Annotated in this window: 110 protein-coding genes, 1 tRNA gene, 1 other RNA gene, 1 pseudogene, 1 riboswitch and 2 other annotated features (2 of these 116 running past the window's edge); of the genes and pseudogenes, 36 read left to right on the top strand and 77 right to left on the bottom strand. The window is 35.8% G+C overall.

Features of this window, described 5'->3' with window-relative positions; all coding sequences use genetic code 11:
• From NSQ69_RS24925 to NSQ69_RS24935, 3 genes are all read left to right on the top strand, one after another.
• On the top strand, positions 1–545 hold the 3' portion of the coding sequence (locus tag NSQ69_RS24925) for a response regulator transcription factor (protein WP_000148832.1). The gene continues 121 nt to the left of window position 1, outside the view; only the last 545 of its 666 coding nucleotides appear in the window; its start codon lies beyond the left edge, outside the window; the stop codon is at positions 543–545.
• The gene (locus tag NSQ69_RS24930) at positions 523–1962 is read left to right on the top strand and encodes a sensor histidine kinase (protein WP_002129818.1); all 1440 of its coding nucleotides are present in this window, start codon (positions 523–525) and stop codon (positions 1960–1962) included. The genes NSQ69_RS24925 and NSQ69_RS24930 overlap by 23 nt, the downstream gene beginning before the upstream one ends.
• A gap of 138 nt (positions 1963–2100) precedes the next feature.
• Positions 2101–3003 (top strand): EamA family transporter, encoded by a 903-nt coding sequence (locus NSQ69_RS24935; RefSeq protein ID WP_002129819.1) that lies wholly within the window; start codon positions 2101–2103, stop codon positions 3001–3003.
• Positions 3004–3198: 195 nt separating this feature from the next.
• On the opposite strand, the gene metG is transcribed toward NSQ69_RS24935, so the two are convergent.
• Positions 3199–4833, bottom strand: a complete 1635-nt coding sequence (gene metG, locus NSQ69_RS24940) for a methionine--tRNA ligase (RefSeq protein WP_197235964.1) — start codon at positions 4831–4833, stop codon at positions 3199–3201.
• A 50-nt stretch (positions 4834–4883) separates the two neighbouring features.
• Positions 4884–5154, bottom strand: a binding site (T-box leader).
• A 113-nt stretch (positions 5155–5267) separates the two neighbouring features.
• Here metG and NSQ69_RS24945 point away from each other — a divergent pair.
• The 4 genes from NSQ69_RS24945 (at position 5268) to NSQ69_RS24960 (ending at position 10552) form a co-directional block, all read left to right on the top strand.
• Positions 5268–6086 (top strand): class I SAM-dependent methyltransferase, encoded by an 819-nt coding sequence (locus NSQ69_RS24945; RefSeq protein WP_078206615.1) that lies wholly within the window; start codon positions 5268–5270, stop codon positions 6084–6086.
• A gap of 413 nt (positions 6087–6499) precedes the next feature.
• The gene (locus NSQ69_RS24950) at positions 6500–8194 is read left to right on the top strand and encodes a methyl-accepting chemotaxis protein (protein WP_002129822.1); all 1695 of its coding nucleotides are present in this window, start codon (positions 6500–6502) and stop codon (positions 8192–8194) included.
• Positions 8195–8422: 228 nt separating this feature from the next.
• A complete protein-coding gene (locus NSQ69_RS24955) occupies positions 8423–10114 on the top strand; it encodes a methyl-accepting chemotaxis protein (protein WP_341099774.1) in 1692 nt (563 codons plus the stop codon).
• 120 nt (positions 10115–10234) lie between these two features.
• Entirely contained in the window at positions 10235–10552 is a 318-nt protein-coding gene (locus NSQ69_RS24960; protein ID WP_000082522.1) for a metal-sulfur cluster assembly factor, read from the top strand.
• 44 nt (positions 10553–10596) lie between these two features.
• Here NSQ69_RS24960 and NSQ69_RS24965 read toward each other — a convergent pair whose 3' ends face one another.
• The 7 genes from NSQ69_RS24965 to NSQ69_RS24995 all read right to left on the bottom strand — a co-directional run bounded on the left by NSQ69_RS24965 (position 10597) and on the right by NSQ69_RS24995 (position 16672).
• Positions 10597–12246, bottom strand: a complete 1650-nt coding sequence (locus tag NSQ69_RS24965) for a M4 family metallopeptidase (RefSeq protein WP_002129824.1) — start codon at positions 12244–12246, stop codon at positions 10597–10599.
• Positions 12247–12455: 209 nt separating this feature from the next.
• Positions 12456–13154, bottom strand: a complete 699-nt coding sequence (locus NSQ69_RS24970) for a pirin family protein (RefSeq protein ID WP_033730855.1) — start codon at positions 13152–13154, stop codon at positions 12456–12458.
• Between the two features lie 50 nt (positions 13155–13204).
• Entirely contained in the window at positions 13205–13615 is a 411-nt protein-coding gene (locus NSQ69_RS24975) for a MarR family winged helix-turn-helix transcriptional regulator (RefSeq protein ID WP_002129828.1), read from the bottom strand.
• Between the two features lie 113 nt (positions 13616–13728).
• Entirely contained in the window at positions 13729–14163 is a 435-nt protein-coding gene (locus NSQ69_RS24980) for a DUF3920 family protein (RefSeq protein WP_002129830.1), read from the bottom strand.
• Between the two features lie 136 nt (positions 14164–14299).
• Positions 14300–14893, bottom strand: coding sequence for a DedA family protein (locus NSQ69_RS24985; protein ID WP_000900199.1), 594 nt, complete (start codon positions 14891–14893; stop codon positions 14300–14302).
• 81 nt (positions 14894–14974) lie between these two features.
• Positions 14975–16174: a cation:proton antiporter gene (locus NSQ69_RS24990; RefSeq protein WP_002129832.1), complete on the bottom strand. Its 1200-nt coding sequence runs from the start codon at positions 16172–16174 to the stop codon at positions 14975–14977.
• Positions 16175–16672, bottom strand: coding sequence for a cation:proton antiporter regulatory subunit (locus NSQ69_RS24995; RefSeq protein WP_001026068.1), 498 nt, complete (start codon positions 16670–16672; stop codon positions 16175–16177).
• 409 nt (positions 16673–17081) lie between these two features.
• Between NSQ69_RS24995 and NSQ69_RS25000 the strand changes: the two genes are divergently transcribed.
• From NSQ69_RS25000 to NSQ69_RS25010, 3 genes are all read left to right on the top strand, one after another.
• Positions 17082–18515 carry an alanine/glycine:cation symporter family protein gene (locus NSQ69_RS25000; protein ID WP_002129834.1) on the top strand — a complete coding sequence of 478 codons (1434 nt, stop codon included), beginning with the start codon at positions 17082–17084 and terminating at the stop codon, positions 18513–18515.
• A 239-nt stretch (positions 18516–18754) separates the two neighbouring features.
• Entirely contained in the window at positions 18755–19195 is a 441-nt protein-coding gene (locus tag NSQ69_RS25005; protein ID WP_002015990.1) for a Dps family protein, read from the top strand.
• 781 nt (positions 19196–19976) lie between these two features.
• Positions 19977–20174: a hypothetical protein gene (locus tag NSQ69_RS25010; protein ID WP_000656312.1), complete on the top strand. Its 198-nt coding sequence runs from the start codon at positions 19977–19979 to the stop codon at positions 20172–20174.
• A gap of 105 nt (positions 20175–20279) precedes the next feature.
• Here the strand turns inward: NSQ69_RS25010 and NSQ69_RS25015 are convergent, their stop codons facing one another.
• Positions 20280–20783, bottom strand: coding sequence for a DinB family protein (locus NSQ69_RS25015; RefSeq protein ID WP_002131303.1), 504 nt, complete (start codon positions 20781–20783; stop codon positions 20280–20282).
• Positions 20784–21150: 367 nt separating this feature from the next.
• Positions 21151–21729, bottom strand: a complete 579-nt coding sequence (locus NSQ69_RS25020) for an LOG family protein (protein ID WP_033707925.1) — start codon at positions 21727–21729, stop codon at positions 21151–21153.
• 73 nt (positions 21730–21802) lie between these two features.
• Between NSQ69_RS25020 and NSQ69_RS25025 the strand changes: the two genes are divergently transcribed.
• The 3 genes from NSQ69_RS25025 (at position 21803) to NSQ69_RS25035 (ending at position 24007) form a co-directional block, all read left to right on the top strand.
• Positions 21803–22126: a MazG nucleotide pyrophosphohydrolase domain-containing protein gene (locus NSQ69_RS25025; protein WP_002089472.1), complete on the top strand. Its 324-nt coding sequence runs from the start codon at positions 21803–21805 to the stop codon at positions 22124–22126.
• A gap of 53 nt (positions 22127–22179) precedes the next feature.
• Positions 22180–22686, top strand: coding sequence for a ferritin (locus NSQ69_RS25030; protein ID WP_002015996.1), 507 nt, complete (start codon positions 22180–22182; stop codon positions 22684–22686).
• 148 nt (positions 22687–22834) lie between these two features.
• Complete coding sequence (locus tag NSQ69_RS25035; protein WP_078206612.1) at positions 22835–24007, top strand: DUF418 domain-containing protein; 1173 nt, start codon at positions 22835–22837, stop codon at positions 24005–24007.
• 54 nt (positions 24008–24061) lie between these two features.
• Here the strand turns inward: NSQ69_RS25035 and NSQ69_RS25040 are convergent, their stop codons facing one another.
• The 3 genes from NSQ69_RS25040 to NSQ69_RS25050 all read right to left on the bottom strand — a co-directional run bounded on the left by NSQ69_RS25040 (position 24062) and on the right by NSQ69_RS25050 (position 28644).
• Positions 24062–25243, bottom strand: coding sequence for a NupC/NupG family nucleoside CNT transporter (locus tag NSQ69_RS25040; protein ID WP_002129840.1), 1182 nt, complete (start codon positions 25241–25243; stop codon positions 24062–24064).
• 488 nt (positions 25244–25731) lie between these two features.
• Complete coding sequence (locus NSQ69_RS25045) at positions 25732–26913, bottom strand: NupC/NupG family nucleoside CNT transporter (RefSeq protein ID WP_341099775.1); 1182 nt, start codon at positions 26911–26913, stop codon at positions 25732–25734.
• A gap of 300 nt (positions 26914–27213) precedes the next feature.
• Positions 27214–28644, bottom strand: coding sequence for an alanine/glycine:cation symporter family protein (locus NSQ69_RS25050; RefSeq protein WP_002112761.1), 1431 nt, complete (start codon positions 28642–28644; stop codon positions 27214–27216).
• 301 nt (positions 28645–28945) lie between these two features.
• On the opposite strand from NSQ69_RS25050, the gene NSQ69_RS25055 reads away from it, so the two are divergent.
• Positions 28946–29584 (top strand): NAD(P)-dependent oxidoreductase, encoded by a 639-nt coding sequence (locus NSQ69_RS25055; protein WP_002139212.1) that lies wholly within the window; start codon positions 28946–28948, stop codon positions 29582–29584.
• A 44-nt stretch (positions 29585–29628) separates the two neighbouring features.
• On the opposite strand, the gene NSQ69_RS25060 is transcribed toward NSQ69_RS25055, so the two are convergent.
• The 4 genes from NSQ69_RS25060 to NSQ69_RS25075 form a co-directional block, all read right to left on the bottom strand.
• On the bottom strand, positions 29629–32805 hold the full coding sequence (locus tag NSQ69_RS25060; RefSeq protein ID WP_341099776.1) for a putative mucin/carbohydrate-binding domain-containing protein: 3177 nt from the start codon (positions 32803–32805) through the stop codon (positions 29629–29631).
• A 590-nt stretch (positions 32806–33395) separates the two neighbouring features.
• Positions 33396–34334, bottom strand: coding sequence for a thioester domain-containing protein (locus NSQ69_RS25065; protein ID WP_002129843.1), 939 nt, complete (start codon positions 34332–34334; stop codon positions 33396–33398).
• A 123-nt stretch (positions 34335–34457) separates the two neighbouring features.
• The gene (locus NSQ69_RS25070) at positions 34458–35297 is read right to left on the bottom strand and encodes an aldo/keto reductase (RefSeq protein ID WP_002068247.1); all 840 of its coding nucleotides are present in this window, start codon (positions 35295–35297) and stop codon (positions 34458–34460) included.
• A gap of 16 nt (positions 35298–35313) precedes the next feature.
• The gene (locus NSQ69_RS25075; RefSeq protein ID WP_341099891.1) at positions 35314–36477 is read right to left on the bottom strand and encodes an MFS transporter; all 1164 of its coding nucleotides are present in this window, start codon (positions 36475–36477) and stop codon (positions 35314–35316) included.
• 394 nt (positions 36478–36871) lie between these two features.
• Between NSQ69_RS25075 and NSQ69_RS25080 the strand changes: the two genes are divergently transcribed.
• The 3 genes from NSQ69_RS25080 (at position 36872) to NSQ69_RS25090 (ending at position 39313) form a co-directional block, all read left to right on the top strand.
• Complete coding sequence (locus NSQ69_RS25080) at positions 36872–37219, top strand: winged helix-turn-helix transcriptional regulator (protein ID WP_000760478.1); 348 nt, start codon at positions 36872–36874, stop codon at positions 37217–37219.
• A 430-nt stretch (positions 37220–37649) separates the two neighbouring features.
• Positions 37650–38090 carry a DUF1641 domain-containing protein gene (locus NSQ69_RS25085; protein WP_002016003.1) on the top strand — a complete coding sequence of 147 codons (441 nt, stop codon included), beginning with the start codon at positions 37650–37652 and terminating at the stop codon, positions 38088–38090.
• A gap of 44 nt (positions 38091–38134) precedes the next feature.
• Positions 38135–39313, top strand: coding sequence for an NAD(P)/FAD-dependent oxidoreductase (locus tag NSQ69_RS25090; RefSeq protein ID WP_002016002.1), 1179 nt, complete (start codon positions 38135–38137; stop codon positions 39311–39313).
• A gap of 264 nt (positions 39314–39577) precedes the next feature.
• Here NSQ69_RS25090 and tyrS read toward each other — a convergent pair whose 3' ends face one another.
• The 5 genes from tyrS to NSQ69_RS25115 form a co-directional block, all read right to left on the bottom strand.
• Positions 39578–40840 (bottom strand): tyrosine--tRNA ligase, encoded by a 1263-nt coding sequence (gene tyrS / locus NSQ69_RS25095; RefSeq protein WP_002129849.1) that lies wholly within the window; start codon positions 40838–40840, stop codon positions 39578–39580.
• 57 nt (positions 40841–40897) lie between these two features.
• Positions 40898–41114: a binding site (T-box leader), on the bottom strand.
• Between the two features lie 107 nt (positions 41115–41221).
• Positions 41222–42139 carry a UDP-N-acetylmuramate dehydrogenase gene (gene murB, locus NSQ69_RS25100; protein ID WP_061673699.1) on the bottom strand — a complete coding sequence of 306 codons (918 nt, stop codon included), beginning with the start codon at positions 42137–42139 and terminating at the stop codon, positions 41222–41224.
• A gap of 386 nt (positions 42140–42525) precedes the next feature.
• Positions 42526–42921, bottom strand: a complete 396-nt coding sequence (locus NSQ69_RS25105) for an SET domain-containing protein (RefSeq protein WP_000573650.1) — start codon at positions 42919–42921, stop codon at positions 42526–42528.
• A gap of 211 nt (positions 42922–43132) precedes the next feature.
• Complete coding sequence (locus tag NSQ69_RS25110) at positions 43133–44635, bottom strand: DUF4077 domain-containing protein (RefSeq protein ID WP_002143703.1); 1503 nt, start codon at positions 44633–44635, stop codon at positions 43133–43135.
• A gap of 34 nt (positions 44636–44669) precedes the next feature.
• Positions 44670–45728, bottom strand: a complete 1059-nt coding sequence (locus tag NSQ69_RS25115; RefSeq protein ID WP_002167413.1) for an endonuclease/exonuclease/phosphatase family protein — start codon at positions 45726–45728, stop codon at positions 44670–44672.
• A 220-nt stretch (positions 45729–45948) separates the two neighbouring features.
• Positions 45949–46008: riboswitch (Fluoride riboswitch) on the top strand.
• 54 nt (positions 46009–46062) lie between these two features.
• Between NSQ69_RS25115 and crcB (NSQ69_RS25120) the strand changes: the two genes are divergently transcribed.
• Positions 46063–46467 (top strand): fluoride efflux transporter CrcB, encoded by a 405-nt coding sequence (crcB, locus tag NSQ69_RS25120; RefSeq protein ID WP_002143706.1) that lies wholly within the window; start codon positions 46063–46065, stop codon positions 46465–46467.
• A complete protein-coding gene (crcB, locus tag NSQ69_RS25125) occupies positions 46464–46820 on the top strand; it encodes a fluoride efflux transporter CrcB (protein ID WP_002167412.1) in 357 nt (118 codons plus the stop codon). Before crcB (NSQ69_RS25120) ends, crcB (NSQ69_RS25125) begins: the two co-directional genes overlap by 4 nt.
• 195 nt (positions 46821–47015) lie before the next feature.
• Here the strand turns inward: crcB (NSQ69_RS25125) and NSQ69_RS25130 are convergent, their stop codons facing one another.
• The 4 genes from NSQ69_RS25130 to psiE form a co-directional block, all read right to left on the bottom strand.
• The gene (locus tag NSQ69_RS25130; protein WP_087946181.1) at positions 47016–47195 is read right to left on the bottom strand and encodes a DUF3947 family protein; all 180 of its coding nucleotides are present in this window, start codon (positions 47193–47195) and stop codon (positions 47016–47018) included.
• A gap of 257 nt (positions 47196–47452) precedes the next feature.
• Positions 47453–47662: a DUF3955 domain-containing protein gene (locus NSQ69_RS25135; protein WP_002129860.1), complete on the bottom strand. Its 210-nt coding sequence runs from the start codon at positions 47660–47662 to the stop codon at positions 47453–47455.
• 140 nt (positions 47663–47802) lie between these two features.
• On the bottom strand, positions 47803–48324 hold the full coding sequence (gene speG / locus NSQ69_RS25140) for a spermidine N1-acetyltransferase (RefSeq protein ID WP_002112781.1): 522 nt from the start codon (positions 48322–48324) through the stop codon (positions 47803–47805).
• A 137-nt stretch (positions 48325–48461) separates the two neighbouring features.
• Complete coding sequence (psiE, locus tag NSQ69_RS25145; RefSeq protein ID WP_002129862.1) at positions 48462–48866, bottom strand: phosphate-starvation-inducible protein PsiE; 405 nt, start codon at positions 48864–48866, stop codon at positions 48462–48464.
• A 116-nt stretch (positions 48867–48982) separates the two neighbouring features.
• Here psiE and NSQ69_RS25150 point away from each other — a divergent pair.
• The 3 genes and pseudogenes from NSQ69_RS25150 to NSQ69_RS25160 form a co-directional block, all read left to right on the top strand.
• Positions 48983–49169 (top strand): annotated as a pseudogene (locus tag NSQ69_RS25150) (nitroreductase family protein); the annotation flags it as partial.
• A gap of 134 nt (positions 49170–49303) precedes the next feature.
• On the top strand, positions 49304–49543 hold the full coding sequence (locus NSQ69_RS25155) for a DUF896 domain-containing protein (RefSeq protein WP_002129863.1): 240 nt from the start codon (positions 49304–49306) through the stop codon (positions 49541–49543).
• 282 nt (positions 49544–49825) lie between these two features.
• Positions 49826–50383, top strand: coding sequence for a cysteine hydrolase family protein (locus NSQ69_RS25160; RefSeq protein WP_033707919.1), 558 nt, complete (start codon positions 49826–49828; stop codon positions 50381–50383).
• Positions 50384–50423: 40 nt separating this feature from the next.
• On the opposite strand, the gene NSQ69_RS25165 is transcribed toward NSQ69_RS25160, so the two are convergent.
• The gene (locus tag NSQ69_RS25165) at positions 50424–50858 is read right to left on the bottom strand and encodes an Lrp/AsnC family transcriptional regulator (protein ID WP_002099310.1); all 435 of its coding nucleotides are present in this window, start codon (positions 50856–50858) and stop codon (positions 50424–50426) included.
• A 429-nt stretch (positions 50859–51287) separates the two neighbouring features.
• Between NSQ69_RS25165 and NSQ69_RS25170 the strand changes: the two genes are divergently transcribed.
• Positions 51288–52253 carry a DUF4822 domain-containing protein gene (locus NSQ69_RS25170; protein WP_050001471.1) on the top strand — a complete coding sequence of 322 codons (966 nt, stop codon included), beginning with the start codon at positions 51288–51290 and terminating at the stop codon, positions 52251–52253.
• Positions 52254–52522: 269 nt separating this feature from the next.
• Here the strand turns inward: NSQ69_RS25170 and NSQ69_RS25175 are convergent, their stop codons facing one another.
• The gene (locus NSQ69_RS25175) at positions 52523–52954 is read right to left on the bottom strand and encodes an Lrp/AsnC family transcriptional regulator (RefSeq protein WP_002016035.1); all 432 of its coding nucleotides are present in this window, start codon (positions 52952–52954) and stop codon (positions 52523–52525) included.
• A gap of 167 nt (positions 52955–53121) precedes the next feature.
• Here NSQ69_RS25175 and NSQ69_RS25180 point away from each other — a divergent pair, with 167 nt between their 5' ends.
• From NSQ69_RS25180 to NSQ69_RS25190, 3 genes are all read left to right on the top strand, one after another.
• The gene (locus NSQ69_RS25180; RefSeq protein ID WP_002129867.1) at positions 53122–53703 is read left to right on the top strand and encodes a beta-class carbonic anhydrase; all 582 of its coding nucleotides are present in this window, start codon (positions 53122–53124) and stop codon (positions 53701–53703) included.
• 31 nt (positions 53704–53734) lie between these two features.
• A complete protein-coding gene (gene cynS, locus NSQ69_RS25185) occupies positions 53735–54184 on the top strand; it encodes a cyanase (protein ID WP_001081567.1) in 450 nt (149 codons plus the stop codon).
• Between the two features lie 127 nt (positions 54185–54311).
• A complete protein-coding gene (locus NSQ69_RS25190) occupies positions 54312–55592 on the top strand; it encodes a purine/pyrimidine permease (RefSeq protein ID WP_078177986.1) in 1281 nt (426 codons plus the stop codon).
• Positions 55593–55643: 51 nt separating this feature from the next.
• On the opposite strand, the gene alo is transcribed toward NSQ69_RS25190, so the two are convergent.
• The 15 genes from alo to NSQ69_RS25265 all read right to left on the bottom strand — a co-directional run bounded on the left by alo (position 55644) and on the right by NSQ69_RS25265 (position 73147).
• Positions 55644–57182: an anthrolysin O/cereolysin O family cholesterol-dependent cytolysin Alo gene (gene alo / locus NSQ69_RS25195; RefSeq protein ID WP_002167407.1), complete on the bottom strand. Its 1539-nt coding sequence runs from the start codon at positions 57180–57182 to the stop codon at positions 55644–55646.
• A 568-nt stretch (positions 57183–57750) separates the two neighbouring features.
• Positions 57751–58503 carry an iron ABC transporter ATP-binding protein gene (locus tag NSQ69_RS25200; protein ID WP_002191135.1) on the bottom strand — a complete coding sequence of 251 codons (753 nt, stop codon included), beginning with the start codon at positions 58501–58503 and terminating at the stop codon, positions 57751–57753.
• Positions 58500–59564 carry an iron chelate uptake ABC transporter family permease subunit gene (locus tag NSQ69_RS25205; protein ID WP_002129871.1) on the bottom strand — a complete coding sequence of 355 codons (1065 nt, stop codon included), beginning with the start codon at positions 59562–59564 and terminating at the stop codon, positions 58500–58502. The genes NSQ69_RS25200 and NSQ69_RS25205 overlap by 4 nt, the downstream gene beginning before the upstream one ends.
• Positions 59561–60577, bottom strand: coding sequence for an ABC transporter permease (locus NSQ69_RS25210; protein WP_002129872.1), 1017 nt, complete (start codon positions 60575–60577; stop codon positions 59561–59563). Before NSQ69_RS25210 ends, NSQ69_RS25205 begins: the two co-directional genes overlap by 4 nt.
• A gap of 19 nt (positions 60578–60596) precedes the next feature.
• Positions 60597–61610, bottom strand: a complete 1014-nt coding sequence (locus tag NSQ69_RS25215) for a siderophore ABC transporter substrate-binding protein (RefSeq protein ID WP_002129874.1) — start codon at positions 61608–61610, stop codon at positions 60597–60599.
• A gap of 431 nt (positions 61611–62041) precedes the next feature.
• The gene (locus NSQ69_RS25220) at positions 62042–62719 is read right to left on the bottom strand and encodes a response regulator transcription factor (RefSeq protein ID WP_002034688.1); all 678 of its coding nucleotides are present in this window, start codon (positions 62717–62719) and stop codon (positions 62042–62044) included.
• A gap of 746 nt (positions 62720–63465) precedes the next feature.
• The gene (locus NSQ69_RS25225; RefSeq protein ID WP_088010265.1) at positions 63466–64296 is read right to left on the bottom strand and encodes an alpha/beta fold hydrolase; all 831 of its coding nucleotides are present in this window, start codon (positions 64294–64296) and stop codon (positions 63466–63468) included.
• Positions 64297–64502: 206 nt separating this feature from the next.
• On the bottom strand, positions 64503–65420 hold the full coding sequence (locus tag NSQ69_RS25230) for a TniQ family protein (RefSeq protein ID WP_341099778.1): 918 nt from the start codon (positions 65418–65420) through the stop codon (positions 64503–64505).
• On the bottom strand, positions 65413–65757 hold the full coding sequence (locus NSQ69_RS25235) for a hypothetical protein (protein ID WP_341099779.1): 345 nt from the start codon (positions 65755–65757) through the stop codon (positions 65413–65415). Before NSQ69_RS25235 ends, NSQ69_RS25230 begins: the two co-directional genes overlap by 8 nt.
• A 180-nt stretch (positions 65758–65937) precedes the next feature.
• Positions 65938–66540, bottom strand: a complete 603-nt coding sequence (locus NSQ69_RS25240; protein WP_341099780.1) for an AAA family ATPase — start codon at positions 66538–66540, stop codon at positions 65938–65940.
• 27 nt (positions 66541–66567) lie between these two features.
• Positions 66568–69225 (bottom strand): Mu transposase C-terminal domain-containing protein, encoded by a 2658-nt coding sequence (locus tag NSQ69_RS25245; RefSeq protein WP_341099781.1) that lies wholly within the window; start codon positions 69223–69225, stop codon positions 66568–66570.
• The gene (locus tag NSQ69_RS25250) at positions 69209–70474 is read right to left on the bottom strand and encodes a TniQ family protein (RefSeq protein WP_341099782.1); all 1266 of its coding nucleotides are present in this window, start codon (positions 70472–70474) and stop codon (positions 69209–69211) included. The genes NSQ69_RS25245 and NSQ69_RS25250 overlap by 17 nt, the downstream gene beginning before the upstream one ends.
• 234 nt (positions 70475–70708) lie before the next feature.
• Positions 70709–71332: a hypothetical protein gene (locus tag NSQ69_RS25255; protein WP_341099783.1), complete on the bottom strand. Its 624-nt coding sequence runs from the start codon at positions 71330–71332 to the stop codon at positions 70709–70711.
• Positions 71333–71337: 5 nt separating this feature from the next.
• The gene (locus tag NSQ69_RS25260) at positions 71338–71979 is read right to left on the bottom strand and encodes a hypothetical protein (protein ID WP_341099785.1); all 642 of its coding nucleotides are present in this window, start codon (positions 71977–71979) and stop codon (positions 71338–71340) included.
• Positions 71948–73147, bottom strand: coding sequence for a hypothetical protein (locus tag NSQ69_RS25265; protein ID WP_074790263.1), 1200 nt, complete (start codon positions 73145–73147; stop codon positions 71948–71950). Before NSQ69_RS25265 ends, NSQ69_RS25260 begins: the two co-directional genes overlap by 32 nt.
• A 677-nt stretch (positions 73148–73824) precedes the next feature.
• Here NSQ69_RS25265 and NSQ69_RS25270 point away from each other — a divergent pair.
• Complete coding sequence (locus NSQ69_RS25270; RefSeq protein ID WP_341099787.1) at positions 73825–74070, top strand: hypothetical protein; 246 nt, start codon at positions 73825–73827, stop codon at positions 74068–74070.
• A gap of 276 nt (positions 74071–74346) precedes the next feature.
• Here the strand turns inward: NSQ69_RS25270 and NSQ69_RS25275 are convergent, their stop codons facing one another.
• The 8 genes from NSQ69_RS25275 to NSQ69_RS25310 all read right to left on the bottom strand — a co-directional run bounded on the left by NSQ69_RS25275 (position 74347) and on the right by NSQ69_RS25310 (position 81932).
• Entirely contained in the window at positions 74347–75147 is an 801-nt protein-coding gene (locus tag NSQ69_RS25275; RefSeq protein WP_341099788.1) for a hypothetical protein, read from the bottom strand.
• A gap of 195 nt (positions 75148–75342) precedes the next feature.
• Positions 75343–75697, bottom strand: a transfer-messenger RNA (tmRNA) gene (gene ssrA / locus NSQ69_RS25280).
• Positions 75698–75822: 125 nt separating this feature from the next.
• Positions 75823–76290: an SsrA-binding protein gene (gene smpB / locus NSQ69_RS25285; RefSeq protein ID WP_002034685.1), complete on the bottom strand. Its 468-nt coding sequence runs from the start codon at positions 76288–76290 to the stop codon at positions 75823–75825.
• 702 nt (positions 76291–76992) lie between these two features.
• On the bottom strand, positions 76993–79413 hold the full coding sequence (gene rnr, locus NSQ69_RS25290; RefSeq protein WP_370458377.1) for a ribonuclease R: 2421 nt from the start codon (positions 79411–79413) through the stop codon (positions 76993–76995).
• Between the two features lie 222 nt (positions 79414–79635).
• Positions 79636–80376 carry an alpha/beta hydrolase gene (locus NSQ69_RS25295; RefSeq protein WP_341099789.1) on the bottom strand — a complete coding sequence of 247 codons (741 nt, stop codon included), beginning with the start codon at positions 80374–80376 and terminating at the stop codon, positions 79636–79638.
• 161 nt (positions 80377–80537) lie between these two features.
• Positions 80538–80771, bottom strand: coding sequence for a preprotein translocase subunit SecG (gene secG, locus NSQ69_RS25300; protein ID WP_002016062.1), 234 nt, complete (start codon positions 80769–80771; stop codon positions 80538–80540).
• A gap of 94 nt (positions 80772–80865) precedes the next feature.
• On the bottom strand, positions 80866–81558 hold the full coding sequence (locus NSQ69_RS25305; RefSeq protein ID WP_002129877.1) for an LrgB family protein: 693 nt from the start codon (positions 81556–81558) through the stop codon (positions 80866–80868).
• Entirely contained in the window at positions 81555–81932 is a 378-nt protein-coding gene (locus NSQ69_RS25310; RefSeq protein WP_002016064.1) for a CidA/LrgA family holin-like protein, read from the bottom strand. The genes NSQ69_RS25305 and NSQ69_RS25310 overlap by 4 nt, the downstream gene beginning before the upstream one ends.
• Before the next feature lie 286 nt (positions 81933–82218).
• Here NSQ69_RS25310 and NSQ69_RS25315 point away from each other — a divergent pair, with 286 nt between their 5' ends.
• Positions 82219–83169, top strand: coding sequence for a nucleoside hydrolase (locus NSQ69_RS25315; protein WP_341099791.1), 951 nt, complete (start codon positions 82219–82221; stop codon positions 83167–83169).
• A 50-nt stretch (positions 83170–83219) separates the two neighbouring features.
• Here the strand turns inward: NSQ69_RS25315 and eno are convergent, their stop codons facing one another.
• The 11 genes from eno to NSQ69_RS25370 form a co-directional block, all read right to left on the bottom strand.
• Complete coding sequence (gene eno / locus NSQ69_RS25320) at positions 83220–84515, bottom strand: phosphopyruvate hydratase (protein WP_002034740.1); 1296 nt, start codon at positions 84513–84515, stop codon at positions 83220–83222.
• Between the two features lie 30 nt (positions 84516–84545).
• Positions 84546–86075, bottom strand: coding sequence for a 2,3-bisphosphoglycerate-independent phosphoglycerate mutase (gene gpmI / locus NSQ69_RS25325; protein ID WP_341099793.1), 1530 nt, complete (start codon positions 86073–86075; stop codon positions 84546–84548).
• Positions 86072–86827: a triose-phosphate isomerase gene (gene tpiA / locus NSQ69_RS25330; RefSeq protein ID WP_002016069.1), complete on the bottom strand. Its 756-nt coding sequence runs from the start codon at positions 86825–86827 to the stop codon at positions 86072–86074. Before tpiA ends, gpmI begins: the two co-directional genes overlap by 4 nt.
• Positions 86828–86859: 32 nt before the next feature.
• Positions 86860–88044, bottom strand: a complete 1185-nt coding sequence (locus NSQ69_RS25335; protein WP_002016070.1) for a phosphoglycerate kinase — start codon at positions 88042–88044, stop codon at positions 86860–86862.
• 139 nt (positions 88045–88183) lie between these two features.
• Positions 88184–89188 (bottom strand): type I glyceraldehyde-3-phosphate dehydrogenase, encoded by a 1005-nt coding sequence (gene gap, locus NSQ69_RS25340; protein WP_002016071.1) that lies wholly within the window; start codon positions 89186–89188, stop codon positions 88184–88186.
• A gap of 26 nt (positions 89189–89214) precedes the next feature.
• Positions 89215–90243 carry a gapA transcriptional regulator CggR gene (gene cggR, locus NSQ69_RS25345; RefSeq protein ID WP_002089545.1) on the bottom strand — a complete coding sequence of 343 codons (1029 nt, stop codon included), beginning with the start codon at positions 90241–90243 and terminating at the stop codon, positions 89215–89217.
• A 135-nt stretch (positions 90244–90378) separates the two neighbouring features.
• On the bottom strand, positions 90379–90624 hold the full coding sequence (locus NSQ69_RS25350) for a glutaredoxin family protein (RefSeq protein WP_002089547.1): 246 nt from the start codon (positions 90622–90624) through the stop codon (positions 90379–90381).
• A 9-nt stretch (positions 90625–90633) separates the two neighbouring features.
• Positions 90634–91941: an RNA polymerase factor sigma-54 gene (gene rpoN, locus NSQ69_RS25355; RefSeq protein WP_002129881.1), complete on the bottom strand. Its 1308-nt coding sequence runs from the start codon at positions 91939–91941 to the stop codon at positions 90634–90636.
• 510 nt (positions 91942–92451) lie between these two features.
• Positions 92452–92718: a hypothetical protein gene (locus NSQ69_RS25360; protein WP_002143723.1), complete on the bottom strand. Its 267-nt coding sequence runs from the start codon at positions 92716–92718 to the stop codon at positions 92452–92454.
• 400 nt (positions 92719–93118) lie between these two features.
• Positions 93119–93194: transfer RNA gene (locus tag NSQ69_RS25365), tRNA-Arg, on the bottom strand.
• Between the two features lie 356 nt (positions 93195–93550).
• Positions 93551–93751 carry a hypothetical protein gene (locus NSQ69_RS25370; protein WP_002129884.1) on the bottom strand — a complete coding sequence of 67 codons (201 nt, stop codon included), beginning with the start codon at positions 93749–93751 and terminating at the stop codon, positions 93551–93553.
• 912 nt (positions 93752–94663) lie between these two features.
• Between NSQ69_RS25370 and NSQ69_RS25375 the strand changes: the two genes are divergently transcribed.
• The 8 genes from NSQ69_RS25375 to clpP all read left to right on the top strand — a co-directional run bounded on the left by NSQ69_RS25375 (position 94664) and on the right by clpP (position 99263).
• Positions 94664–94870 carry a DUF1657 domain-containing protein gene (locus NSQ69_RS25375; RefSeq protein WP_000216167.1) on the top strand — a complete coding sequence of 69 codons (207 nt, stop codon included), beginning with the start codon at positions 94664–94666 and terminating at the stop codon, positions 94868–94870.
• A gap of 107 nt (positions 94871–94977) precedes the next feature.
• Positions 94978–95466 carry a YhcN/YlaJ family sporulation lipoprotein gene (locus NSQ69_RS25380; protein ID WP_003192317.1) on the top strand — a complete coding sequence of 163 codons (489 nt, stop codon included), beginning with the start codon at positions 94978–94980 and terminating at the stop codon, positions 95464–95466.
• Between the two features lie 28 nt (positions 95467–95494).
• The gene (gene spoVAC, locus NSQ69_RS25385; RefSeq protein ID WP_002129887.1) at positions 95495–95971 is read left to right on the top strand and encodes a stage V sporulation protein AC; all 477 of its coding nucleotides are present in this window, start codon (positions 95495–95497) and stop codon (positions 95969–95971) included.
• Positions 95972–96988, top strand: coding sequence for a stage V sporulation protein AD (gene spoVAD, locus NSQ69_RS25390; protein ID WP_000938981.1), 1017 nt, complete (start codon positions 95972–95974; stop codon positions 96986–96988).
• A complete protein-coding gene (gene spoVAE / locus NSQ69_RS25395) occupies positions 96985–97335 on the top strand; it encodes a stage V sporulation protein AE (protein WP_000575919.1) in 351 nt (116 codons plus the stop codon). The genes spoVAD and spoVAE overlap by 4 nt, the downstream gene beginning before the upstream one ends.
• A 9-nt stretch (positions 97336–97344) precedes the next feature.
• Complete coding sequence (locus NSQ69_RS25400) at positions 97345–97551, top strand: DUF1657 domain-containing protein (protein ID WP_002034728.1); 207 nt, start codon at positions 97345–97347, stop codon at positions 97549–97551.
• Positions 97552–97571: 20 nt separating this feature from the next.
• Positions 97572–98441: a DUF421 domain-containing protein gene (locus NSQ69_RS25405; RefSeq protein WP_002016080.1), complete on the top strand. Its 870-nt coding sequence runs from the start codon at positions 97572–97574 to the stop codon at positions 98439–98441.
• 240 nt (positions 98442–98681) lie between these two features.
• Positions 98682–99263 carry an ATP-dependent Clp endopeptidase proteolytic subunit ClpP gene (clpP, locus tag NSQ69_RS25410; RefSeq protein ID WP_001049156.1) on the top strand — a complete coding sequence of 194 codons (582 nt, stop codon included), beginning with the start codon at positions 98682–98684 and terminating at the stop codon, positions 99261–99263.
• 251 nt (positions 99264–99514) lie between these two features.
• Here clpP and NSQ69_RS25415 read toward each other — a convergent pair whose 3' ends face one another.
• The 15 genes from NSQ69_RS25415 to uvrB all read right to left on the bottom strand — a co-directional run.
• A complete protein-coding gene (locus tag NSQ69_RS25415) occupies positions 99515–99763 on the bottom strand; it encodes an HPr family phosphocarrier protein (protein ID WP_002016081.1) in 249 nt (82 codons plus the stop codon).
• A 23-nt stretch (positions 99764–99786) separates the two neighbouring features.
• Positions 99787–100737 carry a DNA-binding protein WhiA gene (gene whiA, locus NSQ69_RS25420; RefSeq protein ID WP_002016082.1) on the bottom strand — a complete coding sequence of 317 codons (951 nt, stop codon included), beginning with the start codon at positions 100735–100737 and terminating at the stop codon, positions 99787–99789.
• A gap of 88 nt (positions 100738–100825) precedes the next feature.
• Positions 100826–101779: a gluconeogenesis factor YvcK family protein gene (locus tag NSQ69_RS25425; protein ID WP_002016083.1), complete on the bottom strand. Its 954-nt coding sequence runs from the start codon at positions 101777–101779 to the stop codon at positions 100826–100828.
• A 3-nt stretch (positions 101780–101782) separates the two neighbouring features.
• Positions 101783–102664: an RNase adapter RapZ gene (gene rapZ / locus NSQ69_RS25430; protein ID WP_002016084.1), complete on the bottom strand. Its 882-nt coding sequence runs from the start codon at positions 102662–102664 to the stop codon at positions 101783–101785.
• 20 nt (positions 102665–102684) lie between these two features.
• Positions 102685–103143 (bottom strand): NUDIX hydrolase, encoded by a 459-nt coding sequence (locus NSQ69_RS25435; protein ID WP_088044948.1) that lies wholly within the window; start codon positions 103141–103143, stop codon positions 102685–102687.
• Positions 103144–103358: 215 nt separating this feature from the next.
• Positions 103359–104165, bottom strand: a complete 807-nt coding sequence (locus tag NSQ69_RS25440) for a DUF368 domain-containing protein (protein ID WP_002016085.1) — start codon at positions 104163–104165, stop codon at positions 103359–103361.
• Between the two features lie 161 nt (positions 104166–104326).
• Positions 104327–105283, bottom strand: coding sequence for a thioredoxin-disulfide reductase (trxB, locus tag NSQ69_RS25445; RefSeq protein ID WP_002089563.1), 957 nt, complete (start codon positions 105281–105283; stop codon positions 104327–104329).
• Positions 105284–105367: 84 nt separating this feature from the next.
• Positions 105368–106879, bottom strand: a complete 1512-nt coding sequence (locus tag NSQ69_RS25450; RefSeq protein WP_002129890.1) for a tetratricopeptide repeat protein — start codon at positions 106877–106879, stop codon at positions 105368–105370.
• A gap of 145 nt (positions 106880–107024) precedes the next feature.
• Complete coding sequence (locus NSQ69_RS25455; protein WP_002129892.1) at positions 107025–107531, bottom strand: acyltransferase; 507 nt, start codon at positions 107529–107531, stop codon at positions 107025–107027.
• Positions 107532–107585: 54 nt separating this feature from the next.
• Positions 107586–108233 (bottom strand): pyrophosphatase PpaX, encoded by a 648-nt coding sequence (gene ppaX / locus NSQ69_RS25460; protein WP_002089567.1) that lies wholly within the window; start codon positions 108231–108233, stop codon positions 107586–107588.
• 66 nt (positions 108234–108299) lie between these two features.
• Positions 108300–109112 carry a prolipoprotein diacylglyceryl transferase gene (gene lgt, locus NSQ69_RS25465; protein WP_002034719.1) on the bottom strand — a complete coding sequence of 271 codons (813 nt, stop codon included), beginning with the start codon at positions 109110–109112 and terminating at the stop codon, positions 108300–108302.
• 24 nt (positions 109113–109136) lie between these two features.
• A complete protein-coding gene (hprK, locus tag NSQ69_RS25470) occupies positions 109137–110066 on the bottom strand; it encodes an HPr(Ser) kinase/phosphatase (protein WP_002016091.1) in 930 nt (309 codons plus the stop codon).
• A gap of 156 nt (positions 110067–110222) precedes the next feature.
• Entirely contained in the window at positions 110223–110603 is a 381-nt protein-coding gene (locus tag NSQ69_RS25475; RefSeq protein ID WP_002089574.1) for a phage holin family protein, read from the bottom strand.
• Between the two features lie 186 nt (positions 110604–110789).
• Complete coding sequence (gene uvrA, locus NSQ69_RS25480; RefSeq protein WP_002016096.1) at positions 110790–113660, bottom strand: excinuclease ABC subunit UvrA; 2871 nt, start codon at positions 113658–113660, stop codon at positions 110790–110792.
• Positions 113661–113665: 5 nt separating this feature from the next.
• Positions 113666–115343, bottom strand: the 3' portion of a protein-coding gene (gene uvrB / locus NSQ69_RS25485) for an excinuclease ABC subunit B (RefSeq protein WP_002016097.1). Its footprint extends 299 nt past the window's final position; only the last 1678 of its 1977 coding nucleotides appear in the window; its start codon lies beyond the right edge, outside the window — the gene reads right to left on this strand; it ends in the stop codon at positions 113666–113668.

The following is a 115343-nucleotide window of genomic DNA, read 5'->3' on the forward strand; positions in this document are numbered from 1 at the left end:
TCCAAAAAAATTCATACGATCTTGTCCTCCTCGATGTAATGTTACCAGATATAGATGGCTATAGTATTTGTAAAATTATGCGAGGACAATCTGATGTACCAATCATTATGTTAACAGGCTTACATAATGAAGAAAGTGAAATTAAAGGATTTGAGTTAGGTATTGATGACTATATTACAAAACCGTTCCATTACACCGTATTTATAAAACGTGTAGAAGCTGTATTAAGAAGGGCAGCAACAAAGGAAGCAGAAGCTGCAACTATACTACAATTCCATGAATTGATGTTAAATTCTACAGCATATGCCGCTTATGTTCATGGTAATCAAATTGAATTGACTACAAAAGAATTTGAAATTATATATACTTTACTGCAAAATCGGGGAAAAGTACTATCAAGAAGTGATTTGTTAAATAAGGTATGGGGCTATGAACATTATGGTGATGTGAGGGTTATAGATACACATATTAAAAACTTACGAAAAAAATTAGAAATTCCTTATATTAAAACGGTGAAAGGCATTGGCTACAAAATCGAATCTTAGCAAAGACAACATCACCAAAAATATATTCATCAAAACCTTATTATTTTGTATTCTATTATCACTTTGTCTTTATCAAATTATTTATTTTCTAGCCTCAAATTACGATAAAGATCGTTTGAAAGCTTCTGGAACGCAAACTGCGGAACAAGCGGAATCAGACAAACAAAACGACCAAAGTAAAACAAAGCAAAATAAAGCTGTGTCAGAGAGTAGCATCTCTAATTTTCAATCTTCTCAAATAGACATGAAAACACTCTCTACAGCCATCAATCATCTTTTGCAGCCTAGCCAAACTGCAAAAGCAAAAGAACATGCACAAAATATTCCGGGGAAAAGTAACACAACGTCTTCACTTACAGAAGCTGAAAAGCAAGTTACTAACAATGATGCCTTACATACACAAAATGCAGCAAGTAAAGCAAATGATACACATGATAATCCAAAGTTAACAGATGTGTTGCAGCAGTTAGCTCCACATATTGGGGCGACAATGCTTGCATTATCTCTGCTTGGATCTTTAATCTACGCAAAAATAATCGCCAAACCTTTCCGATATATGAGCGATGCTTTAAAAGATATTATGAATCTTGATTTCTCAGATAAAAAGCTACTTAACAAAAATATAGATCAAACAGATTTTAATTTGCAAGTAGCTGCCTCACAAGTACCTACTATTGTGAAAAATTTACATGAAAGCAATCAAGATTTAAGAAATGAACTCAAGAAGGAACAACAGTTAGAACAATCTCGTAAAGAATTTATGTCTATGATATCCCATGAATTAAAAACACCAATCGCAGCCGTTATGGGACAACTCGATGGCATGATTCACGGAATTGGCGCTTATAAAGATAGAGATAAATATTTAAAACGTTCATATGAGATGATGCAAGATATTAACATATTAACGGAAAAAGTGTCAGAATTATCCAAAATACAAAACCCTCAATTTAAACCAAATTTAAAAGTTATCTCATTAACTAATATTATTGAGGACGTTATAAAGAAAGTAGATTATTTTGTATCTGTAAAACAATTAAATGTTCAATCTAACATTAAACAAGATGTACAAATTTTAGCTGATCCTAAATTTATGCAAACTGCTATTTTTAACATTATTTCAAATGCAATTCATTATACAATTGACCATCAGCATGTATATATAAAACTTTATGAAAAGCCAAACGGTTACGCATTAGAAGTATTAAATACAGGTTCTCAAATTGATGAAGATAAACTTGCCCATTTATTTGAACCATTCTATCGCGCAAATCCTGACAAACATGGCTTAGTACAAGGTAGTGGTCTTGGGTTATATATTGTAAAACAAATATTAGATAAACATCAGTTTCCTTATGGAATACAAAACACACCTCAAGGTGTAAAATGCTCCATTGTATTCCCAAAAGCAATGTAAAACCTACTCTAATTTCATACCCCAAATTCATACTTCGTATGAATGGCGGAATTTTGTAGAGTATCTTACTCTGTTTCGTTCGCCCGTTATCCTTATTTGGATAGCGGGCGTTTTTTATTATTTAAAAGGAGGATTTTTATGGAGAAGTTTAAGTATTCGTTACTAGTTTTATTCGGCGCTTGTAGCTACGGCGTACTTTCAACTATTTTTAAACTCGGATTCATCGACGGATTTTCCGCACACCAACTACTAGGAGGGCAATATGTCTTCGGATGGATTGGACTACTTTTACTCGTTCTGTTCTTTTCACGTCATAAAGTATCAAAAAAACAATTCTTTTTGTTACTAACAGTCGGCACAACAATGAGTATGACAGGTATTTTCTATGCTATTTCCGTAGAAGAATTGCCAGCCTCTATCGCTGTCGTTTTACTCTTTCAGTTCACTTGGATTGGTGTAGTCATCGAAGCGATTGCCAACCGGACATTCCCAAGCCGTGAGAAAGTTATATCTATTATTATTTTATTTACTGGTACATTGTTTGCTGGTGGAGTATTTGAAGGTCTTGGACAAAACTTTTCTACGAAAGGTATTATTTTCGGACTATTAGCTGCCGTCTCTTTCTCATTCTATGTATTTGTAAGCGGGCGCGTTGCTACAGATGTTCCGCCTTATACGAAAAGCTTTCTTATGACAACGAGTGCTACTCTTATTGTATGCTTATTTTTCCCGCCTACCTTTTTAACGGACGGCGCTTTACAAGCAGGCCTATGGAAATATGCTTTCTTCCTTGGACTGTTCGGGGTTATTATACCTGTCATTTGTTTTTCAATTGGGGTACCAAAAGTCGGAACGGGACTTGGTACAATATTAGGTGCAGCTGAATTACCAACAGCAATTATCGCTTCTATTACACTTGTTCATGAAGTTGTATCGCCAATGCAGTGGATTGGTATTGTGGTTATATTACTCGGTATTTTTACACCACAACTACTTACTGCTAGGAAAGAAAAAAAACATAATCGTGTGCATAGTGCGTGACAACATCAACTTGTATATAAATGTGAATAAAGTTACGATATGTTAAACTTTATTACTACCTTCAAAATAACATATGATATTGCGGCTATTATTCTCGTAATCCTTGCTGTGCTTTTCTTTTTGAAAGATAAGAAAGAGGGTTATACAGCATAACAAAAGACCTTTCATTTATTTGAAAGGTCTTTTCCTTATATTTCACTTTACCGCTCCATATAACTTCTCTACCTCATGTTCAATTTGTTTTACATCGATTCGCTCAAATAATGGCTGCACATTATCAATTCGGTTTGGCAACGTATTTTGAGGTTCCCAATTTACTTTAACACTCGATAATGTATTTCTAACTCTTTCACTTGAAAACGGTAAAAATGGTTCAAGCAGTTGTGCAAAGTTTGCTATTAGGTAAACACAATTATAAATTGTTTCCTCACATGAAACTGGGTCGTCTTCTCTTTGTTTCCAAGGCTGCTTTTCATCAAAGTATTTATTTGCAAAGCGTACTGCATCAAATATTGTTTCTAGTGCCACCTTAAATTTAGTTTGTTCAATCGCCTCTCCTACACTTTTATATAATCCTTCTAATTTATCTTTCAGCTCTACATCAATACTTCCCTTCGGTACAGTACCACCATAATATTTTTCAATAAACTTTAATGTCCGGTTCACAAAGTTCCCGTATGCACCTAACAATTCACTATTATGACTGTAAATGAATTCACGCCATGAAAAATCAGTATCACGATTTTCTGGTGCGTTAACTGTTAAAAAGTAACGAATAGAATCTGGATTATAGCGTTCCAATATATCAGGTACCCATACTGCCCAGTTTTTACTTGTCGATAATTTTCTTTTTTCTACTGTTAAATACTCATTCGAAACGATATGACGCGGGATCGCTTCTTCTCCTATTCCAAGTAATACCGCTGGCCAAATGATTGAATGAAACGGAATATTATCCTTACCATGTACATAATACGTTTTCGCATCTCTATCCCAAAACTCTTGATCATCTTTCCCTGTTTCTTCAGCCCAATGTTTACTCGCCGAATAATATCCTGTCACTGCTTCAATCCATACGTAAATTTTCTTATCTTCATATCCTGCCACTGGAATTGGTACCCCAATTGGTAAATCACGTGACACTGCCCTATCTTGTAATCCTTCCTTTAAATATCTCTCTGTTAATTGAATTGCATTGTCGCGCCATGTTCCTTTCTGCTTTGCAATTTCTACGGCCTCTTTAATTTGCTGCTGAAATTTATGCAATGCAAAATAGAAATGCTCTGTTTCCTGTACTGATGGCGTACTACCACATAACTTACATTTCTTTTCTAACAAATCGAGTGGATCTAAAATAGCGGAACAAGCATCGCATTGATCGCCCCTTGCTGCTTCATGACAATGCGGACAAATACCTTCTACATATCGATCCGGTAAAAATTGCGTACACGTTTCGCAATAAGCTTGTTCAACTACTTTTTTATAAATATAACCTTCTTCTAATAGTCGCAAAAAGACTTTTTGAACAGTTTCATGATGATGCTCGCTATCTGTACGTGTATAGCAATCATAAGTAAAACCAAGGCTACGAAAACATCGCTCAAACTCTTCGTGATACTTATCAGCAATTTCTTTCACCGTCACACCGTCTTGCTTTGCTCTAATTGTAATCGGTGTTCCATTACAATCACTTCCTGAAACATACAACACATGCTCACCTTTTGCCCTGTAATAACGTGCTAAAATATCTCCTGGTAACAAACTAGCAATGTGTCCAAGGTGTAACGAACCATTTGCATACGGCCAAGCGCCTCCAATAAAAATACTCATCTTATATTCCTCCTTTAAAATATAAAAAGCCCCGCCCTTATCTTAAAAAAGATAAGGGCGGGGCTGTATAAACAGTCGCGGTACCACCTTATTTCGTCAGTCATTCGCATAACTAACCTTAACAAGTACGGAGCTATATGCTCTTATACTGTGGTTTTGATAACGAGTACCAACTCTCGTCGCCGCCTACTATTATCATTTGATAAGTTCAGGACGAAGCTCAAAGGCCATTGTTCAAATGAATATTCTTGCTTCTTCTCAGCTACCGAAGCTCTCTGGAAAGAATGGTTCCATTCTACTTTTCCTTTTCAACGCTTTTATGTATAAAACGTATTTTACGACTTGACAACAGAAAAATCAAACTTTTATTCAAAAAAACAGGAAATCCTACTCATTCACCGAATAACTATACGTTCACAAAAGGAGTGATAAAATTGAATCAAAAACAACTAAGTACTATTAATGAAAAAAGCTGGAACGCAGCTGCTTATGAAGCTTGGACAAATCGCCACGGGGCGCCAGAGGATTATGCGAAAAAGCTCATGGAAGATCCCGTGCGCGAGGTAAATCATTATTTACCTTACATACAATCTCCAAAAGGAAAGCGTATTATTAATTTACTCGGATCAAAAGGAAATAAAGCAGTTGCTCTTGCTCTTTTAGGAGCCGATGTAACAGTTGTAGACATTTCAGCAAGTAATGAAAAATACGCAACCGAACTAGCCGAAGCTGCTGGTGTCTCTATTCAATATATCATTTCCGATGTACTAGATTTAAATCTATCCCAATCATTTGATATCGTGTTACTGGAACTTGGCGTGCTCCATTACTTTTTAGACTTAAAGCCACTCTTTCATATAATCTCTCACTTACTAAAACAAGATGGGACCTTTATACTACGTGACTATCATCCCGTTTATACAAAATTATTAGGAGTAGATCATCCATCATTTCGAGCAAATGGAAATTATTTCGACGAGGAACTTATTGAAGATGACGTAGCTTATAGTACTCTCCTTACGGGATCACAGAAATACGCTTTACCGAGAACAAAAATTAGGCGCTGGACACTAGGAGAAATAATTACATCAATGGCAGAAACAAATTTCAAGGTTGAAAAATTGATTGAAGAACACGGGTCTCATCAAAGGTGGGTTTTCCCTTCTACTTCACCCGAAGGAATTGAAGAACGTATACCAGGTCTATACACATTAATTGCGACAACATGCAAAAAAGGATCCCTTCACGGATAGGATCCTTTTTTTGCATGCTTACGCATATAAGTTGAGGTTGGAGATTACCATAATTCTGTAGAATAGGACACAAGATATTTCAACATTCGTCTCTGACTTACGTCGTCAAAAAGGGGTATGACCAACATAACGAAGAGTAATGTTTAGTTGATAGTGATAATCGTTATCAACTAATTAGAAGTATACAGGATGTTATTTCAAATTACAATACCATTTCTGATTTTTATTTATGAATTTTTTGATATACAAATGTATACATTTTAAGAACATTTAATCACATTAATATGCCATATTCCATTATCTGCTATAATTTTCATTGAACAGATTAGTAACTTCTTAATTATGTTTTTATTAGTTTCGTTCTCAATATTTATAAATTACAATAAATAGTTTTTAAAAAGGTAGGGGTAACAATGAAATATGTTAGCATTCGAAAAAAACTACTGTTCACACTCTTAAGCATTTCTTCCTTATTTAGCATTGCTCTTATTGTTATTCTTTCATTCGCGATGAATCAAGCAAGTGAAATCGAAACATTAAAGAATGATGTATCGAAAAGAGCAACGATTTTAAAAGAACGTGGCGATTGGTTCCAAGCGCAAGTCGCTGGTTTACAAGAATATTTACTATCACATGACCAAAAAGGATTGGATAAATTCAACCGGGAAGGAAAAAAACTAGCTGATACTAGGGAGAAAGTAACAAGTGATAAAAAACTCCCAGAAGGAATGAAAGAGGCCATTTTAATGGGAGCAAAATGGCGCAGCGTCGTAGATAATGAAGTCCTCCCTCTTGCACGGGAAGGAAAATGGGATGAAGCATCCAAAATTGCTCTTGCTCAAACAGATTATGTAAATGATCTTTTAAGTCGTTTTACTAAATATGCAAATGAAGAAAATGACAAACGGGACGTATTAATTGCTGACGTAGAGTCTTCTTCATCCCTTATTCAATATATTATTTTCTTCTCACTCATTACATGTACATTAACGTCTATTCTATTGGCATGGTGGTTCTCTGGTAAACTCGTTAAACCGATTCGACAAATTGATGCGAAGTTAAAAGAATTAGCTTCTCAAGATGGCGATTTAACCGCTAGATTGCACGTAACGAGTAAAGATGAAATTGGTGATATCGCAAATTCCTTTAATCAAATGCTTGCTAACTTACAGCGTATAATAAAGCAAGTTCAACAAACATCAACAAGTGTAAAAGAAGCTTCTGAAAATGTGTTTATCGAAACAACTGCTTCTATGGAAAATACCGCAAAAACTAAAGAGACTATGAATGCTCTTGAGCACAATATTCGTTCACAAGTTTCTAGCATTGAAGAAAGTTCAACCGCAATGGATGATATGGCAACGAGTGTTCAGCGCATTGCACAAGCTGCCTCTTCTGCCGCTAGCCTAGCTGTTACAACTTCTGAAAAAGCAGATGATGGAAATAAAGTCATTGAAAAATCTATTACACAAATGCATACAATTAACGAAGCTGTTAACGCTACATCACAAGTGGTAGAGCGACTCATTACACATACGAATCATATTGATACTGCACTTCAATCTATTTCTAATATTGCCGAGCAGACGAATTTGCTCGCTTTAAATGCTTCTATTGAAGCGGCCCGTGCTGGTGAACACGGAAAAGGATTCGCTGTTGTTGCCGATGAAGTACGAAAACTTGCTGAACAATCTCAGCTAGCAGCAAATGACATTAACCATTTACTTCATCAAATTCAAGCGGACACAAAAATAGCAAATGACATGATGACACAAGGTCAGTCAGAAGCTTCTGAAGGAATTACAGTCATTCGTACCGCTGGATCTTCATTCTCAGAAATTGTTAATCACATTAACAATTTCTCTACACAAATACAAGAAATGTCTGCAACTGCTGAAGAAATGGCCGCAAGTTCTGAAGAAATGAATGCAGCTTTAAATAATATCGCTTCTATTTCAAATGAAGTTGCTGCCGAAACATCGAAAACAGCAACTTCAGCTGGTGACCAAGTAAACAAAATGAGTGTCGTTGCTAAAAAATCATCAGAAATGAAAACAATTGTGCAAGAACTTGAAGTGCTCGTTTCTCATTTCAAAACAAATAGTTAAAATGAAAATTTCATTTATACTTCTACGAACTCTAAATTGTTAGAAAGAGCGATTTAGAGTCTCTCTTTTTTCACGCTAAAATATCTCTTTCTATCTCCCATTCTGTCTGCTATAATTCCTAAAGGAAAGAAGAAAGCTTTATTCCAGATGGAGTAAAGCTTTCTTTCAATTTTTTACATTAATTAATTAATTCTAATACTAAGATTTTACAAGGAGGATTTTTATCATATGAATTTTATTAGCATTCGAAAAAAACTAATGTTCATGATGGGAATGATTTGCGCTTTATTCGGCATCGCCTTAGCTTTTATTTTATTCTTTACCATGGATCAGTCTCATAAAGCTGAAACATTACAAAAAGAAATTTCTCCTCTTGCAACAGAATTGAAAGAGCGCGGAGACGCTTATCAAGTACAACTTTCTGCTTTAAGAGGTTATTTACTACAACATGATCAAGTCGAATTAGACAAGTTTAATGAGATGAGTAAACGTCTTGAAGATACAAAAGGGCAACTTCTTTCTAACCCTAACACTTCTCAGTCCGTGAAAAGCACAATGGAATTAGGATCCACTTGGAGAAAGTTCATTGAAGAGAAAGTATTCACTCTTGCAAAAGAACAAAAATGGGAAGAAGCTTTACAAGTAGCTTCTACAGAGAATGGCACTGTTTATAAAGTAATCGGTGATTTCACAAATTACACTAATGAACAAGCTAAATTACGTGAACAATCTATTGAAAAAATCGATCAATCTTCACTACGAATTGAATATGTTGTCTTCTTATCACTTGTTATTTGTATTGTAACTGCAATTATTCTTGCATGGTGGTTCTCTGGTAAGCTTGTAAAACCAATTCAACAAATTGATACTAAACTAAAAGAATTAGCCTCTCAAGAAGGCGACTTAACAGCCCGTCTACAAGTAAATAGCAATGATGAAATCGGTGCTATTGCTACATCATTTAATAAAATGTTAGAAAACTTGCAGCATATCATTAATCGTGTTCAAAAAACATCTGTAGAAGTACAAACAGCTTCTGAAAATATGCTAGAAAAGACTAATACATCACGCGAGGCAACAATAAGAGTTCAAAGCTCGATGTCCAACTTAAATTCAAGTATTCAATCGCAAACTTCTAGTATGGAAGAAAGCTCGACTGCGATGGATGATATGGCAATAAGTGTTCAGCGTATCGCTGAATCTGCTTCATCTGTAGCCGAACTTGCTGTAGCTACATATGAACACGCTAACGACGGAAGTACTGTTATCCAAAAATCTGTTTCACAAATGACAATGATACATGAAGCTGTAAATGCTACATCAGAAGTAGTCGAACGTCTAATCACCCATACGAAATATATTGATACGGCTGTACAATCTATTTCTAATATCGCTGAGCAAACGAATCTACTTGCTTTAAATGCTTCTATTGAAGCGGCTCGTGCTGGTGAACAAGGAAAAGGATTTGCTGTCGTAGCTGATGAAGTTCGTAAACTTGCGGAACAATCAAAAACAGCGGCAAAAGATATTAACCAATTGCTTCATCAAATTCAAAATGATACGGAAACTGCTAGCTCTATGATGTCTCAAGGCCGCTCTGAAGCATTTGAAGGCATTACTGTCGTTCGTGAGGCTGGTACTTCTTTCACAACAATTGTTGAACAAGTAAATAAAGTATCAACTCAAATGCAAGACATATCAGCAACTGCTGAAGAAATGGCTGCAAGCGCTGAAGAAATGAACGCTTCACTTAATAACATCGCTTCTATTTCAAATGAAGTATCTAGTGAAACAGCCGCAACGGCACAATCTGCTGAACAGAAAGTCATCGTGATGAATGAAATGACTCTCACTGCAAAACAAATGAAACAAACAGTTGAAGAATTAGATCAGCTTGTATCTCATTTTAAAACTGAATAGCTTTTCAAAAAAATATTCCTCTCTCAGGGAGGAATATTTTTTTGAGCTCATTTCCTGCACTTATCCCGCATATCCGTTATAATGAGAACCGATATCATTAATATTTAGGGGGTGCTACACATGTCACAACAAGCATTTGAAGAAAAGTTATATGCAAACTTAGAAGCTGTTATTGACCCTGAGCTAGGTGTTGATATTATCAATCTCGGATTAGTTTATGACGTTACAGCGGATGAAAATAATAATGCTGTCATTACAATGACGATGACTTCTATCGGTTGTCCAATGGCTGGCCAAATCGTATCAGACGTTAAAAAAGTATTATCAACGAACGTACCTGAAGTAAATGAAATAGAAGTAAACGTTGTATGGAATCCGCCATGGACAAAAGAACGTATGTCGCGTATGGCGAAAATCGCATTAGGTATTCGTGACTAAATAAGGAAAAGACCTGACAATCCAGTCAGGTCTTTTTTCTCTTATTATTTTACTCCTACAGCGTCATAAGCTTTCGTTACAGCTTGTACCTCTTTAGAGTTTTTACCGAATAAATCTTCTGCTGATTGAAGTGCAGCTTGACGCATCATTTTGAAATCAGAGTTTGCAGTTAAATATTTTGTAAGAGCACGATAGTAAATTTTTTCTGTCGCTTCACGGCCCACTCCAGTTACTTTCACATTGTAATGCGTGCCGCCCTCAGACACTAAATACGCCGCCTTATTATTAATACTACTGTTAATATGAACGCCGCCATTATCAGCTGTTCCAGTATAACGTTTATTATAGTGATCTGGGTAACCTTCACCTGGTTTTAATGGGTTTGGAATAGATGCTGGATCCTTTAGAGAACGAAGTGCATCTCCAGGTTTACCAGGTGTATAAATATCAGCACCTAAATCCCAGCTCTTCTTCTCAACCATGACGCCCATAATATCAGATAACGATTCATTTAACGCTCCTGATTCATTTTTATATACAAGGTTTGCTGTATGTTCAGTTACAGCATGCGTTAATTCGTGGCCAATAACGTCTAGGCCAGCTGATAATGGAATAAATGTCTTACCATCTCCATCACCATACATCATTTGTACACCGTTCCACGCTGCGTTATTCCAAGATTCACCTACGTGAACAGCAGAAATAAGTTTTGCACCTTTATCATCGAAAGAGTTACGGTTAAATGTCTTTTTATAATAATCATATACTTTTCCTGCATTCACATGCGCATCAACTGCCGCTTTATCTTCGAAGAACTTAGATTTACTTCCAATTTCTTCTCCTGTATATCCAAGAATTTGTGAGAATAAATTAAACCAGTCTTCGTTCATATTCTCTGCATCAAATGTATGGACACCTTGTCCTCGTGTACCATCAAATAAGTTGAACGCTCCTGTTTTCGTATCTTGAGCAATTTCAAATGATTGTCTAGCACCTAATACTCCGTAACCAAATCCAGTAATGTTATCTACAGCATTATATTTCTCAATAACATTTCCATTTGTTGCATCAACAAAGTAATGCCAATATCCTGGAGCTGGTTTCGAAACCGACGCTTTTACAAGATATGCAAGATAGTATTGACCATCTTTTTCATACACATATAAATCTTTTTTCACACCATCATAATTCTTTACTTTACCAATTTCTTTCTCAATATTAGCTTTTGCAATCGTTTCTGCTTGTTCCGCACTAATACTTGCAGATGTAGGAATATTTTTATCATCTAAACTCGGAATAACTTGTCCGAAAAATGCTTTTACATTGTTCTCTTTATCAAGCGTAACTGTTTGATCTGAACCATACACAGGAATGTTATTATGCTTCTCAACTAACTTCACATGTGTTGTACCAGACTCAGCATCTTTTTCTTCACCAACGATATTGAAATGTTTGTCAATATTTCCTGCTAGTTTAAACATATCTTTTTTACTCTCTAAATATTGAAAGACCGTCTCTTTTTTATCTAGTCCTTCCGGCGCTTTCCATTCTTCACCTATGTAAGCTGGTGTTTTAAACTCTTGGTGATACTGGATTTTTTGCTCTTCTGCTTTCGTCGTAGTTGCTCCAAATGCCCCAAACCCACTTGCGATAACAGTTAATGCTAATGCTGATGAAATTACTTGCTTTTTCAATCTAACACTCCCCATTTCCCTAAAAGTTTTTAACACCTTTATAAATATTCTGAATAATCTCTCTAATACCTGCTCTCAAAAATTGAGAAAGTTTTTTCTGATAATTAAACTCACCAAAAAGAGGACATCGAAAAACGATGTCCTCTTTCCTATAACTTTTCATTCCGCTATTTATATGCTGGAAAGCCACCACTGATTAAAGCCTCACTTTATTGCATTTTCATTTCAATTGCTAAATAGTGAGACTTCTCTTTCGCTTGAATGCGAATATATTCTTCTACAGCCTCCGCTGCATCACGCATTACGAGTGTTTCACCGTTTACAACGCTGCTACCTTCAATTTGTACAATGTACAATTGACGTCCTTCTTTAACAGGGAAATGAATTTCTTTACCAGCTTCTAATGATAAAGAATATAAATTTGCATCTTGGTGAATATGAATTGGTGCATCTCCATCAGAAGGAGATACCATATGGAACCACTCATTTTCACGTTTACTCCAATCAAATTTAAACTCACCATAGTTTGGTTTATGACCGTCGCGGTCTGGTAAAATCCAAATTTGCAATAACCGTAATGTTTCACTTCCTAAGTTATGCTCACTGTGAAATACACCAGTACCTGCACTCATATATTGAACATGCCCACGCTCAATTGTCCCGCGGTTCCCCATACTATCTTCATGTGTTAATTCACCATCTATAACGTAAGAGATAATCTCCATATCACGGTGCGGATGCATATCAAAACCAGTTTGTGGCGCTATTAAATCATCATTCATAACACGTACTGCTCCAAAATTCATGTTGTTTGGATTATAATAATTTGCAAAGGAAAAATGAAAATGTGTATTTAACCAACCGTGATTTGCTCTTCCCATATTTTTATGATCAACTTTTCTAAACATATCCTTCACCTCATATTATCTCGAAATCGAGATATTTATTTTTAATTTTATCACTGCAACTTCTTCAGCAATTCTAATAATTGTTTTTGTTCTTCTCTATTTAACTTATCAAATTGCTCTGCTTGAAATGTTTCTTGCGGCGGGACTATTTCTTCATATAGAACCTTTCCCTTTTCTGTTAATGAAATATATTTCGTAGTACCTTCTTGTTCACGCTGAATCCAATCTAGTTGCTCCATCTTATTTAAAAGTTGAGTAACATTTCCTTTCGTAACAAACAACTTATTTCCAAGTTCTTGCTGCGTTAAACGATCGTTTCCTCCAATTTGAACTAATACATCAAACTGAGCGGCAGATACATTCCACTTTTTCAAATGCTGATTCGTCTCACGAATACTTCTATTATAAAAGCGTGATAAACGAAACCATAATAGTACTCCAAGTCTTTCCCCTGCTTTCATTCCATCACCTCGCTCATTTGATACTATTAGTTTAGAACTAAACTTATTATAGGTCAACTACTTATTTTTAATTAGCAATAAATAAAAGCACAGTGATTTTTCTCCACTATGCTTCAGATTAAATTTCTATTTTTATATTCATCTAGCTTCCTCTCCGCGAAACGCCTCGCATCTTTCTCAATCCATCTTTCTTCGTATAGTTCATTTCCAACATATAGTACATCGTCCTTATGCTGCATCGCATGCCTGAATTCATGCAATAGCGTTTTGAGCACTTGCTCATATTCTTCCCACATACAAACGAAAATTAATTGTTTTTCTTTATGATAAAAACCACCTACTGGGAATAAAAACTCCTCTTCTTCTTCTCCTAATGATAAAAGTACATGATTCGCATCACACGTATCACAAAAAATAACTGGCGTTGCACTTACTTCAATAAGAGAAAACAAATCATTTCTTAACTTTTTGACATCCCAAGGAAGCTCCGAATCCAACACATACCAATTCTCGACTTGTTGATATACATTTTGAAACTGGAGTTCCATTTCTCAATAATCCCCTTCCTAAACTCCCTTTTCCTATATATATGCCACAATATGGTAAATATTAAACATACACTTTCATCCTTTAAAAAATGACAATAAAAAAGAATCTATGTCAGCATAGATTCTTTTTCCGTAATCACTTTTTTTTCATCATTTTTTTTAATATAAAATAACCAATGGCACAAACAATAGCAGCAAGTGCAAAGTATTTCACATATGGCCCAGCTACTTTATTAATACTTTCCCACTCTGTTCCTAATTTAAAACCTAAATATACAAATACAATTGACCATGGAATAACAGCTAGTGTAGTTAGCGTAATAAACTTAGCATGTGACATTTTCGCAATACCCGCTGGTATCGAAATAGCATGACGCACAACAGGAATAAAACGTGCTGTAAAAATAACACCAGTTCCGTAACGATTAAACCACGCTTCAGCATAATCAATATGTTTCTTCTGAATCAAAATATATTTTCCATATCGCTCAAGAACAGGTCTTCCTCCGTATCGACCGATCCAATAAATGAATAGTTGTGCGATTACACCACCAATTGTACCGAACGCGACAGCCCCCCAAAATGTAATGCTTCCTGTTGATACTAAATAACCTGCATAAGATAATACGATTTCACTTGGGATAACCTCTATCATTAATCCCAGCATAATTCCCCAATAACCAAGTCCTTCTAGAAAAACTAAAACTGAATGAATCAACTCTCCTAACATCATTTACCTCTCTTTACTGTTTTCATTGCAAAAAATAAAAGTACAAGCAGTAAATATCTTGTACTTTTATTTTTTCAAAATTTATCTAGTCTTCGTATCCCACTTAAAGATTTTATTTAAAAATTTATATACATTCTTTGACTCTTTCGTCAGAAGTGGACCTAAGATCGATAGTATAAGCACGTATAGTGCTGAGAATGGTTTCAATACCGACATTAACCCACCCGCGATACCGATATTAGCCATAATGATTGAGAATTCTCCCCTTGAAACGATTGTTAATCCAATATTTGTTGATGCTTTATGAGATAATCCAGCTTGTCTTCCTGCAATCATCCCTGCTACAAAGTTTCCGATTATCGTCAGAAGTACAGCACCTAACGTTAACCATATTGCTCCGCCCAATGAAAACGGATCGATACTTAATCCGAAACTGAAGAAGAAGATAGCTCCGAAGAAGTCTCTAAATGGGACAACAAGATGTTCAATTCGATCACTATGCTCTGTCTCAGAGAAAACTAACCCTAAAAGAAGTGCCCCGATTGCTTCTGCAACGTGAATTGTTTCTGAAAAACCTGCAATAAAGAACAACGAAGCAAATACCACAATAATAAAAATTTCATCTGAACTAATATTGAGCAATCTATTTAATAACGGCGTTGCTTTTCTAGCCACAATAAAGAATAGAAGCATATATCCTAACGCAATTCCAATTGACGTAAGGGCACCTAAGAAGGAAGCGTGATCCCCAAGAACTAAGCCAGAAACTACTGATAAATATACAGCAAGGAATATATCTTCAAACATAATAATTCCTAAAATTAATTCGGTTTCATTATTACCAGTTCTTCTTAAATCAACTAATACCTTTGCAACGATAGCACTAGAAGAAATCGTAATAATACCCGCAATAATTAAGATTTCGAGTAACGGGAATCCCATTATAAATCCGTATAATAATCCTAGTGAAAAGTTAATCAAAATATAGATTGTTCCGCCAATCGCGATAGAACGTCCAGATTTAATTAGTTTTTTCATCGAAAACTCTAATCCCAGATAGAAAAGAAGGAACAGAACACCAATCCTTCCAAGGAAGGATATCACACTTGCACTTTCAATAAATTTGAGATCGATAACACCTATTGTCGGCGCGTGCGGCCCTACTAACATGCCAAGAACAATTAGAAAAGGAATTACTGAGAATTTAAACTTTCCAGCGATTACCGCCGCAATTGCTACTAAAACTAAAGCTGTACCAACTTCAAAAATTAAAGTATCCATCTAGTCAGTCCCCCTATTCGAAAGTAATTCATTAATAATCTTTTTAATTTCTTCTCTCTCACCAGAAACTACAAGCATATCTCCTTCTTCAATCACCGTGTCTGGACCTGGATTAAATAGCTTTTTCATATTCTTTTTCATAACTGCAATTATCGTTACGCTATATGTTTTTCTTATTTCAAGGTCGCCAATTGTTTTTCCGATTGCCGGAGCTGCATTCTCCACTTTAAACCACTCAATTGCTAAACCTTCAAAGACCATCTCAACATTTTCTAATGCTCTAGGTTTGTATACCATTCCACCTAATATTGCTGCAATTTGTCTCGCCTCTGAGTCACGTAATGAAATACTTGAGATGCTTTCTTCATGATCTGAATCAAAATGATACATTTCTCTACGCCCATCATCATGAATGACGATCACCATCTTTTCGTTACCTTTCGTAACGATTTGAAATTTATAACCAATACCCGGAAGTTCACTTTCTCTAATATTCATATTTAGCTCCTCCATAACTTCTTTATTTTAATTTTCTGTTTTTCTGTCTTTTGTTCATCCAATCAATTTTAGAAATTCTAACCATTCAGGATACCTATGACTTGGAAATCTTTTATTGTAATAATAAGTGGCTCCTAAAAAGATACTTAAAGATGTAATGATAAAAAATAAATTACTTCTTATTTTCAAACTCTTAAGACTTACTTTCAATAAAGATTCTTCTTTCAAATTATCCCCTCTTTTTCGCTTTAAATTTAGTTTTTTAAAATGTAAATAATTCTAAAAATATTACGATGTAACATAATCATAACACAAAGTACGTTTAAGTAACATGATTTTTTAGAAAAATTGATTCTGGTATATTTTTTGCATATAATTTTCTTATTATGAAAAAAAGGAAGTGTATTATATGGTTGATATCTTTAGCAGATTCCTTGAGGTAACGAATAATATTTTATGGTCATATATTCTTATTGCAATGTTAATCGGCTTCGGTCTTTATTTCTCTTTCAAATTAAAATTTGTCCAAATTACTCATTTCCGTGAGATGGTCAGTTTAATTAGTAAAGGATTTAATCGAAAAGAAAAAAAGAAAGATAGCATCTCTCCATTCCAAGCATTTTGCTTAAGTGCAGCGGCACGTATCGGTATCGGAAACTTAGCTGGTGTAGCATTAGCCATTTCAATGGGTGGACCTGGCGCAATATTTTGGATGTGGTTTATCGCTATCCTTGGAGCAGCTACTAGTTTCGTAGAATGTACGCTCGCGCAAATTTATAAAGTAAAAGATGGAAGCAGATTCCGTGGTGGACCAGCGTATTACATGGAAAAAGGGTTAAACAAACGCTGGATGGGTGTTTGGTTTTCACTTCTTATTACAGTTGCGTACGGATTAATTTTCAATTCTGTACAAGCAAACACGGTAACAATAGCATTTGAAAATGCTTTTGGACTAGAGCGAACGATCGTAGGAGCTCTATTAGCTTTATTAGTTGCAGTTATTATTTTTGGTGGTATCAAGAGCATTTCACGTATTACAGAAATGATTGTTCCTCCAATGGCAATCATTTATATCGGCGTAGCTGTTTTTGTCGTAATTAACAACTTCACTATGTTACCAAGCATTTTTACAGAAATATTTAACAGCGCATTTGGTTTAGACCAAGCTATCGCTGGTGGTATTGGAGCAGCAATCAAATTCGGAATTCAGCGCGGTTTATTCGCGACAGAAGCAGGTATGGGTAGCTCTCCTAATGCAGCAGCAACATCAGATGTATCTCACCCTGTAAAACAAGGACTTGTTCAAGCATTAGGTGTTTTCGTAGATACATTCTTAGTATGTACATCAACAGCGTTTATCGTATTATGTTCTGGACTTTACAAAGGATCTAATTTAGAAGGTATTGAATTAACACAACAAGCATTAAGTTCACAAATTGGACCGTGGGCAAGCACTTTCTTAGCGATTATTATTTTCCTATTCGCTTTCAGTTCTTTACTAGGAAACTACTATTATGGTGAAACAAATATCGCATTCATTAAAGAAAGCAAAACATGGTTACTGATTTATCGTGTTGCAGTTGTCGGAATGGTGTTCTTCGGATCTATCGCTGCCCTTCAAACGGTTTGGAGTTTAGCTGATTTCTTTATGGGACTAATGGTATTTACAAACTTAATTGCCATCTCATTCCTTAGCAAGTTCGCCTATGCGGCATTAGTAGACTATATAAAACAAAAGAAACAAGGAAAAGATCCTGTTTTCATTGCAAGTTCTATCCCTGGCTTAAAGAATACAGAGTGTTGGGATGGGCAAGATTTAGAAGAGAAGAAACAAGTTGGATAACAACTAAAAGCGGAAGAGGCTCGTAGGAAAAAGCGAAGCCACCGAATATTCTAGCCGCTGGAGCTATATAATAAAAAATCCCTATTACTTCATAGTAATAGGGATTTTTTATTTACAACAGTTCATAATTTGTTCAAATTAATTCCAGCAAAAGGGTTGATTTATACAAATTACTAGATTATAATAATTATAAATTAGTAATTCATATAAAATAATAACTCAAGAGGAGATTGATCATAATGAATACACAAGTAATCGAAGCATTAAACAAACAAGTAGCAAACTGGAGCGTTTTATTTACAAAACTACACAACTTCCATTGGTACGTAAAAGGACCTCAATTCTTCACACTACATGAAAAATTTGAAGAGCTTTACACAGAATCAGCTACTCACATCGATGAAATCGCAGAACGTATTTTAGCAATTGGCGGCAAACCAGTAGCAACAATGAAAGAATACTTAGAACTATCTTCTATTCAAGAAGCAGCTTACGGAGAAACTGCAGAAGGGATGGTCGAAGCAATCATGAAAGACTACGAAATGATGCTAGTCGAACTAAAAAAAGGCATGGTAATCGCTCAAGAATCTGACGACGAAATGACATCTGACCTACTACTAGGCATCTACACAGAACTAGAAAAACACGCTTGGATGCTACGTGCATTCTTGAATCAATAATATATTTAAAAGCGGAGGTGGCTCGTTCAGCTCTGACTGGCTAAGGTTCTTTCACATAGAAGGCGCTTTTTGCCTTCTTATGTGGAAGGTTCTTAGACACGAAGAGCTAGCCACCGGAGCTGGATAATATTAAAAGCGGAAGCGGCTCGCTCAGAATCGCAGGACATTGGAGCTCTCGACCTTGAAGCGCTTTTTGCTTCGAGCGAGAGAGCGAAATGACCGGAGATTCTAGCCGCTGGAGCTGGATATCATTAAAAGCGGAAGCGGCTCGCTCAGAATGTGAGGGGGATGGAGCTTTTGACGTAGAGGCGCTCTTTGCCTCGCAGAAAAAAGCGAAGCCACCGAACATTCTAGCCGCTGGAGCTGGATATCAACTAAAAGCGGAAGCGGCTCGTTCAGAATCGCAGGACATTGGAGCTCTCGACCTTGAAGCGCTTTTTGCTTCGAGCGAGAGAGCGAAATGACCGGAGATTCTAGCCGCTGGGGCTAGATAACACTTAAAGCGGAAGCGGCTCGTTCAGAGTCGCTTTTTTCTATTGATTGGTCGCACTTGATAATACATAAAATTATATCGATCGCAACTCACGATATATCAACGTTTCGACAAAGAATATCGCTTTACCAACAAATCACGACAATAATAGCACTCCCCTCCACTACTTTTATCAATATATTACAATCCCTTTTATGTTAAAATATAGGTAACACCCTTTAGTAAAATAGATCCAAAAAAGCTTTTCCATATTCATCATTTACTACTTAAATGGCGGGAGTGGTTCAGTTGAAAGACTACTTAATTAGAGCATTTTTTGCGTTAATAACAGTTGGGATTCTCTTACTTATAGCTAATATTTTCAACATACGTGTCGAGGTTAAAGACTATGCTTTCCTCGTTGTTGTAGCTATTGGTGGCGGTTGGGGTGGCTGGTACCTGTATAAAAAACAAAGTAATCAAAATGATAAAGGCATTCCGAAATAATATGGAATGCCTTTTTTCTCTAATACATAATTAAGCTTAAACCACTAATAAAAGCAGTCCCCAAAAACATCATACAATCCATATTCTATGGTAAATAAAAAGAATTCATTTTGAATATAGAAATAGTCCAAAATCTTGCATAACAGAGGTATGCCCCATTTGCCGCAACATTGTGGCTATATTCCCACGGTGATATGCTCCGTGGGTGACGACGTGTATTATTGTTTCAGAAACCGTCGTATCCAGGAGCCCAGCATACGGATTATCAACCTCAAACACTTTTTCATAATCTTGTTGACTACTTAAAAGTTCTTTATATCGTTTAGATAATTCATAAAAACTAGTTTCCATTTCCTCAATATTTTTTGTTTCTAGCTGTTCTTTCAATTGGTCTGTGTGTACCATTGCATCACTCATACTTTTACCAGAAATAATCTCAAGCCAGGCTAAATCTGTGAGGTATATGTGAGACATTACTTTTGCCACCGAAGAAAAACCACTCTTAACTTCCTTATGGAAAATGTCTTGCGGTAGTTCTTTTAAGCGATTTAAAATAACTTCATTTGCCCATAAGTGGTAGTTATACATTTTTAATACCGAACGCCCCATGCTCATTTCTCCTCCAATTTTCATTTTACTGATTAGATTATGATACATAGCTGCTTAAAAATTCCCAAAGGATTAGATTTATAAAATTTATTCTGATTCCGATTAGAAAAACCTCTATTAACTTCATAAAAAACATTCGCCATCTTCCACAATCTGACCCTTTAACGGAACAATTCTATATCACTCAATAATTTCTTACTCACCTTTTATTCAGATGTTCTTTTTTAAATCAGCAAAACATACCTCCATCTACTTCCCCTCTTGGAACGATTTCACATCTCACTATCAATATATTTAACCAAATTAAAAACACATGTCTTTTTGCGATAAAAAGACATGTGTTTCCAAAATCCACTATAAAAATGTACTATGATAACTGCTTCCACTTAGTTCCCAAAACAGGACGCTCGTAATTTTGTATTTCATGAATTAATTTAGCTGCCGTCTCAGCTGAAACAATCAACTCTTTATTCGACGGGTTCATAAAGCCTTCTTCAGCTGCGCGATCAACCATTTGCAGAATTGGTCCGTAGAAGTCTTTAATATTTAATAAACCAACTGGCTTATCATGTATACCAATTTGTGACCAACATACAACTTCAAATAGCTCTTCAAATGTTCCGTATCCGCCTGGTAATGCAATGAAAGCATCCGCAAGCTCTGCCATTTTTGCTTTACGTTCGTGCATCGTTTCTACTTCAATTAATTCTGTTAATCCTGTATGAACGATTTCACCACGGAATAAACCACGCGGCATAACACCTGTTACACGTCCACCTAAACGAAGAACTTCGTTTGCTACTTCTCCCATTAATCCAACGCATGAACCGCCGTATACAAGCTCATAATCGTTCTCAACAAACATTTTCCCTAACTCTATTGCCTGCTCTTTAAATTCTGGTCTTCCCCCTAAATTTGAACCTGCAAACACACAAATCTTTCTCATTCCTACACCCCGAAACTATATATTGTTATGATACAATGAGTATTGTACAACATATTGAAGGGATGAGGAAGAAATGGATATCGTCGCATTTCAAAGATGGGTGGAGGAATTTTACGAAAAACGAAGCTGGTCACAGTACAACTCCTTTATTCGCTTAAATTTCTTAACTGAGGAAGTTGGGGAAGTTTCACGCGTTGTTCGCGCAATTGAAATCGGTCGTGATCGCCCTGATGAACAAACGAAAACACAAGAAGAGCTAAAACAAGAACTAAAAGAAGAACTTGGTGATGTACTATCTAATCTTATTGTTCTTTCACAAAAATATGATTTGGATTTACAAGACATTATGGAAACACACGTTACAAAGCTTTCAAAAAGATTCGAAACATCTAAATGAGAACATTATCAATTGTGATATAATGTTCTTGTCAAAATAATAAGGGGGATTTTATGTTATCTAAAAAATTGCACGACGCACTAAATGAACAAATGAATTTTGAATTTTACTCTGCCCACGCTTATATGGCAATGGCTGCTTACTGTACAGCGGAAAGCTACGATGGATTCGCTAACTTTTTCCTTGTACAAGCTGAAGAAGAGCGTTTCCACGCAATGAAACTTTACAACTACATTAATGACCGCGGCGAGCGCGCTATTATTACTGGATTTGATCATCCTAATAACGAATATGAGTCTGTATTGAATGCTTTTGAAGTAGCACTTGAGCACGAGCGTGAAGTAACGAAGCGCATTTATCACTTATCTGATATCGCTTGGGATGAGCGTGAACACGCAACAATTACCTTCTTAAAATGGTTCGTTGACGAGCAAGTAGAAGAAGAAGCTTCATTTGATAGCATCATCCAAAAATTAAAACGTATTACAAGCGATTCAAACGCATTATTTATGCTAGATGCTGAATTAGAGAAACGTACATTTACGCCACCAGCTGAATAATATTTCAATCACCTTAATGAATGTATTAAGGTGATTTTTTTATTTTCTCTCTAGCTTAAAATCACCTTAAATTTCCTTGTATTTGAAATAGTACCAGTAAATAAATGGTATTATTTTCAATATAAAACAATATATGAGGAGAGAAAAAATGAACCAACGTGTAGAATTTGTTGACGCCATTCGTGGTTTCGCTTTATTTGGCATTTTACTTGTTAATATAACATTAATTCAATTCGGGTTATTCGCTAATGAAAAACCCACTTATATTTTCGGAAAACTCGATGAAAGTGCTAATTGGTTTATTCAATTTTTCGGCACACAGAATTTTATTTCCCTATTCTCTTTTTTATTTGGGCTTAGCATTATTTTGTTACAAAAAAGTATTATCGCAAAAGGAAAAAAGTTTTTCCCTACATATATAAGGCGTATTAGCATTCTTTTACTACTAGGCTACATTCACGGCACTTTTGTTTGGGAGGGAGATATTTTATTTGCCTACGGGATTGTCGGGATTTTCTTAATGATGTTCATCAATCGAAAACCAAAAACGTTACTCATTTGGGCATCCATTTTATTAGCACTCATTATGTTCGCATCTTATCAATCTGAACCAACATCAAACACATTCAATGATGTCGCACCTTATATTGAAAAAGAGCATAAAGTTCATGAAACTGGAAGCTATATGGATCATATCAACTTTAGATTAACTGAAAATCCTTTTGATTACATGGGAATTAACGGTATCTTCGGATTAGTTATCCTGTCAATTTTCGCATTAATTTTTATGTCTCCACTCTTCTTACTCGGCATGTACGTAGGAAAAAAGGGATGGCTATTTGAGATTGATAAACATATACCTGCTGTCAAAAAAATCTGGCTTATTACTGGTATTTTTTCTTTTACAATCAAAATTTTAACCATGTTCGTAAAGCATCCGATTTTAATTATGTTACAAGATAGTCTTACACCAGTAACCATGACCTTCTTTTACGGAAGCACGATTATTTTATTATTCCATTACAAAAAGGTAGCGCGTTTACTAACATACATGGCGAACATGGGAAAAATGTCGGTTAGTAATTACTTAGCGCAATCTATTATCGCAACAACTATTTTTTACGCATATGGATTTGGCTTATACGGTAAAATTGGCTATTTCTTCGGTATTCTTTTAACCATTGGAATTTATACGATTCAATTATTCGTTAGTACCTATTGGCTACAGAAATACCGAATGGGGCCTGTGGAATATGTGTGGAGATTGGGAACTTATTTAGAGAAACCACGGTTTAAGAAGGACTTGGATAAAGCAAGTTAAACAAAAAGTCGTTTATCCCCCGAAGTGAGAGATAAACGACTTCTTTGTTATTTATTAAAGCATAACCCCAACGATAACCGCTGATAATATACTTACTAACGTTGCACCGTATACAAGTTTTAATCCGAATGAAGATACAACGTTTGCTTGTTTTCCATCGATACTCTTCGTTGCACCTGCGATAATTCCGATAGATGAGAAGTTCGCAAATGATACAAGGAAGATTGATAAAATACCTACTGTACGAGCTGATAAATCGCCAGCTACTTTTCCAAGATCAAGCATCGCAACAAATTCGTTTGTTACTAATTTCGTCGCCATAATTTGTCCTGCTGTTAGCATCTCTGATGTTGGAATACCCATTACGAATGCTAATGGTGAGAAGATGTATCCTAAAATGCTTTGGAATGTGATTCCGAAAATTGAATCGAATACACCGTTAATTGCTGTAATTAATGCTACGAAACCGATTAACATCGCCGCTACTGTTACAGCGATAGAGAAACCTAGCATAATATATTCGCCTAACATTTCAAAGAATGTTTGTTTCTTATCTTCTTGTAATTCTAAAATGTCATCTTCTTCGTTCACATCATACGGATTAATAATATGAATGATAATAAATCCACTAAATAAGTTTAGTACAAGTGCTGTTACTACATATTTTGGATCAATCATCTTCATATAAGAACCAACGATTGACATCGAAACTGTTGACATTGATGATGCACAAAGTGTGTATAAACGATTTTTCGGTAATTTGCTTAATTGATCTTTTACTGTAATAAATACTTCACCTTGGCCGACAATTGCCGCTGCTACTGCATTATATGATTCAAGTTTTCCTAAACCGTTAATTTTACTTAATACGAAACCGACTGCACGAATGATAATCGGTAAAACTTTAATATGTTGTAAGATTCCAATTAGTACTGCTAAGAAAATAATTGGTAATAATACTGTTAAGAAGAATGGTGCTTGTCCATCATTTGCTAGACCACCAAATACGAAATTAACCCCTGCTTCCGCAAATTTTAAAATAGCGCCAAATCCATCTGCAATCCCTTTTACTAATACAAATCCGACCTTTGTATTTAGTAAGAAATACGCAAGTACCAATTGAATTACAAGCATAACTGCAATTGGTTTATATTTAATTTTCTTACGATCTGAACTTATAAGGAACCCTAGTACAAATACTACAAGTAAACCGACTAGAAACATTACTAACTTCATATGTGAATCCTCCACTTCCATGAGTTATCAGTCGTATAACGAATGACGTCTGACCATTAATGTTAAAAAATATGAACCCCTAAAATTTTTTGAACTGTCTTCTAAAATAGGTAAGCGTTTGCATAAATTGCAATTTATAACAGGTAGTCTCTTCTTCTCTACCGTATTTAACGTCTGAAATGGATACCACCTACAAATCAAATTGTAAGCGTTATCTAATCGAAATGCAATATAAATTTTAAAAGATTTTTATATGTTAATATATTCCTAACCGATTGGTTTTTTTATGTAAATTCACCATAAAAAATAGCCCTAGCTATGAGCTAGGGCCTCCCTTTTTACCCCGCTTTAACGGGCAGTAAGATCCCCACCTCAAAATTCAGCGAAAACAAAGAAGTTAGGTGGGTGATTAACTGCCCGTAAAAGCCCGATTGGTGAAGGCTAATAATCAGCGGGGGATAAAGCCCCCCACTGATTAAAGTTTCACTTTATAACATAACACCAACGATAATCGCGGATAAAAGACTTACTAATGTCGCACCGTATACAAGTCGTAATCCGAATGATGAAACAACGTTTGATTGGTTTTCATCGATCCCTTTCGTTGCGCCTGCGATAATTCCGATAGATGAGAAGTTCGCGAATGATACAAGGAATACAGAAAGAATACCGACTGTACGAGCTGATAAATCACCAGCTACTTTTCCTAGATCAAGCATCGCAACAAACTCGTTTGATACTAATTTTGTTGCCATAATTTGTCCCGCTGTTACCATTTCTGCTTGCGGGATACCCATTACGAATGCTAATGGAGAGAAAATATATCCTAAAATAGCTTGGAATGTAATACCGAACACTGAATCAAACAAGCTATTGATTGCTGTAATTAATGCTACGAAACCAAGTAACATTGCTGCTACCGTAATCGCAATCGTGAAACCAAGCATTATATATTCGCTTAACATTTCAAAGAATGACTGTTTTTTCTTATTTTCTAACTTCAGTGTATCTTCTTCTTCCGTAATATCGTACGGATTAATAATATGAATAATAATGAAACCACTAAATAAATTTAATACAAGTGCTGTTACTACATATTTTGGTTCAATCATTTTCATATAAGAACCAACGATCGACATCGATACTGTCGACATGGAAGATGCACATAGTGTATATAAACGATGTTTTGGGATTTTACTTAATTGATCTTTTACTGTAATAAATACTTCTGCTTGCCCAACAATTGCGGCCGCTACTGCATTATATGATTCTAATTTTCCTAAACCATTTACTTTACTTAGCATAGTACCAATAGCACGAATAAATATCGGTAAAATTTTAAAGTGTTGCAGAATTCCGATTAACACTGCAAAGAATACGATTGGTAATAAAGCTGTTAAGAAGAATGAAACCTCTCCTTTATTAACAAGACCACCAAATACGAAAACGATTCCAGATTCCGCATATCCAAGAAGTGCTCCAAATCCATCTGAAATTCCTTTTACTAAAATATAACCAATTGGCGTATTTAATAAGAAATACGTTAACGCTAGCTGAATAACAAGCATAATTACGATTGGTTTATACTTGATTTTCTTACGATCAGAACTTATAAGAAAGCCGAGTACGAATACAACTAGTAGTCCTACAAGAAACATAACAAACTTCATTAATAAAATCCTCCATTTAACTCTTCATTAACGTTGAACGTCTGACTACTCGAAACAAGGAATAATCCGAACTTTCCATTTCTCCTCCAAAACCTTCAATCGGATATGAAAAACCATAAAATCTCTTGTCTCAAAGCCATTTTCCATTCTAACACAAATTATAACTCACATCCGCACTTTTCTTAAAAAAAATACATTTTATTATAAAACACTCATTAATGTTCGTATTTTCCCTCTTCCTTTAGTTTATCACCATAAAAAAAACGAGCATCAAATTTCTCTGATGCTCGTTCCTTTTTATTATACAGCTTTTTCTTTATCTGCTACTGCTGGCTTGTCCCAGCACTCTGTATTCGTTAAACCAGGGATAGAATCTGCACTGAAGACTGGATCTTTTCCTTGTTTCTTTTGTTTCACATAGTCCGCCAACGCAGCATACGCAAATCTTCCAAGAAGTGTAATCGCAATTAAGTTTGTGATTACCATTAGACCCATAAATAAATCTGCCATATTCCATACAACTTGAAGCGTCGCAACAGAACCGAATAATACCATTCCCACTACCGCAATACGGTAAATCGTTAACCAAGTTTTACTTTGTTTAATAAATTCAATATTCGTTTCACCATAATAATAGTTTCCTAGTAATGAACTGAAAGCAAATAAGAAAATGATAATCGCTAAGAAGCCGCTTGCCCACGAACCGATTTGTGAACTTAACGCCACTTGCGTTAATTCAATACCTTCTAAATTTGTTGCCTTATATGCACCAGAACATAGTACGATAAACGCTGTTGATGTACATACTAAGAATGTATCCACTAATACTCCAATTGTTTGAATAAATCCTTGTTTAGCTGGATGTGTTACATCCGCTGTTGCAGCCGCGTTTGGCGCACTACCCATACCTGCTTCGTTCGCAAACAATCCGCGCTGAATACCAAACTTCATTGCAGCACCGATACCGCCACCTACAGCTGAATCTAAACCGAATGCACCTTTAAAGATTTCTGTAAACATATCCGGTATTAAATAATAGTTTTTAATAACAACGAAAATAGCTACTGCAATATAAATAAGTGCCATTGGCGGAACGATCAGCTCCGACATACGCGCGATACTTTTCACACCACCAAAAATAATAACCGCAACTAATACTGCTAATACGATTCCAACAACATAACGCTCAATACCAAATGCATTTTCAAATGCTAATGTCACTGTATTTGCTTGTACTGAGTTAAAAATTAAACCGTAACTAATTGTAATAAGGATAGAGAACCAAATTCCCATCCAACGTTTATTTAAACCTTTTTCCATATAATAAGCAGGACCTCCACGGAAGCCACTACCATCTTTTATTTTATAAATTTGCGCAAGCGTACTTTCTACGAAACTTGAAGACGCCCCAATAATCGCAATAACCCACATCCAAAATACAGCTCCTGGTCCTCCCATAGAAATAGCTAGCGCTACACCAGCTAAGTTCCCGATTCCAATACGAGCTGCTGAACTCATACAAAATGCTTGGAATGACGATACACTGCCCTTTTTACGTGTCTTTCCAGTTAAACCATCACCCATTAATCGAACCATTTCCCCTAAATGAGTAATTTGTACGAATTTCAATTTAATAGAAAAATAAAGCCCTAAACCGATTAACATTGCGATAAGAATATATGACCAAAGAATCGTATTCGTTGATGAAACGAATTGTTCTAAAATATTCATACTGTCAGTCCCCTCCCTTTTTCTTCATAAATTGAATTATATTTAAAAAATATTCAAAAATCAACATTTTTCGACAGGTTATTACTTCCATACGTTAGGTTTTGTAACATAATGGTGTTATTTGTTATGTTTTATGACTTTATATTTATAAAATGTACATAATAAAACAATACATAATTCCATTGACAAAAACACCAACCTGTAACTATAATGATTACATCAGGTTGTAACAAACCTTATTACAACAAATTCATTTACTTTCAGATATACACTTTAACAAAACACTTTGGAGGGATTTATTATGAAAATCGGAATCATCGGAGCAACTGGTAAAGCAGGAAGTCGTATTTTAAAAGAAGCATTAGATCGCGGACATGAAGTAACTGCAATCGTAAGAAGCGCTGCAAAAATTACAGAAGAAAATGTAAAGATTTTAGAGAAAGATGTATTCACTCTTACATCTAACGACCTACAAGCATTCGATGTAGTTGTAAATGCATTCGGTGCTCCAGCCGGACAAGAACACCTTCACGTAGATGCAGGAAACGTACTTATCGAAGCTATGAAAGGTGCACCTAATACAAAATTACTTGTTGTTGGTGGCGCTGGTAGCTTATTTGTAGACGAAGAGAAAACAACACGTGTATTTGATACACCAGGATTCCCAAATGAATATCTTGCAACAGCTCAAAACCAAGGTAAAAACTTAGAAATCCTAAATCAAACAAATGATATTACTTGGACATTCATTAGCCCTTCTGCACTATTTGCATTAGGAAAACGCACAGGCTCTTATACAGCCGGAAAAGACAACCTTCTTGTTAACTCAAAAGGTGATAGCTACGTAAGTTACGAAGACTTCGCAGTTGCAGCACTTGATGAAATCGAAAATCCAAAACATGTAAACGAACGCTTCACAGTTGTTTCTGAAGCTGAGTAATAGAAAAAAATGCGCGTAGATCCAATATCTACGCGCATTTTTTATTACAATGTCCCCTTTACTAGTTCTAATCCACTTTGAGTGATTTTAAATACAACTTCTGCTGAAGCTACTTGTTCTGCTAACTCATTCTTTTTATACCATTTCAGACGACTTGGTTCTGCATGATACACTTTTACAACATCCCCATACTCAAATGGAGTACCATTTACTTGTTCTGCAAAATTCTTTGAGGTTTCTTGACCGTCTGCTGATATATGCTTTTTCTCATTTCCATTTTGATCATAAATCGTAAAACCTAAATACTGTTCGTTCACAAAACGATAATGAATCACATCATTCGTAAATGTTGCATGTAATTTCTTTTCGTCATGATTTAACGTAACAATAGAACGTGTAACATTGGACACACCTTGATACACCAGGCTATCTCCATACGTCACTTCAATCGGTACTTCTGTTATTGTCTTATTCCCAAAACGATCTTTCGTCTCTACTTTTACTTTTTGCTCACCGATTTTTGTTGTACTAGGTTTTTCCACAAAACCAACTACTTCTCCACCTTTTACTTGAACAAATTTTTTTGCATCTAATTTTTCAGCTTCTGTTCCGATTGTCACTTTTTGTGGTACTGCTGTTACTTCTTGTAAGCTTTCCAGTTTTTCAAAACCTTTTTCCGTTATTTTAAAGTACAACTCTTGTTCCACGTTCCCTTTACCTACAAACTCATTCTTTTGATACCACTTTAATCGATTTGATTCTGCATGATATACCTTAATAACATCACCATATGCGAAGTCTACACCATTCAACTGTTCTGCAAAACTTTCAGAAGTCTCTTGCCCTTCTACCGAAATAACTTTCTTTTCATTTCCATTTTGATCATATAGCGTGATTCCCATATATTTTTCATTCTCAAAACGATAATGAACTTTAGAATCCGTAAATGTTGCCTGTAGCTTTTTCGTATTATGATCCACAGTTACGACAGAACGCGTTTTATTACCATCACCTTGGAAGACTAAACTATCGCCATACATTACTTCCAATGGCACTTCTGTCACTTTCTTATTTCCAAAACGATCTTTCGTTTCTACTTTTACTTTTTGTTCACCGATTTTTGTTGTATTCGGTTTTTCTACAAATCCGATTACTTCTCCATCTTTCACTTGAACAAAATCTTTTGCTTCTAATCTTTCAGCATCTGTTCCGATTACTACTTTTTGCGGTACTACTGTTACTTCTTGTTGAGCTTCCATTCTCTCAAAGCCCTTTTCTGTTACTTTAAATAATAATTCTTCCTCTACCTTCGCCCTACCTTGGCCGATAAAGTTATTATTTTGATACCAATTAAAGCGATCTGATTCTGCGTGATACACTTTTACAACGTCACCATACTCGAACTCTAACCCATTAATCGATTTTGCGAATTCTTCCGCATTTTCAACACCTTTTACAGTTGCTTTCTTTTTCTCATTTCCATTTGGATCTAGTAATGTGAATTCAAAATACGCATCTTCTTTAAAATAATAATGCACTTGATTAGAATCAGCTGTCGCACTAAACTTTTTCTGATCGTGTTGCAGTGTTACAATCGATTTAATATCAGTACTATAATTGAGCCCTTTGAATACTAAGCTATCACCATAACCAACATTTACTACAACAGGAATTAAATTTTTATTCCCTTTTTCATCTATAATTTCTACTTTTACAGTTTTTTCTCCAACTTCAGGCTTATCTTGCATAATCACACCTGTTGTTTTTACACCTTCTCCTAAATTCTGTACAAGTTCTTTTGCTTTTTTCTCATCATATGTAGTACCAATTACTACATTTTGTATTTTTTCATTATTTGGCTCGCCATATGGAATTTCATATAACTCAGTTTGTTTTTCACGAATTGGATTGCTATCTGTAGATAACCAAACTTCCTTTTCTAATTTTGGTAAATTTAATTTTTCAATCTTCTCTCTAGTATCATCATTTGGAATTATTACCCATTTATCAAAGAAAGGAATTAAATTTTGCCCAGCTACTTTTGACGTCATGTAAATAAACATCTGCTTTTTCTCTTCATCAGATTTAGGCATTTCTGTATCATGTAACACACGATACATTTGATGTAATTTCGGATAGAACTGGTCTCCATAAGCTAAATGCAACTGCCAAAACATAACTAATTTTTCGAATTCATTCATCTTCTCTTGCGCATTCGGTTTACCTAGATAAGCAAATGCGGCTTCATAACGATTTTCTTGCTCTAACCTTGTTTTATGTCCAAATGCAGTTTGAACTGCTAAAGAATAAATGTTAACGGTTACTTCTCCAAGCCCCTCCCATAACCAAGTGTCCTGTTGATGTTGATGCCCCACTTCATGCCAAGGTCCCCATCCATCCGCAGTTAACTCTTCTAGATTTAGTACTGACTCTAAATTCCCTTTACTATAAGCTGTTCGATAATAAGTCGCATACATATAATTGTCCGTATACCAGTCTTCAACATAATGAATGGAATGTTTGCCTTGATTCGCAACACCCACACCATCTTTTGATAAACCAGATATCTTATGTTCTATATTAATTATTTCATCATGTTTCTTTAATAACGCAGCTGGATCTTCTTGCTTCAAATGTTCCGCCACAGTCTCAGGATGCATAGTTAGTAAACTATTTTCCCCTTTCATCTCGATTGCATATGAATTCGGTGATTCCTTCAACATACGTTTCCAATCTTCTGTCGTATGTTTACCTAAAATAAATAAAGGATTTGGTATACCACCTTTTTTTACTTTAGCAACTACTTCTCCTGTGTTGTGATAATTATAAAAGTATAATAGCCCTCCATTCGGAGAAGAAATTTTATTTTCACCAGGATTTAAATTGAATTGTTTAGGTTCTTCTTTTTCATAAGAATATGTGCCAATATAAGCTTTAATCTTTTGATTCCCATCTACTTGAATAACTACTTCTTCACCTGGCTTTACATAAATACCAGTTGGTTCATAGGGAGAAAAACTCATTCGACGCTGATGCAACTCACGTATCTCTTCTACATCACCTTTTGGCAGCAATTGATACACTCGTTCTTCTTGCTGTTTCTCCTTATCTTCAATCGTCATCTCTGCATATACCTTAGGCACTTCAAGACCATACGGAGTTAATAACGTAGCTAAAAAAACTCCAGCTACTAATACCCTACTCTTTTTCTTCTTTGACATAATCTGTGTCCCCTATTCCTTTTTTTAGACAAACTACCCTATACATTCATTTAACTGAAAATCCTATTATTTTTATAAAACCATTTAATGAATAGACTAACACCTCGCGCACCTGTATCCATTACTACCGCATTCCTCTCAATGTATTCAATTTCCTACATTATAAAATTTTTATGTATTGTATCCTCCTCACTTCTTTCTACTTGTGATGAGTTCTCTTCCTACATAAAAAGAGAATAGTAAAAGATGTACTTCAGTCTTGTCATCTATACATCTAAAAATGTGAAAAACAATAGAAACTTACATTTTATTCATATATGACCATCTATAGGTAGTTTTTCCAACTGAATTTTACACGCTTTCTATTTTGTTTGATAGCATTTTCAATCAGAATAATGTTACAATTTGGTGAATATAATCCATTAATCGTAACGTTCGGATTTCAACATATTTTATATTATTCTAAAATATAGTTTAAACTGTCCCAATATTATTTTCATGTTATCTATACCCGTTTATTATTTTTAACATATAATTTAACTTCTACTCAGATAAGAAAAAAGCACTGGCAAACGCCAATGCTTTTTCCACTATCTTTTAATTTGATTCGGTTTATGTGGTTCATTTGGTGTATAGGGTTTATTTGGTTTATTATCATGACCATTTGCTTTTTTCCAACTTACCGCCAACTCTGGACTTGTTTTCTCTTCACTACGCTCTAATAATACAACTGCATTTTGAATTGTCGGTGTTCCTTTATGTGCAATTCCTTGTAGTTTCGTTAAATTCCCTGATACTTTAAAGCTAAATCCACCCGATGGTGTTTGTTTCGGAATTAAAATGCGGAACTTTTCTCCTACATTAAATTCTGTTTTTCCCTCGCCTTTTTCATTTACGAACTTCGCGCCTTCTGGTGCACCTGTTGCTTGCACTTTATACGTTCCACTTTTTGCATTTGTTTGCACTGTGTATAAACCTGTTTCAAAAAACTCATTTTTTAATACTGCCTCTTGTTCTTCTGATGGTACTACACTCATCGTAATTTCTTGTAGTTCCTCACTAGCGCTTGCTTTTGCAACTATATCTTTCGTTACTTTTTCTACATTTTTATTACGGAAATCTAAATCGTTAATATCAATTTGTTTTAACGCATTCCACACCGCAAGCTGCGTTGCGTAATGTGCCTCTCTCCAATCGGAAACACCTAATTCTTGTGGGCTCTTCTGCGGATACCCGTTTAATAGTACACGGTATACGTTAATATCTACTTTACCCATTTCAGGTAAATCTTGGCCGCTCGGAGATTTCAAATCCACATTTAAGCAAAAAGCAATTTTGCCATCTGCTGTTTTAATAAGCTCTGTTCGAATTGGTTTTTTCTTTGACTTACTATAACTCCAATCCATTTGATACTTCGTGTGATCCATAACCTCTGCGGATGCCTTTTGAAGTGGGAATAATAAGTTCGCAAATACAAATAAAACACTCAAAAAAGCGGCCATTAGCTTGAACGATCGTTTTATATTCATGTCTACAACCCCTTATAAAATAACAAATTTACTACTATGTATTATTTAGTTAGAAAAGTTTTTTATGCATAGACAAAACAAAAAAGAGTGCAAACTTTTTTGCACCCTTTGAACTTACCTCTATTAGAAATCAAAGTTATCAGGATCTGGACCAACGCGGTGGTTCTGATTTAAAGCATCAATCTTTTCCATATCTTCTTTTGTTAATTCGAAGTCGAATATATTAGCATTCGCAATAATACGCTGTTCTTTCGTTGATTTCGGAATCGTTACAACTTCATTTTGAAGATCCCAACGTAAAATGATTTGCGCTGTTGTTTTACCGTACTTATCAGCAACTTCTTGTAAAGTTTCATTATCTAATAATTGCCCTTGCATAAGTGGTGACCATGCTTCCATTTGGATTCCTTGTTCTTTACAGAAAGCTTGTAGTTCTTTCTGCGTTAAACGCGGGTGATACTCTACTTGGTTAATCATCGGCTTAATTTCCGCACCTTCCAGTACGTCTTTCAGATGATGGATTTGGAAGTTACTTACGCCAATTGCACGCACGCGTTCTTCTTTATAAAGTGTTTCTAACGCTCTCCACGAATCTTTATATTTCCCTTCAACAGGCCAATGGACAAGATATAAATCTAAATAATCTAGTTCTAATTTTTTTAAGCTCTCTTCGTATGCAGCAAGTGTCGTTTCATATCCTTGATCTGCGTTCCACACTTTTGAAGTAATGAATAAATCTTCTCGAGAAATTCCTGCTTCTTTTATACCAGCGCGAATGCCTTCTCCAACTGCTTTTTCATTTCCATAAATCGCAGCTGTATCAATGCTACGGTATCCTTCTTTAATGGCTACTTTCACAGCCTCTACAAGTTCCGGTCCATCTTCTACTTTAAATACACCTAAACCGAACCAAGGCATTTCCACACCGTTATGCAATGTTGTTTTACTTTGTAAATTTTTCATTATATTTTTCTCTCCTTTATTTTGCTTGATCTCTTTTTTCTAAGTTCATACTCCAAGCTGTTAAAATAACAGCGCCTACTACCATAATGCCGCCTACCCAAGCTGTATGAATTAATCCTAACGAGTTCGTTACAGTACCGCCCAAATAAGCCCCAAGAGCAATTCCTGCGTTAAATGCTGCAATATTCATTGCTGATGCGATATCAACGGCACTCGGCACGAAACGCTCAGCCAATATAACGACATACACTTGTAGTCCTGGAACATTCATAAACGCGAATAGCCCCATAAAAATAATTGTGATAAGCCCCGCCACTTGAAACGGCGCTGTAAATGTTAGTACGAATAATACAATTGCTTGAATAAAGAACATGTAAAATAGTGCACGAATTGGATTATGATTCGATAATTTTCCGCCGACCATATTCCCAATCGCAATTGCAATCCCGTACACTAACAAAATGATTGTAACGGTACTCGATTTAAATCCTGTTACTTCTTGTAATAGCGGAGATAAATACGTAAATGTTACGAATGTTCCTCCATATCCTAATGCAGTAATGACGAAAACAAGTAAGAGTCTTCCGTTCGTGATAAGTTTGAATTGATCACGAAATGATACTCGTGTACCCTTTTTTAAGTTAGACGGAATTAACATGCTGTTTGCGACTAAGGCAACAATTCCAATGACCACAATCACCATAAAAGATGCTCTCCAGCCAAATTGTTGACCAATAAACGTTCCAATTGGTACACCTGTAATCGTCGCAACAGTTAAACCAGTAAACATAAATGCAATTGCACTTGCACGTTTATTCTCTGGTACAAGCGCAGCCGCAATTGTGGATCCTATCGACATAAAAACGCCGTGTGCAAACGCAGATACAACCCTCGCCATAAGCAACACAGTAAAACTTGTTGCCACTGCCGCAATTCCATTACCAATAATGAAAATAATCATAATCCACATTAATAATGTCTTTCGCGACATACTAGCTGTTAATGACGTTAATACTGGGGCACCAAACGCTACCCCTAATGCATATAAAGAAACGGTTAAACCCGCTGTTGTAACAGAAACATGTAAATCCTCTGAAATAGATGGTAATAAACCGACACTAATAAATTCGGTTGTACCAATTCCAAATGCACTAATTGCTAGCGCTAATAAAGCAAACATACTTCTTCGATTCGTCTGTACCGCTGAAGAAGATACTGTATATGAATTCAATTGAACTCCTCCTTAATGCGAGAAATCCAATCATAATAGTGTGATAAAAAGGCCTTTTTATCTTCTACAAAAATAATGTTACTGCTGATATATGCTATTATGAATGGCTTCACTCTTTTTTTGAAGAACGCACTTTAAAGTACGATAGGTACCAAAAAGTAACATAGGCACTTTTTAGTACCGTACTACTCATTTCCCTCTTACGTATGCTATTATGGAACATATTCAACATAATAAAAAGTACGTACTTTAAAGTGCTATAGGTACTTTTTAGTAACATTTAAATTATTTGGCTTCTTTTGTTGGAGAACTGAAATCTACATTCATCAAAGGAGATTTTTATATGAAGAAATATAATATTCCCGTTGAAGCGACTTTAGAGGTTATCGGCGGAAAATGGAAAGTCGTTATTCTTTGCCACTTAACGAAAGGTACAAAGAGAACGAGTGAATTAAAACGTCTCATGCCTGGTATTACACAAAAGATGTTAACACAGCAATTACGCGAATTAGAAGAAGACGGAGTTATTCAAAGAAAGGTATACAATCAAGTACCACCGAAAGTAGAATATTCTCTTACAGACTACGGTTGGTCTTTAGAATCCATTCTTGATTCTCTTTGTACTTGGGGCGAATGCCACCTTGAAAAAAGCGGTAACACATCAATGCTAATTACAGAAGGTGAACAATAAAAAAAGGAAAAAATGAACATAAATTTGTCCATTTCCTCCTTTTTTTCTTTATATATATGTACATTTTTAAGATAGATAAAATAATTTATGCGCTTTCATGCCTTGTCAGTACTAGGTTACAGAATCAATATCAAATAATTAGGAATCATTTTTATGTTAACATACGTGTATATAGTATATAATATAGGATATATATTATATACACTTTCCGATAAGGGAACTTTCCATTATGCGGACAAGCCATGTATCGGACAGTTCATAAATAATAGGTAGGACATTATGGTTTTGGATTTATGATTTCAGCTTACTTGCTGTCATAAATTTAAAGGCATTTTATTGTGCTTTGTGAAACTTTGTATAAAGTTTCGCAAGTGTTTACTATCTTATCTATCAAAAATAAGAGTATTGCTATCGTAAAGGAGAATTGGAGATGCCAGAAACTATGACTCAAACAAAGCCAGAACAAGAAACTGTACAAATTTCTGCTAGCCAAGGACAACTTGATGTACTTGATCAGTTGTTAAAACCTGAGGTACAAGAATCATTAACAACACTAGTAGAACAGCTTCCAAAATTAACTGAGCTTGTTAACATTTTAACTAAGTCTTATGACTTCGCTCAAACTGTTGCTACTGATGAAGTATTAAAAAGCGACACTGTTAGTGCAATCACAGAGCTTGTAGAACCTGTAAAGGATACAGTGAAAAGCATGGCTGCAACTGCTATCGAAGCGAAAGATCGTGCTGATGAAAGCAACGAAGTTATCGGCCTGTTCGGTCTATTAAAATTACTAAAAGACCCACAAGCACAAAAAATGTTCCGCTTTGTGAACGCATACCTTCAAATTAGTGCAGAACGTAACAATAAATAATTTAACTTATAACAACAATTAGTAAAGACGGGGGATATCATACTATGTCAAAACAAATTGTCATCTTAGGCGCTGGTTATGGCGGTCTTCTTGCCGCTTTAAACGTACGTAAATATTACAGCAAATCAGAAGCACAAGTTACAGTGATTAACCAATACCCAACGCACCAAATCATCACTGAACTACACCGCCTTGCAGCTGGTAACGTTGCTGAGCAAGCAATTGCAATGCCACTTACAAAGCTTTTCAAAGGTAAAGACATCGATCTTAAAATTGCAACAGTTGAGTCATTCTCAGTTGATAGCAAAGAAATCAAACTAGCTGGTGGCACTACGCTATCTTACGATGCACTTGTAGTTGCTTTAGGAAGTAAAACTGCTTACTTCGGTATTCCAGGACTAGAAGAAAACAGCATGGTATTAAAATCTGCTGCTGATGCAAACAAAATCTACAAACACGTTGAAGACCGTATTCGTGAATACGCTAAAACGAAAAACGAAGCTGATGCTACAATCGTAATCGGTGGTGGCGGATTAACTGGCGTTGAGCTAGTTGGTGAGCTTGCTGACATTATGCCTAAACTTGCAAAAAGCCACGGCGTAAATCCAAAAGAAGTTAAACTTCTTCTTGTTGAAGCAGGTCCAAAAATCCTTCCAGTATTACCAGACCACTTAATCGAACGTGCAACTGCTAGCTTAGAAGCACGCGGTGTTACATTCTTAACAGGTCTTCCTGTAACAAACGTTGCTGGTAATGAAATCGACTTAAAAGACGGTCAAAAAATCGTTGCTAACACATTCGTTTGGACAGGCGGCGTACAAGGTAATCCATTAATTGGTGAATCAGGTCTTGAAGTAAACCGCGGTCGTGCAACTGTTGATGCACATCTACAATCTACTTCTCACAAAGACGTATTCGTTGCTGGAGACAGCGCTGTTGTCTTCTCTCCAGACGGTCGTCCATACCCACCAACTGCACAAATCGCTTGGCAAATGGGTGAGTTAATTGGATACAACTTATACGCAGCACTAGAAGGCAAAGCATTCGAAGAGTTCGCACCTATCAACTCTGGAACACTTGCTAGTCTAGGACGTAAAGATGCTGTTGCTACAATCGGAGCAAGCAATACTCCGCTTAAAGGTTTACCAGCATCATTAATGAAAGAAGCAAGTAACGTTCGTTACTTATCACACATTAAAGGTCTATTCAGCTTAGCATACTAATCTGAATATAAGCCCGAATCATGCCCTGCATGGTTCGGGCTATTTTTATCCCGCTATTTGCGGGCTGATAATCAGTGGGGATGTACAAAACCCCCCACTGATTAAAGTTTCACTTTATCCGTAATTTTCTCTAACTTATTTATTCGACAAAAGAATAATATAACCTCTTTAATTATCAAAATATACTGACTTTTTTATGTCGAAATTGTGTATATGAAAAGAGCGGAAGTAGATATCTTCCCTACTTCCGCTCTTTCACAAGAACTATTCTCCTAATTCCACTAAGCTGTAGTTCTTCTTCCCTTTACGAATAATGATGAATCGTCCATCAAATGAATTTTCTACAGTAACATCTGTACCCACATCCGTTACTTTTTCACCATTCATAGATATAGCCCCATTATTAATATCTTCACGCGCTTGACGTCTAGAAGGTTCAATTCCTAAATCAACTAGCCACTCTACGATATTTTTCGTCTCTTTTGAAGATTGGAATGTCGGCATCTCTTTAAAGCCTTGTTCAATTTCATCAGCTGTTAACGACTTAATATCTCCGCTAAATAACGCTGCTGTAATTTTCACTGCCTGTAAAAATGCTTCTTCTCCATGAACGAATTTCGTCATTTCTTCCGCTAATACTTTTTGTGCTTCACGTTTATGAGGCTCTGTTTCTACCTTCGCTGCTAATTCATCAATTCGCTCTTTCGTTAAGAACGTAAAGTATTTCAAGTATTTAATTACATCACGGTCATCTGTATTCACCCAGAACTGGTAAAATTCAAACGGTGTTGTTTTTTCCGGATCAAGCCAAATAGCACCACCTGCTGATTTACCAAACTTCGTACCATCTGATTTTAATAATAATGGAATCGTTAATCCGAATACTTTCGCTTCATGACCTTCTAACTTACGAATTAAATCTAAACCACTCGTAATATTTCCCCATTGATCACTACCACCAATTTGCAATTGAACATCTTCTTTTGTGTATAAATGATGAAAATCCATCGCTTGCAAGATTTGGTACGTGAATTCTGTGAAAGAAATCCCTGTATCTAAACGACTTGCGACAATATCTTTCGCTAACATGCTATTTATGCTAAAGTTTTTTCCGTAATCACGTAAAAACTCGATAATGTTTATTTTATGTGTCCAGTCATAGTTATTTACCATCTTCACTTCGCTATTCCCGCCAAAGTCAAATAGCTTTTTCATTTGCGCTGTTAACGCATCTACATTATGCTGCACCACTTCTAAAGTTTGCAGTTGACGCTCTGATTGACGTCCACTTGGATCACCAATTGTTCCTGTTGCCCCGCCAATTAAAATAACCGGATGATGACCAGCTAATTGGAATCTCTTCATCATCATAAACGGAATCAAATGTCCGATATGCATACTATCACCAGTCGGATCAACTCCGCAGTATAGTGAAATCTTTTTCTCTTCTACTAACTTACGTAAACCTTCTTCATCTGTCTGCTGATTCACAGCACCGCGCCATTCTAATTCATCAATAATATTCATCTTTTGTCATCCCCTTTATTTTTTTGAAAACAAAAAAGCCCCTATGTCTACAATAGACATAGGGACGATTATTCACCGTGTTACCACCCAGTTTGCATAAATAGCATAGCTATTCATACCACTCTTAGCAATAATATCGATTGCTAGTCCGCTTAGCGTTACCTAAGATACTCCAGAGTGTAATTCACAAGTTTGTTTGTGCTAGGTTCCAGCAATCCCTAGCTCTCTTTGATAACAGTGACAAACTGCTACTGGGCTCTTTCAACGTATATTTTATTTGTTAAATTATTAGCCATTATATTGAATCCAAATCAAATTGTCAACAATAACCAAATGTTATTTCGAAATAATTCATACTTTTATACGTTTTTTATTCAAAGATTACTGTAGATTTTCTCCAATAATCCTTACTTCTCTCTCTAATTTCACACCGAATTTTTCTTCAACAGTTGTTTGTACGAAATGAATTAAATCGATATAATCTTGTGCAGTTCCGTTATCAACATTCACCATAAATCCAGCGTGTTTTAAAGAAACTTCAACTCCGCCAATTCGCTTACCTTGCAGTCCTGATTCTTGAATAAGCTTACCCGCAAAATTATTTGGTGGACGCTTAAATACACTGCCACATGAAGGATACTCTAAAGGTTGTTTTGATTCACGCTTATACGTTAAATCATCCATCTTTTCCTTAATCTCTTCACGCACACCTTCTTCAAGTTCAAACCTCGCTTCAAGAATAATGTAATGATTGTTCGCAAATACACTCTTACGATATCCAAATTCAAATGCATCTTTCGTTAAAGTACGTAGCTCTCCATCACCTGTCATTACGACAGCTTCTGTTAGCACATATGCAACCTCACCGCCATATGCACCAGCATTCATATATAACGCTCCGCCAACTGAACCTGGTATACCACAAGCAAACTCAAGTCCTGTTAAACAGTGATCTAATGCAATTCGTGACACATCAATAATTGCTGCACCACACCCCGCAACAATCGCTGTCCCTGTTACAGTAACATTTGTAATATGAATTAAACTTACTGTAATCCCGCGCAGACCACCGTCTTTAATAATAACATTAGAGCCGTTTCCTAAAAACGTAACTGGAATATTGTATTGATTCGCATACTTTATAACTTCTTGAATTTCATCATAATTCGTAGGAGAAACGAACACATCCGCTTTCCCGCCCACTTTAATATGCGTATGATTCTTTAACATTTCATCTTGCTTCACATGACCTTCAGGCAATACTGTACTTAAATATTTATAAACCTCGTGCATATTCATTTTACGATTCCTCTATTTCTATAATCTTTTTATCCCGCTATATACGGGTCCATAATATCCCCACATAAAAATGCATTACAAAACAACAGCTAACGTGGTGAATACAGTGCACATAAAGCACACCTATAAACCTCTTAAATTATAAGAGGTTCCACTCATATTAAAATATATATCGCATAATAAAGCAACCCAAATGGGCTACTAAACTTGACATGTAACCATATAGACAACAATTTGTAAAATATATAGGTTTTTCAAAGTAATACCCTTCAATATCTTACTATACCATACGAAAGAAAAGTGGTATTTTTTTGTAATCTTTACTTTATTTTCATCAATAAAAAAGAGCACATCCCACAGAATGTGCCCTTTCTATACTTTTTAACTTATTTTTCGTTCTCTTCTTTTTCCTTATCAAACCATAATAGCTCATCGTCATCAACTTCACCATTATAATTGATTAGAATCTCTTCTCCCGCTTTTATATCTTTGTAAGCAAAGAAGTTAAACGTATGATTCTCGAAGACAATATCATACGTTGCATTCGGATTATATGCATGATTAAATAACATGCCGTATCCTAACAGGAATGCCGTATGATTTACCCCATACTCAAATGCGTAGTCAGCAAGTAACGTTTTCTCAATGTGTTCATGCTGTTCATTCGGATAAGAGATAACTGGTGCTGAGTGAATCAACTCACCCTTTTTAATATCACGAGTTGCAAATACCCCTCTATTAAATTCTCCATCACTAAGTTCAGAAGTCTTAACTTCGATCATATGCGTCACCTATATAATTCTTTCTTTGAAGTATTTTATTCCGCTATTTGCGGGATTCAACTAATAATCAGTAGCGTATAGCCCCACTAATTAAAGTCTCAGTTTATCTCCTTAAGCTTGGCAGAAAACGCGCAGAAAAGCAATTAAATTACTATCAAGTATTCATTTAAATGAAAAAAGAGCACACATGGTGTACCCTTTTTAAGAGATATTACTTTTCTAAAATATCTTCTAGCAACTTCACTTGCTCGCTAACAGTATGTAACGTCTTCACCGATGTATCATTTCGATGCTTTTCTTCTTCAACACTCGCTAACACTTCTTCCGTAGCTGCAGAAGTTTGTTGAATTACGTTAGAAGCATGTGTAACGTCCTTTACGATATTCGTCGTTTTAGCTTGGAAACTTTCTTGATGACCAACAATCTCCCTCATTACATCATTAATCGCATCAATAAACTTCCCTAAATCCGTTACATTCGTCAAAACACTTGCTAACATTTCGTTACATTCTTCTTGTACTCTTTCTGACTTCTCTACCTGCACTTCTACTTTACTTGCTTGATTACTAAACTCCTTCAAAATCCCTTGAATTCTCCCCGCAGAACGATTCGATTCTTCAGCAAGCTTTAATACTTCATTCGCTACAATAGCAAAACCTTTTCCATGCTCGCCTGCCCTTGCAGCCTCAATATTTGCATTTAAAGCTAACAAACTCGTCTGACTTGAAATATTCGTGATTACATCTACAATTTCATTAATTTGTTTCGATTGTGTCATCAATTCTCTAAATATAGTTCCTGATTGTGAAACAACATCATTTAAACTTCTCATGTTAGCTTCAAAATTTCTTAAAGTACTTACACTACCCTTTGAAATTTCTAAGCTTTCATCAACACGAATCGAAGCATTTCTTACTTGAGAGATGATTTGTTCAATATTTCCCTCCATATCATTCAATACTTCTACTGAACGAGACATCATCTCTGATTGCGATTGGGTTCCCACTGCTACTTCTTCAAAAGCAAAGTTAATTTCACTCATTGACTCCATCGATGTATTCATATTTTGTCTTAAATGATTGAAATTACTATCTAGTTTCACAACTGTTCTCTCAATAAGCCTTTGCGTTTCTTCTAACTCCTGAGCTTTCTTCATCACCGCTTGCTTCTCATCACTTAAACGAGCCAACAGATTAGAACCAATCTTCGTTACACCCCACATTGCAATCGTTACAATCGCTAACAAGCTTGCGAAATTTGCAGCTTCAGATGACGCTGTATACGCAAAAAATTGATTTGGCCAATAACTACAAAGTATAAATGTAACAACAACTGCTACCCCGCCAAGAATTAAAATAAGACGTTCACTCAAATAAATAAGTGAAACCGCTAATGTAAAATAGACCATTTGAAATACAGCTGGGCTTTCATTAAATGCTTGTACCATAATGAAAGACATAATAAGTAGCATACATGTCATGATGTATTTATACATTGCTTCCATACTTTCTATAAAAGTAAGCAGCGTTCCAAATACTACGATAGAAATACCACACATCCAAAATGCTATTGCTCTCTCTGTAAAAATATATCCGTAATACCCAATCGCGATTATCCCAAGGAAGAAACTACACATCGTGATAAATAGCAATAAATGATTTTTCTGTGATTCTTTCTCAAGGTTAGAAAAACAAGTTCTCTTTAACCACTCCATATATGAAGCCCCACCTTCTACTCATACGTATCGATTACTTCAGCTTGAATACCGCACTCACTGGGTTATGATCGCTATTTTCAAACTTCAAATCTTTCCCTTGTACATTTACAATTTCAACATTCGGTGAAACGATAAAGCCATCAATAATCGTGACGAAATTTTCACCTTCCACATATTTCTTCACATCATCTCTCACAGTCATAACAGACGGATCTACAGCCCACTTAAAGCCACCATCAGTAAAGTCCTTTGGTAACTCTACTAACCACTCAGGACGCTCTTTCACGAACTTTGGATCACTTAACTGAGCGTTAGAAATTAATTGATTCCAGTCTCCGCCCATTATTACATAATCACCATTTTTATAATGCTTGTTCATATATTCTTTTAAATACTCCACTTGCTGCTTTCTAATTTTTCCGCCTTCATCATAAGCAGACAAATGTAAATTTACGAGTCTAACAAATTTCCCATTATTAACAGGAATTTTATGTTCAACAATCGCTCGGTCTAAATCAAATAAACGCTTTGGCCACGGCTCCATTCCAGGAAGCTGAAATCTCTTCGCTGTTTGAACCGTATATTTAGAAAATGTACTTAATCCAGCTTCAGCATATCCCATTGGACTTGTGATTGGTACAGGAACCCATTTTGTATCATAGTTCTTTCCGAACGAAGAAGTATAATCAGGCAGTCCTTTTTTCAAAAATTCATGCCCATTTACATCAAATGATCGCATTGATTTTATATCTACTTCTTGTAATAGCGCAAAATCACTATTCTCATTTTGTAAAAACGAAAGCATATTCTTTAAGTTAGTTTCCGTTTGTTCTTTACTACTTGAACCAGACCCTTTTCCCCCATCCATAAAGAAGTCTTGATCCTTATCTAGTCCAGCATATCCAATATTAAATGTTGTAACTTTAAATTCATTTTCATGCGCAATTACGCGCTCCTTATTGTTTTCCACCTTCAAGCTTATAACATCAGCCGGCTGTTCTTTTGTAAGTGTCATATAAGCTAAAAAACCACCTACAACTCCCACACCTACTAAAATACATATAAGTACTATTTTTAATAACTTTTTCAAACAAACGACTCCTTTTCTAAAACATACGATTTTACTTTTCTTTATTTTCAGTTAAATAAAAAAAATGACAGACATACGAAATATTTTATCACACTGAAAACCTTATATCACTATATTTAGTTTATAAGTAAGGATTCCTTATCTTAAACTATTATATAAATACAAAATGCACCAACTTCTCCACTGGAAATTAAACGCAATGTTTAGTACACTATATGTAATAATCATAGGCGATGGAGTTCGCCATAACCGCTGCTTAGCTAATGACTCCTACCAGTATAACTACTGGTAGGAGTCTATTTTTTTGAGCAAGCTATTTAAAGAGGTGAGGAATTTGATTTATATTATCGTCGGTATAGCCGGTATATTAGGAGCCCTTTCTCGTTATTATTTAGGTCTTACTATTCATACATTTTGGCATCATTCTTTTCCATTAGCTACATTACTCATTAACTTAGCCGGCTGCTTCTTATTAGCATGGCTAACTACGTATATCGCCCGGCTAAACATCTTACCTTCAGAGGTTATCACAGGCATCGGGACTGGATTCATCGGTTCCTTTACGACGTTTTCAACATTTAGTGTAGAAACTGTGCAATTAATCAATCATTCTGAATGGAGCACGGCTTTCTTATATGTATCATGTAGCATACTTGGCGGTCTCATTATGTCTGGACTTGGCTATACACTAGGTGATTTCTTAATTAAGAAATCACTTACGGAAGGTGATCACTTATGATGGAAGCTTTATTAGTGGCAACTGGAGGGTTTTTCGGTGCGATTACACGATTTGCAATTAGCAATTGGTTTAAAAAAAGAAATAAAACACCCTTTCCAATTGCTACATTCCTTATTAATATAACAGGAGCATTTTTACTCGGGTATATAATTGGCAACGGAGTCTCTACAGGATGGCAATTATTATTAGGAACTGGATTTATGGGCGCATTCACCACATTTTCGACACTTAAATTAGAGTCCATTCAGCTTCTCAATCGCAAAAAAATTTACACATTCCTTTTATATTTAAGTACTACTTACATAATTGGTATCCTATTTGCATTCCTTGGAATGAAGCTCGGTGGAATATAAAAAAGCGACTCTATTGAGTCGCTTTCTTTCATAAGAAGTATGTCCCGCCATATGGAATGGAAAATAAAGTGAAACTTTAATCAGTGGGGGTTTTGTTCTTACCCACTGATTATTAGCCTTCACCAATCGGGCGTTTACGGGCAGTTGATCTCCCACCTAACTTCTTTGCTCCTGCCGAATTTTGAGGTGGGAGTTTTACTGCCCGTTAATGCGGGATAAACCAGCTGGATACACATCATAATGTATACTTTGCACAGGAAGCTGTGCATACGACATATACTGGCTCTGCATCATTTGTGCTACTTGTGCTTGTTGTTGCATTTGAATGGCCTGATGCACTGCCTGAATTGTCATCTGTGCCCCGGCCACTGTAATCGCTGCTCCTACTTGTCTTCCAGTGCAAAAATAAAGCGCTAAAAAATGGAATTCCTGTGATCCAAATGAACAGTACTAAAGGCTTATATAGTCCCTTCAAATTTTCTGAAACTAACAATACCGCTCTTCCCGTTTCTGGCCCAATATATATGCAGAACAATAAACCAAAACATCCGCAAAGAATGATAATTAACTTTAACCATAATGACAATTCGTTTTGTTTCACAAAAATCCACTCCTAAACTAACAGCATTTATCTATTGCTGTTTTTTCAACTTTGAAGTGATAAATCCAACTAGCAACACACCAATACCACTAAAGAACAATAGGTAGCTTACTGGTACTAGGAAAAAGAAAGGTTCTACAAGAAGCCCATTATCCGCCACTTTACTAGTTGTACCGTGCATTAATAAACAGGTAACTCCTAACGATATTAGTACGATAGCTAATAAAAATTTATTTTTCATAATATATTCTCCTTTAATTTCACAATTACTTTTGCTAACCTCATAATAAGTCCCGACGAATTTCAAGTCAACAATTATTTATCGTTTTACGATAAATAATTGTTGACTTGAATAATAAAAAGACTATAGACAATCATTGTCTATAGCCTCTTCACTCTAAAATATTCTTTTTGGAACATACACATTCTTATCGCATTATGGTAGTTGCCATCAACGAAAAACTCATCTTGCAACTCACCTTCTACTATAAATCCGACCTTTTTATAAACGTGTACAGCTTTTTCATTCTCTTTATCGACAACTAAATATATTTTATGCATATTTAATACGGAAAAAGCGTAATCCATCGCTAAACGCGTTGCATCAGCTGCATAACCGTAACCTTGGTAACTCGGATCAATAATAATTTGGAATTCAGTTCTACGGTGAATATAATCGATTTCTACTAATTCGACTAATCCCACCATCTCATTATCTTTCTCAACGATAAATCGGCGCTCACTTTGATCATGTATATGTTTATCGTATAAATCCTGCAGCTCCACAAATGCTTCATAAGGCTCTTCAAACCAATACGACATAATATGCGCGTTATTATTAAGTTCGTGTACAAACTTTAAGTCTTCCCGTTCTAAAGGACGTAATTTCAATTCCTGACTCATTTCTATAACCTCCAAGTAAAATAACCTCTTCACTTAATTTCTCAATTTTTTTCGATTTCAAACGCCCTAATTACATTGTAAACCTTCAAGTAACTTGAAGGTCAAGGTACAAAAAGTAGTGCAAACTTATGTCTGCACTACTCTTTTCTCAAATCTCTCATATTCGATATGTATAAAGCAATAACTAAAACAAGAATGGATCCCGCATATAATAACGTCTCCATTGGTTCCTCATGAGACACAATAATTAAACGAATTAACGCCGTAATTCCGATATAAATAAAATAACGTAACGGAAAATGATAATTCGACTTAAAATACTTAATAATTAATGCGATGAACTCGAAGTATAGGAAATAGACGATGATACTCTCAACTAATTTATAAGATGTATACTTCTTCGCTGAAAATATGTATTGAATAAAAGTAATTGTTTCGTTAATTAAAAAAATCGATAAAACAATGGATAATATGATTAATGCTATATTTAATATCCACTGTAAAACGCTAGCTATATAATGATCGATATTAAATGACTTCATTTTCTCTTTTAGCTCCCCTTCGTGTAAGTACTTATTCATTATAGCAAAATTATACTTACAGAAATGTTAAATCATATATGATCGTCCTCTTTCACGATTACTTCACCATTCGGATATTTATGCTTGCTGCAAAAGCGAGAGGATACGATACAGTCCCAATGCTTGGCTATAACGTTGAAGAATTCCGCAAAGCATTTAATAACTGACGTCTTAATGATTGCATTAGGCAAAGCAAAAGAGCCAGGATTCCCATCAGTTCGATTAACTGTAGATGAAGTAACGTCTTGGAATGGCGAGTTTTAATCACCGTGTTTATCGTACTTTTGGAATGAAAGTACGATAAACACTATTAACGAAACTATGATGGTAGCAACCATAATCATAATGCAAAACTACAATCTAATCGAATAATACAAAAAAGAAAGGCGGAGAAAACAATGCTTGAAGTTTTAAATCGAATTAATGAATTAGCTAAAAAGCAAAAAGAAGAAGGTTTAACAAAAACAGAATTAAATGAGCGCACAGAATTACGCGAGAAGTATCTTCAAATTATTCGCGGTCAAATCAACACCACTGTTACAGGATTAAAAATATTAGATCCTTTAGGAAATGACGTGACTCCTGAAAAATTAAAAGAGCAACAAAAGCTATCACTAAACACAGATAACAACGCATGAAAATACCCAGCTCCTTTGTTACTTAATGATTCATCTAATAGTACGTTTGCTTAGATGCATCATTAAGTTAATATCTACTTCCCCATCCACTTTCTGTTTCTAAATCAAAAAACCACAAACAAATTGTCCCCATCTTTTCTTTGCATCCTTTAGCTTTTTCACAATGAAACCATATACGTCAAAATCTTTTCATGACGTTATTACTTCCACATAGTTGCAATTTATATAATAACGGTACAGTACAAATAACTTGCTGTATAAATAATTGTGGGGGGATTAATGATGAACGAAGCGTTACTATTAGTCGACATACAAAATGATTACTTTGAAGGCGGCAATATGGAATTACATCAACCTGAAAAAGCCGCACAAAAAGCGAAAGAAGTCTTGAAAGTATTTCGTGAAAAACATAAAACAGTTATTCACGTACAACATATTGCGAACAATGAAGGAGCTACTTTCTTCTTACCTGAAACAGTAGGTGTTCAAATTCATGATGATGTACAGCCAATTGCTAACGAAAGAGTCATACAAAAACATCACCCTAACAGTTTTTTAAGAACCAATTTATTTGAAACATTAAAGAAAGAAAAAATAGATCAACTAGTCATTTGCGGTATGATGACTCATGTATGTATTGATGCAACAGTACGTGCTGCCAGTGATTTAGGATTTCAATGTGTTGTAATTGAAGATGCTTGTACAACAAGAGATTTAGAATTTCAAGGAAATCTGATCCCCGCAGTACACGCTCATCAATCGTTCATGAGTTCGTTAGAGTTTGGTGATATTTATGCGAAAATCATGTCGGCAAACTGTTTTATAAACAAGAGCAAATAAAGAATTACAGTTCCATATAAAAAAAGAAAGAATAAATCTCTTATTCTTTCTTTTTTTCGATTGTCTTAATGACAGTATTTATACGATAATCACCATAATGTAAAACATCTGCAAGAGTCTCTTCTAATTGCTGGTGCGAAGATGTGTGAAGAATCATGATATAACACCCATCGCCACTTATACGATACATTTCAGTAATTAAGTCCGTTTTTTCAAAAAAAGTTTGAATTTGATTATGATAATGTGGTGCATGCAGAAATAGTGTAACAAACGTCATAATAGACCCTTCTAACTTAGCCCTGTCGATATCTATCGTATATTTTTGAATGACACCCGCCTCTTCTAATTTATTAATTCGTTTCCCAACAGCCTGGCCAGTCAAATGTACTATCTCTCCAATTTCCTTCCAGTTCATTCTAGCGTTTTCTTGTAGTAACTTTATAATTTTAAAATCTGTTGAATCAAACATGGACATCCCCTTCCTATAGGAATCACCTTCTATAAGATCATCATTTCCCCTACAATTCATCTTAAAAACTTTTACAATACACTCGATTAACTCTATTAAGAATTACATTACTGTTAACAGCTTTCCTTCTTCCTTTACTATGTATTTTTCGATTACTCGTAGGTATCAGAAAAAAATTGATAAGCGTTCGAAAGGGCCATCCAGTAAGCCAGCGATTATTTTTTATAAATATGAAAATTTTTTAGGAATTAGTTTATCTTTTTTTAATGATTTATTTAGAGGGAGTTTATACTCGGGGATTAACATGATAAACGTAGTAACTAAGTTCGTTGCTCCCACCTGAATCTTTTCATATAACAAAAATTTAAAAGGACGAACTGCTACTATAATCGCAAACCGTACTAACTAAAATCATACAATAAGGAGACGATAAAAATGAATAAAAAAACAAAAGTACTATCATCCATACTGCTAGGATTCACATTAGCATTAACAGGTTGCGCTGGCACGAAAGCTGAAGAAAATCATAGTAAACAAAAACAAGAACAAGCTGCGAAAGATACTAAAAAGGAAAATAAGTTAACTAAAGGGAAAAAAATGGCTAATATTCTTAGCGAGACAAATTGGCAAGGTACAAGAGTGTATGACAAAGATAAAAATGACTTAACGAAAGAAAATGCAAACTTCATTGGTCTTGCAAAATATGATGCGAAGTCAGGAAGATATGAATTTTTTGATGCTAAGACTGGTGCAAGCCGTGGCGATAAAGGAACTTTCTTTGTCACAAATGATGGGAAGAAAAGAATATTAATTTCAGAATCAATGAAGTATCAAGCTGTTGTTGACATGACAAAGCTAAATAAAAATGTATTTACCTATAAAAGAATGGGGAAAGATGCTAACGGTAAAGATGTAGAAGTTTTCGTTGAACATGTTCCATATAAAGAAAAAGAGCTTTCTTTCACGGATCCGGATAAGCAGCTAAACTCTACTACAGGTGATATCGTTAAAAACGTGGATGGAGATAAAATTTTAGGCGGAACCCTTTGGCATGGAACAAAGGTATTAGATGAAGCCGGTAATGATGTAACGCAGTTTAATTCGAATTTTATAAGTCTAGCAAAATTTGATGACAAGTCTAATAAATACGAGTTCTTCAATAGCGAAACAGGTCAAAGCCGCGGTGATTATGGCTACTTCGATGTTGTACATGAAAATAAAATAAGAGCTCATGTTTCAATTGGAAATAATAAATATGGTGCGGCTCTTGAACTTACTGAACTGAATAATAAGAAATTTACGTATAAAAGAACTGGTAAAGACCAAGCGGGTAAAGACATAACTATATTCGTTGAACATGAGCCTTATAAAGGTGATATAAAACCACAATTTAGCTTTTAAAAACGTTTGATTACAAATCCTGTACTGAGCTGCAGGATTTTTTTAAAGAAAAATCATTTATGATTCCCTTGAAAAAAATTGTCTTATATCCCCCTCAACAATTCAGCACGATTATTGAATATAATATCTCTCATTTTTTTAACAGCTTTAAAAAGCCTTACTACACATAAATTGTAGTAAGGCTCCGACTATTTAAGATAAAAATTTTATTATCTCTATACAAATAAGGTTTAGCAAATAATGTTACTATAACCTCAAAAAAAGAAATCTTATTTTAACTTTCCTATTGATAAGTTAACACGATAATTCCCATACTTTAATAGTCGCCCCAGAAAGTTATCCAATTCTTCATTAGAAGCAAAATGTGTTTTTAATAAATAACATCCCTCACCACTTATACGGTCTACTTCAGAAATCCCTTCTTCTTTTTGAAAGAAATTCATAAACTCTTGATGATTAGCTGTTGTTACGAATAAAGTAACAAATGCAGTCACTACTTGTCCTAATTTGATTCGGTTTATTGCGATTGTATATTGTTCAATAATCCCTAAATCCTCTAATCTTCGAATTCGATTTCCTACAGCCTGCCCTGTCATATGTATTTTTTGACCAAGTTCTTTCCATTGTATTCTTGAGTTTTCTCCTAATAATTTCAGTATCTCAAAATCTGTTTGATCAATGATATAAACCAATCCTTTCATCGTGAAAGTAGAAAGCCAGAAAGTGTTTCGCCAACTTATTCTGCTTGTCGATACAATTCACTATACTTAGTTTATCCTCTTACATCACATTGTTTATCAGTTATATTTACTTATAACACAGAGGACGCAACAAAAAAATACATCTAGATTTAAAGGAGGTTACAAATATGTTATTACAAGAGATTTTATCGTTCAATGAACAATTTGTAGAAAATAAAGAATACGCTCCTCGTGAAGCGACAAAACTGCCTAAAAAACGTATGGTTGTTGTTTCTTGCATGGACGCTCGTTTAATTGAGCTACTTCCAAAAGCTTTAGATATACACGATGGTGATGCAAAAGTTATCAGAAATGCAGGTGGTAAAATTGCTTCTGCTTTCGATAGTGTTATGCAAAGTGTTGTCGCATCAGTATATGATCTAAATGCAGATGAAATCTTCCTTATCGGACACCAAAGATGTGGTGCGAGCCAAACTAATCCAAAAGGAACACTTCAAAAAATATTAGATCGTGGAGTAGCTTCACCAGAAATTTTATCAGCGATTGAATATGCTGGTGTTGACCTTGAAAAATGGTTATTTGGATTCGATGATGTCAACGGTTCAACTCAAGCTAATGTTGATTTAGTAAGAAATCATCCACTTATTCCAAAAGATGTTCCTGTACATGGTTTAGTTATTGATCCTCACACAGGTAAATTAGATTTAATAGTTGATGGATATAAAGCATTAAATGGTATGAAAAATTAATTATTACTTAAATGAAGGGAAGTTATTAGATATGAATAGACAAGAAGCTACGCAAAAAATTATGGAAGCAAAAATTGCAAAAGGTTTAACATGGGAAGAAATTTCAAAAGTAAGTGAAAACTCTGAGACTTGGGTTGTAACAGCGTTATTAGGACAAGCTACAATGACACGTCCAGAAGCAGAAAAAATCGGTAAACTATTAGAATTAGATGAAGAAGTAGTTCAAGCATTAACAGTAGTTCCACTTAGAGGTCAAGTAATGCAAATGCCTCCTACTGACCCAATCTTATATCGATTATATGAAATGATGTTACAATACGCACCAACTCTTAGAGAATTAATTCTAGAAAAAGCTGGCGAAGGTGTAATGAGTGCAATTAACTTCAATCTAGGTGTGGACACACAAGAAGATCCAAAAGGTGGCGACCCTCGTATCGTGATTACACTTAACGGGAAATTCTTACCGTTCCGTACATGGTAATTAATTAAAAATCTATCTATATAATTAAAGTAATTTTATAGATTTACAAAATCCATCCTTTTTAATCTAGCTGTGTAGAAAGGATGGATTTTTACTATGAGATTCTTTTTATACAAGGGAGAATAATATGAATAAAAAATACGTCGATACGAGCTTTAGTATTCTACAGTGGTTTGTGTTTTTATTAGCAAATGCAATTGCATTGCCTATCATTATTGGTGGCATATTCCATTTATCAATAGAAGATATCTCAACATTAATGCAACGAACTTTTTTAGTTGTAGGAGTAAGTTCATTTATACAAGCATGGTTTGGGCATCGATATCCCATAGCGGATGGGCCAGCCGGTTCATGGGTAAGTATATTTGTCATATTGGGACAAGTCGCTATGCATCAGGGACAAAGTGCAAAGGATGTATTACAACTTTTAGAAGGCGGATTAATTATTGCAGGTATATTACTCTTCACGCTTGGTATAACAGGGCTTGTACATCGAACCTTGCGTTTATTTACCCCTTTAGTTACAGGAACTTTTCTTTTAATATTATCTCTTCAGCTTAGTGGTGTGTTACTAAAAGGAATGATGGGATTACAAGGAGCTGTAACTCATCCTGATTATACAACGGCTACTATTGCGCTCTTTGTTTTTGCGCTTATTACTTTCTTATCAATTAAAGGGAAAGGATGGATGAAAAGTTACGCTGTGTTACTTGGAATTTCATGTGGTTGGCTTTTGTATGCTGTATTAGGAAAATCATCTCATCTGCCTTCACACACACCGTTAGTTAAGTTACCAGAGATATTCGCTTGGGGCATGCCTAGGTTCGATATTGGAATGGCTCTAACTGCAACTTTATTTACATTTCTTTTAGTTGCAAATACAATCGCTGCTATTTCGGCTGTAAAACAAGTGGCTCCGTTATCTAAAGAAAATGAAAAGCAAATACTGAACCGCGGCGTGTGGGCCGGAGGTATATCGCATATTATCTCGTCGTTGTTTTCTACAATTGGAATTGTACCATTACCTGCATCAGCAGGATTTATTCAACTAACAGGACAAAGAAAAGTGAAGTCGTTCCTTATAGCAAGTCTTATATTAGCAGGAATTTCTTTTATTCCTTCAATTGTAAACTTTATATCCTTACTACCAGGTCCTATTGCTAATGCCGCACTTTTAGCAACATTTGTCCAAGTAATAGGCATTTCATTTCAATCCATTTTACGTGAAGAATTAAATCAACGCCGATTAACAATATTAGGAATTTCATTATTAATCAGTTTGGGAATAATGTTTCTTCCAGAAAGTGCATTTAGCGGAATTCCTTCTTCCTTACAATATGTTTTAAGTAATGGATTACTTGTGGGTACCATGCTTGTCATTCTATTGGAACAGTTTTGGAAAGAGTAAAATTTGTGACTAAGTAAAAAAGCGCCCTGCTTACAGGGCGCCTTTTTATACCTAATGACTAATACTAGCAGTTGGGTATAATGTTGTTCCTCCAATTGAAACTTTTATTTCATTTGTTAATGGAACATTTTGTTCATTAATAATTGTTCTCCACCATTCCCATGCAAGACCAGTACATTCTCTTGCTACGATTTTTATATTTTTTGAATTTGGTGGAAGAGGGATAACTGTAGAGTAATGAGCCGTTTTGTCTTTGCCGCTACCATCCCATGTTTTATGTGTTAGTACTTCTTTACCATTTTGATCAAATGTGAATTCATCCCAAGATACATCAAATTGCGCAACGTAAGCACCGTAATGATCCAGTGTCATTTTAGCACTTGAATATTCTGTAGTTGTCGTCTCGATATAATCTGTATTGTTATGAACAGCAGCAGTTGCATTATCTTTTAAAAAAGTACTTGTATATGAAATTGGGTATGCTGGATTTTTAAGACTTAATTCAGCATTATCTTTAATGATATTTCGGATTTCATTGAAATCTTTAGTAACAACCTTGTTATGCTCTTTCGCATCTCCGCCTAATACTACAGCAGTAAAGGTACTTTCTTCAAAAATATCTTTGTACTGTCCATTCGTTTCGACGCTGTTATTCTTAAGTAAGGCTTTAAAAGCAGCTTGTACATCTTTGCTCTTAGATGTTGTTTCTAATTTTACATAAACAGTTCTACCATAAGCTACATTTGAGACCATAACAGGTGGAGCCGAATTACTTACACCTTTACGAGTTAACTCACCAAAAGTAACACTATTATCAAAAAGATCGGATGGATTGTTAGGTAGTTCAGCACTTACGGTATAAAATATTTGCTTATATGCCGCTACCATCACTTTTTTCTCTCCATTTGCAACCGCATTAAAATCAATGTTTAGACTGTTATCAAGATATTTAGCGTTAACGTTAAGGGCACTTGCGATTTGTGATTTACTATAAACCATAGATTCTGTATACTGCATTCTTGCAGGTAACGTATGTGTTTTAGAATACTTTTCATTCCAAGTAGATACTAAATCATCTACTGCTCCAGCCACATTACCATATGTCGGATTTTGGACAGTAATTGTATTTTCTTTTCTCATGCCAGGTAAGTCTATACTAATATTCAAAGGCTTTCTCTTAGCCACTAATAAACTCGGTTGATTGTCTGCAAAAGCTTTATTTGCAAGTTGTACCGCTCCTGGATACGTACGATTCACCACAGAATCAATAATCGAAATATCGACTGGTGAAGTTGTAAGTGATTTTTTCTCGCGTTCCACTACTACAAATTTACCATTTGAATTGATACTTTCTTTCGGAACAAAACTCTCTACCTTATCACCATTTACAGCTAAAACCTCTTGATTATTATATTTAAGATTTGCTATACCAGTATCAATGCCACTAGCATTTTTGGTTACATCAGTTGCATTACCTACTTGTGTTTCTGCGAAGGAAATAGATGAATAATTAATAGTGCATAGACTAACTAATAAACACGCAAGGAACTTTCTTCTTTTAGTGTTTTTCTTAATATTCAGAAAAATCACCCCGTTCTTTTTTTAGTAAGATATGATAATGATTAATAAATGATAGCTAACTAATAAACCTACATAAATGCTTTCAAAAGTTCTTGAATTAACGGGATTACGCCACCTACAAATTTCAAAACTGCCATTGCGATTTCCATATTATTTCCTCCTTTTTTATTGCTACGAAAATGTGATTTATCTTTATGCCCTCATTATAGTGACCCCTTACACTTTTATCAATACACTCTTATATGCAATATTACATACAAAAAAAACAAACTGAATTCTTATAAAAAGTTATACAGAGATAAATTTTTCGTTTGGTAAATACTTGAAAATACGAAGCGTTCCTTTGCATTTCATGAGTAATTTACAAGTTTATTGTTGGAAGCATCGCAGGACCGGAAGTAATGAAATACATGCAGGACTGTTACGAGCAGCCAGAAATATTAAGAGTTATCATGGGCAACCGCATTAAAAAAGCTGCTGCCTATAAAATACAGACAGCAACTTCAACTAGAGTAGCTGGCATGATTTACACAAGCTACAGTATTTTTTTGACATACTCATTTTTCACATTTTGTAACTAATAAACAGCGATTGGCCCATAAGGACCATTGATAATTTCAATTTTCGTTTCAAAAATATCTGTTAAAATTTCCGGGTCCATAACCTCTTCTACTGTTCCAAAAGCAGCAATTTGTCCATCCTTCATAGCACAAATTTTATCCGAATATTTGGCTGCAAAATTTATGTCATGCATAACAGTCAAAATTGTTCTTCCAAATTCATTAGCTGCACGTCTCAAATGCTCCATCATTTGAACAGAACGAGCAACATCAAGGTTGTTCAGAGGCTCGTCCAAAAGTACATATTCAGTCTCTTGGCACAATACCATCGCTACATATGCCCTTTGTCTTTGACCACCAGAAAGCTCATCTAAATATCTATTCTCTAAATTAGTTAAATCTAGAAAATCGATATATTTAGAAATGATAGCTTCATCCTCTTTAGTTAATCTTCCCTTTGAATAAGGAAAGCGCCCAAATCCAACTAATTGTCTAACAGTAAGCCTAGTTACAAAATGATTCTCTTGTCGCAATATAGTCAAAATTTTTGCTAAGTCTTTTGATTTAGATTCAGAAACATCCATATTCGCTACCTGAATTTGACCTTCATCCATATCTAAAAGTCTGCCAATCATCAATAGTGTCGTGGACTTTCCAGCACCATTTGGTCCAATTAAAGAAGTAAAGCCTGCTTTTGGTATTTCAATATCCAAAGGTCCTATTTTTACCTTATCAGTATAGAACTTTTTAACATTATCAATTTTTATCATAAAGCCCTCTTCCTTAAAACTATAGTTAAGAATGTTATTCCACCAAATAATTCGATAATAACTGAAACTACACCTTGAGCATGGAATACATGATACATTAAAAAGTATGCACTCGTCATTATTAAAAATCCTATTGCAAAAGCCATTGGAAAAATATATCTATGATCATACGTTGACGCCGCCTGATAACTCAAAGTTGCTACTAAAAAGCCGTAGAAAGTAAGTGGCCCAATTAGAGCTGTTGAAATGGACATCAAAATAGCAACTAATACAAGCGTATAAATTACACTAGGTTGATATTTAACTCCAAAAGAAGTAGCAACATCCTTTCCTAGTGACAAAACATTCAAATTCTTAGAATGTGCAAAAATTAATACTGCTACAATTATGATCATAGGAATTACAATAGGAAAATATGCAGGATCTGCATGATTAACAGAACCAAATAATCTCGCTTGTAAAATATCAAATTCTGAAGGCGCAAGTAGTTTCCTCATGAAAGTTGACACAGAATTTAGCCCGGTACCAATAATAATTCCAACTAAAAGCATAAGTTGTAAATTCCCGTATTTACCGGAAAGTAACCATCCATAAAGTATCAAACTCATAAAGACCATAACAACGACTTGAAATAAAAATGATCCAATTCCATTAAAATTTATCAATGCACTAGCACCAAAGAAGAATATTGTACTCGTTTGAATTGCTGAATAAAGTGATTCGAAACCTAAAAGCGAAGGAGTAATAATCTTATTATTCGTAATAGATTGGAAAGCAACTGTCGACAAGCTATGGCAAACTGCAGCAATAATCATTGCAACAATAGCTACTATCCTTCTCTTAACAACTGGGATAAAAGAAGGTGAATCTATCGGAACTGGATTGTTATAAACTAAAAGTCCATATGAAGAAAGAAGACCTAAAGCAATCAATGTTATCAGCAAAATCCAATAACGTCTTGCTTCCTTCTTAGAACGAAAAGCACTAGCTGATCTATTTTCATTATGAAGGCTAGAATCGATTTCGACATTTTCTTTATTTTTATATTCTAATGTGATCATCGTAGCCTCCTTGGTTTTCTTTGCCTCAATAAAATAGTAATAAACACGACTGCTCCCACTGTTGCAAGTATTAAAGAAACAGGTACTTCAAAAGGCTTTATAATTGTTCGAGAAATGATGTCACAGGCAGTTATTGTCCCCATTCCGATCACGCACACCCAAGGTAAATTACTCCTAAGATCATCACCTCTAAACATTGAAACAATATTTGGAACAATTAATCCCAAGAAAGGTAAGTGTCCAATAACAGCTGCAACAATTCCAACTGCAACAGAGATAAGGCCAGTCCCAAAAAGAACAATTCTATTGTAATTAACTCCAAGGCTTGTTGCGACATCTTCTCCTAGTCCAGCTAAAGTCAATCTATTAGCATACATAAAAATAAGCAAAGTAATGATAACAATCAGCCATAAATATTCATATCTTCCAACCTGAACGTTAGCAAATGAACCTACAAACCAAGTTTCAATACTTTGTGTCATTTGAAAAAGGAGTCCCAAAAAAGTAGACACTGCAGAAATAACTGCTCCAAGCATCAATCCAATAATCGGGACAATTAAAGACGAACGAAGTTTAACTCTTCTTAAAAATAAAAAGAAAATCATAGTTCCTATAAAAGAAAAAATGATTGCACCAGTCATTCTTTGAACTAAAGTCGGGGCAGGAAATAATAAATATACAAAAAGCAGGCCTAAGCCTGACCATTCAATAGTCCCCGTTGTAGTAGGTTCAACAAAACGATTCTGTGTAATGAGTTGCATTACGAGTCCTGCCATCGCCATTGCAGCACCAGTAAGCATTAATGCAACTGTTCTCGGAACACGAGTTATGAAAAACATCTCCATTCCGTCCTCTTGTCCGCGTATATCATAAACTCCAGTAAACAGTGATATAATCCCTAAAATTATAACAACTATAATCGCTATTATAAAAGGTTTTGTCCATAATTTATTGTGATTATAAAACTGGGGTTGAGAAGTATTCTCAACCCTAGAAATTATATTTTTTGACACTGTTTCGTACTCCTTTACACTACTTAGCTAAAGTTTTTGCAATATTACCAAATAACTCTATGTAAGTCTGAATTGATTCATTTGTGTAAGTATCTTCTGGTGCATAAACAACCTGTTTTTTAGAAACAGCAGTTGTGTTTTGAAGAGCAGGTGATTTAGAAATAACATCTTTAGCAGGAGCTGAAGTAGCTGCATCAGATGTTGCAGCATCACGATCTAATACGAAAAGCCAATCAGGATTTGTTTGTGCAATAGCTTCAACAGAAACGTCATCACCTTTATGACCTGCAGTAGAATTTGAAACTTCTAGTGCTGGAACCCAACCGAAAATTTCATACATTGGTCCCCAAACACGACCAGAGTGAGGAGCAGCAAAACCAATATTCCCACCAGTAACGATAACACTCATAACTTTATCTTTTCCATTATAAGCAGATTTTGCAGTTTCAATAGATTTATCAAAATCAGCTACTAATTGTTTAGCTTCTTTATCTTTATCAAAGATTTTTCCTAAAGTAATTGTAGAACTTTTAAGTCCATCTACTAAATTTTTCCCAGGCGTAGTAGATTTCTCAGAAACATCAACATTAAGATCAATAACAGCCGCATTTGGCACTAATTTTTTGATTTCTTCGTAATGGCCAGCAAATCTTTGACCAACGATTACAAGTTCAGGGTTTGCCGCTGCAATAATTTCAAGATTTGGTTCGCGGTGATTTCCAATATTTTGAACTTTACTATCCTTTACATATGCTGAATCTGCAGGCATTACATCCTTTGGAGCAGCCGCTAATTTAATTCCCCAATCAGCTAAAGTTTCAAAAGTTCTATTATCTAAAGCAACTACATTTTTTGGATTTACAGGGACTTTAACAGTTCCATGTGCATCAGTGATTTCAACCGTTTTTGGCTTATCACTACTATCACCTTTATTAGCTTTCGAAGTTTCCTTACTTGAATCTGAGCAAGCTACTAACATTAAAGTGAAAATTGCTAGAATACTTACTAATTTTAAAAGCATAGTTTTTTTCATACGTATACTCCTTATAATGTAATTTAGTTTGAAAATGATAACGTCCATAGATTAAATTAGATAGTAACTTTTATGCATCTAAATTGCTATTGATAATCATTTTCATTTGAACATCCTGTTAATAAGTATAGTCATTAATTATGTGAAAATCTTGTGAATGGTGTGAGTTAATAAAATTAAACATACATTAGATACAGTCTCATCTAATGCGCACCAGAGTCATCCCCCACACGTACTAATCAATAGATTGGGCACCTTATAAACCATGATTTCTACTGCAAAAAAAATGCCCATGAATAGCTAATTTTTTCATAATCCATTGCCTGGTAGCAATCTTCTTTTTATAGTTTCCGTCTTTTAATATTTCACAGAAACTATTTGATTATCAGGTTTAATAGAAAAAACTGTACTTTACCTATTATCTTATTTTATCATTCAATCATTGAATAGCCCCTGCCATGTATCGTTTGAATATATCTATCTCTCTTCTCGCACTTTAATTTTTTTCTTACATACCCAATATATAAATCCACTACATTGGGATTGACTACTACGTTATATCCCCAAACCTGGTTCAAAAGCATTTCACGGCTCAATATTGTGTTTTTATTCTTGATTAAAAATACAAGTAAATCGTACTCGCGCTTAGTAAGCGTGAGATTTTTACCACCTTTTTTCACAATATTGCTAGATGCATCAACAAAGAGATCTTTAAACTGAAAAAAGTTTGTCTCATTTTGCTGGATACAGTCACTTCTCCTTAAAATAGCTTGAACCCTCGCTACTAATTCTTCTTTCACAAATGGTTTTCTAATATAATCATCTGCTCCTGCTTGTAGCCCTGCTATACAATCCTTGCTAGAAATATTGTCGGTCACAATAATTATCGGTGTCGTTTTAACAAGTCGTATTTGTCTACAAATTTCTGGTCCCGATATACTTAATGAATCCCAATCCAATATGATAATATCCCAATCTTGTTCATATACTATATTTAAACCTTGGTTTTCATTGTGAAGTTTTAAAATGAAATAGCCCTCTTGCGTTAGACCGCTTACGATTTTCTTTGCAAAAGACCGTTCATTCTTAATTACTAACACCTGCTTCACCGATGGTTCACCTCTACTTCAATATAACTTAGTTGGATAAAAAGTTATCTCCAAAAAATAATTTAAGATTTATAAATATTAAATCCCTAAAAAAAGCCATTATAACAGCTTATTAGGAGAACTCTATATAATCTTACAATAGATATGGATAAAAACACAAAATATATGAAGATTTAAATACATATTATTTAATCATTAAGAGCAACTATATTATCTAGCTGCTTATTATCAATAACTATTCCCTCAGTTTCTGTTTCAAGGGTACCGTCCTCAACTTAAGCATTTTATAAAACCACAAAACAAAAAGAACCATCCCCCCGCCACTCTGGCAAAGTTATGGTTCATATCATACAAAATTGTAACTTAAACTATATAATGGCCAATTATTAAATCATAAATTGGCCAACTATCAGCTTGTATTTAATAAATTTCATAACATATCTTAATTCTTATTAACCATATAATGTTCAAAACTTAATTATTTAATCGTATAATGACCAAAATGTAAAGTGATAATAAAGTTATTGAATTTTGTTATGAAATATATAAAAGCCTTGCACATTTTATTGTACTAAGGCTCTTTAAAGTTGTTTAATTTCTATCCATTTAATTGCATTTGCACTCAAAAATCAATAATAAAGTTATTTAATCCTTATTAAGCTAAAGCACCTGTTAGTTGAAGAACAACAAAATGAACTGACAAGCAACAGATATGGAAATTTGGCTAAAAAAGTGATCGATTGTATTTACTTGCTTGATTCGCAAACCGAATTGCTCCTAATTAGCCAGTCTTTGATTAGTTCTTGTACTATTTTACGTTTTTCTATTTGAAGCATGTGACCAGCACCATCTAAAATGGAAAACGTAGCATTCGGAAATTTTTCTAGAAGAAAAAGATGATCTTTATAACCACAGATTGAATCTTGTTTCCCTAGAATAATGAGTACAGGTTGTGTAAGTGTCCCTACATCATTAAGCGGTTCTTCAGAAAGAAAATACCCTTTCTCTCTCCAATTTGACATTAAAAAATTTTTATTAGCTAATAATCGTCCAGGTTGGATTTCGTTTAAAAAGTAGTTAAGGTTCTCTTTATTTTGATAATTCATCAATGTTTCAAAAGCCATTCTTATATCAGAATCCAATTCTGTTAATAAATCTTCATCTTTTGTAACAACTATTTTTTTAGGAAGATCCCTATCTTTCAAATGAAGTGAAGTAGCCAGCAAACAAATACTCTTTACATTTTTATGTCTATGGTGCAAAACACCTTGTGCCAAATATCCTCCAAATGAAAAACCAATAAGAGAAAATGCTTGGTTAGGAATTGTCATATCAATAAAGTTCAAAATATTTAAAAGCATATCGTCTGAAGAGTTGAAATTTTCGTCAATTAAACTTCGACCGTGAGCAGGTAAATCTATATATATCCTTTGAAAACCCTGAATCTTATCAAAAATTGGCTCTATCCAGGCTTTCATAGATTTATGGTCTGTACCCATTGAATGCATTATTAATATTGGAAAGCCATTCCCTACGATTTCATAATAAATACTACCCTTTGCAACTAAGCAATCCATCGGTATTTTTCTCCCTATTCATATCAATTTTATCCAACCTATTTTATGTCAACCTACTATGATATAGTTCTGTACTAAGTTGAAAATACCTTTTGACCGCTTGAAAGAAAGATTTTTAAATAACTTTATTATTTTTTAAATGACTATGTTGTGAATTAAACAACTTTATTGTCATTCTACACAAAACGAACAAAAAATTAGCCTTTTTAAGATTCTATACCATAATAGAATAAATCATTTAATTTTAATTTTGTCCGATAACTTAATAATAAAAGAGAGTTTAATGATAATCTATAGTTTCCGCGTTCAATTAACTGAAGCCTACTATTGTCAATTTGTATTTCATAACAAAAACGCCTTCTATCTCCTTGAAAAAAATCCTGTATCCACTTATCTATAATGCCATATACTTGATTATTTTTAGGTATTTTTAGATCAGAAATTTTAATTACCATTTCTCCTAAGTTATCAGCAACCCATACATTCCATTCTTCTATATCCTTGTTAACAAATTTTAATTCTAAATTTTTATTAATACCAAGCCATTGATTACAAATTTGACAATATTCTATTGGTAGTTTTTCATGACGTGACGACTGAGAAGCCTTACATTCTACATTTGAACAAAACTGATGTAACTTTACATTGTGCTGAGAACAAATATTTAATAAATTTATTCCCCATACTAATGGCTCATAACACTTTATTCCATTATTTTTCCATTCCTCTAAACAAATCGGACACCATTTTTTTTCTTTTGTAAATAAATTTGAATAACTCATTACATTTTCCCATGGTAACATTGTCATATTTTTTGGGTTAGTAATTAACCTTAGTTCTTCCAGCGATTCTACAACGAGCCCCATCGTTTTACTCATACCATTCCTCAATATCGGATAATAGGTAGAATTTAGATGTACGGATTGATTTGGATGTAATTTAATTATATAAGAAACTAAGGCATGTAATGTTACATTATGAGCATCCGCTAACCTTCTTAAATAACTTACTAGCCCTTCTACCCTATCTGTTCCAATTCCTATAGGTTCCAAGGCATAAAACTCACTCCTTTTCGACAATGAATAAACAGCTTGTTTTTCTTCAAATATTTTAATATTATTCATCCTTCATTCCGCCTATTTTATCTCTTTTAGGATTTCTAATACCAACATTCTTTTTCTTTGAATTACCCTTTTGATTTACATTTTCATTATCAAGGCCTAGCTTTATCCTTACATCCAATATCTTATCTGAATTCTCTATGAAACAAGCCTCTCCCTGTGAAAGTTCATCAACAAGTTTAGATACCTTATTTATAGAAAGAGCCGTATTTCTAAGATGTTGAATTTTTAATGATTTCTCATTATTTTCTAAAGCTAACCTCAGCGCTCTTGTTAACCAATCCTTTAATATCCCTACACATCCTACTGTTCTTTCGTATAAATAATCCCAATTTCCCAATAATGAAGATGATGTTTCTATAGGGAGATATTCAAAAAGCCCTTTAATAACACCTAAATAATTGATGAAATCTTGTTCATTAGATATGTCATACCTAGGGAAATGTATGTCAAAGGTTCTTCTCGCTAGTTGCCCATTTAAATTTACAAAGTTCTTAAGTTCGTATGTACCAACTAGTAATTATGGAACTTTTGTAAGATTAGATAATGATTTAAGTGAGTCTAGCTGATCCAAATACTTTCTTGCTGACGGCACTTTAGTAAAATGCTGAGCTTCATCAACAATAAACACTTTTGGTTTCCGATAATAAAAAGCATTTTCTACTGACCTTCTTAGCGCCGGAGAAGTTAAATAATGCCCCTGTCCCACTGTTACCTTATCCCTCTTTTTTGGTTCGCTATTATTTTCATATATAATTTTCTTTTCAATTAATGGCTCTTCCATAGCTCGCAGTACTCTTACATAAAAATCCTTCCAATTAAAAATACCACTATCAGGAGATATAAGTTCTATGGATACAAAAGGAAGAATAGACCTCTTCTTCTCTAATTCATCAAATAAGTTATTTATAATTTCTTTTTTTAATTCCTCTATAAGCGTTGATTTCCCAACACCTGATGGTCCCAAAACCATAATGATTTCATTACCAGAAGGTTTCTCTATCAATGATTTAAGTTCCGACATTACTTGATTCATTTTAGGATGGATTATCTTTACCCTTTTAAACTTATTTACTTTCTCTTCTAAAGTTTGTTTCCCTGTAGGTAACATATTTTCAACCAAATTCCCCACCCCTCTTCATTAATATTTTTAGTCTTCAATGACTTTGAAGTTTGGAATATTATTCACATCAATTTTTCTTGAATCAAAATTGGATTTTTGAGAAGCTATATTCTCTTTCAATCCAATTTCTTCAAAAGTAATACGAGATTTTCGGTTTTCTTTCTCTATTAAAGCTTGATTCATTACTTTCTCATGATTTTCAATTGTTGTTATAAAACTTGCTACGTGTTTTAAATTTACTCTTCCTTTAATATTCAATTTATATCTAATTTCTTCTGTAATACATTGCAGTTGTTTATGCGTTTTTCCATCAAGAAGATAATGATATTCTGATATGCACTTAATCCACCTCTTATTTACATACGCATATAAGATTCCGACATTAAAAGGATCATACTTTAAATTAACCTTTGTTTTTTCCGTTTTTGGATTTTTAAACTCTTCATTCCAATACCAAACATTATTAAAAACAACTCCTTTACCTGGCTGGACTAAACCTTTTCCTCTAGGCGTAGATGGCAAAGTTGATAAAATTAAGGCTTGATCATATGAAATAAAATTCATTTCTCTCTTGCCTCCTAATGCAATTCCTAGCTCAAACTGTTTTTTAGGTGTTGTCCCTAATCCAGCATGTAACGTATTTTCATAGTGCTCAATCCACTCATAAAACAAATTATTTAATTTTTCTAATGTCCAGATTGCAGAGTTTTTTGGATTTGTACTCTTCGTAACAACTCTTACCTCTTTTGTCAGCTGAGTATTCCCTTGCAAATTGTGTATAAAAGAAGAGTTAGTTGTTCCAAATAAACGTTCTATAACACTTCCAAACCTAGCTTTAGCTGGTGGTCTTTTCTTTTTTATCATCCTATTTTGAGCACATAATACATCAAAATATAAGCTATGAAATTCTTTTCCACCATCAACTACAATGTGATGAGGTAATCGGAAATTTCTTCTTACACATTCTCGTAAAACCATCATAATTGAACGATGACTCGGTGGATCAAAAGTTATATAATGCGCTAAAATCCTCCTGCAATATGCGTCCATTAATAACGTAAGATATGGTCTACGAGTAATCCTTTCTTTTCCATCCATCAATACAAGCTCAATATCTAATTCTGTATGATCAATATGTGTAATTCCAAAAGGTCTATCACCATGTTTAGGAGTATGTATCTCTAAATACCAATGCTCTATTGGATACGCGGCTCTTTTACCTTTCCTACTTTTTACTGTTTCATAGTTTGAGTAACTATTAACGTATTTCGTGAATGTTACATAACTAGGAATACTAAGACCTTTCCTCTTACATTTCTCTTCAAATAAACTATATATAGCTTTTACATTCAGCTGCTTAATGTTATGGTAGTGTGTTTCTATAACCTCTTTTATTAATTCCTGAACAACCTTCTCAATTTTTGAAACCCTATTTCCTCTATGCTTCTTTTGTGATAACAAACCTAAAAAACCATTACCATATAACCTTTCAGCTTCTTCAAACGATTTTCTCCATCTTCTTACTGTTCTATTACTGTATTCAGTGGTTTCAGCCCCTTGATTGTAAATCTTCAACAACTCATATCGCTCATAAGCTTCTTCAATATCTTTTGGGGAAGCGCCTTCTAATAAAATTTGTTTATATTCCTGTTGTTCGTCTACGCTATTACTCTGGTCTAGAAATTGAATGGCACCTCTCTCATTAAGAATCTTAAAATTTTTTTGAGAAACGTTAACTAAAACATCTTCTTCATCTACCAACGATATATTATTACTTCCGACATTTATAACGCAGTATATTTTCCCGTCCCATATTAACCTAGTACCTTGTTTAAGACGAGTAGATGTTAATTTATACGCTTCTTCACTAGTAGCATTTTCAGCAAAAGTCATTTCATATATCTTTGATAAATCTTTATTTAAAAACAAAGGAACCTCTTGATGTTCAATTAAAATATATTTGTATAAATCAACATAAATATGATTTTGAGCAATCATATTATAAATGTCATCTACAGTTAAGGTACTATAAGATTTCAAAATATCCTCAATTGTAATACCATATTTTGAGGATAGAATATCTTGAATTAATTTTATTTTCTGTTCATCTATTTCTAGGCATTTTGATACATTTATGTAGTCCTCAAGTATTTGAATATTTCTAGAAAAATTCCAATTAATTTCTTTAGAACTCCTTAAATAAAACTTCAAACCAAATCTATTTGCAAATTTTTCTCCTGGTGGGCATCTCCAATTCCCTTCTAAATCTTTAACATATCTATTAGGGGATTGTTGACTTAATTTTAAAAGCTCTTCTTCTGTTTTCCACTCTTCCCATCCGGCCTCATTTTCTCTTATAACGAAAAAATCTGGAGTAGAATTAACCGAAACCTTACGATTATTCTTAGACATGTATTCCAAAAAAACTGTATTAGGTTGATCATAGTATTCTAAAACTGAAGAATCATACTCCATTTTATATATTGCATTTAGCTCAACCTTATGGCTTTCAAATTGAATAGTCACCCCCATTTTTCTGCTGGGATAAACACCTGATACATTCCCTCGTCCGCTTTGTACCTTTCTACTAGGCGGGGATGTTCTGATCTTATTAATTAAATCTTGGGCTGGGACAGACAATTCATTTTCCTTACACCACTTAATAAATTCAGCCTCTTGTAACATATATTCTCCCCTTCGAAATAATGAATTGTTTTTCTATTTCTAAACGCACTTGATAGAAATACTCTTTCATTGGACGATTTTTAAAAAGGAATGGTAAGTTTAATTCTTCCTCTAATAATTTTCTAGTAGGAAAAACACCTTGTGAAAAATAGTTATAACAGACTTCTTGTATCTGCTCTTTTAAAGTAGACAGATACAGAGATTTTGCTTCAGTTTTTATTTGATAATTACGGTTTGAAATTTTCTTACACTCTTCAGGAAAGTTAGTATAGAGAAATTTCGTACTACATTTTAAGTCTTTAGCAATATCAACTATTGCCTTCACACCAAACTGTTCTCTTTCTGTTTTACTCAGATAAGTACTCACTTCTTCATTACTTAACATAAAGTTTTCTCTTTTTTGTGCTGCTTGTTTTATATTCCCAACTAATACATTAGGTGTTATCTGTATCTTTTTATGCTCTGTATACAAGACTTGTGCTGGAATCTTTAGAATATACGCAATTTCTAGAACCTTATTTAACGGTGGAATAACTTCTTTATTTAGCCACCCCCAAGCTGTTGTTTTTGGTACACCTATGCGATTAGCAAACTGCTTTATATTTCCATCAAAACTGGCATGGAGGATAGAGGATAGATTTCCATATAGCGAATAGAGCCTAAACTTATTTTCTTTGCTTTCATCTTTAAAAAAGTTTTCTACACTTTGAGAAATATAATAATCTTTGTGGTCTATAAATTGGAGGGTATTAAGTGGTTTAAAAAGTTGTGATTGACAATAAGGGCATATACCAACCCTACTCTTTCTATGCAAGAACGGAATTAACTTATTACAAGTACGGCATTCTTCATTTAAATAATTTTTATGATTTGTACATACATTGTAAGCTGTCATACACCAGATTAATGGGTAATACAAAGAGTCCTTCTCTATTAACTCATTCAAACATTCAGGACACCAAGCCAAACTCTTTCTTATTAAGCCTCTAGCAGGAAAAATCTCTCTAAACTTTGATAGAGTTAACTCTTCTAAGTTTCCTGTTCCTGTAAGACATTCTAAAGCAGTTACCATATCTTTTGCATTTTTTTCAGTACCATTAATTGTTCTTGCACCATCATAAAAACGATTTCCGCCCCTATCTATACTGTTTAACAAATATGTTTTCCCTAATATAGGTGCTATCTCGTAAGCCAATAAATCTCCCAAATGAACAGCATGCGCTTCCGCTAGTCTAATAAGATAACTCAACAAGGATTCTACAAATGGGGTATCTCTTCTCTTTGGGCATAAACCGTATAATCGACTTCTGATCAAATGATGCGACAATTAATTACCTCCTTTAATGCTATTATTAAAAATATAGACAACTATCCAAAGATTTAACCGTATATTGACCAAAAATTTCAAGCTCAAAATAAAAAGAGACCGTTATATTCTACGGTCTCTTTTTCGCGTAACCAATATACGCTATATGCTATTATGCTATATGCTATGTAGTTGAATGTACTCTTCTGAAAGTTTCAATAATCTTTTTAGTGTAATAGCAATATACATTGGTACTTTCTGTTTTTGTAAATTTTCAGCATTTTTCTTTATCTTATCCAATACCTCTATCTTTTTATGCAAATCAACATACCTTATATCAAATAATTCTGAGCGAAGTTGTAGTAATAAGTCTGTTTCTATTTGTGATATAAGCACAATAATCCCTTCTAAAATTTCCGGGTTTTCTTTTGAAATCTCCTTAGACAATTCTTCAAAATCATCCTTCATTTCCACAAGAAGTTCTTTTAGCTTCTCAACAAACTCCGCATTATTCTGCAGCTCACCGTGGATTCTATTTCCCAACCTATCCTGAAGACTTTTTTGTTTATCTTCCTCATTTTTAACTTGAGCATTTACCTGCTCCACAGCAACACGATAAGCAACTAACCCACCTATACAACTTCCTATCACTGTACCAATAAAACCTAAAGAACTAGTCCAAATTGTATCCCACGGTTTTTCAAATTTATCACGTAAAATAAACATTACTATAAATATCGATATAAAACTCCCCATTAATAAACCAAAAATAAAGCTAGTTCTATTCAAAACTTTCTTCATACTTGTTAACCTGCCAATGATTTTATCTTATTTTTAAACTTCTCAACAGTTGGTATAATAGGCATTCCAACTTCTTGTGCACTTTCTAAAACCACCTCTAAATCAACTCCTACACTCATTTCATCCCCCTCATCACCTGTCGGGGCATTATTTAAAGATGAAGGGGATTCTCCCTTTAAATGTGGTGGCAACTCCCTTAAAGCCTCATATGTTGAGCTTGGATCCTTACGAGAAATCCTTTGGACTTTGTCTGGAATTTTTATTGATTCTTTGAGTCTAAATAAAATTTTAATATGTCTCTTTATAGTATCAAATAAATAAATTTTCCCACATTCTTCACAAAATATTTGATCATCTATACTATCAATATCAAAATAAATTCTGTTATTAAAACACGACGGTCTAGAACATTCTGCGTAAGAAACAATATCAAAAATCCCTTGATCACCTGTAAAATACATAAAAAACTTTACACTTTCATTTACGGTTATATTCTGTTCTAGAGCAAATTTATATGGGCTTATATATTTTCCGTTTTTTAACTGTTCCGATCTGATGAATTGGTCAAACTCATCAACTGAAATTTGAGGGAATAAATCCTGAAGATCTGTTATTTTAAAAATATGAGTTAATTTTTCGTAATACAAAATCTTCTTTCTCCTTTCTATCTGGAGTTCTCATTTTATGGTAATAATGTAAAATCAAAGAGTCACTTCGCGACTCTAATCTTACTTCAACATATTTCGGGTCTTCTGTATTGTCTGGATTCTCTAAATACCATAAGAAGCCCGCTTCATACATTTCATCACTCTTAAAAATAAGCTCTTTTAAATGCCAATATACTTTAGATCCATATATAGGACTTCTATCATCTGTTCTAGAAGAGGCGCGAGTTAATTGCCCTTCTCGAAAAACAAATCTAAAAACCCATCCATTTGCAAATATTGTATTTGCACACGTTTGAGAAATATCTTGATAAATTACAGATTTTATTTGCTGAATATAATCCTCTTCACTAGGAAGACCTTTTTCTACTAAGAATCCCCTTATATCATTATCCGTATTCTCTGGAACACGCGCATTTAAAATGTCTTCAGCTTCAGAACTCAGTTCTTTAAACAGTGACGAGATAATTTTTTTTGGTACTTCTTCATTAAATCCTATAATATTTAAACCTAGTGGTTCAAATGGATTAATTTCTTCACCTTGTTGCACGAAACCATTCAATAAATCTTTCAAATGAGTAAGAACATCTAATGGGTCCAGTTCAAAATTATCCAACAGATTTTGATTAAATCTAATAATAACTAAATTATGTTCCATATCAACAGTAATGGCTGAGAAAAAATTGTATTTTTCCGAATTCAATTCTACATTCCCAATTTTAACTATAAAATTGATACTCTTCAGATTATCGTTATTACTTTCTATTCTAGTTGTACATAATGAATATTTTTCAGTTTCAATATCACTAATAAGTAATCTATTATATTGAAGCTCCGTTCTGCTTTCTAATAAAGAAATAATATCTTCTAATGGCGTATCCTTATTAAATACGCATTCATTATTTTGGTACACATAATGCCAATTATTTGTTGAATAAAATAATTGTTGATACATAAAGGTATCAATATTCTCCTCAGAGAAATATTCTCCAGATTCTAACTCTTCTTTTATCATATTCTGAATAGGTGTATATCTATCCTGTCCAGCTTCTGGAATAATACGTACAGAGCGCCCAGGAACTTGATAAGATCTAAAGAATTTTTCAAAATCCTGTTTAAAGATATTTCTAAGTGTAGCATGAGTTAACAAATTTAATCTCCCCCAAAAAATATTAATTCAAATATCAATATTCCATAGTAATAATTTTACAATAAATTAGCAACTTCGACACATTAAACCAATAAAAAGTTAAATTTATCTTGTTAAACAATCATTTCTTTTTACAATCTAAAAAGGAAAGATTGTTTACAAAATTCAAAAAATATGATATTATAAAATTCCTGTGGCGGAACTGGCAGACGCGCCCGCCTTGCAAGCGGGTGTCCTCGGACGTACGGGTTCGATTCCCGTCAGGCTCATCAAAAAAGGTACCTTTTTAAGGTGCCTTTTTGTGTTGTTCAATATATTTTAATCCTTTTATTAAATTAATACAATTAATTAACATTTTCAATATCATAGCAAATTAAGTACTATAACTATTTTTTAGGGGCCTTGATTTGTCTGTTACAACTTTTATTGCAATTGCTGGATTAACTCTTGGTGTTATTAATACTGGTACAACAATTTATAATGTATTTTTTTAAAAGGATCCTACTCCTAGCTAAGATGTTTACTACGATAATGCATCATGGAGATATTTTCTCCATAATGACAAAACTCAACGTCAAATTCATATAGATTTAACAGTTATTGCTCGAAACTCAACTAATGGAATTAAAAAAATTATTTTTAAAAATAAAAACCATGCCGAAGTTTTTGGGGGTATGATGGAGAAAAATAACTCAGTTACTTTTTTTAAAATCGAAGATAATGTATATGGGAGTAACCTTTTCTCCAACTACAACCATGAAGCACTTAGAGAATATACAATGAATGTTAACAAAAATAATCGTCGAGATGTTAGAAATATTATATTACAGAAAGACCATGATTACAGCTTTTCATTGGTTGAAAAATTTGATGGCCAAAGATATTCTGATGGTTACGACGACATTCCTGTTGATGGATGGTAGATAGAAATTTGGAATTCATCAAATCAAAAATTTGAAATTCAAATTAATTTTCAATATAATACATAACACTTTGAGGCCGTACCAATTACGGTCTCTTTTCTGTCTAGTTAAAAATTAGATACCGTCTATATGAAAGTATCTTTTTATTCTATGCTCCATTCAATAACGAATTCCTACCCACACATACCATCTTTTTGATATAAACATACCTATTAAATACACTAAAAAAGAGAAAGATACCTTATACTTCTCTTTATAACCAATTTTGTTTATTTTTTATAATTTTAATTCTTGATTCCAAGACTGTACCAAATCAGAATTCAATTCCATTTTAATAAATTCAAGTAACAATTGATGCAAATCTTCAGTAGGTTGGAATGCATCTTTATTTTTTTCTGCAATTATACGAACTAAAAGATTATTTATGAAATACTTCATTGTTGAAACTCTTTCAGATTTATCCTTCTTTATTAATTGAACAATCTCCACCACTAGTTCTTCAGTGAACTCTTCTTGATTAAACGTCCATTTATGCTTTAATACATTATTAGCTAAATTGAAATCAGAGTACTCATATACAAAAATCCAAAGACTATAATAAATTCTATATTTTAAAATCTCCTCATAACTATAGTTCATATCCAGCTTCACGTTTAAAAAATTTAATTCCTCTAAAAAAGTAAAACATAAATCCGCTTTTGTAAGTGCTTCTTCATCACCTTTAAAATCTTCGTATATTTCGCTTCTTCTCACCGCATCATACGCACGAATTAATTCAATTGGGGCATATTTTAAATTTAATTGAATATGTTTTTTGATTCCTTCAAAAACTGTTTCCTTTTCAAATTTATCCTTTAACATATCTCCCTTATACACGGTTTCTATATCTATGTACTTTGTTACTTCATATAAAATTGGGGAATACAGATTTTGATAACATTCTTTTAAAGATTTTTCCTCTTCTCGCTTTTTTGTGAAATGGTGGGAAGCATATTGTGCCATTATACCCGCGCAAGCTGTAACAAAAAATGTGGCAATAAATGCCCAATCTGTTCCTGTTATTTCTCCTAGAATCATATTTATAACTCCTCCCATTATCTTTATTTACTTTCAGAAAGTTTATTTATTTCAGAAATTTATAAATAAAAATATTTCCAAAACAGAACCAATAAACCATAAACTGACCTAATATAAATAAAACCATAAATTGTCCAAAATGGCCAACTTATGGTTTAAATTACAAAAATAAAAAACCACCAAACAGTTATGTATTGGTGGAGACGGTGGGAGTCGAACCCACGTCCAAAAATATCGGCACTTAAGCTTCTACGAGTGTAGTCGATATATTAGCATTTCGCGAACTCTTCGGCCTATCGACAGGCTTCCAAGTTGCTAGTCTGATTGTTCTCTTCCTTCGCCCTCAGACGGCGAACTCCGGCGTAGTCCACTTAGTTTGAGTCCCTTACCCTACCACATGGACGATGGAGGGAGGAACCTTTAGTGCAATTAAGCAGCTAAAGAAAGATTGTTTTGTTTGCCAATTATAGGCTTTGACGTTTTAACGAGGCCGATCCCCTCGACTCGCAACCTAAGCTCGAACTATCCCTGTCGAATCCGTAACGTCCCCATGATAAAAATGGAGCATACGAAGAAATATCGTGATAGCTACTAAGAGCTGTTTTTCAATGTGCAACAATCTTACATAAGTTATTATATCATACGCGCGCCGTTTTACAAATGTAAATATCTGTATTACATCTTTTGACGATCACGGAACACGCGTGCAATTTCACGTTTAGCTTCTTTCTCTTTTAAATCGTGACGCTTATCATATTGCTTCTTACCTTTTGCTAAACCAAGTGCCATTTTCGCAAATCCATTTTTCAAATAGATTCTAACTGGAACTAATGCATATCCTGTTTCTTTTGCGTAACCTGCTAGCTTATCAATTTCTTTTTTATGAAGAAGTAACTTCCTTGTACGTAGCGGATCGTGATTGAAACGATTCCCTTGTTCATATGTATTAATATGCATATTATGAACCCATACTTCACCGTTATGTATACGTGCAAACGCATCTTTCAAGTTCACGCGTCCAGCGCGAATCGACTTAATTTCCGTTCCTTGAAGGACAAGCCCTACTTCGTATGTTTCTTCGATGAAATAATCATGAAATGCCTTTTTATTTTGCGCAATAACCTTACCTGTACCTTTTGGCATATAACGTCCCTCCTCTATTTTTACCATTGTAACAAATGTAAACCAAAAGCGAAAGTGGCTCGCTCAGAATGTGAGGTGGATGGAGCTTCTGACCTTGAGGCGCTCTTTGCCTCCTGGGAAGAAGCGAAGCCACCAAACATTCTAGCCACTGTAGCTGGATTCAACAAAAAGCGAAAGTGGCTCGCTCAGAATGTGAGGTGGATGGAGCTTCTGACCTTGAGGCGTTCTTTGCCTCCTGGGAAGAAGCGAAGCCACCAAACATTCTAGCCACTGTAGCTGGATTCAACAAAAAGCGAAAGTGGCTCGCTCAGAATGTGAGGTGGATGGAGCTTCTGACCTTGAGGCGCTCTTTGCCTCCTGGGAAGAAGCGAAGCCACCAAACATTCTAGCCACTGTAGCTGGATTCAACAAAAAGCGAAAGTGGCTCGCTCAGAATGTGAGGTGGATGGAGCTTCTGACCTTGAGGCGTTCTTTGCCTCCTGGGAAGAAGCGAAGCCACCAAACATTCTAGCCACTGTAGCTGGATTCAACAAAAAGCGAAAGTGGCTCGCTCAGAATGTGAGGTGGATGGAGCTTCTGACCTTGAGGCGCTCTTTGCCTCCTGGGAAGAAGCGAAGCCACCAAACATTCTAGCCACTGTAGCTGGATTCAACAAAAAGCGAAAGTGGCTCGCTCAGAATGTAAGGCGAAGCCACTCTTTTCTTACTTGCGCTTTTTCTTTTTCTTCTTGAATCCTGGTACATTTTCAAAGAATCCTTTTTTCTTCTTACCATTACTATTACCATCTTTTTTCCCTGGCTGACTAGCGGATGTGGATGCAGATGCAGATGCTTTTCCTTTTCCTTGTCCACCACGATCAAACTTTCTTCCTGTGCCGCGTTCACCACCGCGCTCATTACTACGTTCGCTACGTCCACCGCGTTTCTTTCTGCCTGTTCTTGGCTGTTCAATCACAACTGGACGATCTTTGAACTTACGACGAGGTGTGCCTTTCATGCCAACGATTTCAAAGTCGATTGCACGCTCGTCTTTATTTACGTTAATAACACGAATTGTAATTTCGTCACCGATGCGGAATACGTTACCTGTACGTTCTCCGATCATCGCAAAATGTTTTTCGTCATAACGGTAGTAATCATCTGTTAAATAGCTAACGTGTACAAGACCTTCAATTGTATTTGGAAGCTCTACGAATAAGCCGAAGTTTGTTACAGAGCTAATCATACCGTCATACTCTTCACCGATCTTATCGACCATATACTCTGCTTTTTTCATTTCGTCTGTTTCACGCTCTGCTTCAACAGCACGGCGTTCCATATTAGAAGAGTGCTCTGCAATCTCAGGTAAGTTTTCACGCCATTTCGCTTGCGTTTCGTTGTCTACTTTACCATTAATGATGTATTCACGAATCAATCTATGAACAATCGTATCTGGGTAACGACGAATTGGCGATGTGAAATGCGTGTAGAACTCAGTTGATAAACCAAAATGTCCTAAGCTGTTCGAATCGTAACGTGCTTGCTTCATAGAACGAAGCATAACTGTTGAAATGACTATTTCTTCCGGCTGACCTTGAACCATTTCAAGAATTTGCTGCAATGCACGAGGGTGTATTTCATTCGCACGTCCCTTTACTGCATATCCGAAGTTTGTTACAAACTCGAAGAAACGCTCAAGCTTATCTTCTTTCGGATCTTCATGGACACGGTACATAAACGGTACGTTCATCCAGTGGAAATGCTCCGCTACTGTTTCGTTCGCAACAAGCATAAACTCTTCAATTAACTTCTCTGATACAGAACGATCACGCATTACAACATCAGTCGGTTTTCCTTCTTCATCTACTAGTACTTTCGCTTCTTTAAAGTCAAAGTCAATCGCACCACGGCGCATACGTTTTTCACGTAAAATTTGTGCTAACTGCCCCATTTCTTTAAACATTGGTACTAGCGGCTCGTAACGTTCAATTAGTGCTTCGTCTTCATCTTCTAAAATGCTTCTTACGTCAGCATAGGTCATACGCTCTGTCGTTTTAATTACACTTTGGAAAATCTCGTGTTTTACAACATCACCTAGATTGTTGATTTCCATTTCACAAGATAGTGTCAGACGGTCTACTTTCGGATTTAATGAACAAATACCGTTTGATAAACGATGCGGAATCATCGGAATTACACGGTCTACAAGATATACACTCGTTGCTCTCTCTGCTGCTTCAACATCAATTGGAGAACCTTCTTGAACGTAATGACTTACATCCGCAATATGAACGCCAAGCTTATAGTTACCGTTCTCAAGCTTCGTTACTGTAACAGCGTCATCTAAGTCTTTCGCATCCGCACCATCAATTGTAACAATCATTTGATCACGTAAATCACGACGATCTTTTATATCTTCTTCTGAAATCGTTTCTGGTACACTGTTTGCATGCTCCATCACTTCTTCAGGGAATGCTAAAGGTAAATGATGTTTATGAATGACAGATAAAATATCTACTCCTGGGTCATTTTTATGACCTAGAATTTGAATAACTTCACCTTCTGCGCTTAAACGGTTCTCTGGGTAGCCCGTAATTTTTACAACTACTTTATGGCCTTCTACAGCGCCCATAGATGCACTTTTCAAGATAAAAATGTCACTTGTCCAGCGTTTATTATCAGGTATAACAAATCCAAAGTTCTTTGACTCTGTATATGTACCAACTAGTTCCTTCGTTCCACGCTCTAAAATACGAACAATCGCGCCTTCTTGGCGTGATCCACTTGATTGTGCGCTAACACGTGCTAATACTGTATCACCATGAAGTGCACCATTTAATTCTGTCGGCGGGATGAAAAGATCATCATCTCCTGTTTTCTTCTCTTCTGGAACGACGAACGCAAAACCACGTGCGTGCCCAATTAATTTACCGCGTACTAAATTCATTTTTTCTGGAAGACCGTAGCGGTTACTACGTGTGCGGATAACAAGCCCCTTCTCTTCCATCATTACAAGTGCCTTTACGAAATCTTTAAAGCCCTCAGAGCCTTCGATTCCAAATGCCGATTCTAATTCTTGTATCGTTAACGGTTTATACGCTTCTTCCCTCATAAATAATAACAACTTATCAATATGTTCTTGCATGATTTCTTCCAAGCAGAAATACCTCCTTTAAACCCTTATATTATTTAGTGTATCCGAAAGATGGGGGATGTATAAAGTGAAACTTTAATCATCTCCCAATGATTTTTTACAGCTTTCATAAAGTGTAACTTTAACCAGTGGTTTTTTGTCCGTCCCCACTGATTATTAGCCCACAAATAGCGGGATAAAAATTCCCTTATGAAAAAAAGAGGCAACTAGACCTTACCAATCTAGTTGCTCCAAGAAGTTATATACATCCTCATGTAGCACATCACGTTCTTTATCAAGTGTAATGACATGCGTAGAGTCTTCATACCATTTAATGTCTTTTAACGTAGATTCTACACCGTTATAAATAATGTTAGCACTATCTGTATTAATCATCTCATCATGACGTGCTTGTACAACGAATGTTGGAGCATAAATCATATCAACATTATTGCGTACGTCACGAATCAACTCCTGTAATGCTTTTAATGTATTCATTGGTGTCTGTTTAAATTCAAACATTTCCTGCTCAATTCGTTCTGGTGATTTTTGCTCACGCTTTTTATATTCGCGGGCATATGCCAATATACCTTGGTACATAATTTCTTCACTTTTAATGTACATCGGTGCACACATTGGTACAACACCTAAAATCGGTAATGTATAAGCAAGTTTTAATGAGAATACTCCGCCTAATGATAATCCAACCGCAGCTATTTTCTCGTAACCTTGATCTTTTAAATGCTGGTAGGCATTCATTACATCTTTCCACCAGTCTTCAGGGCCTGTCTGAACAAGCTCTTCTGGTGGTACACCGTGTCCTTTGTAAATTGGCGCATGACAAGTATAGCCTTTCTTCTCTAAGAAACGCCCTAGCATGCGTACGTCAGCTGAGTTCCCTGTGAATCCATGTAATAATAAAACAGCGCGGTCTCCACCTTCAAATGTAAATGGTTTCGGAGATGCTAATTTCATCATGTACTTCTCCTCTTTCTCTTCTGTAATCTAGTCGTATTCTTTCTATTCTTAGTGTACCATATTTATAATTCTATAATCTAATTAGAAACTTTTTTTGAATAACAAATCAAAAAAAGAAGAACCATTAGCATAATCCGCTAACGCTTCTTCTTTTAATTTTATAAATTTAAGTACGTAACACCAATTGTTAGTACGAAGAATAGTACAGCTAAGACAACTGTAACACGGTTTAATACCGCTTCAATTCCACGTGCTTTTTGCTTACCAAACAATTGCTCTGCACCACCTGAAATAGCGCCTGAAAGGCCTGAGCTATTACTAGACTGCATAAGTACCATAACAATCATTAAAATCGATACAATAATAAGTAAAACTGATAATAACGTATGCACTTGGCGTACCTCCTACAAAGATTCAGTTATTTTAAATGTAGCATAAATCCTATAGAAAAGCGAGAGCTATAGAATCGCTCTCGCTTTTCTTCTATTACATGAACATCATTGCGAATAACGGTCCAAGCAAACATGTCAAAATTGCTGTTAATGTCATTGTTACCGATCCAATAACACCTTCATGCTCATTATTTTTCATCGCTCTCATAACACCCATAATATGAGACGCACATCCAAAGCCAATCCCTTTACCAACTGAGTTTGTAACACGGCTCCATTTTAATAAAATTGGTCCTGAAATCGTTCCAGTAATCCCTGCGATAACGACGAATGCCGCTGTTAAGGACGGGACACCACCAACTTGTTCAGATACACTCATCGCAACTGGCATTGTCACTGATTTTGGTAAAGAAGATAAAATTAAGCTTTTATCTGTTCCCATAAGTGTGGCGATAGCGAAATCACTTGCAATAGCAACTGTTGTACCTACTAATACACCACCAGCAATTGGTACAACATATTTTTGCAGAACATGACGTTGTTTATAAAGCGGGATTGCAAATGCTACAACACCTGGTCCTAATAGCTTCGCAATCCAGCCACCACCACTTTCCATATAATTTTGATATGGTATATCAAGCATTATAAATAAGAAAGCCATTAATCCTGTTGCAACAAGCATTGGAATGGTAAATGGTGTTGGAAATAATTTGTAGATTTTTTTAGATAATTGATATAATAGCACCGTAAAAAGAACCCAACCGATTCCGATTAATATTTGGCTCATTGTGTCTCTTTTTCCTTTCTATTCGCAAGATATTGTCCTGTATGTCCTGCGACAATAATAATTAAAAACGTACTCGCTACAACTGTAATGAAAAGGGAAATTCCTTTACTCATAAAAAAAGCACCGTAATTCATTAAGCCAAGCGTTGGCGGAATTAATAAAAACGGCATAATAGCAACGAGTGTTTCTGCTCCTAAATCAAACCATTTCACTGGAAGTACTTTTAGGCTAAGCAAAACAAGTAGGAGGAACATCCCAATCAAACTTCCTGGAATCGGAAGATTCAACATTTCTTGCACCCAATTTCCAACCATATAAAATACATAAAGAGCAGCAATTTGGACAAGAATCTTTGTAAGTTTCATGTTCATCATCCCTCATGTTTATACGATCTTCTGTTAATATCCTTATCATAGTATAAATTGTAAAAACCTGCAATTTATCAAATCGACAACGAAAACCCACTATATTATACGCTTACACCCTTGATATGACTGCGTTTCCTAATGTAATTTACGTCAAAAACCTTGACCTAATATATAAAGTTTATATTTTCTGAATTTTGATGGTTATTATTTTAATAAAATAAAATCCTTCACTCCATTTTTATTCTGCCTTCTCTCTAGCACACATATATATATAAAGATAGGTGGTGAACGTATGTCTAAAAAAATTCTCATTTTTTGTGATCCTGGAATCGACGATGCGATAGCCCTCCTCCTCGCATTCTTTATCGATGAAATTGAAATTGTTGGGATTGTCGCTGATTACGGCAATGTTCCAAAAGAAATGGCCGTACAAAATGCTCATTTTCTTAAACAAAAATCAAGAAATAGAGATATGAAAATATTTGGTGGTTCAGACCGTCCTCTCAATGGAGGTCCACCCGCTTTTTTTACTAATATTCACGGTAAAGAAGGGTTAGGGCCAATCATCCCAAATGAAAAGTTACAAAACGGAGAAATGGAGAATTTTTTTGAAGTTATCCCTCTTATCGAGCAGTATAAAGACGAACTAATCATTGTAAGTTTAGGGCGACTCACTTCCCTAGCTGCTTTATTTATTTTATGTAAAAACTTAATGCAGCAAATTAAATCTTATTATGTAATGGGTGGTTCCTTTCTGCACCCAGGTAATGTAACTCCCGTATCAGAAGCGAATTTTTATGGCGATCCAATCGCGGCTAACATTGTATTACAATCTGCATCCAACATGTACATATACCCGTTAAATGTAACTCAGTATTCCATCGTTACACCTGATATGGCTAAATATATTGAGGCGAAAGGAAAGGCTTCTCTCGTCAAACCTCTATTCGATCATTACTACTATGGATATTACGAAAAAATTTTACCACAATTAAAAGGCTGCCCTTTTCATGACACGATACCGATATTAGCTTTACTTGATAATTCTATGTTTACCTACTACAAATCACCAATTACCGTCATGACCGAATCTTACGCTCAAGGAGCAAGCATCGGTGATTTCCGCTCTTTAGTAGGATCAAACCCATTCACCAATCGGCCCTCGCAGCAAATTGCTATCGATTTTGATTATAATCTCTTCTTTAAATACTTCATGTCACTTATGACAGACGAACAATTTTAGCAAAAAAAAACAGACCGTGATTTCTCACGGTCTGTCGTTATTTTCTACAATTATCGTTTGATATTGTAGAAAGATTGTAAACCAGCGTAAACAGCGATTTCGCCTAGCTCGTCTTCGATACGTAATAATTGGTTGTACTTAGCAATACGGTCAGTACGGCTCATAGAACCAGTTTTGATTTGGCCAGCGTTAGTTGCAACTGCGATGTCAGCGATTGTAGCATCTTCAGTTTCACCAGAACGGTGAGATACAACTGCTGTGTAACCAGCACGTTTAGCCATTTCGATTGCTTCGAAAGTCTCAGTTAAAGTACCGATTTGGTTAACTTTAATTAAGATTGAGTTAGAGATACCTTTTTCGATACCTTCAGCAAGTTTTTGAGTGTTAGTTACGAATAAATCGTCACCAACTAATTGTACTTTATCACCGATACGCTCAGTTAATAATTTGTGACCATCCCAGTCGTTTTCGTCTAAACCATCTTCAATAGAGATGATTGGGAAGTCTTTGCAAAGCTCTTCGTAGAAATCAACCATTTCTGCAGAAGTTAAGCCAGTACGGCCTTCGCCTGCAAGGTCATATTTACCAGTTTCTTTGTTGTAGAACTCAGAAGAAGCAACGTCCATTCCTAAGAATACGTTCTCGCCAGCTTTGTAACCAGCTTTTTCGATAGCTTCGATGATTACTTCTAATGCTTCACGGTTAGAACCAAGGTTTGGAGCGAATCCACCTTCGTCACCTACTGCAGTGTTAAGACCTTTGTCATGTAATACAGCTTTAAGTGCATGGAATACTTCAGCACCCATACGGATTGATTCTTTGAATGTTGGAGCACCAACTGGTAAGATCATGAACTCTTGGAAGTCAACGTTGTTATCAGCGTGAGAACCACCGTTGATGATGTTCATCATTGGAGTTGGTAATTGTTTTGCATTGAATCCACCAAGGTAACGGTATAATGGAAGACCTACGAAGTCAGCTGCTGCGTGAGCTACTGCCATAGATACACCAAGGATAGCGTTAGCACCTAGTTTACCTTTGTTTGGAGTGCCATCTAATTCGATCATAGCACGGTCGATACCAGCTTGGTCAGTTACGTCGAAACCAACGATTTCTGGAGCGATTGCTTCGTTAACGTTGTTTACTGCGTTAAGAACACCTTTACCAAGGTAACGAGATTTGTCACCGTCACGTAATTCTACTGCTTCGTGCTCACCAGTAGATGCACCACTTGGTACGATAGCGCGTCCGAATGCGCCGCTTTCTGTGTAAACTTCTACTTCTACAGTTGGGTTACCACGAGAGTCAAGGACTTCGCGAGCATAAACATCAATAATTGTTGACATAATAAATTCTCTCCTTTTTATATAAGCAAATTATTTAATAATTGTTTTACCTGTCATTTCTTTCGGTTGTTCCACATTTAAAAGTGTAAGCATTGTTGGGGCGATATCTCCTAAAATACCACCTTCACGAAGCTCTACATCATTTTTTGTAACGATGAAAGGAACCGGGTTAGTTGTATGAGCTGTCATTGGTCCACCTTCAGCAGTTAACTCCTGATCGGCATTACCATGGTCAGCAGTAATAAGTGCTACACCATCTTTTGCAAGAATCGCTTCTACAACTTTTCCTAAACATTCGTCAGTTGCTTCTACTGCTTTAATTGTTGGTTCCATCATCCCAGAATGGCCAACCATATCACAGTTTGCAAAGTTAAGAATGATAACATCATGTTTATCATTTTCAATGTCATTTACTAAAGCGTCCGTTACTTCATAAATGCTCATTTCAGGTTTCAAGTCATACGTTGCAACCTTCGGTGAGTTAATTAAAATACGCTCTTCTCCTGGGAATTCAGCCTCACGACCACCGCTAAAGAAGAATGTAACGTGCGGATACTTTTCAGTTTCCGCGATGCGAAGTTGCTTTAATCCCGCTTGCGCAACAACTTCACCTAACGTGTTATCAAGGTTCATTGGCTTGAATGCCACGTAACCATCTACAGTTTCACTGAAATGTGTCATACAAACGAATTCAGGAATTTGAGGTACTTTTTCACCACGATCGAACTCACGGAAGTCTTCGTTTGTAAATACACGAGCAATTTGAATTGCACGGTCTGGACGGAAGTTATAGAAGATAACTGCATCATCATTATTGATTGTTGCAACTGGCGTGTCATCTTCGTTAACAATTACAGACGGCAATACGAATTCATCATGAATACCATTTGCATAAGAGTCTTCTACACACTCTTCTGCTGATTTATAAGTAGGGCCTTCACCATTCACCATAGCACGGTAACATTTTTCTACGCGATCCCAGCGCTTGTCACGGTCCATGGAGTAATAACGACCAGAGATAGTCGCGAATTGTCCTACTCCTGTTTCTTTAATTACTTCATTTGTTGCATCGATATAACCTTTTGCTGTTTGTGGTCCAACATCGCGGCCATCTAAGAATGCATGGATATATACTTTCTCCACGCCTTCTTTTGCTGCTAAGCGAAGAAGAGCAAACATATGGTTCATGTGACTGTGCACACCACCATCAGAAAGTAAACCGAATAAATGAAGAGCAGTACCTTTTTCTTTCACGCTTTTAATTGCATTTTGGAAAGTTTCGTTCTGATCGAACTCACCTTCACGAATTGCAACGTTTACGCGTGTTAAGCTTTGATATACGATGCGGCCAGCACCGATATTTAAGTGACCAACCTCTGAGTTACCCATTTGACCTGCTGGAAGACCTACTTCCTCACCAGAAGCTGTAAGCGTTGTGTGAGGGAATTTGTTCCAGTAACCATCAAAATTAGGTTTCTTAGCTTGTGCTACAGCATTCCCGTAAGTTTCTTCACGTAGTCCGAAACCATCAAGAATGATTAAAGCTGTTGGCTTTCTCATTTTACCGCCCCCAGAAGACCTAAGAACGAAGCAGGCTCTAAGCTAGCACCGCCAACTAAAGCGCCGTCGATGTCAGATTGTGCCATATACTCTTTAATGTTTTCTGGTTTTACGCTACCGCCGTATTGAATACGAACAGCTTCTGCAGCTTCTGGAGAAACAGCTTCTGCAACAACTTTACGGATGTGCGCACATACTTCATTTGCATCTGCAGAAGAAGAAGATTTACCTGTACCGATAGCCCAGATTGGCTCATAAGCGATAACAGTTACTTTAACTTGCTCTTCTGTTAAACCTGCAAGTGCTTTTGTTACTTGACCTGCTACTAGATCAAATGTTTTTCCGCTTTCGCGCTCTTCTAAAGTCTCACCACAACAAACGATTGGTGTTAAACCATGTTCAAATGCTGCAAGAGTCTTTTTATTTACTGACTCGTCTGTTTCAGCAAACATTTCACGACGCTCAGAGTGGCCAAGTACTACGTAGCCTACTTTTAAGTCGCTAAGTGCTACTGGGCTAATTTCGCCAGTGAATGCACCATTTTTTTCGAAGTGCATGTTTTGTGCACCTACTTGTAAGTCAGTTCCTTCAGCCTTTGCTACTAAGCGCTCTAAGAATAGAGCTGGCGAACAAACTACTGCATCAACAGCTGAAGCTGCTGGGATTTGACCTTTAACTTCCTCTACGAAGCTAACTGCTTCAGATAGAGTTTTATTCATTTTCCAGTTACCTGCGATAATTGGTTTACGCATGCTTTGCACCGTCCTTTTTCTTTGGCTGCTACTTATTTGTCGTTAAGACAAACTACACCTGGAAGTTCTTTACCTTCCATGAATTCTAATGACGCACCGCCGCCAGTAGAAATGTGGCTCATTTTATCAGCCATACCGAATTTTTCAACAGCTGCTGCAGAGTCACCACCGCCGATAACAGAGTATGTATCTTCTGCATCTGCTAATGCTTGCCCTACTGCTTTTGTACCTTCTGCGAATGGAGTCATTTCGAATACACCCATTGGTCCATTCCATACAACAAGCTTAGAGTTTTTAATTACATCTGCATAAATTTCACGTGTTTTAGGACCGATGTCCACGCCTTCCCATGTAGAAGGGATAGAGTCGATACCAACGATTTGAGTTGTTGCAGTTTCAGAGAATTCCTCTGTGATTACAACATCAACTGGCATATAGAAGTTTACGCCTTTTTCTTTTGCAAGTTGCATAAATTCTTTAGCTAGTTCAATTTTGTCGTTTTCACATAGAGATAGACCAATTTCATGACCTAATGCTTTAACGAATGTGTAAGCAAGTCCGCCACCGATGATTAAGTTATCTACTTTGTCTAATAGATGACGAATTACACCGATTTTATCTTTTACTTTCGCACCACCGATGATAGCTGTGAATGGACGTTCTGGGTTAGAAAGTGCTTTACCTAATACATCTAACTCTTTTTCCATTAATAAACCAGATACTGCTGGTAGGTAGTCTGCGATTCCTGCTGTAGAAGCGTGAGCACGGTGAGCTGCACCGAATGCATCGTTTACGAAGATATCAGCAAGAGCTGCAAATTCTTTCGCAAGTTCTGCATCGTTCTTTTCTTCGCCCGCATAGAAACGTACGTTTTCAAGAACTAATACGTCGCCTTCGTTCATTGCTGCAACCATTTCTTGTGCAACTGGTCCGAATGCTTCGTCCGCTTTTTTAACATCTTTACCAAGAAGCTCGCCTAAACGTGCTGCTACTGGAGTAAGACGTAATTCTTCTACTGCTTGACCTTTTGGACGGCCTAAATGACTTGCTAAAATTACTTTCGCACCTTGCTCTATTAAATATTGAATTGTAGGAAGAGCTGCACGGATACGAGTTTCATCTGTAATTTTGCCTTCTTTCATAGGTACGTTGAAATCAACGCGGCAAAATACACGCTTACCTTTTAAATCTACGTCACGAATTGATTTTTTGTTCATTGGATTTCCCTCCGACTACTAGTTAGGATTGACAAAACCCATTCAAAAGCTTAACACATTTGCTTCTAAAACGAAAGAAGAGAGAGAGGGAACAAACCCTCTCCCTCGTTTTGTCATTGATTGCTTATATACTTAAGAATTAAAGACCTTTAGAAGTCATGTATGCAGCTAGGTCTACTACACGGTTAGAGTAACCAGTTTCGTTATCGTACCAAGAAAGTACTTTAACCATGTTACCTTCCATTACCATTGTAGATAATGCATCGATTGTAGAAGAAGCTGTACATCCGTTATAGTCGATAGATACTAATGGCTCTTCGCTGTATCCAAGGATACCTTTTAATTCGCCTTCAGAAGCTGCTTTGAATGCTGCGTTTACATCTTCAACTGTTACTTCTTTGTCAAGTTCAACAACTAAGTCAACAAGAGAAACGTTAGCAGTTGGAACACGTACAGCGCCGCCGTTTAATTTACCTTTAAGTTCTGGTAATACTAATGCTACAGCTTTAGCAGCACCAGTAGATGTTGGGATCATGTTTTCAGCTGCTGCACGAGCACGACGTAAATCTTTGTGTGGTAAGTCTAAGATTTGTTGGTCGTTAGTGTAAGAGTGAATTGTTGTCATCATTCCGCGTTTTACGCCGAATTTTTCGTTTAATACTTTAGCGAATGGAGCTAGACAGTTTGTAGTACAAGAAGCATTAGATACTACGTTGTGGTTAGCTGCATCGTATTGTTCATGGTTAACACCCATAACTACAGTGATATCTTCGTCAGAAGCTGGAGCTGAGATGATAACTTTCTTAACTGATCCACCTAAGTGTTTCTCAGCGTCTGATTTTTTAGTGAAACGGCCAGTAGATTCTACTACTACTTCTACTCCGTAGTCGCTCCATGGTAATTGAGCTGGGTCACGCTCAGCGATAACTTTAATTTCTTTACCGTTAACAACGATGCTGTTTTCGTTAGCAGATACTTCTGCATTTAAAGTTCCGTGAACTGTATCATATTTTAAAAGGTGAGCTAATGTTTTAGCATCTGTTAAGTCGTTGATTGCTACTACTTCTACCTCAGAGTTGTTAAGAGCTGCGCGGAATACGTTACGTCCGATACGTCCAAATCCATTAATACCAATTTTAGTCATTTAAATTTCCTCCTTGGGGGATTATATTAAAGGGTAATACCCTTTGTTAATTGTTTTGCTGCACCTTCATCTGTAATTAGAATTGAAGTGTGCCCTTGCTTTATTACAGCCTGTATTGCTTTTGCTTTTGAAGAACCTCCAGCGACTGCGACAACGTGAGATACATGTTGTAAATCTTCAAGTTGCATACCAACTGTTCTTACTTTATGAACAACATTTCCTTGTTCATTAAAGTAGTAACCGAAAGCTTCGCCAACTGCTTCGCTTGCCTGAATCTTTAACCAATCTGCTTCTGAAGTATTTCTGCGACGTGCCATTGTTAACGCATCACCAATTCCATGAATGACGATATTGGAAGATCGAATCAACTCAAGAACTTCTTTCACGGAGGGCTCGGTTACAATAGACGCATATGCTTCGCTACTAACGTGATCTGGAACATACAATAAGCGATAATTACTCATCGTATTTTGTGCCATTTTGGCGCAAATGGTATTGGCTTCTAACTCGACACCTTCTCCAATTCCACCACGTGCTGGGACAAATAGCATATGTAAATCTTTGCAATCAAGTTGCATCATGTCCGCAGCAGCAGCTAGCGTAGTTCCTCCAGCCACAGCAACGATATTATTCACTGTCAGACGGTCTTTTATACAAGTCACACAAGCACGGCCCATCTCCAGTTTGACCCAAGGTGATTCATCACTATCACCAGGGACAACGAAAACTTCATCCAAGTCTAATGTTTCCTTAAGTTGTTTTTCTAAAACCTTTAACCCGGAAATTTCTTTCATAAAGTCTTCCAAAGCAAGAACTAAAGCTGTTCCTTCTTCTGTCAAAGTCATTCCAGAAGAAGCGACGTGAACTAAGTTTTGTTCTTTCAAAACTTGAACTTCACTTCGCAATACTCGTTCTGTCATACCGAGACTTGCAGATAAGTTTCTTCTTCCAATCGGCTGCATAAGCCTAATGTACTGAAGCACTTGCATTCTCGTTTGCATAACAGGTAGCAGATCAGGTAATAATTTTTTTGTGTTCTGAATCCATGAGCGCATATCTTTTCTCCTCACTACATCGGTTCATTTCCCTTCGTGGTCAATTTATGTCCCATAGTGACATTTTGTGTCCCACTTAGGTTAAAAAAATAATCCCTGCTACGTGTATTATTGTAACAGGAGACAGAAACTTATTCAACTCTTAACTGCATTGTTTATATAGTTTATTATGACACCTTTGTGAATGTTACCATATTCTACTTGTCTTCCGCCTATTTCTACAACAGGAATCATTAGATGGTATTTCTCTAAAAGGTCATTATCTTCATATATATCTATTTCCTCAATTTGAAAAGAATATTCATATTGTACTTCTTTTAAAACTTGTTTCGCCTTCACGCAAAGACCACAATCTTTTTTTGTATATAGTACAACCTTCATCTTCTTCACCTATCCAATTGTTTTTCTTAGAGACGAAGCAGGAATATGCATTTGTTCTCTATACTTCGCAACCGTTCTTCGAGAAATAACGATTTCATGCTCTTCTTCTAATAATTTTGAAATCTTTTGATCCGAAAGTGGCTTTTTCTTATTTTCTGCTCCAACAAGCGTTTGAATGAATTGTTTCACACGCTTTGTAGAAACCGCCTCATCTTCCGTCGTAGAAATAGAATTACTAAAGAATGATTTCATCTCAAATAAACCGTACGGCGTTTGCACATATTTATTACGCGTTGCACGACTAATTGTAGACTCATGCACACCTAACTCTTCCGCCACCTCTTTTAATGCAAGTGGTTTTAAATACTCTGGACCTCCCCAGAAGAAATCATGCTGTTTTTCCATAATAATATTCATCACTTGTAAGAGTGTTTGTTTTCTCTGTTTCAAACTGCGCATAATCCATTGCACATGCTGATACTTCTCCGATACGTAAGAAGCCACTTCACTTTCACTATTATTTAGTAACGCACTATACTCAGAGTGAATTTCAATTCTTGGCATATTTCTCTCATTCATCTGTAAAACGAGATGATCGCCATCTTTTTTTACCGCCATATCAGGCACAATATAAAGTGGTTTATCAGAAGAAAATGCAAGACCTGGTTTCGGCTGCAATGATGTAATACAGTTCACCGCATCCTGTAATTCCTCGTTGGTACACTTCAACACTTGAACGAGCTTTCGCCAATCTTTCTTAACGAAATAATTAAAATGATCATCTATAATTTCTTCCGCTAACCCATTTCTTCTTTGTAAGCGCTTCAATTGGATTGATAGACATTCCTGAATATTACGCGCACCTACCCCTGCTGGCTCTAACGATTGAACAAGCTCCACGGAACAGTCCACTACATCAATTGGCGCAGAAAGAAGCTCTGATAACTCTTCATTTGTTTCTTGTAAATAACCATTTCCATCCATGTTCATAATAATGAAAGAAGCTGCTTTTCGCTCTTCTTCATCTATTTTATAATACTGTAGTTGATTTAATAAATGTTGCTGAATCGTTGTAGAATCCACACTGTAGATTTCCATTTGATTCTCGACTTGTTTGCGGGTACTTTTACTTGTGTTAGAGCTCTTTTTCTTCTCCCTCTCAAAACCACCTAACTCAATAAGGGGATTCTCTAACGATTGCTCATACAAAAACTCCGATAATTCTTGTACATTATACTGGAGCATTGTAATCGCTTGCCTTAACTCTTGTGTCATTGCCAAACGTAAGCTTTGTTCTTGTAAAAGACTTGCCTTCAAACTAATCTCCCCCTTGTTTCTATTGTACAATAAGTTTGGTAAAAGGAGAATCCTATCGCAGACACCCATTCCAAAATATTATTAATTTATATGTATTAATGAGATTTACATCTTACAACCTAAATTTGAATAATATTGAAAGAAAATAATAACGCATAAAATTTATCACCACATACTAATAGTAAATCTTATTATCAGATATAACAAGTGATAATAAAAAAAGGTCTGAACTTATACTTGTAAGTTCAGACCTTTTTTACAATGGCGAGTACATATCGAATATTACACGTTTCTTCACCATTGTCGCATTTTCATTTGATAGATTAATTCCGTTCGTATCCTCTACGAGTACCACACGCACCAAATTCACAGCGTTGCGATTTGCTATAAAGATACTTTCTTGTTTATCTGCTTTGTGTAATTTTCGAATTGTGACTTGGATTACCTCTGAGTTATTTTTCCAGGGTCTATTCTTACAAGTGAACAACATTTATGACATGTACTTTTTACTTAACTGCAATAAATACCTAGCGATGCCGTTATCTTATAAACTTCATTGAAATTTTCATCTTCCATGAAGACCTCCATTATTTCAGGTATTCCTTTTGCATACGCAACTAACATTTCGAATGCATCATCTTTCGTTATCTTGTGACGAGTCACACTACTGTTGTGATGTTCCATCGTTACATAATAGACCTTTTCTCCGCACTCCTCTTCTTCAATACATGTAAGAAACGATTTTATTTCAAATAGCTTGCGAGAACCTTTTTTCATTCTTCTTCTCCTTCATAACGGTCAAGAAAGTCCGATAATGCCAACGAAAGATGATCACTTTTATTAAACTTCAGCTTACTGGCAAAGACGGCTAGCCTGTCCCTATTGCTTTGTGAATCACTACTATCTTACGTGTCATATCTTCGTTCAGCAACTTAACAATACGCTTGTGCAATATATCTCGTTACAATTTCTTTTAGTGCTAAAATCTGTTCTGATTTGAATTGCATTTCACTCTTTAATTCTTTTCATAACGAAAAACCCCCTATACACGATTATTTCTAATCACATACAAGGGGTTTCTTTAGATTTACTATTAATTTTCAACACGTTCTTCACGCTATTATGTGCTATTTACTCAATACTTTTAAATAGAACACATCACAACAACAATACATAACGCGCCCAGAGGGATTCGAACCCCCGGCAGACGTGGTACCGGAAACCACCGCTCTATCCGACTGAGCTATGGGCGCATGATTATTACGATAATATCAACGGTTTGCCTCCGTCTTCTTCCGACTTGTTCTTACCGAAAGTTAAACGTAGGATACGAACACCAACACGTAGACGTTCGCTTCTTTACATATGGATATTATATCCTGACGCTAACCTAATACGCAAGCATAAAAACCTCTTCTACACTAGCTTTAGCGCGCAGTTTTCCTTCTTTCGTTCCCCCTTAATCTACTTAAATCGAAATAGAACGCATATAGGCTCATACTTCATCATATTAAATCTAATCGTCTAGAATTGCATCTCTCGGCATCGCACTTTTCGCATATAGTCTATAAAAAAAAGACAGGCGAAGTGATGCCCGCCCATCTCCGCACTATTTTATATATTTTGATCGCAGGCTAAATATATCTTCCCCTTCACGAATGCCTGCCGATCCCTTCCTCACATTTTTTACGACAGTCCAATTCGGGTTAGTTTCATCACCGATGTTCTGTACTGTAAAGTTGCCGTCACCATATTCTCGGTGACCTTCTGCCAATTTCTCCGTTAAATCATTCTCTTTTGATCTCACCATCTTTGCGCCATCTCCCTTTTTATACAACTCTCTTAAACTGTCCAACCGATTACACGTCCAGTCAATTGGAGATCCTCGTTTTCCGCTTCGATTAATTTTAACACACTGTCGGGGGTAAGTTCCGATAACGGCTGCCCAATCGCATTAGAAACGTTATTTTCTTTGATAGTAGAAACTCGGCGAGGATTGGGTAAAAGACAATTCGCTGGGCTGCGTCAGGACTTCGCGAGAGATCAACCCCCTGATTCAAAAATCACAAATACTATCTCTAAGGGACTCCTGCGACGGCTCAGCGGGGTGGCTTGGAGGGTTCGGAAAATTTTCGTTTGGGTTGGCTTGTGGTGAATAGCGTATTCATTTTGATGAATCACGAATACAACATAAATGACTTTTGTTACTTTCGACTTTCTCTTCTAAACGTTGATTTAAAAGAATTCGCAAGACTTTCGATGAACAAAACAATTCGTAAATGTTTTATGCATTAAAAGAAACGTTGATTTAATAACGTTCTTCTTTCGTGAATGACTTCGATTGAACGAATAAGATAATGAAGATATTATTTTTTTAAAACTGAACACATCCTTTTTTTTACTATACAAGAAAATTTCATTTTAAATTGAAAATAACTACAAGAATAGAAATATATATATTTTATCGATATGTTTTTTGTGAATAACCAGAAATTTAACCTCATGTAATTTTCAGTTACTTTTTAATCTTCAACAGGTAACATACCTACATCATGAATTACATATCATCCTCTTCCATCTTATAAAGCGCCACTATAACAAAGAATTCATTGACGCTTGAATCAAAGCTTCAACTTCAAAAACCTAAATTTTCCAATCATAAATTCACCCAAACCCACAAATTATAATCTTTGAATTGATATTCCAAAGGGGGCTTCATTCAATGACTGTAATTACAAAACTAAAGCAAACTGTTTCTGGATTAAAAAGTGCACAAGCTAGCTTAGAGGGATTCGCTCTTGATACGGATAACCAACAAGCAAAGCAACTTTTCCAAACAGCTGCGCAGCAAACACAAACAATTATCGATTCTTTAAACCCGCGTGTTGAAGAAGTCCAGCAAGAAGAACCACAATACACACAGCAATAACCAAAAGTGCCATTTCATCTAATGGTACACAATTTGAGAAAAAGGATGATATGCAATCATCCTTTTTCTCTCACATTACATACTGCAATAGAAATGGAATGATTATAATGCGAAAACTTGGAATCATAACCGCGTTATTTATGCTCCTATTCGGTTCACTTACCGGATGTGATAATAGCCCGTTAGATAAAAAAGTAAAGAAAGAAGAAGCTAAGCGGGCAGATGAGAAAAAGGGCCCTAAATTAACAAAAATGAGTACAGAATCCTTTAATCAATCTATATCGCAAGACGCTAAGAAAAAAGCTCTTGCTATGGAGGGAATTATAGAAGCTACCGCAGTTAATACAAATTTAGATCTTTACATAGCCGTTAAACCTGAACATCACGAAAGATTTGGTTTAAAACCTTTACGAAGTAAATTAAAAAAGAAGCTAAGTGATGAAAACCCTACTTTCGATATTCGTGTAAGTACAGACAAAAAGATTTTTATGCTCATAGAAGAACTTGAAAACAAAATTAAGAACAAGAAAATAAGCAAGGATGGCATTAAAGATCAATTGAAACTCATTCAATCAGAAATGGGATCTAATATTTAAGTTTTCTAAAAGAGAAGGAAGGATTCAAATGTCTAGTAAAGATAAAAATTTAACACCTGTGCAACAAGAATATAAAAAATTCGAACAACAGCGCGAACCGAAGCGCCCCGTTTTAAAAAATTGTATGAAAGCTTTTTTCGTCGGGGGATTAATTTGTCTAATAGGCCAACTGATTTCCACCTTTTATATTACGTACTTTGATTTCACTGAAAGATCTGCCGGGAACCCTACCGTTGCAACTCTTATTTTTATCTCCATGCTACTGACGGGATTTGGCGTCTACGATCGCCTTGGGCAATTTGCTGGTGCTGGTACCGCCGTTCCCGTTACTGGATTTGGTAACTCTGTTATTGCCGCATGTATTGAACACCGTACAGAAGGATTCGTTCTCGGCGTTGGTGGTAACATGTTTAAACTAGCAGGATCGGTCATCTTATTTGGCGTATTTTCCGCTTTCGTCATCGCTCTTATTAAAACGATTCTCTTTCAATGGGGAGGGCTGTAAATGTTACAAGGACACCGAACATGGGTATTCGAAAACAAACCAGTTATCATCTCAACAGGTGTAGTCGGTGGCCCATTTGAGGCAAATGGAAAAATTCCTGAAGACTTCGATACCCTGCATGAAGATTTATGGCTCGGACAAGATTCTTACGAAAAGGCGCATAAAATTTTATTTGAAGAAGCTTGTAGCCGCGCTACCGAAAAGGCGAAGCTCCGTAAAGACGATATTCAATTCGTACTCGCAGGGGATTTAATTAACCAAATAACTCCAACGAGCTTTGCATGCCGCACACTCGGAACACCTTATCTCGGTTTATTCGGCGCCTGTTCTACCTCTATGGAAGGCTTAGCACTCGGTGCAAGTATCGTAAATGCAAAAGGTGCAAAGTATTTATTAACTGGGGCATCAAGTCATAACGCTGCGGTAGAAAAACAATTCCGCTATCCAACTGAATATGGTGGTCAAAAACCTCCTACGGCTCAGTGGACAGTGACCGGTGCAGGCGCGGCTATTTTAAGCGACACTGGATATGGTCCACAAGTAACATCGGCCACCATTGGACGAGTTATTGATATGGGACTAACAGATCCTTTTAATATGGGTGGTGCGATGGCCCCAGCTGCTGTCGATACGATTGAAGCTCATTTACGCGAACGACAAATTGACGCCTCTTATTACGACTTAATCGTAACAGGTGACCTTGGACATGTCGGTCGCGAAATCGCTTACGACCTACTACATAAACATGGAACAAAGGTAAAGAGCGAGCAATTTCAAGATTGCGGAATCATCATTTATAGAGAAGGCCAACCTGTCATAGCTGGTGGAAGTGGTCCAGGCTGTTCAGCAACAGTCGTATACGGACATTTATTAAACCGAATGAAAAGAGGAGAATTCAAAAAAATACTTGTCGTTGCGACAGGCGCTTTACTATCTCCACTTACATTCCAACAAGAAGAAACGATTCCGTGTATCGCTCACGCTGTTTCGATTGAATTTGGAGGTGCAACGCAATGATTTTTTTCTGGGCTTTCGTCATTGGTGGACTCATATGCGTAATCGGACAGCTTATGTTTGATGTCGGCAAACTAACCCCCGCTCATACGATGGCAACACTCGTTGTTGCTGGAGCTATATTAGATGGATTCAATCTGTATGAACCATTAATCGACTTTGCAGGCGCTGGGGCAACTGTACCTATTACAAGTTTCGGTAATGCCCTCGTTCATGGCGCGATGGAGGAAGCAGCCAAACATGGCATCGTCGGCGTTATTACCGGCATGTTTAAAGTAACGAGTGCTGGTGTATCAGCTGCCATTATTTTCGGCTTCATTGGAGCATTGCTATTCAAACCGAAAGGATAAGGTGTTCGTATGACAGTTATCGCTAGCGTTAAAACCTGCCTTGCCAGTGTAAGGGGCGCTCAAGCAAGTTTAAGCTCCCTTTCACTAAATTCACAGGACGCGGAATCAAAACGTGTATTTCATGAATGTATGTTAGAAATGGACAGCATCATCACCGATTTACAGAATAGAGTTTCAGTATTAGAACGTGAAGAACCTCAATATAAAGGGTTTTAAGTAGACTGGAGGAAATGACTATGTCTCACCTGCCGGAATGGACACTTGTCATTCTTCGCTCTGTATTCATATTAATTATTTTATTCGCTATTACGAAATGGTTAGGAAAAAGACAAATCTCTCAGCTCTCCTTTTTTGAATACATAGCCGGAATGACAATCGGTGACATCGCTGCCCAAGTATCTACAGGGCTTGATTCAAAATTTTTCCACGGCGTCTTTGCGATACTCATTTTCGCTGTGGTACCTTTTTTCACTGGAATCCTCTCTTTAAAGAACAAAACAGCTCGAGATTTTTTTGAAGGAAAATCTACCGTATTAATAAAAGACGGCAAAATACTTGAAGATAATTTAAAGAAAGAAAAGTATACAAGTGATGAATTACTTGAGCTTCTCAGAGGAAAAAATGCGTTCAGCGTAGCTGATGTTGAATTTGCTGTACTAGAACCGAGCGGTGAATTAAATGTATTATTAAAGAAAGATCGCCAACCACTTACAGCAAAAGATATCAGCCTAAAAGTGCCAAACGAAAAAGAACCGCAAACTGTTATTATGGATGGAAATGTACTAGATGAACCTCTTTCTGCTAGCGGACATAATCGCGCTTGGTTACATTCTGAGCTAGAAAAACTCGGTGTTGTCATTGAAAATGTCTTTCTTGGTCAAGTTGATTCATACGGACAACTTACTATCGACATCTATAATGATAAACTCCAAATGCCTTCTCCTCAAAACAAGCCTTTATTATTAGCATCCTTAAAGAAATGCAATGCTGATCTTGAATTATTCTCTTTAGAAACGAAATCAAAATCAGCGAGTGATATGTATAGTAAAAACGCAAAACAAATCGAGAAAATCTTAAATAAAGTAACCTATCTGTTAAAAGAATAAAAAATGAAAGAACGCTTCTATACAAAAGGCGTTCTTTTGCCTTTTCCACACCATTAATCACGTTTAAATTTATGTAATTCGGTTATGATGTTGAAGATACATAAGCAGGGAATTTTAAAAACATAGCGAATAAATCATGATACAACTACATATTTTTTGATTTAAAGTGGTTTCGTTTGACCTTCATTGACCATAATTGTATTATAAGACTAAGAAAGCTTTTAAAGGAGGAAATAACAGATGAATTTAATTCCTACAGTAATTGAACAAACAAATCGTGGAGAACGCGCTTACGATATTTACTCTCGACTATTAAAGGATCGCATCATTATGCTTGGTAGCGCAATTGATGACAATGTAGCAAACTCAATCGTTTCCCAGCTTTTATTCTTGGAATCTCAAGATCCAGAAAAAGATATTCACATTTACATCAACAGCCCTGGTGGTTCTATCACAGCTGGTATGGCAATTTACGATACAATGCAGTTTATTAAACCACAAGTATCAACAATCTGTATCGGTATGGCTGCATCTATGGGTGCATTCTTACTTGCAGCAGGTGAAAAAGGAAAACGTTTCGCTCTTCCTAACAGTGAAGTAATGATTCACCAACCACTTGGCGGTGCACAAGGTCAAGCGACTGAAATCGAAATCGCTGCAAAACGTATCCTATTCTTACGTGAAAAATTAAACCAAATTCTTGCTGACCGCACAGGTCAACCACTTGAAGTTCTACAACGCGACACAGACCGCGACAACTTCATGACAGCAGAAAGAGCTCTAGAATACGGCTTAATCGATAAGATCTTTACAAATCGTTAATACTTAAAAGCGGAAGCGCCCTACTACAGGGCGCTTTTTTTATTATGTACAAGGGTATCACATACCCTATCTAGTATCTAATCCAATATATCGGTGATTTTTCAATTTTATCGACCACAACTTATCGACTTACCGACAATTTCCGACAAGCGCGAACCAGCTATATACCCACCAATCATTCGTTACCACACCAACCACGCACCCCACAAACAGAAAAATAAAAAAAGCTATCGCACATTCGCGATAACCCTTTATTGTACATATGCAGTTAATGCTTCCAAAGCCTCTTCTGCATCTGAACCTTCTGTTGTGATTGTAATCATGCTACCAGTTCCGATTGCTAAGCTCATAATCCCCATTATGCTCTTTGCATTCACTGTCTTTCCATCTTTCTCGATGAAGATATCCGCATGAAAGCGATTTGCCTCTTGTACAAACAACGCAGCCGGACGTGCTTGTAAGCCGTTTTTTAATGCCACTTTAACCAGTTTTTGAACCACAGCTCCATTTCCCCTTTAACCTTTTATTTTTTTGCTACTGTTTCCCCCGCGCGTAATTTCTCTGCAATTTCATCGATTTTACGCAAACGATGATTAATACCCGATTTACTAATTTTCCCCCCGGATACCATCTCACCTAATTCTTTCAATGTTACATCTTGATAATCTCTTCGTAACTGTGCAATTTCTCTTAATTTATCTGGCAAAATATCAAGCCCCACCGTCTCATCAATATAGCGGATGTTCTCAATTTGCCTTAGCGCTGCACCAATTGTTTTATTTAAATTAGCTGTTTCGCAGTTAACTAAACGATTTACTGAATTACGCATATCGCGAACAATTCGAATATCTTCAAATCTTAAAAGTGCATTATGAGCACCTATAATATTTAAAAACTCTGTAATTTTTTCAGCTTCTTTCAAATACGTAATGTACCCTTTTCTTCTTTCCAACGTCTTACTATTTAAATCAAATCCGTTCATCAGTTCACATATAGAATCATTATGTTCCTTATATAACGAAAAGATCTCTAAATGATAAGATGATGTTTCTGGGTTATTTACTGAACCACCTGCTAAAAATGCACCGCGTAAATACGATCGTTTACAACATTTCTTCTCGATTAATTCCTGCGATATATTTCGAATAAACGAAAAGTCATCTCGAACAATGTGAAGATCTGCTAATATTTCGCGAGACTTCTCAACAAGCCGCACGATATATACATTATTTTTCTTCAATCGCATTTTTTTACGAACAAGTAATTCTACCGTCACATCATATCCTTTTTTCAAAAGCGTATAAATCCTTCTTGCAATTGCTGCATTTTCCGTTTGAATATCGATAGATAGGCGACGGTTTGAAAAAGAAAGCGATCCGTTCATTCGAAGCAACGCCGATAATTCTGATTTCTCGCAGCATTCCTTCATTTCAAGGTTGGTCAACTCTTTCTTTGTTTCTGATGCAAATGACACAGTCAACACCTCCTTATACTATTACTTTGGAACAAAAATCTTGTCCTATATGAATGAGGAGCGTTACCTCAAATGAGGCAACGCACATTTATAACAATGAATATAAAATAGAAGCTAACTTTAATGTATCATGTCTTACAACACGATCATCATATTTCGCTAATCGATCTTGGATGATTTCGATATTATGTTCAGCAAAACGATTTGTATCCAGTGCCACTGGTTCCGACATCTCTTCCTCATATAACTTACGTAATTCACGAGGAATATCACGATTATTTACAATCGCAGTGTCGATAAATGGTTTACCTAAATGATCATGTAACGCCTGCACATGATCAAACGCAGTATAACCCTTCGTTTCGCCCGCTTGCGTCATAACATTACATACATATACCTTCTTCGCTTTTGCAGCAAGAACAGCGTCTCCAATTTTGTTAACAACTAAATTCGGTAATATACTTGTGTACAGACTTCCTGGACCGAAAACAAGCAAATCAGCTCTTTTAATTTCCGTCAACGTTTCACATAACGGTTCTACATCTTCTGGAGTTAAAAAGACACGATTAATCTTCTTCCCGAAATGAGGAATCTTTGATTCACCTGTTACAATTTCTCCATCTTCTAATTCTGCATGAAGTACCGCACTTTGATTCGCTGCTGGTAATACACGTCCTCTGACATTTAATACTTTACTCGTTTCCGTAATCGCGTGGTAAAAGTCTCCTGTAATCGAAGTCATACCTGCCAATAGTAAATTTCCTAACGCATGCCCTTTCAGTCCGTCTCCAGTTGTAAAACGGTGCTGAAATAAAGCCTCCACTAATGGTTCTACATCCGATAACGCAACAAGTACGTTACGAATATCACCTGGAGGTGGAATTTCTAGCTCATCACGTAGTCTACCTGAACTGCCTCCATCGTCGGCTACTGTTACAACTGCTGTAATATCAACAGGATATTGTTTTAATCCCCTTAATAAAACAGAAAGTCCAGTTCCACCTCCCATGATAACAATTTTAGGTTTTCTCTCTTTTTTCATCCCTTAATGGCCCTTTCTCTTCTCCACATCACGATGAGATACATGAACGCTATACTCTGGTTTCAAATGTTTCCCAAGGTACTCTGTAAGCGTAACAGAACGATGTTGCCCACCTGTACATCCAATCGCAATTACAAGTTGACTCTTACCTTCTCTTTTATAATGAGGCAGCATGAAAGTGATAAGATCCGTCAATTTCTCTAAAAACTTATGTGTTTCATTAAATTTCAACACATACGACGAAACTTCTTCATCCAGTCCTGTTAATGGCTTCATATGTGGAATATAATATGGATTTGGTAAAAAACGAACATCAAATACTAAATCAGCATCAATTGGAATTCCGTACTTAAATCCAAATGACATAACATTTACACGAAATGCTTGCTCAGTTTCTGTTGAGAATAAGTGAACAATTTTTTCTCGTAATTCTTTCGGTTTCAAATCAGATGTATCAAGCACAATATTCGCTCTTGCCTTCATATCAGTTAATAAACCACGCTCAGCTTCAATTCCCTTTAACGGCAAGCCAGTTGGCGCAAGTGGATGCGAACGTCTCGTTTCTTTATAACGAGTTACAAGTGTGCTATCTTTCGCATCTAAAAATAAAATATGAGGAATAATCCATGTACGTTCTGATAAATCATCAAGCGCTCCCCATAAATATTCAAAAAACTCTCGGCCACGTAAATCAATACCGAGTGCCACTTTATTCATTTTACCTTTTGAATCTGCCATAAGTTCAATAAACTTCGGCAATAACATCGGTGGTAAATTATCTACACAAAAATATCCTAAATCTTCGAAACTTTGTAACGCTACCGTCTTTCCAGCTCCAGACATCCCTGTAATAATTACCATTTTTATATCATTATTCTCTGTCATCGTATCCTCTCCTTGCAGGTTTAACTCGGATCTAATCGATATGAAAGCAACTCAAAATCTGGGGTATATACAAATGTACCGTAGATTATACCATTCCCTTTAATTAAATAATCAATAATGTGATAATCTCCTGGTGCCATTGCTAAATCATCAATTTTATCAAATGTATGCCAACCAATGATGCCTTCTTCGCTCTCTAATTTGTTTTCTCCTGCAAAATCTGTTGCTAAAAAGGAGAACATCATCCATTCAGAAACAACTTTATCACCTTCTTGGATGACAAAAGTGAAGACCCCTTTTAATGCTGGATTCTTTAAATAAATACCTGTTTCTTCACGATACTCGCGAACAACGGAATCTCTTACTGTCTCACCACGCTCCATTTTCCCGCCCGGTGCAACCCACCAATTTCGGCGAGGTTTTTGGAGTAAGAGTACTTCACTATCTCTAATTAACACACAGTTTGTCACTCTTTGCATGTTTCTTCACCTCAGCTACTTGCAGCAAAATTTCTCACTGCATACTCATTTCATTATACTATCAAAAACAGTTTGCTACAACGAAGGTGCCAGTCCCCTTTCGCTAAGCAATTGTAAAAATTCTTTCTATAACAAGCAATCAAAATACCTTACTTCCTATGAATAGCACATAAAAATCCCCTTAACGATTTTTATCGTTAAGGGGATTAAAACACTTATTTCTTACCGAAATAAGTAACAACCGCAAATCCTAAAATAAAAGTAATAATTGAACTTACAATTGAAATGCCACCAGTCGGAATGCCAGGGAACACAATGACAATCGACCCGATAACGAGCCCAATAATTGCCGCAAATGTCATACTTTTATAACGATCTAACAAATAACTAATTCCTTTACTACTTACAACAAATCCGGCCATCACGCCGGCACCGATAACCACGATTAACGGTAAATTGAGTGTAGTTAAAGCGTTAATTGCTGTTGGATACACACCAATAATTAATAAAATAAACGATCCACTAATTCCAGGAAGAAGCATAGCCATACTAGCCATCCATCCTGCGAAAAATAAACCAATTGCATTTAAAATTGTTAACGTCGTAATTGGATCCGCTGCCTTATCTGGTTTAAAGAATGCTGTTATTGCAACAAGAATTGCTGCAATTATTAATAAGGCAATATGACTACCTTTAAACGTTGCCTTTGCATCAGCTTCTCTCATTAACATCGGTAATATACTAATAATTAAACCGAGGAAGAAAAATTGAGTCGGTTCATAATGATTTGCTAATAAATATTTAATAACGTGACTTAACGTTAGAAAAGCCGCCGCTACACCAGCTGCAAGTGGGATTAAAAACGCTAAATGTTTTTTCCATTCACGACTAAAGAATCCGCTAATTGCTGCGAGCAATTGTTCATAAATCCCTAACACAACAGCGATTGTTCCGCCGCTCACACCAGGAATTAAATCACTAACGCCCATACAAAATCCACGATATATATTACGCCATTCCATACTGAATAAATTCCTCATTTCTTATAGTGATTTTTTCCGTAAAGTCCAGTATATCAATAAGAAATCTTATAATCCTAATTGTTTTTGACAAAACTTTGACATTTTCACAAAAAAAAGAAAGCTCCTATCGGTAGCTTTCTTCTCAAAAGGTATATTACCCCTTATTTTTCTGTTACAGTTTTTAATTCTTCTACTAACTCTTCTATATAATGCTGTGCACTCTGCGCTGCAATACTACCATCACCTGTTGCAGTTACAATTTGACGAAGCATTTTTTCACGAACATCACCAGCTGCGAAAATACCAGGAACTTTCGTTTCCATACGCTCGTTCGTTTCAACATAACCATTTTCATTTGTAATACCTAGCTCAACAAACGGTTTTGATAGTGGTAACATACCGATGTATATGAAAACGCCGTCAGTTTTAACTTCTTGTTCTTCTCCGCTGTTTACATCTACAAGTGTTACGCTTCCTACTTTACCATTTGCGTCGTTAATTTCTTTTATAGTGTGATTCCAAATGAAATCTACTTTCTCATTTTGGAAAGCACGATCTTGTAAAATTTTCTGTGCACGAAGAGTGTCACGACGGTGAACGATCGTTACTTTTGATGCGAAGCGTGTTAAGAACACACCCTCTTCAACAGCAGAATCTCCGCCGCCAATAACAACAAGTTCTTTCCCTTTAAAGAATGCACCATCACATACTGCACAATACGATACACCGCGGCCACCAAGTTCTGTTTCACCTGGCACGCCAATTTTTTTATACTCTGCACCGCTTGCAACGATAATTGCACGTGCTTTATATTCTTTTTTACCAGCAATAATTGTTTTGTACTCTTTACCATCGATGATTGCTTTTACATCACCGTATGCATATTCAGCACCAAATTTCTTCGCATGCTCAAACATTTTATTTGATAAGTCTGGTCCTAAAATAGACTCATAACCTGGATAGTTCTCTACATCTTCTGTATTTGCCATTTGTCCACCTGGAATACCACGCTCAAGCATCAGTGTGCTTAAATTCGCACGAGATGTATATACCGCAGCTGTCATACCAGCTGGTCCTGCACCAATAATAATGACATCATAAATTTTTTCTTCTGACACACTATTCACTCCCATTCATTCATACACATTAAGTTACCCTCATTATACTGTTAGCATCATTTTTTTCCCAATGATTTGCCTACCCTACGTGTGCGTGCGCTTAACAGCCTGCACATACTTTCGTACAGTCGCTACAGATACATTATATACATCACCAAGCTCTGCCTGTGTCATCTTATTTCTTTGTTCGCCGCGCACAATGTATTCAATTGCCGCTGACCAACCGTACACATTTGTAAAAGTCGCTCCAGATGTATATAAACGTATGAACGTGCAAAACCAAAAATTTAAACACTCTTCGATTAATTCATCATCTTTTTTCGTATAATTGTATAATGCATCCGCGATTCGTACGCACTGTTCAAATTGCTGTAAATCAGCTGGGATGCTTTTATGACTATTAAGTAAAAAGAAATATTTTGCAAGTTGCGATACGATTGGAACACCATTTTTCGCTTGCGTTACATCAAAGAAGAATCCAACCTTCTCTGGTGTTGACAATTCATTCATTAAATATAAAGCTAGCATTTTCTCTTCTAGCGTCGTACTTTGCTGAAATGATTTTCGTAACTCTTCAAATAAAAGATTTTGTCCTTCATCTGCTAAATTCAGTGCATTCCACGGTTCTTTTCCTTTTTTATCAGGATGCAATTCTACAACATGTTGCCACATTTTTTCAGCTACTTGCTGTTCCTTCACCATATACGCAGAGTATGCAAACCAGTAATAAAAACTGACGTCTCCTTCGTACCCTTGACGCTTTAATACTTTGAACCATTTATATGCAGGTTCAAAATGACCAATTGTTGCAAGCGTTGTTCCAAGTTTCAAACGATGCTCAAATGAAATTGGATATACCGATACTAACTGCCCCGCTAATGACTCTACTTGCTTATGCTCTCCAATTGAATATAGAAAAATAAGAGTATTACAAAGCGCATGCATATTACCAGGATTTTTCTCTAAAATCATTTCTGTTAACTTAAGCGCTTGATCTACATTACCTGATTGAAAATGTGCAATCGCTAAATTATTATGTCCTGACCAAAATTCTGGATATTCTTTCGTAACAACTTCTAGTGTAGCAATCGCCTCTTCTAATTGTCCGTTACGAATGTAGCGGTTCGCTTCTTCTTGCATAACAATTAGCTCATCTTCATCCTCAATCTCTTCCGCACCCATTGCATCTTCTTCCATAATCTCAAGCAATTCTAATGTATCTTCTACAAATTCCTTCTCTTCCGCAACTTCTAAATATCGCTCTGCATACTTCTTCGCCTGTTGAAACAAGCCCATATATGCATAATTATTTGAAATAAAATAATAGCATTGCTCAAGTTCAGGATTGGATCTAACAAGCTTTAGAAATATCTGATTCGACTCTTGATATTCACCAGATTCAGATAATGCTATTGCTAGTTGGCATAAAATAAACGGCTCCTTCTCGCTTTGTGCTGCTCTTCGAAAATATTTAATTGCATCTTGCAATTTTTGCCCTTTATAAGCCCTCATCCCTTTTTTATAAAAGAAGTCCGCTAACTGATTAAAAGAGATAACTTGTCCGTTCTCCTTATATATTCTTTGATTTTTCCCCATATATCCTCCAGTTTTTTGTTTTCTTCGTTCACACATTCTTCTATCTATAAGTATAAACGATTCCGTAAAAAACAAAACAGTATATTATAATCAATTATTTCCTTTTTATTCATAAAAAGAGAAGGGAAATGTTACATTTTTAACATCAACCTTCTCTAGTGGCCATTTCCTCTTTCGTATAAATAATACGCATCGGATTTCCGCCTACGAAAGCGCCGCCTGGTACATCTTTATGGACAAGTGTGCCTGCAGAAACGATAGCTCCATCTCCAATTGTCACACCTGGTAAAATTGTCGTATTCGCTCCAATCATAACTTCATTCCCTATGACGATTTCTCCAAGTCGATACTCACGAATTAAATATTCATGCGCTAAAAGCGTTGTATTATAGCCGATAATTGAATTTTCTCCCACAGTAATCTTTTCTGGAAACATAATATCTGGCATTACCATAAGTGCAAACGACGTTTTCTTTCCTACTTCCATCCGTAAAAACGTGCGATATAACCAATTCTTTACGGATAAAAATGGCGTGTAACGTGCGATTTGGATGATAATAAAATTTTTCATTACCTTCCAAAAAGAAACTGTTTTATACACATTCCACAATGAATTTTCTCCTGAAACAGGATAGCGCGTTGTCCGTCGCACTGAACTCTCTCCTCTACTTATATAAAAGTGACACTTTAACCGGCAGGAATCTTACTACCCGTTAATGCGGGACAAAATCGGTAGTAAATCACTCATTTTATCTAGCACATAATCTGGTTTATACGCTTCTAAATACGCTCTACCTTTCAATGTCCATGAAACCGCTACTGTTTTCGTACCTGCATTTTGTCCACCGACGATATCATGATGATTATCACCAACCATCAATGTTTCTTCTGGCTTTGCATCTAATAATTTCAATGCTTTTTGAAGTGGTTCTGGATGTGGTTTCACATGTTCCACATCATCAATCGTCACGACAACATCAAAAAACTGATCAAGTTTCGAAAGCTTTAATCCCATTTCAACCGTCTGTCTCGCTTTCGTTGTAACGATGCCGATCTTATAACCTTGCTTCTTCAATTCTTGAACCGTTTCATATACAGTTTCATACTCTTCCACTAATTCATCATGATGCTCATGATTAAATTGACGATAACATGTAATCATCTCTTCAACCTTACTTGCATCAATTTTACTAAAAGTATCATGCAAAGATGGACCGATAAATGGCAATACATCTTCACGCTTATACTGATTAGAATAATAGTGATTTAACGTATGTAAAAAAGAAGAGATAATAAGTTCATTTGTATTAATTAACGTTCCATCTAAATCAAATAACACTGTATTTATTTTCATCGTCCTTAATCCTTTCATTACCTGAATATGAAAGAAGCAGCATCTTCTATAAGATGCTACTTTTCTCTAATTTTCTAAATATCTTTTATCAGCTTGCCCCATTTTTCGTCTCACAATAATGAAAATGATAGAAATAACAACAATTCCAATAGACATTACTTGTGCAATACGAAGTGGTCCTAACATTAAACTATCTGTACGCAAACCTTCTACGAAGAAGCGTCCCACTGAATACCAAATTAAATATGTGAAGAATAATTCACCACGGCGTAAATTCACTTTTCGTAACGCGAGTAGTAAAATAACACCTGCAAAGTTCCATAATGATTCATATAAAAACGTTGGGTGATAATACACACCATCAATGTACATTTGATTAATAATGAAATCTGGTAAATGAAGACCTTCTAAAAACTGTCTCGTTACTTCATCACCATGCGCCTCTTGGTTCATAAAGTTTCCCCATCGGCCAATTGCTTGTCCTAGTAAAATACTCGGCGCAGCAATATCCGCTAACTTCCAGAATGAAAGCCCGCGTCGTTTCGCAAAAAGGATTCCTGTAATAACAGCCCCGATTAAACCACCATGAATCGCCAAACCACCTTGACGAATATTAATAATTTGACTCGGATTTTGCGAATAATATTCCCATTCAAAAATGACATAATACATTCTCGCAAAAAGAATGGCAATTGGTACTGCGATTAATACAAGGTCGATAAATGTATCTTTGTGAATACCAAGCCTTTCTCCCTCGCGAGTTGCTAGCCAAAGACCTAATAGCACACCTGTACCGATAATAACCCCATACCAATAAACAGGGAACGGCCCAAGTTGGACTGCAATACGGTCAAGCTGTGGTACAGAACCTAACAGCATATATATGACCTCCCTCTCCAGAGTCTACTCTTGATTTCCTAACTCAATCGCACTCATTAATCGTTCAGAGAACTGTTGTGCCGCATTGACTCCCATACGTTTTAATCTGAAGTTCATCGCTGCTACTTCAATAATAACAGCCAAGTTTCGACCAGGACGAACTGGAAGTGTAATCTTCGTAAGTTCTGTATCAATAATCTTCATCTTCTCTTCATCAAGACCTAAGCGATCATAATTTTTCTTTTGATCCCAAATTTCAAGATTAATAACAAGTGTAATACGTTTATAATTTCGTACTGCCCCTGCACCGAATAACGTCATTACGTTAATGATACCTAGACCACGAATTTCTAATAAGTGCTCAATTAAATCAGGTGAGCTCCCTACTAATGTATCTTCATCTTCTTGACGAATTTCTACGCTATCATCCGCAACAAGGCGGTGACCACGCTTTACAAGTTCAAGCGCTGTCTCACTTTTCCCGACACCACTTTGACCTGTAATTAAAACACCAACACCATAAATATCTACTAGCACACCATGAACAGCTGTTGTTGGCGCTAACTTACCTTCTAAATAGTTTGTTAAACGACTTGATAATCTCGTCGTCGTTTGAGCAGAACGTAATAAAGGCACGCCTGATTCACGTGATGCTTGTAATAACTCATCCGGTACATCTTGATTACGAGTTACAATAATACAAGGCGTCTCCTCAGTACAAAGCGCTTTCATTCTCTCTTGCTTTTGCTCTGTCGTTAACGTATCAAAGAACGTAAGCTCCGTTTTCCCAAGAAGCTGCACGCGATCAGCTGGATAATATGTAAAAAATCCTGCCATTTCAATTCCAGGTCGCGATAAATCACTCGTATCAATCGGACGATGAATCCCTTCTTCACCACTTACTAACTCCAATTGAAATTGTTCAATTAAATCTTTTGTCCTTACTTTCGGCATATGTATAAACCTCCACTCCGCTGCGGGTTCAGTCTCATTTGATGTAAAATTCCATTCTATCGGATATTGTACCATTTTTTTCTGGAAACAAGAAACTCGGTTTCTAATAAATAGAAAAAAACATTTCATATGAATCATGAAATGTTTTTCTTTTTGTCATTTTCTCTTTTTTTCATGTAATGGTTCAACAATTACTTTTTCAATTATCATATTAAAAATAGAAATACAAATTGCCGCAACAATCGCTACACCAAATCCAGATATATTAAAGGCGTCCCCTAATAACGAATCCGTCATCTTTAACGTAATCGCATTAATAACAATTAAGAAGAAACCGAAAGTTACAAGAGTAATCGGTAGCGTAATTAAAATTAAAAGCGGCTTTACAAATACGTTTAAAATCGCCAATATAATACTCGCAATAATTGCAGTTTGTATATTTGCTATGTAAAATGCGTCTGGTGCAACCCCTTTTAAAAGTCCGGATACAGCGATTAACACAACGCTATTTACAAGAAGTGATACAATCCATCTCATTTCCTTACACATCCTTTTAATATATATATTTCATCATACGCTAATAGATAATAAACGCAAGTAACATGCAAACACTTATACCAATTTATTCTATTCTTTATACTTGTATACCTACTAACATTCTTACCAGTTTCCCTTAGTGAAATAAAAACCGAGTGCAATTCCCACTCGGTTTTTATTAACAACTTATTGTGATAACTCTACTTCTTTTATTTTCTCTTTCATTCTTGCTTTATCACGATCTAAAATCTCTTTTAAATACTTACCTGTATAAGAGCGCTCTTCTTTCACCACTTGCTCTGGCGTTCCCGAAGCAACAATTTGTCCGCCTTTGTCTCCGCCTTCTGGTCCAAGGTCAATAATATAATCAGCTGTTTTAATAACATCTAAATTATGCTCAATTACAAGTACCGTCTCACCACTCTCAACAAGACGTTGCAACACTTCTAGAAGGCGTGCAATATCATGTGCATGTAAGCCAGTCGTTGGCTCATCTAAAATGTATAACGTACGCCCTGTAGAACGACGATGTAATTCAGAAGCTAATTTCACACGCTGCGCCTCACCACCTGATAACGTCGTAGCTGGTTGTCCTAATTTCATATAACCAAGCCCTACATCTACAAGCGTTTGAAGTTTACGCTTAATTTTCGGGATATTAGCAAAGAACTCTACCCCATCTTCAATTGTCATCCCTAACACTTCAGAAATATTCTTATCTTTATATTTCACTTCTAACGTTTCACGGTTGTAACGTTTACCGTGACAAACTTCACATGGAACATACACGTCTGGTAAGAAATGCATTTCGATTTTAATAATTCCATCACCGCGGCACGCTTCACAACGGCCGCCTTTTACGTTAAAGCTGAAACGTCCTTTTTGATACCCACGTACTTTCGCTTCATTCGTGTGCGCAAATACATCACGAATATCATCAAATACGCCAGTGTATGTCGCCGGATTTGAACGTGGTGTACGCCCGATTGGTGATTGATCAATATCAATAACTTTATCTAACTGCTCAAGACCTTTAATTTCTTTATGAGCCCCTGGCTTTGCTTTCGCTTTATATAGCTTTTGAGCTAATGATTTGTATAGTACTTCATTAATTATCGTACTTTTTCCAGAGCCAGATACGCCTGTTACTGCTACAAATGTTCCTAGGGGGAATGACATTTTCGCATTCTTTAAGTTATTTTCTTTCGCACCGACAATCTCCACTTTACGTCCGTCACCTTTACGTCTTTCAAGTGGTACCGGAATAAACTCTTTACCGCTTAAATATTTCCCAGTTAATGAATTCTCGTCTTGCATAACTTCAGCTGGTGTACCTGCTGATACAACTTGACCACCATGAATACCTGCACCAGGTCCGATATCAAGTAAATAATCAGCAGCCATCATTGTATCTTCATCATGCTCAACAACAATTAACGTATTTCCTAAATCACGCATTTCCTGCAATGTACGAATAAGACGATCATTATCACGCTGATGCAAACCGATAGAAGGCTCATCAAGAATGTAAAGTACGCCAGTAAGGCGAGAACCAATTTGTGTCGCTAAACGAATACGCTGCGCCTCACCACCTGATAAAGTTCCTGCGGCACGACTTAACGTTAAATAATCTAAACCGACGTTCACTAAGAACCCGACACGTTCCTGAATTTCTCTTAAAATTAAATGAGCAATTTTTTGTTGTTTCTCCGTTAACTCAACAGTTGAGAAGAACTCCTGTACTTCTTGAACAGAATATTTCGTTACATCGGCAATCGTTTTATCACCAACGAAAACAGCTAAACTCTCAGGCTTTAAGCGTCCACCTTTACACTTCGGACAAGCTTGCTCTGCCATATATTTCTCCATTTGCTCACGAATATAATCAGAACTCGTCTCACGATAACGACGCTCAATATTCGGAATAACACCTTCAAATAAAATCTCATTTTCCTTTACTTGACCAAATTCATTCACATAGCGGAAATAAAGCTTCTCTTCCCCGCTTCCGTACAGCACTTTATCAAATAAATCCTTCGGTATATCTTTCACCGGCATATCCATATCGATGCCGTAATGATTACACACGGATTTTAATAATTGCGGGTAATATTGTGAACTTGTCGGTTCCCAAGGAGCAATCGCATGTTCATTTAATGATACATCCCAGTTCGGAATAACAAGTTCTAAATCTACCTCTAACTTCGATCCAAGTCCATCACAAGAAGGACACGCGCCGAACGGACTATTAAACGAGAACATACGCGGCTCTAATTCTCCGATTGAAAAACCACAATGTGGACAAGCATGATGTTCACTAAATAGAAGTTCTTCCTCTCCCATTACATCGATTAAAACTCGGCCCCCGCCAAGCTTTAAAGCACTTTCTAGTGAATCTGCAAGTCGGCTTGCAATTCCTTCTTTCACAACAATACGGTCAATAACAACTTCAATTGAATGCTTCTTATTTTTTTCTAAAGTAATCTCTTCCGATACATCCAGCATCTCTCCATCAACGCGCACACGAACATAACCTTGCTTCTTAATATCTTCTAATACTTTCGCATGCGCACCTTTACGCCCTGACACGATAGGCGCTAGCACTTGCAACTTCGTACGTTCAGGATATTCAAGAACACGGTCTACCATCTGTTCCACTGTTTGTGATGTAATTTCAATTCCATGATTCGGACAAATCGGCGTACCAATTCGTGCAAATAATAAACGTAAATAATCATAAATCTCCGTTACCGTTCCAACCGTTGAACGAGGATTACGACTCGTCGTTTTTTGATCAATTGAAATCGCTGGAGATAAACCTTCAATCATATCAACATCCGGCTTATCCATTTGCCCTAAAAACTGGCGCGCATACGCAGATAAAGATTCCACGTATCTACGCTGCCCTTCTGCATAAATCGTATCGAATGCTAACGATGATTTCCCCGAACCAGACAATCCCGTCACAACAACAAGCTGATTTCTCGGAATGGTTACGTCAATATTTTTTAAATTATGCGCTCTAGCACCTTTTACAACAATAAAATCTTTACTCACTCTTTTCACCCTTCCGCTTTTAATTCTAATAGTAAATCTCTTAATTCAGCTGCACGCTCGAAATCTAATGCCTTTGCTGCTTCTTTCATCTCTGCTTCCATCTTCGCAATTGTATTTTCACGTTCTTTTTTCGTCATCTTCTTAGCTGGTGTTGCTTCATATATTTCCGTATCCTCAGCTGCTGTTGTCGCACGAATAACGTCACGTACTCCTTTTTGAATCGTTTTCGGCGTAATACCATGCTTTTCATTGTAAGCTTCTTGTATACTACGACGACGCTGTGTTTCTTCAATTGCAATTCCCATCGATCTCGTTATGCGATCTGCGTACATAATAACGCGGCCGTTTGCATTACGCGCCGCACGACCAATTGTTTGAATTAATGAACGCTCTGAACGTAGGAACCCTTCCTTATCAGCATCTAAAATAGCTACAAGTGATACTTCTGGAATATCTAATCCTTCTCGTAATAAGTTAATACCGACAAGTACATCAAACTTACCAAGGCGAAGATCACGGATAATTTCAATACGCTCTAATGTTTTAATTTCAGAGTGAAGATAATTCACTTTAATTCCTACATCTTTTAAATAGTCCGTTAAATCCTCTGACATTTTCTTCGTTAAAGTCGTAATTAATACACGTTCATTTTTCGCAATCCGGTCATGGATTTCTCCTAATAAATCATCTATTTGTCCTTCAATTGGTCGTATATCAATTGGTGGATCTAAAAGCCCTGTTGGACGAATAATTTGTTCTATTGCTTTCGGTGACTGCTCTAACTCGTACGGTCCTGGCGTTGCCGAAACGTAAATAACTTGATTCGTTTTCTCTTCAAACTCATCAAACGTGAGCGGTCTATTATCTAAAGCTGATGGCAGACGGAATCCATGATCAACAAGCACTTGCTTACGTGCTTGGTCCCCGTTATACATCGCTCTTACTTGCGGAACCGATACGTGCGACTCATCCATAACGATTAAGAAATCCTCTGGAAAATAATCTAAAAGCGTATACGGCGTTGAGCCTGCTGGACGAAGTGTTAAATGACGGGAATAGTTTTCAATCCCTGAACAAAAGCCCATCTCGCGCATCATTTCTAAATCATAACGCGTTCGCTGTTCTATGCGCTGCGCCTCTAACAACTTACCGTTATCATTTAATTCTTTTAAACGCTCTTCTAATTCTTTTTCAATATTTTCAATAGCGACCTTCAGCTTTTCTTCACGTGTAACGAAGTGAGATGCCGGGAAGATTGCTACATGATCACGTTCTGCTAATACTTCACCCGTTAATGCATTTACTTCTCGAATACGATCTATTTCATCCCCAAAAAATTCAATTCGAATACAGTGCTCATCAAGTGATGCGGGGAAGATTTCAACTACATCTCCGCGCACACGGAATGTACCACGCTTAAAATCAATATCATTACGTCCATACTGTACATCAACAAGTTCACGAAGCAATTGATTGCGGTCCTTTTCCATACCAACTCGAAGCGAAACAACTAACTCGCGGTATTCTTCCGGAGAACCTAAACCGTATATGCACGAAACACTCGCAACGATAATAACATCATCTCTTTCAAATAAAGAAGACGTTGCCGAGTGGCGTAATTTATCAATTTCATCGTTAATTTGCGCATCTTTTTCAATAAACGTATCCGTATGTGGTACGTAC

Source organism: Bacillus sp. FSL R10-2201, from assembly GCF_038008665.1.
In the GTDB taxonomy this organism is placed as follows: domain Bacteria; phylum Bacillota; class Bacilli; order Bacillales; family Bacillaceae_G; genus Bacillus_A; species Bacillus_A mycoides.

Excerpts from the sequence above, each read along its gene's own strand:
- NSQ69_RS25165 (WP_002099310.1), bottom strand. The coding sequence starts at position 50,858 with ATGTCCATGTTTGATTCAACAGATTTTAAAATTATAAAGTTACTACAA.
- NSQ69_RS24955 (WP_341099774.1), top strand. The coding sequence starts at position 8,423 with ATGAATTTTATTAGCATTCGAAAAAAACTAATGTTCATGATGGGAATG.
- NSQ69_RS25230 (WP_341099778.1), bottom strand. The coding sequence starts at position 65,420 with ATGAATAATATTAAAATATTTGAAGAAAAACAAGCTGTTTATTCATTG.
- NSQ69_RS25245 (WP_341099781.1), bottom strand. The coding sequence starts at position 69,225 with ATGTTACAAGAGGCTGAATTTATTAAGTGGTGTAAGGAAAATGAATTG.
- NSQ69_RS25380 (WP_003192317.1), top strand. The coding sequence starts at position 94,978 with ATGCGAAAACTTGGAATCATAACCGCGTTATTTATGCTCCTATTCGGT.
- crcB (WP_002167412.1), top strand. The coding sequence starts at position 46,464 with ATGATGGAAGCTTTATTAGTGGCAACTGGAGGGTTTTTCGGTGCGATT.
- metG (WP_197235964.1), bottom strand. The coding sequence starts at position 4,833 with ATGAGTATTTTTATTGGAGGCGCTTGGCCGTATGCAAATGGTTCGTTA.
- NSQ69_RS25030 (WP_002015996.1), top strand. The coding sequence starts at position 22,180 with ATGTTATCTAAAAAATTGCACGACGCACTAAATGAACAAATGAATTTT.
- psiE (WP_002129862.1), bottom strand. The coding sequence starts at position 48,866 with ATGAAGTCATTTAATATCGATCATTATATAGCTAGCGTTTTACAGTGG.
- NSQ69_RS25315 (WP_341099791.1), top strand. The coding sequence starts at position 82,219 with ATGTCTAAAAAAATTCTCATTTTTTGTGATCCTGGAATCGACGATGCG.
- NSQ69_RS25020 (WP_033707925.1), bottom strand. The coding sequence starts at position 21,729 with ATGAGAAAGATTTGTGTGTTTGCAGGTTCAAATTTAGGGGGAAGACCA.
- NSQ69_RS25375 (WP_000216167.1), top strand. The coding sequence starts at position 94,664 with ATGACTGTAATTACAAAACTAAAGCAAACTGTTTCTGGATTAAAAAGT.
- NSQ69_RS25015 (WP_002131303.1), bottom strand. The coding sequence starts at position 20,783 with ATGGGGCGTTCGGTATTAAAAATGTATAACTACCACTTATGGGCAAAT.
- hprK (WP_002016091.1), bottom strand. The coding sequence starts at position 110,066 with ATGCCGAAAGTAAGGACAAAAGATTTAATTGAACAATTTCAATTGGAG.
- lgt (WP_002034719.1), bottom strand. The coding sequence starts at position 109,112 with ATGCTGTTAGGTTCTGTACCACAGCTTGACCGTATTGCAGTCCAACTT.
- tyrS (WP_002129849.1), bottom strand. The coding sequence starts at position 40,840 with ATGAATATTATTGATGAATTAGAATGGCGCGGTGCTGTGAATCAGCAG.
- NSQ69_RS25085 (WP_002016003.1), top strand. The coding sequence starts at position 37,650 with ATGCCAGAAACTATGACTCAAACAAAGCCAGAACAAGAAACTGTACAA.
- NSQ69_RS25475 (WP_002089574.1), bottom strand. The coding sequence starts at position 110,603 with ATGAGATGGATTGTATCACTTCTTGTAAATAGCGTTGTGTTAATCGCT.
- ppaX (WP_002089567.1), bottom strand. The coding sequence starts at position 108,233 with ATGAAAATAAATACAGTGTTATTTGATTTAGATGGAACGTTAATTAAT.
- smpB (WP_002034685.1), bottom strand. The coding sequence starts at position 76,290 with ATGCCAAAAGGTACAGGTAAGGTTATTGCGCAAAATAAAAAGGCATTT.
- NSQ69_RS24990 (WP_002129832.1), bottom strand. The coding sequence starts at position 16,174 with ATGGATACTTTAATTTTTGAAGTTGGTACAGCTTTAGTTTTAGTAGCA.
- murB (WP_061673699.1), bottom strand. The coding sequence starts at position 42,139 with ATGAATATGCACGAGGTTTATAAATATTTAAGTACAGTATTGCCTGAA.
- NSQ69_RS25295 (WP_341099789.1), bottom strand. The coding sequence starts at position 80,376 with ATGAAATTAGCATCTCCGAAACCATTTACATTTGAAGGTGGAGACCGC.
- NSQ69_RS25050 (WP_002112761.1), bottom strand. The coding sequence starts at position 28,644 with ATGAATATTTTAGAACAATTCGTTTCATCAACGAATACGATTCTTTGG.
- NSQ69_RS25025 (WP_002089472.1), top strand. The coding sequence starts at position 21,803 with ATGGATATCGTCGCATTTCAAAGATGGGTGGAGGAATTTTACGAAAAA.
- NSQ69_RS25175 (WP_002016035.1), bottom strand. The coding sequence starts at position 52,954 with ATGAAAGGATTGGTTTATATCATTGATCAAACAGATTTTGAGATACTG.
- NSQ69_RS25005 (WP_002015990.1), top strand. The coding sequence starts at position 18,755 with ATGAATACACAAGTAATCGAAGCATTAAACAAACAAGTAGCAAACTGG.
- gap (WP_002016071.1), bottom strand. The coding sequence starts at position 89,188 with ATGACTAAAATTGGTATTAATGGATTTGGACGTATCGGACGTAACGTA.
- NSQ69_RS25205 (WP_002129871.1), bottom strand. The coding sequence starts at position 59,564 with ATGATCACATTAGAATATAAAAATAAAGAAAATGTCGAAATCGATTCT.
- NSQ69_RS25170 (WP_050001471.1), top strand. The coding sequence starts at position 51,288 with ATGAATAAAAAAACAAAAGTACTATCATCCATACTGCTAGGATTCACA.
- NSQ69_RS25310 (WP_002016064.1), bottom strand. The coding sequence starts at position 81,932 with ATGATGAACATGAAACTTACAAAGATTCTTGTCCAAATTGCTGCTCTT.
- NSQ69_RS25270 (WP_341099787.1), top strand. The coding sequence starts at position 73,825 with ATGGAGAAAAATAACTCAGTTACTTTTTTTAAAATCGAAGATAATGTA.
- rnr (WP_370458377.1), bottom strand. The coding sequence starts at position 79,413 with ATGCAAGAACATATTGATAAGTTGTTATTATTTATGAGGGAAGAAGCG.
- NSQ69_RS25000 (WP_002129834.1), top strand. The coding sequence starts at position 17,082 with ATGGTTGATATCTTTAGCAGATTCCTTGAGGTAACGAATAATATTTTA.
- NSQ69_RS25080 (WP_000760478.1), top strand. The coding sequence starts at position 36,872 with ATGAAGAAATATAATATTCCCGTTGAAGCGACTTTAGAGGTTATCGGC.
- spoVAD (WP_000938981.1), top strand. The coding sequence starts at position 95,972 with ATGTTACAAGGACACCGAACATGGGTATTCGAAAACAAACCAGTTATC.
- clpP (WP_001049156.1), top strand. The coding sequence starts at position 98,682 with ATGAATTTAATTCCTACAGTAATTGAACAAACAAATCGTGGAGAACGC.
- NSQ69_RS25425 (WP_002016083.1), bottom strand. The coding sequence starts at position 101,779 with ATGAAAAAAGAGAGAAAACCTAAAATTGTTATCATGGGAGGTGGAACT.
- NSQ69_RS25045 (WP_341099775.1), bottom strand. The coding sequence starts at position 26,913 with ATGAAGTTTGTTATGTTTCTTGTAGGACTACTAGTTGTATTCGTACTC.
- NSQ69_RS25450 (WP_002129890.1), bottom strand. The coding sequence starts at position 106,879 with ATGGGGAAAAATCAAAGAATATATAAGGAGAACGGACAAGTTATCTCT.
- spoVAE (WP_000575919.1), top strand. The coding sequence starts at position 96,985 with ATGATTTTTTTCTGGGCTTTCGTCATTGGTGGACTCATATGCGTAATC.
- NSQ69_RS25060 (WP_341099776.1), bottom strand. The coding sequence starts at position 32,805 with ATGTCAAAGAAGAAAAAGAGTAGGGTATTAGTAGCTGGAGTTTTTTTA.
- cggR (WP_002089545.1), bottom strand. The coding sequence starts at position 90,243 with ATGCGCTCATGGATTCAGAACACAAAAAAATTATTACCTGATCTGCTA.
- NSQ69_RS25435 (WP_088044948.1), bottom strand. The coding sequence starts at position 103,143 with ATGCAAAGAGTGACAAACTGTGTGTTAATTAGAGATAGTGAAGTACTC.
- NSQ69_RS25275 (WP_341099788.1), bottom strand. The coding sequence starts at position 75,147 with ATGATTCTAGGAGAAATAACAGGAACAGATTGGGCATTTATTGCCACA.
- NSQ69_RS25180 (WP_002129867.1), top strand. The coding sequence starts at position 53,122 with ATGTTATTACAAGAGATTTTATCGTTCAATGAACAATTTGTAGAAAAT.
- NSQ69_RS24980 (WP_002129830.1), bottom strand. The coding sequence starts at position 14,163 with ATGGAACTCCAGTTTCAAAATGTATATCAACAAGTCGAGAATTGGTAT.
- NSQ69_RS25035 (WP_078206612.1), top strand. The coding sequence starts at position 22,835 with ATGAACCAACGTGTAGAATTTGTTGACGCCATTCGTGGTTTCGCTTTA.
- NSQ69_RS25370 (WP_002129884.1), bottom strand. The coding sequence starts at position 93,751 with ATGGTGAGATCAAAAGAGAATGATTTAACGGAGAAATTGGCAGAAGGT.
- NSQ69_RS25190 (WP_078177986.1), top strand. The coding sequence starts at position 54,312 with ATGAATAAAAAATACGTCGATACGAGCTTTAGTATTCTACAGTGGTTT.
- NSQ69_RS24935 (WP_002129819.1), top strand. The coding sequence starts at position 2,101 with ATGGAGAAGTTTAAGTATTCGTTACTAGTTTTATTCGGCGCTTGTAGC.
- NSQ69_RS25305 (WP_002129877.1), bottom strand. The coding sequence starts at position 81,558 with ATGAGCCAAATATTAATCGGAATCGGTTGGGTTCTTTTTACGGTGCTA.
- NSQ69_RS25440 (WP_002016085.1), bottom strand. The coding sequence starts at position 104,165 with ATGGAATGGCGTAATATATATCGTGGATTTTGTATGGGCGTTAGTGAT.
- spoVAC (WP_002129887.1), top strand. The coding sequence starts at position 95,495 with ATGTCTAGTAAAGATAAAAATTTAACACCTGTGCAACAAGAATATAAA.
- NSQ69_RS24975 (WP_002129828.1), bottom strand. The coding sequence starts at position 13,615 with ATGAAAGCAGGGGAAAGACTTGGAGTACTATTATGGTTTCGTTTATCA.
- NSQ69_RS24960 (WP_000082522.1), top strand. The coding sequence starts at position 10,235 with ATGTCACAACAAGCATTTGAAGAAAAGTTATATGCAAACTTAGAAGCT.
- NSQ69_RS25335 (WP_002016070.1), bottom strand. The coding sequence starts at position 88,044 with ATGAACAAAAAATCAATTCGTGACGTAGATTTAAAAGGTAAGCGTGTA.
- NSQ69_RS25350 (WP_002089547.1), bottom strand. The coding sequence starts at position 90,624 with ATGAAGGTTGTACTATATACAAAAAAAGATTGTGGTCTTTGCGTGAAG.
- NSQ69_RS25040 (WP_002129840.1), bottom strand. The coding sequence starts at position 25,243 with ATGAAGTTAGTAATGTTTCTAGTCGGTTTACTTGTAGTATTTGTACTA.
- rapZ (WP_002016084.1), bottom strand. The coding sequence starts at position 102,664 with ATGACAGAGAATAATGATATAAAAATGGTAATTATTACAGGGATGTCT.
- NSQ69_RS25225 (WP_088010265.1), bottom strand. The coding sequence starts at position 64,296 with ATGGATTGCTTAGTTGCAAAGGGTAGTATTTATTATGAAATCGTAGGG.
- NSQ69_RS24985 (WP_000900199.1), bottom strand. The coding sequence starts at position 14,893 with ATGTTAGGAGAGTTGATTCATTCAGTTTTAGTTTTTCTAGAAGGACTT.
- cynS (WP_001081567.1), top strand. The coding sequence starts at position 53,735 with ATGAATAGACAAGAAGCTACGCAAAAAATTATGGAAGCAAAAATTGCA.
- NSQ69_RS25075 (WP_341099891.1), bottom strand. The coding sequence starts at position 36,477 with ATGTTTGCTTTATTAGCGCTAGCAATTAGTGCATTTGGAATTGGTACA.
- NSQ69_RS25400 (WP_002034728.1), top strand. The coding sequence starts at position 97,345 with ATGACAGTTATCGCTAGCGTTAAAACCTGCCTTGCCAGTGTAAGGGGC.
- NSQ69_RS25110 (WP_002143703.1), bottom strand. The coding sequence starts at position 44,635 with ATGGAGTGGTTAAAGAGAACTTGTTTTTCTAACCTTGAGAAAGAATCA.
- NSQ69_RS25215 (WP_002129874.1), bottom strand. The coding sequence starts at position 61,610 with ATGAAAAAAACTATGCTTTTAAAATTAGTAAGTATTCTAGCAATTTTC.
- NSQ69_RS25065 (WP_002129843.1), bottom strand. The coding sequence starts at position 34,334 with ATGAATATAAAACGATCGTTCAAGCTAATGGCCGCTTTTTTGAGTGTT.
- NSQ69_RS25160 (WP_033707919.1), top strand. The coding sequence starts at position 49,826 with ATGAACGAAGCGTTACTATTAGTCGACATACAAAATGATTACTTTGAA.
- NSQ69_RS25255 (WP_341099783.1), bottom strand. The coding sequence starts at position 71,332 with ATGAAGAAAGTTTTGAATAGAACTAGCTTTATTTTTGGTTTATTAATG.
- NSQ69_RS25135 (WP_002129860.1), bottom strand. The coding sequence starts at position 47,662 with ATGAAAAATAAATTTTTATTAGCTATCGTACTAATATCGTTAGGAGTT.
- NSQ69_RS25090 (WP_002016002.1), top strand. The coding sequence starts at position 38,135 with ATGTCAAAACAAATTGTCATCTTAGGCGCTGGTTATGGCGGTCTTCTT.
- gpmI (WP_341099793.1), bottom strand. The coding sequence starts at position 86,075 with ATGAGAAAGCCAACAGCTTTAATCATTCTTGATGGTTTCGGACTACGT.
- NSQ69_RS25070 (WP_002068247.1), bottom strand. The coding sequence starts at position 35,297 with ATGAAAAATTTACAAAGTAAAACAACATTGCATAACGGTGTGGAAATG.
- NSQ69_RS25200 (WP_002191135.1), bottom strand. The coding sequence starts at position 58,503 with ATGATAAAAATTGATAATGTTAAAAAGTTCTATACTGATAAGGTAAAA.
- NSQ69_RS24970 (WP_033730855.1), bottom strand. The coding sequence starts at position 13,154 with ATGTTTAGAAAAGTTGATCATAAAAATATGGGAAGAGCAAATCACGGT.
- NSQ69_RS25155 (WP_002129863.1), top strand. The coding sequence starts at position 49,304 with ATGCTTGAAGTTTTAAATCGAATTAATGAATTAGCTAAAAAGCAAAAA.
- speG (WP_002112781.1), bottom strand. The coding sequence starts at position 48,324 with ATGAGTCAGGAATTGAAATTACGTCCTTTAGAACGGGAAGACTTAAAG.
- NSQ69_RS25360 (WP_002143723.1), bottom strand. The coding sequence starts at position 92,718 with ATGAAAAAAGGTTCTCGCAAGCTATTTGAAATAAAATCGTTTCTTACA.
- NSQ69_RS25405 (WP_002016080.1), top strand. The coding sequence starts at position 97,572 with ATGTCTCACCTGCCGGAATGGACACTTGTCATTCTTCGCTCTGTATTC.
- tpiA (WP_002016069.1), bottom strand. The coding sequence starts at position 86,827 with ATGCGTAAACCAATTATCGCAGGTAACTGGAAAATGAATAAAACTCTA.
- NSQ69_RS24950 (WP_002129822.1), top strand. The coding sequence starts at position 6,500 with ATGAAATATGTTAGCATTCGAAAAAAACTACTGTTCACACTCTTAAGC.
- NSQ69_RS25055 (WP_002139212.1), top strand. The coding sequence starts at position 28,946 with ATGAAAATCGGAATCATCGGAGCAACTGGTAAAGCAGGAAGTCGTATT.
- NSQ69_RS24995 (WP_001026068.1), bottom strand. The coding sequence starts at position 16,672 with ATGAATATTAGAGAAAGTGAACTTCCGGGTATTGGTTATAAATTTCAA.
- eno (WP_002034740.1), bottom strand. The coding sequence starts at position 84,515 with ATGTCAACAATTATTGATGTTTATGCTCGCGAAGTCCTTGACTCTCGT.
- NSQ69_RS25105 (WP_000573650.1), bottom strand. The coding sequence starts at position 42,921 with ATGATCGAAGTTAAGACTTCTGAACTTAGTGATGGAGAATTTAATAGA.